Genomic DNA, 110524 nt, shown 5'->3' on the forward strand with positions numbered 1-110524 from the left:
CGACCGGTCAGGCGCTTGCGATGCCACTGCTGTCTGCGGACGGCCGGATCATGGCCGTCACGCTCTGGCGTCTTTGAGGCTCGCATCCCGGTTGCGGCCGACGATGACCGTTCGACCGCCTCTCGCAGTCACTCTGGCCGTCAGCACACTTCGTGCTGACGGCCAGAGGCCTTCCGCCAATGAGGCTCAGCCTTCCTTGAATCCGTATTCCGGCACACCGTCCTCGGCGCCGTAATACTTGTACGGCAGGAACTTGCCCGAGAGGCTCATCTTGACCCGGTCGCCCTTGTTGTTAGGCTCGCGCTCCATGGTCATGTTGAAGTCGATCGCGGACATGATGCCGTCCCCGAAATCTTCCTGGATCAGCTCCTTCCAGGTGGTGCCGTAGACCATCACCAGCTCGTAGAAGCGGTAGATCAGCGGGTCGGTGGGCGGCATCTGCGGGATCGAGCCGCGATAGGGCGCCTCGTTGAGCATGCGCTCTTCGGCCAGGCTCAGCCCGAACAGCTCGGCCGCCTTCTTCGCCTGGGCCTTGGGGAGCTTCATCTGGCCCATGCAGGCCGCCGTGATCAGGATTGGCGAGATGCCGCCGATCTCCTCCTGGATGTGTTTCCAGGTCCAGCCCTTCTCACGTTTGATGTCGAGCAGCTTCTCGGTGAGGTCTTCGCGCTTCATGGGTGTCTCCTTTTGCGTTGGGACGTGACTGAGGGTTCCGCCTCGGAGGCGAGGCCGTCGGACGACGCCGTGGCCGGGCAGTTCAGGCCCGTTTGGCCGGCGGCTCGGAGCCGAGGGCGGCTGCATCCGCCTCGCTGAGCGAGGGGCGCACCACCGGCGGATGACGCGGATCGTAGGAGGCCGGCATCGCATCCCGCATTGTCTTCGAGCGGGTCACGAGGAAGTCGATCAGGTGATTGCGGATCGCGTAGTAACCGGGCGCGTGATGGAGCTGCGTGCGGTCGCGGTCCTTCGGCAACGGGTTCTCGACGATCTCGGCGACCTTGGCCTCGGGGCCGTTGGTCATCAGCACGATCCGGTCGGCGAGATAGATCGCCTCGTCGACGTCGTGTGTGATCATGAACACGGTCTGCCCGGTCTCGACGCAGATCCGGCGGACCTCGTCCTGCAGCGTGCCGCGGGTCAGCGCGTCGAGGGCCGAGAACGGCTCGTCCATCAAGAGGATCTTCGGTTCGATCGAGAGCGCCCGGGCGATGCCGACACGCTGCTTCATGCCGCCCGAGAGCTCGGAGGGCCGCTTGTGCTCGGAGCCGGCGAGGCCGACCGTGGCGATGGCCTTCTTCGCGCGCGCCTCGACCTCGGCCTTCGGCGCTTTCCGCCAGCGCGAAGACACCGCGTAAGCGACGTTGCCGAGCACCGTGCGCCAGGGAAGCAGGGCATGGCCCTGGAAGATCACGGCGCGGTCGAGGCTGGTGCCCGCGATCGCCTGTCCGTCGACGATCACCACGCCCTCGCTCGGCGCTTCGAGGCCGGCGAGGATGTTCAGCACCGTCGTCTTGCCGCAGCCGGAATGGCCGATCATGCAGACGAACTCGCCGCGCCGCATCGGCAGCCACAGGTTCTCGAAGATCGTAGTCTGCTTGCCCGAAGATTTGTCACCTCGTGCCGGGTAGCGCCGGGCGATGCCCTCGATCGAGATGAATTTTTCGGACGAGGTCATGCGCTTGGTCCCGGCGTTCTGGTCGGGAGCGGCGCTGCCTGAGCGCCGCGCGAAGGGAAGGAGCTTGCTCATCACGTCGGCCTCACTCGGGGAAGGTGACGAGGCGCTGGGCGCGGGCGAGCAACTGGTCGAGCACCATGCCGACGAGGCCGATCACCAGGATCGAGGTGATCACATTGGTGATCGAGAGGTTGTTCCACTCGTTCCAGACGAAGTAGCCGATGCCGGTTCCACCCACGAGCATTTCGGCGGCGACGATGACGAGCCAGGCAATGCCGATCGAGATCCGCATGCCGGTGAGGATCGTCGGCGCGGCCGCCGGCAGGATCACCGTGAAGGCGCGGCGCACCGGACCGACCTCGAGGGTGCGGGCGACGTTGAGCCATTCCTTGCGGGTCGAGGCGACGCCGAACACCGTGTTGATCAGCATCGGCCAGACCGAGCAGATGAAGATCACGAAGATCGCCGACAGGCTCGAATCCTTGATCGTGTAGAGGGCGAGCGGCATCCAGGCGAGCGGCGAGACCGGCTTCAGGATCTGGATGTACGGGTCGAGCGCCTGGCTCATCAGCGGCGACATGCCGATCATGAAGCCGACCGGGATCGCCACCGCGACGGCGAGCAGGTAGCCGAGCGCGACGCGGCCGATCGAGTAGCCAAGCTGGATGCCGATGCCCTTGTCGTTCGGGCCCCGGTCGTAGAACGGGTCCTTCAGGTGCCGCCAGATGGTGGCACCGACATCCAGTGGACCCGGCATGGCCGACTTGCCGGTCGTCGCCGACTGGCCCATCAGCGCCGCGTATTCCGGATCCATGGTCTCGGTCTTATCGACGCCACTGACGGCGACCTGCCAGAGCAGCAGAAAGGCCGCAAAGATCGCCAGGGAGAGCAGGCCGGCGCGCAGGCGAAGCGAGGCAGACATGACTCAGCTCGCCCGCTTGATGGCGAAGGAGTCGAGATACTCCTTGGGCTTGGCCGGATCGAAGGTCTTGCCCATCACCACGAAGGTCTTGGTGGTGACCTCCGGCGGCGTGAGGCCGGCCTGCGTCATCAGCTTGGCCGCGTCAGTGGCCCGATAGACCTGCTGGGCGACGGCCTTGTAGTCGACATCCCCCTTGATCTGGCCCCAGCGCTTCATCTGGGTCAGCGTCCAGACCGCGAAGCTCTCGTAGGGGAACGGGTCGAAGGCCACCCGCTTCGGGTCCTTCTTCACGTTGCCGAGGCCGTCCGCGTAGGTTCCGGTGAGAACCTGCTCGATCACGGTAAGCGGCTGGTTGAGATAGTTGGCAGGCGCGATGGCCGCGGCCACGTCCTTCCGGTTCTCGGCCTTCGAGGCGTAGGCGGTCGCCTCCATGATCGCCCTGAGCAGAGCCGCCGTGGCGTTCGGCATCTGCTGGACCGTCTCCTGCGCGATCGAGAAGGAGCAGCAGGGATGCCCGTCCCAGATCTCCTTCGACAGGATGTGAATGAAGCCGACGCCGTCATAGACCGCCCGCTGCACGACGTTGTCGGGCGCCAGGAAGCCGTCGATGTTGTCGGCGCGGAGGTTCGCGACCATCTCCGGCGGCGGCACCGAGCGGAGCTGCACGTCGGTATCGGGATCGATGCCGTGCTCGGCGAGGTAGTAGCGCAGCAGATAGTTGTGGTTCGAATAGTCGAACGGGATGGCGAGCTTCATGCCCTTCCAGTTCTTCGGGTCGCGATTGTCCCTGTGCTTGTTGGCAAGGCAGATCGCCTGGCCGTTGACGTTCTCGATGGCGGGGACCGCGAAGGGCACCGGGTTCGAGCCGAGCCCCATGGTGATGGCGATCGGCATCGGCGCCAGCATGTGGGCCGCGTCGTATTCCTTGTTCAGTGTCTTGTCGCGAACGACCGCCCAGCCGGCCGTCTTCACGACGTCGACGTTCAGCCCCTGCTTCTCGTAGAAGCCCATCGGCTTGGCCATGATGATCGGCGTGGCGCAGGTGATCGGGATGAAGCCGACCTTGAGGTCGGTCTTCTCCGGCTTGCCGGCCTCGGCGAAGGCTTCCGCGGCGAAGCGCGTCGGCAGGATCTGGCTGATGGCGGCGAGCGCCGTGGCGGCGCCGACGCTGCTTAGAAAAGCCCGGCGCTCGACTTCGTGCGGGAAGACCGCGCGCAACATACTCTGCTCGACGGCGCGCGTGATGGCGGTGTCGCCGGTGGCGGCCTCGTGCTCCGCCTGGCTCGCATGGGCACCGCAGGAGCAACCGCGACGGCCGAACCGACGCCTGGAACCAAAGGGATTGTCGAACAGAGCCATCTGCGCCTCGCACGGTTCGTGACATAGAACCTTTGGCAAGCCGCGTGCCAGCATCAGAAATAAAAATTACTCAGCGAAGTCAGATACTTAAATATCAAGCTCAAATCACGAAATTTCGTGTATCATGAAACTTCGTAGCTCTAGTACGAAAGTTCGTGATGGTCGCGACGCAAGCCATTGAGCCGGGTGGTTTTGGTCTGGCCTTCGAGGCCTCGCACGAGCCGATGCTCGTTCTCGATCCCAGCGAGGACCGCGTCGTCGACGTGAACCCTGCAACGGCGAGGCTTCTCGGTTACCCGCGAGATGAGTTGGTCGGAATGGCGGTGAGCGCGCTGCATCCCGGCCAACTTCCGACGCTCATCGTCTTCACCCAGGCCGTGCAGGCCAGTCGGCGCTGGTGGACGCATGCGCTGACGCCGCGTCACGCCGAAGGCGAAGCGATGCGCCTGGAATATGCCGGCTCGCTTCTACCGGGCCCGGAGCAGCGCATCCTGGTCACCCTGGCCGATCTCGACGAACGACGGAACCGCGGCATCGACAGCGAGGCCGACGCGCATATGCGGGCCGGCCTCTCCGAGTGGCAGCGCATGGAGCGGATTTTTCGAGACATCGAGCGCGAGAACCAGCTGATCCTGCGCGCGGCCGGCGAGGGCATCTACGGGGTCAACGCCGAGGGCGTGACCACCTTCGTCAATCCGGCTGCCGAACGCATGCTGGGCTGGAAGGCCGCCGACATCGTCGGACGGGACATGCACGCCACCGTCCACCACACGCACCAGGACGGCGCGCACTACCACCACCACGATTGCCCGATCTACGCGGCGTTTCGCGACGGCGCGGTGCATCAGGTCGACAGCGAAGTCTTTTGGCGCAAGGACGGCACCGCCTTCCCGGTCGAATACACCTCGACGCCGATCCGGGACCGCGGTCGGCTGCTCGGCGCCGTGATCATCTTTCGCGACGTGAGCCAGCGTCGCGAGGCGGACGAGCAGTTGCGGACGGCGCTGGCGGAGGTCGATTCCCTGCGTACCCGGCTCGAACTCGAGAACGCCTACCTCAAGGAGGAGATCAGGGCTGAGAGCCACCACCAGGGCATCATCGGCCGCTCCCCGGCGATCGAGGCGACGCTCCGGCAGGTCGAGCTCGTCGCCGGGACCGACGCCACGGTGCTGGTCATCGGCGAATCCGGCACGGGCAAGGAGTTGATCGCCCGCGCGATCCATGAGGCGAGTCGTCGCCGGGAGCGGCCGCTGATCCGCGTGAACTGTGCCGCGATCCCCCGCGAGCTGTTCGAGAGTGAGTTTTTCGGCCACGCCAAGGGCGCCTTCACCGGCGCGCTGCGCGACCGCATAGGCCGGTTCGAGCTGGCCGATGGCGGCACGCTGTTCCTCGACGAAGTCGGCGAGATCCCCCTCGACCTGCAGGGCAAGCTCTTGCGCGTGCTGCAGGAGCGCTCCTTCGAGCGCATCGGTGACGAACGCACCCGTGCCGTGGACGTCCGCCTCGTGGCCGCGACGAACCGCGACCTCAAGGACGCCGTCCGGCGCGGGCAGTTCCGTGAAGACCTCTACTTCCGCCTCAACGTCTTCCCGATCGGCGCCGTGCCGCTGCGCGAGCGCCCCGAGGACATCCCGCTGATCGCCCAGCATTTCCTGAAAGGCGCCGCGCGGCGGCTCAACATCCCGGAGCCGCGCCTGACCCAAGGGGATGTCCGCCGCCTGACCCGTTACGACTGGCCGGGCAACGTGCGTGAGCTGGAAAACGTCATCGAACGCGCCGCCATCCTCTCCGTGCGCGGGCGCCTGCGCTTCGACTTGCCGGAGGTGGATACGCCGGTCCCCGACGAGGCGGTGAGCACGCCCGCGGTCTCCGGCCGCCCCGCGACGGAGGGCGAGCGCCGCGCCCGCGACCGCGCCGACATCGAGGCGGCTCTCGCCGCCTGCGGCGGCAAGGTTTTTGGGGCAGGGGGCGCGGCTGAACTGCTCGATCTCAAGCCGACCACCCTGGCCTCGCGGATGAAGGTGCTCGGCATTCGCCGACCAGGGCGGTGAGCGCCTTCAGGAGCGCGGCATCGGCGACAGTGGGATCTTGAGGTAGCGTGTGCCGTTCGCCTCGGGCTCCGGCAGGCGGCCACCGCGCATGTTGACCTGGATCGAGGGCATGATCAGGCGTGGCGCCTTCAGCGTCCGATCGCGGGCGGTGCGCATCGAGACGAAATCGTCCTCCGCCGTCCCGTCGCGGACATGGACGTTGCCGGCCCGCTGCGCCGCGACCGTCGTCTCGTAGACGAAGCTGTCGCGCCCCGGCGCCTTGTAGTCGTGGCAGAGCAGCAGGCGGGTGTCGTCGGGCAGCGCGAGTAGCCGGCGGATCGAGCGGAAGAGCTGGCGGGCGTCGCCACCGGGGAAATCGGCGCGCGCAGTGCCGTAATCCGGCATGAACAGCGTGTCGCCGACGAAGGCGGCGTCGCCGATGACATAGGCGAGATCGGCCGAGGTATGGCCCGGCACGTGCAGCACGATCGCCTCCACGTCGCCGATCATGAAGCTGTCGCCGTCGTCGAACAGGCGGTCGAATTCCTCGCCGGTGCGGGCGAAGTCGGTGCCGGCGTTGAACAGCTTCCCGAACTCGTTCTGCACCTGGAGGATGCCGCGGCCGATGCCGAGCCGGCCGCCGAGCTGCTGCTGGAGATACGGCGCCGCCGACAGGTGGTCGGCATGGACGTGGGTCTCGAGAATCCAACCCAGCGAGAGGTCGTTCTCGCGAATGTAGGCGATGACCTTGTCGGCGGCCTCGTAGGAGATCGCGCCCGCGGCCGGATCGAAGTCCAGCACGCTGTCGATCACCGCCGCCGCGCGGGTGAGTGGATCGTGGACGACGAAGGTCGCCGTGTTCGTCGGCTCGTCGAAGAAGCCCTGGACGGCGGCCTTCGCACGCTTGCCGCAGAGCGTCGCCGTGACCTGCTCGCTAGCGCGGGCCAGGGCTTGATCGTCGGCGCGGTCGTGATGGGTCATGATCCGGTCCTCAGGCTGCCAGCCAGGCGGTGACCTGGCCCTCGTGCCGCTGTTCCATCGCCAGGCGATTCTCGGTCTGCTCGGTTATAGCCCAGGCGGCTCCGGCGACGGGCCGTCCATGTAGTTCGATCGGCGCCGAGCGCGTCTTCAGCCGGATCACCGGCGCGCTATGCGCATAGCCCGGATGGTCCCGGCCGAGGATCGCGCAGGCGATGGCCTCGGCCTGGCGGCCGATCGGCTCGATGAACCGGCAGGGCTGGCCCGCGATGCTGATGCAGTCGCCGAGCGCGTAGATGTCGGGGCCGCTCGTGCGGAGCGTGGCTTGATCCACGACGATGCCGCGGTCGAAGGCGAGGCCGGCGCCGCGGACCAGACGGGAGGGCGTGGCGAGGCCGGTCGCGGCGATCACGGTCTTGGCCTCCATCGCCGTGCCGTCGGCGAAGCCGAGGGCGACCTCGCCGTTCGCGGCACGGGTCAGGGTGCTGACCAGCGTGTTGCCCCGGAACGTCACGCCGAGCCCTTCGAGGCCGGCGAGGAGGCGGCGGGAGGCCGGCTCGGGCAGGATTTCGGGAAGGGGCAGCGACTCGGCGCCGATCAGCGTCACCGCATGGCCGGCCCGCGCGAGGTCCTCGGCGAGCTCGCATCCGACCATGCCGGCGCCGATCACCGCGACGTTGCGGGGCGCGCCCGCGAGGTCGGCATGCATGCCGGACCAGGCCGCGAGGTCGTTCACCCGCCAGCACAGGCTCGGGTCGAGATTGCCGGGCAGCGCCGAGCGGGCGCCGTGGGCCAGCACGAGATGCGTGTAGTGAAGCGTGATGCGCGTGGTGCGCAGGCTGCGTCGCTCGGGCGACAACCCGATCGCGACGGTATCGGTCATCAGCGTCAGGCCGAGGCGAGCGGCCGCCTCGGTGCCGCTCTCGCGGCGCAGCATCTCCGGCGAGAGGCCGCGCCCGAGCGCCACCGACAGCTCGGGCTTATGGTAGACGTCGCCGCTGCAGGCCGTAACCAGCGTGATCGGCAGGCTCGCATCCTCGGCGCGGATCGCCTCTGCGGCGCTCCAGCCGGCGAGACCGGCGCCGACGATCACCACCCCGGGGCGGCGTTGGCGGATCGCCGGAACGGCTGCCGGAGCGACCGCGGCGCGGCGCTGATACGGCTCGAAATCCGTCTTAGTGACGCCGCAGATCGGGCAGGCCCAATCGTCGGGGATGTCGGCAAAGCGCGTGCCCGGCTCCAACCCGCTATCGGGGTCGCCCTCGCCCTCGTCGTAGATTAGGCCGCAAGCGCGGCAGAGAAACTGCTTCCAGGGGCCGAGGCCGTCGGTGGGTTCGAGAGGGCTCATGCCACGGCTCCCTGGGCGCTGGCGGCGGGAAGGACCTCTCGCGAAAGCCGCGCCATCTCCCAGCGCAGGTGCTTGATCGCGGGCGTGACGATCGCCACGAAATGCGCCTCGCGGATGCGGCGCTGGGGGGCGGCCGACATCATGTAGCCGCGCGCGCCCTGGTGCAGCAGCGCCGATTGCGAGGCGCGCAGGGCCAGCTCCGAGGTCTGCGCGCGGGCATCGAGCACGTCGATGAGGTAGTCCGTCGCGCCCTCGTAGGGTGTCTCGGCGAGACGCATCACACGGGCGCGCAACTCGGCCAGCTCCGCCGCGATCTCAGCGGGCCGGTTGTCGAGGAACTGGTTCACGTGGCCGAGGGTCTCTTCGACCGCGAGCATGGAATCGAGGCTGCCCTCGGCCACGCCGAGGCCCATGCCGCACTGGAGCATGATGAAGGCGCCGCGGATGCGTCCGATCAGCGGCCGGGCCGGATCGGCGATGATGTCGTCCTGGCCGACGAAATAGTCGTCGAGCCTGAGGCCCCAGGTGCTGGTCCCCTCCATGCCGGAGAATTCCGGGCAGCGGCGCAACTCGGCGCGGTCACAGCGCAGCAGGAACATGATCTCATGGCCGATGCCGCCATCGGCTTCGACGCCGGCGATGGCGCCGCAATACTGGCCCGGACCGATATGGCTGACCCAGGGCAGCATGCCGCTGACCCGGTAACCGCCCGCAACGCGCTGCGCCCGCAGCAGGATCGGCTCGATCCCGGCAAAGGCCTTCATCGGGTTGGAGAGGGCGGTGCCGCCGAAGCTGCGTCCCGCCGCATGGTCCGCGAGCAGCGTGCCGGTCAGCGCGGGATTGCCGGACTGCTCCATGTAGAGGCCGCAGACGTCGTGGCACCACATCAGGAAGCCAGTCGCCCCGCAGGCGCGGCTCGCGGCCTGCATCGCGGCGATAGAGAGGCCGACGCGCGCGCCGTGTCGGTCGAGATGGACGCCCAGCGCGCCTGCCGCGCCGAGCTGTCCCAGAATGTCGAGCGGATAGGTGCCGTGGTCGATCGCGCCGGCAGCCCCAGCGAGCGGACCTTCGGCGATGGCCGTCGTCGCGGCCAGGACGGCCTCGTCCGACCAGTGGCCGGCGTCGGCGGGGGCGGAGGCGGAGGTCTCGGTCGGACGGAGAGCGAGGGCGCTCGTCATCGTGCAATCTCCTCGAAAGGGGCGAACCGAGGAGCGGGACGGCCCGCTCCTCGAACGGGCTCAGTCGGCGAGGCCGATCTCGAACGCGATCGGGTTGCGCATCGAGTTTGCGACCGGCGAGTAGAGGTTCGCGTGGCGCACGATCTCATCGAGTTCTTCGCGCGAGGCGTCACCCTCGACGGTGACCTTCACCCGGATCGCCTGGAAACCCATATCGGCCGGCATCTTCTCGGCGCCGCCGGCACCCCAGGCGGCCGGGTTTCCGATATCGCCTTCGAGATGCAGTTCGAGGCGCGAGAGACGAACCTGCTTCCAGGTGGCCACGGCCGTGATGCCTACGGCGAGGCAGCCGCCCAGCGCCGACAGGACGATCTCGCCCGGGGCAGGGGCGGTGTTCTCGCCGAACAGGTGGAGCGGCTCGTCCACCACCACCGGGGCATGGTCGCCGACATAGCTGAGAGTACGGTACTGGCCGTCGACCACCGTATGCACCTTGTTGGTGCTACGGGAGCCCGGGTTGCAGCGACCCTTCTCGGCAAAGGCGGCGAGGCCGTCGCGATCGATCGGGCGCAGATATGCAGAGACGGTTGTCGGGGCGGCGCTGGCGCTCATGGCTAATCCTCTTCTCGCGCGGCCATGCGGGCCGGCTCGATTGGATCAGCGCAAGGCAAATGCCAGGATCGCACTTCGCCAGGATTTTCTGAGAACCAGATATATAACAATATCTTGATGAAAACTCTGGGCCGTGCAGCCATTCGAGCCAAACGAAGAATGTCGACAAAATGTCGACATTGTCGACATTGTTTAGGCGCTTCCAGGCGCCGGCTGTAGCTTGCGCCAGCGATAGGAAAACTGGCGTTCGGTCAGCCCGAGCCGCTGGGCCGCGCGGGTCTTGTTGCCGCCGGCCTGGGCGAGCGCGATCCGCAACTGCTCGTGGCCATGCGAGTCGGCGGCGAGATACGGACGCACGATGCCCCCCATCGACGGAGTCGGCACGCCCTCCGGCACCCCCGCGTGAATCGGCGCCGCGCCATGCGAGCTGGCCAGCATCGGCGCGAGATCGGCCGCCTCGAGCACGCCCTCGCTGGCAAGCAGCACGAGCCGCTCGATGAAGTTCGCGAGTTGCCGGATGTTGCCCGGCCAAGCGTGCCGAGCAAGGAGCGCCAGCGCGTCCGGCGTCAGATTCACGTTGCGCTGGTTGTCTTGGTTCGCACGCGTCAGGAAATGCAGCACGAGATCCGGGATGTCGCCGCGCCGCTCGGCGAGCGGCGGCAACAGGATCGGGATCACGTTGAGCCGATAGAACAGGTCCTCTCGGAACCGGCCTTGGGCGACTTCGGCGGCGAGGTTCCGGTTCGTTGCCGCAACGAGCCGCATGTCGACACGGATCTCACGCTTGCCGCCGAGGCGCACCACGGTGCCCTCCTGGAGAGTGCGCAGCAGCTTGGTCTGAAGGACCGCCGGCATCTCGCCGATCTCGTCGAGGAAGATCGTGCCGCCGCTCGCCTGCTCGAACCAGCCAGCGCGGGCCTCGACCGCGCCGGTGAAGGCCCCGCGCTCGTGTCCGAACAGCTCGGACTCGAACAGGCTCTCCGGGATCGCCGCGCAATTCACCTTGACGAAAGGCCGGTCGCGGCGCGGGCTCGCCAGATGCAGCGCGCGCGCGAACAGCTCCTTGCCGGTGCCGGATTCGCCCAGCAGCAGCACGCTCGCGGTGGCATCGGCCACCTTCTCCACCTGGACGAGCGCCCGCAGCAGCGCCGGCGAGGTGCCGATGATGCCGTAACGCGCCCGCTTGATGCGCAGCTCGCGGGCGAGCATGTCGTTGTGCTCTTCGAGCGCCCGGGTCTTCTGCTCGACGTGGCTGTTCAGGGTCAGCAGTTGGCTGACCATGGTGGCGATGATGCGTAGAATGGTCAGGTCGTCGGCCAGCGCGCGCTCGCGGTGGCGGATGCGGTGACAGGCGATCGCACCGATCGTCTTGTGGTGGACCCGGATCGGCAGGACCAAGAACGAAACCACGCCCCGCGGCAATCGCGCCCGCTCGACGGCCCGCGCCAGGAAGGTCGGATCCTTGTCGATGTCTTGGACGATGATGAGGTGGCCGTCCTGGATCACCCGGCCGGTGACGCCCTCGCCGAGGGCGTAGCGGCCCCGCGCCGCCTCCTCGCGGGTCAGGCCGTAGGAATGGACGATGCGATAGCTGTCGCCCTCCGGATCCTTGAGGACGATGCGCCCGCGGTTAAGGCCGATGATCTCGGAGAGCAGGTGCAGCATCTCGCGCGCGACCTGATCGAGCTGAATGCCCTTCCCGATGAGGTTCATTACCTCTTGGAGAAGAAACATTTCCTGCGTGCGCCAATGGGCGCTCGACGCGTCCTTCCTCATGCGCCACCCATCCAGCTGCACGCAAACCCTTCAATCGCAGCCTGATCGATCCTTGCAAGACCTGTGCGAGCCGGAGCAGGAGTAGGGATCGCGTAAGGTCGTCGGCGAACTGCGCTATCTGAGCTTCCGCACGATCCCATCGCAAGCATTGCTTCGGACGACTTTTACTCTTCGATCAATGCCATGCAGCCGGTGCGCTTCTGCATCAACGTCTGCTATCGGAGATCCTAAACGCGAAAGCGGTCGTTCCGATTTCGGCCATCCGCTGCTTTGAACGCGCTGCCATCGTTTTTCATCTCGCTGCCGGCGCTGGCCGGCTGGGAGAACGACGATGGGACATTCCGAAAATGATCCGGTCTTCAAAGATCGCCGAGCATGGAACGCGGGCCGCAAGCTCGGCGCCAAACGTGCTCTTAAACCGCAGCAGGTCTGGGCGATCCGCTTCTGGCTCGATCGCGAACAACGTGTGCGGGATCGTGCGATGTTCGATCTGGCGATCGACAGCAAGCTCCGAGGCTGCGATCTCGTCAAACTCAGGATCGGCGATGTCGGAAGCGGCGGTCGTGTCCGCGCACGCGCCATCGTCGTCCAGCGCAAGACCGGCCAACCCGTACAATTTGAAATTCTCGAACCGGCCCGCACCAGCGTCCTGATTTGGCTGGAATGCCGAGGCGGCGCACTCAACGACTACGCGTTCCCAAGCCGGTTCGATCGCACGGACCACATCAGCACACGGCAGTACGCCCGCTTGGTCGACGAGTGGGTGACGGGCATCGGCTTGCGACGTGAGGACTACGGCACGCACTCGCTGCGGCGGACGAAGGCCTCGCTGATCTATAAGCGGACCGGCAACCTGCGCGCGGTGCAAATCCTCCTCGGCCACACCAAGATTGAGAGCACAGTGCGCTACCTCGGTGTTGACGTCGAAGATGCTCTCACCCTGGCCGAGGCGACCGAGATCTGATGGAAGGCTCCTCGACGCTTGGGTCGAGGAGCCTTCAAAAACTGACAGGCGGGATCGCGCCCATCTCGGCCATCTTGGGCTACCGATCTGATGCTCCAAAGCGGACATTGAGTTCCGCCGGCAGATAACTGGGTTGGGTGGTTTTCGGTCTGCCCTCGCGCACGTAGCCAGACGAAAACAATGATCCTTTGGGCCATTGAGCGATCGGATGACTGACCCTCGCACCGTTTCAGTTGCAGCAGTATCCGCTTGTGCGACAATAGCAACCTGAGGCTGTTATCGCAATTTTGAAAGCGACGTTTCGGGGTTATTCCGTCGTCCTCTCCGGATTCTCCCTGATAGGTCTTGATCGCGACCTCTCATAATCTCATGGCCCATTGTTGGATGTCCGCCATGAAAACATTGAGACTGATGACGCACGCCGCCGTCGTCTACAGGCGCTGCATCTACAATGGAGGGCGAGATTTCCGCAGAGCTGGCCGGGGCATTTATGCCGGCGGCCGAGGCTTCCACGGAGGTGGTCGTGGCTTTTAGGGAGGTGGCCGATTTTATCGATAACGCGTCCGATTGCCTCGCGTGCTGTGAAGGTCAGCGGAATTCAGGCGAAGCTGCGCGAGATCGTATCCCATCTCGATGACTTCGAATTCTGGTTCAACATCGCCACGGCGCGATCCTCGCGCGAAAGGTCCGGCGCTCCACTTGCCTGACCCGATTGGGGACCTGAAGTAAATCTCGGAGGAACGATCGTGGCACGCGCCCAGACCATTGCGAACCTCAGTTTGCCAGGAGGTCTAACGGCAAGCACGGCCCACTCGACCGCCTCGCCGCCGAAATCTGGCAAGCCGCTTCCGACGGTCCCGCGAACACCGGGCCTCCGGGGCCAGCGCCGAGCCTGAATGTGCGATGCGCGGGTATGACCTTCTTGCAGCGTTGCTTGCCGCGAGCCTCACCACGTCGACAAGCGTAGCAGGTGCGATTCCGTCTCGGGCGCGCATCCATGTCGTCTACACGCCGCCGAAGTCACCGCCGTTCCGCTCAATCTACGACGCCATGCGTCAGCACCGTGTCCTGGAGCGTGTCGGGACCATTGTCAGCCTTGTGCGTCTGCCGACCCGCCTGACCTACCGGCTGAAGGAATGCACGGGCGAACTCAACGCTTGGTACGCTCCCGAAAGCCAGAGCGTCACCATCTGCTACGAGTTGATCGATAGCATCGTCAAAAGTGCTCCCCAGACGAAGTCGCCGGCGGGTGTAACGCGCCAGGACGCCATTCGAGGACCGATCTTCCAGATCCTGCTGCACGAGAGCGGTCACGCCCTGTTCGACCTTCTCCAAGTCCCGATCCTCGGGCGCGAGGAGGATGCCGCCGACCAGGTCGCTTCCCTTATCCTGCTGCATCTCGGACCGGCCGACACCCGCATGGTGGTGAAGGGCGGCGGCTATTACTTCGCGACGGTGGCCAAGGACGAGCCCGCCGACAAGGGTGCCTTCGCGGACGTGCACGGCTTCTCCTGGCAGCGCTTCTACAACCTCGCCTGCCTCGCATATGGTTCCGACAGGAAACGCTACCGGACCATCGTGAACAACGGTTACCTGCCGAAAGAGCGCGCCGAGGGCTGCGAGGAGGAATATCAGCAGGTCGCGTTCGCCTTCCGGAAGCTCATCGGCCCCCATCTGCGCATGCGCCCGAACGGCGGCGCGCGGCTGCGGCGCGCCCTCTGCTCCGCCTTCCGGTCATGAACTGATGACCAATTCGTGGCCTTCGCGTCAGCTGGTCCCCATTGAGATCGACGTTGCTTCAGAACCTCGGTGAACCGCGAGACGGGATGCAACAGTTGGCTTCTGCGGCAACGATGGGCGGGTTGAGCGATGGCAGGGCTCGATTTTGAATAGATGCTGGAGTTTCAGCCGTCTCGCTTCGGAAGGCGATGACTCTATACTTGAGTGTCTCGCCGTCGGCCGCCAACCAATTGCCTTCCCGGCCAAACAGGGAGCTGGCCAAAGCCGTTGTGGAGCGCGCGAGCGGAGCGTCCTCTTTAGAGGCCTGTCGGGCAGCCTCCGGCATGCGGGACAGCCAAACCTGTAGCGCATCGTAAGTTGCGCACGCATCACCACTTGGTGCGATGTGACAGAGCTCCTTGTATGCCCAGATTTCCGACGCATGCCTTGCGTCGCGTGACCGGCGAACCGATGTCGCGATCGATTTTCTGGAGATCAGGAGAACGACAGCGAGCGCTCCCAGCACCAGGAGCGTGATAACCGCGAGCGTCGAAGCATTCGGGCGATCTTGCGCGGTCCTCGCCTTGGCCGATGTCGAGCCCCCGACCACTGCGACGTGCGTGCCGGCGAGCGTCTCGGTGCGGGCTTCTTGGCTGGCGAGATCCCACCAGGATTGCCTGAGCTCGGGAAGGTCATACGATCCCGGTTTCTCAAAGACATACGTCACCTTATCGATACGCGACCCCACGACTTCGCCGCGATTGATGCGGTCGAGGGAGCGCGGCGGGTCGATGTAGAGCCTGACGCCGCTCGGCGCTGCAAAGACGAGGTCGGCCATGCCCATGGCGGGCATGCCGCTGGCCTCTCGTCGGATCGTCCGAACTAGCGCGTCGCCGATCTTGAGGCGGGCCTGTTTCGAATCCGGCGACCAGGCTTGCGTCACGGTGAGATTCGTCGTCGCGATGACGGGCTGCGAAGTGTCGAGGCCCGGCGGGAGGGCGACGGCGACGTGCTGTACATCGCCTTTGGCTGCGCCGATGACGTCGCCAGAGGCGTCGAGAAGTGTCACATCCGCGCCGGGCACATCGATGACACCACCGCGGCGGGGAAAGACGACGAACTCGAAGCGCTGTCCGACATAGGCGCGATCGTCGATCCGATCGCCGATGGTGACGCCCTGCGTCTCGAGGCGGAGTATCTGCGCGCCGGGCGCGTCGCTAACCCCGATCCGCGGCGGACGCGGCATCGCGTCGGGAAAAAGCACGTCGACTAGCAGGCGAACGGGTTGGCCGACGACGACGCCGTTCTCGGGATCGAGCTTCGCCCGGACGACGACCTGCGGTGTCTCGGCCTGAACCCCGCTTGCTGTGGCAAGCGCAAGAAATGCCAGCGCGAGCGCGATCGATGCCCAGGGCCGGCTCACGGTTTCGTCTCCGGCTGGCGCGATGGCTCCTGACGCGAGGCAGATTGGAGCTGATAGGCGAACTTCACCCTCAGGAAATCGGCCGGCTTGGTTTGCACGCGCCTGAGCCACATCGCGCGAACGGCGTCGTCAGAGAGAGGCTTGCGCTCGCCCTCGACGGTCGTATCGGTGCCCCCTTTCTTCGTCTTGTCGAACACGACTTCGTCGGGCTTGGAATCCGTGTTGCCCGTCTCACCGCCCTGCTGCCTGACGCGCTCGGCCCGGATCCGCGCAAGTTCGCGATTGGCAGTCGCGTCGGGCCAGTCCGGGCGCAGTTGCAGCGCGCGGTCGTAGCGCTTCACGGCATCTTCGTATTTGCCGAGCATGATCAACGCATTGCCCTGATCGAAGGCGCCCTCTGAGATGTCGAGCCCGCCGAAGACCTGGGCGGCCAGCTTGAACTCGCCGGCGCGAAAAAGAGCCACGCCGCGCCGGAGCGGATCGCGAAAGGCCGCCGCCGCCTCCCCGGGCCTGTCGCGCTCCATCAGTGCTTGCCCGCGCTGATCGGCGGTGAGGAAGAGATTGCGCCAGCCGACCCGGCCGCCTGCGACGATCAAACCGAGCAGCACAGCCACCATCAGAACAACGGGGGCGACCCAGGGAGGAGCGACGCGCCGGCTCATGCCAGGACCCAGCCCCGACGGAACCACAGCAATGTGAGCAGAGCGAGAATCGGCGTGAGCCAATACCCCGCTTCGTGCCAATGCTGCCCTTCGCCGGCGACCTCCTCCGTGCGCGCCGCGCGGTCGAGGCGGCGCGCGATCGCGTCGATGTCGGACTGATCGACTGTCGTCGCAATGAGACGGCCGCCAATGGCCCGCGCCGCTTCGTCGAGCGTTTCGAGTGGCTGATCCGGCGGCAGAAGCGACAGCATCGTCACCGGGTGTGCGAGCTTGATCGCCTCAAGACGGCCGAGTTCCTCGGCAGCCACGCGATCGGTCATCACGAGGATCGAGCCGACTTGGCCGCTGGCCGCGAGCGCGCGGTCCGCGATCGCCACAGCCTCGGCGAGATCATCGCCCTCCTTCGGCATGATCTCGGGCGCGAGCGCCTGCGCGAGATGACCGATGACGCTGGTATCGGGCGTCAGCGGCAGAACGAGATGCGCCGAGCCGGAATAGGCGATCAGTCCCACCGACGCGCCCTCGCGGATCGCGAGCAAGTCCGAGAGCTTCTGCCGTGCACGGTCGAGCCTGGTCGGTGCCAGGTCGGGCGTCGTCATCGACGGCGACACCTTGAGCACGATGACGACGGGCGGCTTGGCATCTGCAAACGGCGATGGCTCCCGCTGCCAGGCAGGGCCGGCGACGGCGATGCTTGCCAGCAGCCATGCGAACATCAGCAGGCCGCTCGGATCCACCCGGGCATGCCCTGCCTGGCCGAGGAGCAGGTGCCGGAGCAGTTCCGGATCGATCACGCCCTGCCATCGCGCCCCGGCATCGAGGAGACGCCGCGTCAGGAACCAGAATCCCGCTGCCGGCCCCAGCAGTAGCAGCCAGAGCGGCCGCTCGAAATGGAACGCTGCGAGGGCTTCGCTCATGGCGCGAGCCTCGGGATCGTCGGCGGAGCGTGGCGGGCGGAGCCGGCATGCCGATGTGCGAGCAGGCGAGCAGCCTGCACGACGAGCGAGAGCAGCAGCGCCGCCGCGAGCGGCACCCAATAGACGTCCCGCTTCGGGCGGAACGTCACGGTGTCGATCCTTCGCGTCTCGATCGCGTTGAGGCGATCGTAGATCTGCGCGAGTTGCGTGCGGTCGAGCGCGCGATAGAAGCCGCCGCCCGTCGCGTTCGCGACCTTGGTCAGGGCGGCCTCGTCGAGCTTGTCCTCGCCGATCGTCGTCGGATCGCCGATCGCGACGGTGTGGATCACGATCCCCCTGTCCTTCGCGACGGCTGCAGCCTCGGCCGGGGGCACCTTGCTTGCCGTGTCGTTGCCGTCTGTCAGCGCGATGATCGTCTTCGCCTTCACGGTGCTCTTGTCGAACAGGCCGATGCCGAGACCGATCGCGTCGCCGAAAGCCGTGCGCGGACCGGCCATCCCGACGACCGTATCGCGCAGGAGCTCCCGGCACAGATCGAGATCGGTCGTGAAGGGGACGAGGGCGAAAGGCGCATCGCCGAAAACGACAATGCCTGCCCGATCGCCTTTACGCTGCGCCAGGAACTCGTCGAGCACCTGCTTGACCGCCGTCAGCCTGTCGACGGTGCGGCCCGAGGCGTCGACGAAGTCGGCGGCGCCCATCGAGCCGGACAAATCGACGAGAAGGAGGAGGTCGCGGGTCGGCTGGTCGCGATGGAGCGGCGGCTCGATCCATTGCGGCCGCGTGAGCGCGGCGAGAACGAAACACCAGCTCACGATCAGCGTCGCCAGACCGAGCCAGCCTCGTGGCCTGACGACGCCACCTTGGCGTGGGCGTTGGCCGCTCAGGGCGACCAGCCGGTCGAAGAACGACACGCGAAGACTCGCACGTCGATCGGAATGCGGCGGCAGCAGCCACCAGATCGCGAGCGGCAACGGGGCGAGCAGGACGAGCCACGGATAGGCGAAGGACAGCACGGTCAGGTCTCCCCCAACCGTTGAGGCGCCTGGTGCGTGCGGACCCAGAGTCTTGCCTGCGCGATCAACGCCGTCAGTTCGACGGCAGGGACATCGTGCTGGCGGCCGCACGCCTCGGACAGGAGCGTTTCAGCCCGGCTCGCCGTGGACCCTTTCATCCCGTTTCGTGCGAGAAACGCGGCCCAGGCCCGACCACTCAAGGCGGCCACGTCCGGCCTGGGATAGGCGACGAGCGCGGTGCGCTTCAGGATGGCCGAGACCTGTGCGACGACGGCTTGGTCGGCCTGCGACATCGTACCCGCGACGCCATCGAGCTCTTTCAACGCCGCACGGCGATACGCGTCGGCGCGATAGCGCCGGAGCGCTCGCCAAGCGAACACCGCCAGCATCGCCAGGCACCCGGCCGCCACGATCCACACGCCCGGCGCTGGCGGCCAGAACGGCACCGGCGGTGGAATCGCCAGATCCCGGAGGCGCGCCAGACTGCCAGGGTCTTCGGTCATCGCCGCCCACCTCCGACAGAGGCGAGTTGCGTCGCTGTGCGCTTGCCGATCAGTTCGCGCAATTGCTGGGCGACGTCTCGGTGCGTCGAAATCGGCAGCGTGGGAATGGCGCGCCTGCGGGACAGCGCGTTCAGGCGTTCCCGCCAGGCAGCGCGCTGCTGCGCATAGCGATCGCGCAAGCTGGCGGACGCGCAATCGACCTCGATCTGCGCATCGCCCCCGCTGAACACGGCAGCGCCGATGTCCGGCAACGCATGCTCGAGGGGATCGCTGATCGGAATCGCCAGGACATCGTTATGCGCCGTGAGACGCGTGACGAGGCGCTTGGTCTCTTCATTTTCGCCCGTCACGTCGGTGATCAGGCAGACGAGCCAGTCATGCGTCGCCGACCGGGCCGCGCGCGCGAGCGCCGCATTGAGTTGGTTGCCGGCATCGGCCGACGAGGCGGCGGCGGTGAGCGTCTGGTTCTGGCGGACGACTTCCGCGATGACGCGCACGGCCCCGGCATCGCGCCCCTGCGGCCGAACCTCGACCATCTCCGTATCACCGAACACGATCGCCCCGACGCGGTCGCCGAGAGAAGTGACACGCCAGGCTGCGAGCGCCGCAACCTCCGCTGCCGCCACCGATTTCATCGCCCGGCGGCTGCCGAAGAACATCGAGCGACGCTGATCGACGAGCAGCAGAACCGGACGGTCACGCTCCTCCGAATAGACCCGGACATGCGGGCTGCCGCGTCGCGCCGTGGCCAGCCAGTCGATGGTGCGGGTGTCGTCGCCTTCGAAGTAGTGGCGCAACTCCTCGAAATTGAGCCCGCGCCCGCGAAGGCGCGAGGCGTGCCGCCCTGCGAGCAGGCTGTGCACCGGCTGTCTCGGCAAGAAGCTGAAGCCCTTGGCGCGATGCTTGAGCCGCAACAGGTCGTCGAGTGCAACGAAGGCGCGCGCCACCGGCGCTGGTCCCGCTTCGGTTTCTCTCCGTGGTCTGAGCTGCGCCATCGCTCGCCCCGGGTCAGACAGCAACAGCGACTTGTCGGACGACCTCGTCGAGGACGTCGTCCGCAACGAGTCCATCGGCGCCAGCCTCGTAGCTCAGCGAGACGCGGTGCCTGAGGCAGTCATGGACGATGGCCTGCACGTCCTCCGGCGTGGCGTAGTCGCGCCCCTGCAGCCAGGCATAGGTCCGCGCGCAGCGATCGAGGGCGAGCGAGCCGCGTGGGCTCGCCCCGACCGCGATCCAGCGCCCGAGCTTGTCCCCGAATTCCGCTGGTCGGCGCGTCGCCGCGACAAGGGCGACGATGTAGGTTTCGACCGGCTCCTTGGTCAGGACATGGTCGATCTCGGCGCGCGCATCGAAGATCACCTGCTGACCGATCTTGACGGGCTTCGGCGCCGAGGCCTCGGACGCCGCCTGCTCCGAGCGGACGAGATGGAGGACCTTCACCTCGTCGGCATCCGAGGGGTAGTCGATATGCACATGCATCAGAAAGCGGTCCATCTGCGCCTCGGGCAGCGGATAGGTGCCTTCCTGCTCGATCGGGTTCTGGGTCGCGAGCACCATGAAGAGAGGCGGCAGGTCGTAGCGCTTGCCGGCCACCGTGACGTGGCGCTCCTCCATCGCCTCGAGCAGTGCCGACTGCACCTTGGCGGGCGCGCGGTTGATCTCGTCGGCCAGCACCAGGTTGCCGAAGACGGGCCCTTTCCGGAACTCGAACTGCCCGTCGCTGCGTAGGATCTCACCGCCGGTCACATCGGAGGGCAGCAGGTCCGGCGTGAACTGGATGCGGCTGAACTCCGATTCCAGGTTCTTCGACAGGCTCTTGATTGCGCGCGTCTTGGCGAGGCCCGGCAGGCCTTCGAGCAGCACGTTGCCATTTGCAAGCAGCGCGATGATCAACCGCTCGACGACGCGCGCCTGGCCGATGATGTCCTGATTAATCCGCGTTTCGAGATCGCGGATGACGTCCCGTGCGGTCGACCCTTTGGCGGTGTCCATCTGAACCTCGTCTTACTCTATAGGCGAAGGGCCTTAGGCAAAGGGCGCCAAATTTAGCTCAAGGGTTGAGGCTCGGGGAATTTCCAGGTTCCGTTGAGAATTTCTTTGCGCGGTCGATAGAGACGGACCGTATAGTTCCAGTCTGTATCGATGGGCAGGCAGTTCGGGATCTTGCCATCGCAACCATCGAACTGGACATCGACCGCACCATCTGCCGCTTTCGTCGCGGTGAGATTGTTGATCGCATAGGCGTTGTATGGGTTCTCTTGGAAGAAGCCTTTAGCGTTGTAGCAGCTGATCGACCAGAAACCGTCCACGGGCACGTCCACCGGGACGTGAAGCTTGTAGACGGTCTTGCCGTCGTTCTCCTTTGGCGTGAAGCTGAGATAGGCCGCTTCTTTGTCCGGATTGCCGCCCCAGCCCGCCGCCGATCCGATCAGGAAACGGATCGGATCGACGTCTGCTCGCGATCCGAAGGCATGCGCGAAATTCGCCAGGGTCGACGCGAGGACCAGGAGCGCGTCGCGGACCTTCTTGTGGCTCTCGGCGTCCCAGGTTGTGGGCTCGAAGGCACCAGGGCCTCCGGGCTGCTGGATCGCGACACTGTCCTGCAGCCGGTGGACCTCATCGAGATCCCCCGGCTTCTCGGGCTCGACCAGGGTGCGCACGATCGCCGCCATGTAGCGTGTGCCGATCTTCGCCTTGTCGAAGGTCTTGCTCCCAGTGCCGTACACGACCTGATGGGTGTATTGGTCCTGATCGATAATCTGGGCTGACATGAACCGCTTGCCGGAATCGGGAAGCGTGATCGTCACCGGCCCGGCATCGAGATCGAACACGCCGAACGAATAGAGCGTGTCGCGATTCATGCGGATGACGGCTTGCTTATCGATTGGCGTCGGCTCTCGATTATGCGCGAACTTGCCGAATCCACCGTCGCGGGCGGTCTTTACGAAATAGGTATCGGTCTCTGCGCGCGTGAAGTTGTCTGGCGTGACCTTGTTTGTACTTTGTGCAAGCGCCGAAGACGTAATCGTTGCTATAGCAATGACCGTCACCACCTGCGTTCTCATAGTGGTCTCCTCCAGAACGGACATTTTCAAAACGGATTGATGTAATTGAGGATCGCCATTTGCCGGAGGACGACCTGCCGGATGACGTGTGCTGCTTTGACGTGTTCGGTGTAGATCGCGGCGAGACCCGTGCTGCCGGCCGGCAGCCCCTTCGCGATGCTCTGGTCGTCGAGCTTGATTTTGACGACGAACGGAGCCGCCTGGACCTCCGTCGGTGCGACGGCGAGGCCGCCGGGCTGCGTCTGGCCGGTCGCAATGGCCTGGATCACGGTTTCGACGCGGCCGGTGAAGATCTCGCCGGGCGCCCCCTTGAAGGTCACCTCGGCGATCTGGCCCGGCTCGATGTAGCGGGCATAGATCTGGGCGATCTCGACGCCGATGATGGTCTCGCCGGTATCGATGAAGGCCATGGCCGGGGCCTGCGTCGTCACCCGCGCGCCGGCGCGCAGGGCGAGGTTGGTGACGTAGCCCTCAGTCGGCGCTCGCACGGTGGTCTGATCGAGTTCCCATTGCGCGTTGCCGAGCTGGGCCTTGGTGCGCACGACATCCGTGTTCACGCCCTCGACCTGCGATGCCAAAGCAAGGCGCACACTGGTCTCCTGCGCCTTAGCCGCGTTGAGCTGCGCGTTCAGGGTGTCGACTTGCCGCTGCTCGTCCTGGACGCGGAACTCGCTGGTGGCGCTGCTCTTGGCGAGCCGGACCATGTCGTCCCGTCTCTGTTCGGCGAAGCCGAGTTGCGCCTGCACGGCCTTCAGATTGGCGCTCGCCGCATCGAGGCTGGACTTGAGCTGCTCGGCCTTCTGCTCCGCCGCGACCACCTGTGCCTGCAAGTCCTTGACCGAGTATGCGAACGGCGCTGGATCGATGCGGAACAATACGTCGCCCGCCTTGAGCGGCAGGTTCGCCTGCACTGGAACGGCGACGACCTGGCCCGAGACGTTGGGCACGATCTGCACCGAGTTGCGGATTACGGCGACCGGGCCAGATGGCGCGCCCCAGCCCATCGGGATGAACAGGCCGACCAGCAGCAACACGAGTACTAGGACCGGCGAGATCTTCCAGAACAGGTTGAGCCGCACGAAGCCGAGCCAGACGAACAGCGCGAGGAGTGCGATATAGGCATTGAGCAGGACGACGATCATGCCCGCGCCCCCGCCTTGGCCGGCTGGTCGACATAGGCCCAGATCAGCACCAGCGGCCAGAACACGAAGCCGAAGATCAGGGTCGCCCAGCTCCCGACCGCGACGGCCTCGGCCCAGGGGTGCCCACGCTTCTTCGCGATCCGCCCCGGGATCATGCCGAGCGCGACGAAGACCGCGACCAGCGTCATGATCAGGACGACGAGAACGATCCAGGCGAAGACGTCGATGAAGGACATGTTCGTCATCCTTCGGGCAGGTCGCGACCTTATGTCGGTCGCACGGTTCCATGCGGCGTTAGCAACGGCTTTGAAGGCTCGCAGCCTTCAAAGCCGCAGCTTGAGACCATCACCACCGGCGGACGACCGCGCGGCGGCGAACCGCGACGCGTGGCCCAACCACGCCGCGGCGCACGACGGTCGTCCGCCGGACCGCGACACCGCCGCCGTAATAGCCACGGCGGACCACAACGCCGCGCCGCACGACGGGGCCGCGTCGGACTCCCGCGGCGCCGTTGGGGCCGACGCAGCCGGCTCGAACGACGCCTGCCGCGCAGACGACGGCATTCGCCTCGGTTGGCGTGAAGGCGAGAACCCCGAAGACCAGCGCAAATGCGGATAAGGTGCGCTTCATGTCGCTGCTCCTTGAAATGTTTTCACAACGCCCCTTTCGGCTCGAAAGCGAAAACGCGTTTCCAGTCGCGCTTCATGTCGACGACGGTCCAGCCGCGCAGACGGGCCTCTTCCAGGGCCTTGTCGAGCTTGCCGACATGTGAGGCACGGTCGTACGCCCATTCCCTCTCGGCGTCGGTGTGATGGAGGAGTGCCGCCAGCCGGGGGGCATCGCCGGCGCTCGTCCATTCGAGCATCTGCTGGTCGCCGTCTGAATTGCCGAATGCCAGGATCGGCCGGCGTCCGATGAAGCGGTTGATGCCAACGGGTTTGCCCGGCCCGTCATCGACGAATTCGATCTTGGGCTGCTTGATGAGCTGTGGTTTCCCCTCCGCGTCGATCTGCAGAGTGGTGAAGATCGACGAGCCGACCACCTGTTCGGGCGGGATGCCGTAGGCGCGCTCGGCGAAGACGCGCATGAACTCGACGCCGCCGCCCGAGACGATGAAGGTCTTGAAGCCGTTCGCGCGCAGATAGGCGAGCAGTTCGAGCTGCGGCCGGTAGACCAGCTTGTCGTAAGGTTGCTGGAACCGAGGATGCCTCGCTGTCTGCAGCCATTCGGCCACGGTGTCGGCGAAAGCTTCGGTCGTCACGCCCGCATGGGTCGCGGCGAGGATCTCCATGATGCCTTTGTTGCCAGACGCGGCCAGCGCCTTGGTGTCGTCCTCCAACGCGGCCTTGTAGGGCTGCGTCTCCTTCCATTCCGGATGGGAGGCAGCGAGCGCCTTGATGCGGTCGATCGCAAAGGCGAGCTGGAAATACATCGGCTGCTCGCCCCAGAGCGTGCCATCGTTGTCGAAGACCGCGATGCGCTGGGCCGGCGGCACGAAATCGTGACCGCCATCGCGCGTCACGCTCTCGACGAAGGTGCGTATCGCTTGCTTCGGCGCGGTGTCGTTCCAGGAAGGAAGCGGATCGGCCTGTTCGGCAATGGCAATCCGCGGAAGGCCGACCGCCACGAGTACAGCAGCACCGGAGAGCAACGCGCGGCGATGAATGATTGGAATTCGGCTCGACATGTCGGTCTCCCGAAGCACGAAGGCGAGCGCCCCAGCTTCGGGGCGCCCGCGTCAAACCTCAGCGGCCGACCGACTCGGTCGCCTTACGCATCTTCTCCATGATCTGGTCGACGCTGAAGCTCGCGGCCCGCTGGCGAGGCGGGAATTCCTGGAAGGTCGTCATGAACTTCGCAACCTCCGCCTGGGCAGCAACGACCAAGTAGGCGTGAGTGAACAGCCAGTCATAATAGGTGTTGGAGGTGATGTCGGCTCGCTCATAAGGATCGGCTCGCAAGTCGAACATCTTCGGAACCCGCAATGGCGTGAAGGGCTCGGCCCAGACCCGCAACGTGCCCGGCGCGCGCTGTTCCTCGAAAACTAACTTCCAATTCTCGAAGCGCGCCGCGACGAGATCGCCATCGTCGCTGAAGTAGAAGAACTCCTTGCGAGCGCCCTTGTCTTGCTGCCCGGTCAGGTAAGGAAGCTGATTGTAGCCGTCCAGGCGAACCTTGAACGTCTTCGAGCCTGTCGTATGACCCTTCGCGAGTTTTTCCGCGACATTGGCATCGCCGGCGGCGGCCACGAGTGTGGGCATCCAATCGAGGCCGCTCACCATTTCGTTCGAGACCGAACCTGCCTGAACGTGCCCTGGCCAGCGGAACATGCAGGGCACCCGGAAGGCGCCTTCCCAGTTCGTGTTCTTCTCGCTCCGGAATGGCGTCATGGCGCCGTCCGGCCAGGTATTCATGTGAGGACCGTTGTCGGTCGTGTAGAGCACGATCGTGTTGTCGGCGATGCCGAGGTCGTCGAGCTTCTTCAGCAACAACCCGATATGGTTGTCGTGCTCGACCATGCCGTCCGCATATTCCGTGCGGGCTGTCAGCCCCGGAGCGCTGCGATGGTTTGCGGCGACGTGCGTGCGAGCATGCATCCGGGTTGAATTGAACCAGCAGAAGAAGGGCTTGCTGGCGCGCGTCTGTCGTTCGATGAAGTCCATCGCGGCGGCGGAAGTCTCGTCATCGATCGTCTCCATCCGCTTCTTGGTGAGCGGGCCGGTATCTTCGATCTTCCCGTCAGATGAGGCCTTGAGCACGCCGCGGGGCCCGAACTTTTTCCGGAAGGCCGGATCCGTCGGGTAGTTTCTGTCCTCTGGCTCCTCTTCAGCATTCAGGTGATAGAGATTGCCGTAGAACTCGTCGAAGCCGTGGTTCGTCGGCAGGTATTCGTCGCGATCGCCCAGATGGTTCTTGCCGAACTGCCCGGTTGCATAGCCCATCGGTTTGAGCAGCTCGGCGATCGTGGCGTCTTCCTTCTGCAATCCAACGGTTGCGCCTGGCAGCCCGACTTTCGAAAGGCCCGTCCGCAACGTGCATTGCCCGGTGATGAAGGTCGACCGACCGGCCGTGCAGCTCTGCTCGGCATAATAGTCGGTGAACATCATGCCTTCCTTGGCGATGCGATCGATGTTGGGCGTCCGGTAGCCCATCAGGCCGAAGGTGTAGGCACTGATATTCGACTGGCCGATGTCGTCGCCGAACATGACGAGGATGTTCGGCGGCTTGCCCGAAGACGCGTTCTTCGGGGCGGCCGGCTGAGGCTGTGGCTGCGGTGCCTGCGCTCGTGCGCCAGTCCCCATGGCCGTCGCCATGGCGGTGCCTGCGAGCAGCAGCTTTCGGCGACTGAGCGCGGCTTTTGCCGCATCCCGGTGGTCGGCGCTAAACTGTTCATCGCTCATCGCGTACCCCTCTCTGTCTGCTGACGCATCGGAAGCCGACATGGCTTGTGGAGGTGTCGACCGCTTCGGCGTGGCGGGCAGCGGGCCGGTAGCGGCGGCAATAGCTCGGCGCGCAGAGATGCGAGCCGCCCTTGATCACCTTGCGCGGGATGCGGATCTGCGGCTGGCCGGGATCGAAGCTCGCGTCTTCGCGGGCGCCGCGCGGATTCATCGGGATGCAGCAGGCCTTCGCCGCATCGGCCTCGTGCCGGGGAGCATACCAGTCGCTGGTCCACTCCCAGGTGTTGCCGATCATGTCGACGAGGCCGTAACCGTTGGGCGGGAAGCTGCCGATCGGTGTCGTGCGCTTGTAGGCCCGTGGCGACAGGTTCTCGTGGGGGAAGGTGCCCACCCAAGTATTCGCCATCTGCCGGCCCCCCGGCATGAAGTCGTCACCCCAGGCGTATTCGGCATCCGCGAGGCCGCCGCGCGCGGCGAATTCCCATTCGGCCTCGGTCGGAAGACACTTGCCGGCCCAGCGCGCATAGGCCTCCGCGTCGCGGTAGGCGACATGCACGACCGGATGGTCGTCGAGCCCCTTGATCGTGCTGCCCGGCCCGTAGGGCTTGCGCCAGGTCGCTCCGAACCGGAAAGACCACCACTGCGAGAAGTCGCCGAGATCGACCGGATGGGTCGGCGGCGCGAAGACGAGTGAGCCTGCGCGCAGCATGTGCGGCAAAGCTCCGGGGTAGTCCTCCGCGTCGGGCGCAATCTCGGCGAAAGTGACGTGTCCGGTCGCTTCGACGAAAGCCCGGAACTGGCGATTGGTGACGGGCGCTCGGTCGATCCAGAATCCATCGATGCTGACGCGGTGCACCGGTGCCTCTTCCGGATAGTGCTGGTCCGATCCCATCCGGAACGTGCCACCGCGAATGAGGACCATGTCGGAATCGGGTTCGGCAGGCAGCACGGGCCGATCGAGGACAGGCGCAGTGACCATCCGTCGTTCCTTCCAAGAACCATGAGTTTGCCTGCCGACCCTGGTCGGATCGGTGACATCGGGGCCGCGCGACCGCTCGTACGATCTTCGCGGGCTGCCTCAGCTCACTCGGCGGGTGCGACGGGCGGCATGCCGGTCACGAGCGCCGAGGGTTGGTCGCTGACCCACCGGTACAGGATCCCGCCGAGGATCCCGCCGAGGATCGGCGCGATCCAGAACAGCCAGAGCTGCGCGATGGCCCAGCCGCCGACGAACAGGGCCGGCCCGGTGCTGCGTGCCGGATTGACCGAGAGGTTGGTGATCGGGATGCCGACGAGATGCACCAGCGTCAGGCAGAGCCCGATGGCCAAGGGCGCGAAGCCCACCGGAGCTTTGCCGTGGGTTGCGCCCATGATGACGAACAGGAACATCATCGTCAGCACAACCTCGGCCAGGAGGCACGAGATCAGTCCGTAATGGCCGGGCGAGTGCTCGCCGTAGCCATTGGCGGCGAAGCCCTTCGCCAAGTCAAAGTCGGGCGCCCCAGTCGCGATGGCATAGAGGAGCGTCGCCGCGACGACGCTACCGATGACCTGGGAGATCACGTAGGCAGGAATGTCGTGGGTCGGGAAGCGCCCACCGGCCGCAAGGCCGCACGTCACAGCCGGATTGAGGTGGCAACCCGAGACGTGGCCAATGGCATAGGCCATAGTGACCACGGTTAGGCCGAAGGCGAGAGAAACCCCGACCAGGCCGATGCCGACCTGCGGAAAGCCGGCGGCGATGACGGCGCTCCCGCAACCCGCGAAGGTCAGCCAGAAGGTGCCGATAGCTTCAGCAGCACACTTGTGGATATCCATGAAGCCTCCTCCTGCGTTCAGGTTGGGTTGCTGTCCCAGAATCCTGTGTTCGAGCGGAATTGGTGGTTAGACAGCAATCGCCGCGCTACGAGCACGACCGTGTCGTTTGGCAGGCTGGCGATGATTGCGCCGGGTTGGGGCGGCGCTATGCGCGCCGGCTCAACCGCGGTGGAATCAGTGTTGCAACGATCGCCGGGCGCGGTGGGCCATAACGGATACGCATCGCCATCTCCGCATTCCGATGAAGTCCGGGCGAAGTCAGTCATGACCGACGCGAAAACTCCAGACGTCGATCTCCGGCGACTTTAGGCGGCGATTCGAGCCCAAACTATCGGGCGAAACCCCGATTGAAATTAGGTATTCACCTGAGCTTCGTGCGGAAATGCCCCTAGGGCTCGACCAGCTTGTTCCGCACGGCGTACCGAACCAGGGCCGCCGTCGTCTCCAGGCTGAGCTTGTGCATAGCGGAAGAGCGGTGGGTCTCGACCGTTTTCAGGCTGATGGCGAGCACTGCGCTGACTTGTTTGCTCGAGTGCCCTTCGGCGATGAGCTGCACCACCTCGCGTTCGCGGCAGGTCAGCGTGTCGAGCTGAGAGCTCTCGCCTGGGTGAGCCAGATAGTGGGTGAGCAACGCCTCGTTCACGCGGCCCGTGAAATAGGGCTGATGGCGGGCCAGGGCCTCGACGGCAGCGATCAGGTGCTGGTCGGCGTCTGATTTCAGAAGGTAGCCGCGGGCACCGGCACCGAGAACGTCGCGCACCAGGGCATCGCTCTCGTGCATGGTGTAAACCAGCACTTCGGTCCTTGGACTAGCCTCCTTGATACGCTTGGTCAGCTGAGATCCGTTCATCGCAGGTAGCGAGTAGTCGATCACAGCCACGTCGGGCTTGTGGAGAACGGCAAGGTCGATGGCTTCGACCCCGGTACCCGCTTCGGCAATGACCTCGAAGCCGGCATGCGCCTCCAGGATGGCCCGAACACCACGTCGGACGGCGGTGTGATCGTCGACGATCAGGATGCTCACAGTCACGAGATGACCTCCCGCGCGGCGCCCGGGCATGACGATCGCCCGCTGTCCCCGGATGGGTAACGGGTTCGCGTGAGCAGACTCCCTTGGCGCGCCGTCGCACAAGTCCGCATGTGCCCGCTACAGTTTCTGCGCTTGCAGAGGGTTACGCATCCCTTAGGACTTCGTCGACAGCGGCCTGGGTTCGGGTGCTGCCTTCGGCGGAGCGACCCAGAGCGGGAACGAGACTTCGAGGAAGCCGATGGTGCCCTGGAAGCGGTTCTCGACCTCGACCTCGCGCAACACCTTCAGGCGGGTCGTGACCGGGATCTTGCCGAATTCGCCCGTCACACCGATGGTCCCGCCCACTGCCGTCACACGACCCTCGAAGGGTCCGAGGCGGGCGCCGGGGCCACTGTCGCCGGTCAGTTGCTGATAATGTGAAGCGATGACGCCGACAGATACTTCCTTCGTGACGTATTTCGAGGCCGAGACGTCGACATGAAACTCGTTGCCGGTCGTGTAGTGCGTGGCCGGGTTGGTGCCGTTGAGCGTGAAACCGGCCGCCGCCGAGAGTTCGATCCCTAGTGCCGGATCGAGATAAGTTGCACCGCCCGAGATGTCGCCAATGTAGCGGTTCAGCGCGATATTGGAGAGCTGGCCTGACTCGTAGCCTCCGCCCGGGATGCTGAGAACGCCCGCCAGCTTCCAGTGCCAATTGCCCGAATGCCAGCCGAGGGTGGCCGATACGATGGGGTCGCCGGGATTGAGATCCGCATCGCGCGCAGTGATCCCGGCCGGACGACCAAGTGCCTGATTGACGAGGGGACCGTTCAGAAGAACGCCCGCGCGAACCGCAGGCTCGCCGAAGGGCATGACGAACGCGAAGGCAAGGTCTCCACCGAGCACCTGAACCGGGGTCACCCAAAGGGCCGTCACGAAATCAGCGACCAGGTTTACGTTGACGTTGGCGACAACATTGCCACCGATCTGAGTTTGCCGGTTGCCGCCGATTTTCCCGTTGTAAAAGTAGGTCGTGGAATCGAAGTAGAGACCTGGCGGCGGGACTATTCCGCCCAGCGGCACCGCTTGCCCCTCGATGTAGAAGCTGAGACCGCCCTCCGCCGCCTGCGACGGGGTAGAGAATTGGGCCGCGGCCGCGAGGGCCATGCCGCCGATGAGATGGCGCGTGACAGTCCTCATGTCAGCCTCCGGGATATGGCTCGGTCGTAACGTCACCGACCCGGGCCGCCTCCGGCAATCGGGGGAAACCCTCAATCGCCACGATAAAAACCCCGAGAAGCTGTTATCGTGAGCGGCGAGACATTTGGGAGACAGTCTCCGCGGGGAGCGGATTCGCCTCAGTCGTTGGCGAGTCAATATTGAACAATTAGAAACAAGTTTACGAATTCTTGAGGCATTTTGGCGGGTTTGCGCGGATAGGAATCTTCTGAACGATAGGCACAGGAAATCAGATACCGGCGCGGCAGCGTTGAGGAGAGGCACGGCGGTGTCGACGCGGAGGGGGATCCTTGGAACCGGGCTCCAGCGCACAGGACGACGGCAGGGCCCGATCGAAGCGTTCCAAGCTCGCCGGCAAATGGCTGAGGAACACAGGGCTGTCGCACTCGGCGACCACGGCCATCCTTCTCTGGTCGGGCTGGGCGGCGTGTGCGACTGCCATCGTCATTCCTACCATCCTGTGGGCCGACACGGCTCGCGATGCGGCGCTCTCCGCGGCTCGGAAGAACGTCTCGAGTTCGGCAGCAGCCGGGGCCAACTCCGTCGACAGTCTGTTCGGCCTGATCGACGTCGTTCTCAGGCGAATGTCAGAACTTGCTGCCGGTGATGAATTCGGCAGCGCCAGCCTCGACGAGCTCTGCCCGTCGCTGATCTGCTCGAATAACCAGCGTCTCTCGCCCTACCTGCTTCTCGGCTTCGCGCGGCCGAATGGCGACGTTGTCACCTATGGCCCGAACACGCCGTCGCTCAACATCGCGGATCGTGACTATTTCGTCGCTCAGAAGAGCGGCGACGTCGGTCTATTCGTTGGCGCGCCGCGTCGGACCCCTTTCATGACAGGACTGGCGTTGCCGATGAGCCGACGCCTGCCCGCGAAGACGGACTCCTTCCAGGGCATCGCAGGCGCCGTCATCAATGCCGACCAGATCCGAGCGGTGTTCCAGGGCGTGGGCGCGGGCAAGGCGGACCGCATCAGCCTGACCAATGCCGACGGGCGCTCGCTTATCGAATGGGTAGCGGATCGCGGCAGCGAGACTGACAGCCGGAACGTCAGCGCACCGTGTGGTCCAGCGGGAAAGGACGCGCGTGACGAGACCATGGCGGCGGCGGAAAAAATAAAGATCGGCGATCTCACGGTCGAGGTGTGCCGTTCGAAGGTGAATGCTCTGCGTTCTTGGCGCCGGCAAGTCTACCTCGTCGCTGGCTTCGAAGGCCTGTTGCTGGCAGCCTCTGCCCTCGTACTGCCTGCCATTGGGCGTCGACGTGCCCGCCGCCTGCGGCAGCAGATGGGCTTGCGCGGGCTCGTCGTTGGATCGTCGGACGTTCAATTCATCATCGCGGCGAAGCCGGATGGCCGGTTTGTCTTAGAGGCGCTCACATTCACCCGTCCCGGCGAGTTTGGCCGCATGTCCGCTCGTCTGATAGGCCGGACCACTCGTGAGTTCTTCTCGCCGGACGACGTGGATCTCATCGAGTCCGATTACCGATCCGTGCTCGCCTCAGGCCAGACGCGCCGCATCGAGCGTCGGGTTCGTCTCGGAGGCGGCGAATTCATGTGGAGTACCGTCCTCGTGCCGCTGAACGATGGTGGTGGCCACGATAGCTACATCTTCGGTGCAGCAACCGAGCTTGGTGGGACTGGCGACAGCGAGTTGGAGGGCGGACTTCGCCGTTTTACGGATGACGTGATCCGCCGCGAGGATGCTGAGCGCCGACGTATCGCGCGCGAACTCCACGACACGACCGGCCAGAATCTGATCGCCGCGGGTTTCGAACTCGGGGCGATCGATCGCGATCTGTTTGATTCCCCTCCGCACGTTCGAGCCGCCGTAGCGCAGGCCAGGGCGCTCATCGATGCCAGCGTGAGCGAGTTGCGCACGCTGGCATACGTCCTTCACCCGGCTCTCCTCGACGAGGCGGGATTGGGCCTCGCGCTGCCGACGCTGGCCGAGGGATTCGAGAAGCGAGCAGGAATTCGCGTAGTCGTGACGGTCGCGGCAGAACTCTCGGGGAGGCGTTGGCCTGCCGAGATCGAGATCGCGCTATACCGAGTGGCACAGGAGGCGCTCACCAACGTCCAGCGCCATTCCGTCACCAAGTCGGCCTGTCTGATGCTGCGGCCCGATGCCTCGGGGCGGCTGGAGCTTTCGGTAGGGGACGGGACCAACCACACGTCCGGCGACGAACGACCCACTTCGCCCCTGGTCGAAGGGGCCGGTATTCGAGGCATGCGGGAGCGGATCGAGGGTCTTGGAGGATCGCTGGTAGTTGCACCCTCCACGGACGGTTTCCGAATAACAGCTTCCGTCCCCGTAGGAGCCGGGCCTGCCTAGCAGGGCATCAGTCTATCTGCGGAAACGGCCGCCCCCGCGGAAGCCGCCGCGATAAACGCCAACGCGACGTCCATAGACACCACGGCCGCCATAGACGCGTCGTCCGTAGTAGCCGCCACGAAATCCATAGACGGCCCGCCCCCCGTAAACGACGCCCCCACGATAGTAGCCCGGTGCCCCATAGACGTTCGGACGGCAGCCCCCATAGGGGCCGCGATGGAAGCCAATCCCGCAACCGCCGGCCGCTTCCGCGGTGCCGATACCAACTCGCCCCTCATCGAGGCGGCCAGTCCCAAGCCAAGCAACGAGAAAGAAAACCGCGAGCGCTAATTGTCTCAATGCTGGCATTGCATCCTCCCAGTTGAAGTTTGTGACGAAGATACAGAAGGGCCAGCTTGCGACATATCGGGGAGAACCCGGAGGCGCCTCAGGAAATTCCCGGAGGCTTGGCAGTAAAAACGCTGTGACCATTGCCAGCGTACTGGCATTAACGGATAGCGAAATGATCGCAGCTGAGCCTTTCGAGCTGCGTGGACAGGCTAATGGGGATCCGCCGGCATCTTCAGCGAGCGCCAATCGCTTCCGTCCCGGTAACTCTTCCGATTTGATAGACGCTCGCCGCTCAGCGCGTTGAACGAGCGAACAGACGTCGAAATAGTCAGCTTTGTCGGATTTGGTATTTGCAAGCAGAACGTCTGCTTTCGGCCAAGATAGGCCGGCCACTTCGCGCGTTTAAATCATTCGCGGCTTGAGCTCCGGCTACCAGAAAACGCCAACAAATCTGAGTGTCATTGCGCCAAACTTCCAGCGAAGCGTTCGGCCAGACGCTGCTCTTTGAAGCTATCTGCAATCCAGTCGACGAAAACGCGTGTCTTTAGCGGTACCAATGTTCGCGACGAATAGTACAAGCTGATCGCACCCGCGTCTGACCACCACCGCGGGACGAGGCGAACGAGTGTTCCGGTATCGAGAGCCGGTTGCACGTCGGGGACTGCGAGCATCGCGACTCCGAGGCCAAGAAGTGCGGCCTCGCGCATCGCGTTGGGATCATTGACGATGGTGGTTTCTGAAAGCGGTGCCGCAACTTGACGTCCGGCGACATCGCGCATGGTCCAAACGCGGATCCTGCCCGTTTGCAGCGTTCGCATCACGATACCATCGAGCGCCAGCAGGTTGGTCGGGTCCGTCGGTGGAACACGGCCAATCATGTAGGCCGGTGATGCGACAGCGACGATGTGGGCGGGGGCCAGAGTTCGAGCCACGAGTCCGGGGGACAAATCGAATCCGCCGCCGATCGCGGCATCGTAGCCTTCCGCGACAAGATCGACCTGACGATTCTCAAAGTGCCATTCGGCCTTGACCCGCGGGTAGCGGGTCAAGAAGCCCGGCAGAAGCGGCAGGATATGCGTGACGCCGAAGGTCGGTGCCATGCTTACCTTGAGCTTGCCGGCCGGCTCCTCGGTGCCGGCAGCAACTTCGGCAATCGCGGTCTGGATGCCGTCCAGCTTGTTGCCCAGCGCCAGCCGGAACGTCTCGCCTGCTTCGGTCAAGGTCAGCTTCCGCGTCGAGCGATGGAACAGCCGCACGCCGAGGTTTCGCTCAAGCATGGCGACGTTTCGGCTGACTGCGGCGGGCGTCAGCGAGAGCCTTCGAGCCGCTTCCGAGAAGCTGCCGAACTCGGCGCTCCGCACAAAGGCTTCGAGGTTGGCGAGTGTCTCCATGCCAGAATTTTAAATGATTGCTTGAGAATGATCCAAGCCATTCTCGTCTAATCGGATTGGATGCTCTGGGCCATTTTCTCCTCACCGAACAGGTCGAGAACCGAAGACAATGCCCCACACATCGCTTCCCCTTTCTGGCAAGGTCGCTCTGGTGACTGGCGGCTCCCGTGGTATCGGCGCGGCCATCGTCCGCAGGCTGGCCCATGACGGTGCCGATATCGCATTCAGCTATGCGGCCTCGCGTAAAAAGGCTGAGCAGCTCGTCCAAGAGCTCGAGGCCCTTGGCCGCCGCGCAGTCTCCATCAAGGCCGATCAGGCTGTCCCAAGCGAAGTCGTAGCCCTGGTCGGACAGGCCCGCTCTCAGCTCGGCCGCCTCGATATTCTGGTCAACTCGGCCGGCGTCTTCGTGACCGGATTGGTTGACGATCCGAACGCCGACCTTGCTGCGTTCGAACGACAGCTCGACGTGAATGTGAAGGGGGTTGCGGCAGCGGTTCGGGCCGCGGTTCCCCTCCTGACGGATGGCGGGCGCATCATCTCCATCGGCACGACCGGTGCAGACCGCATCCCCTTCGCAGGGGCCGCCGACTACATCGCCACGAAAGCTGCGGTCGCCGCCTACACGCGTGGCTGGGCTCGCGATCTCGGCCCGCGCAACATCACGGTGAACTTGATCCAGCCGGGCGCGATCAACACCGACATGAATCCTCAGGACGGCCCCTCTGCCGAGACCCTGAAGGGGCTGGCCGCGCTCGGCCGCTACGGCCGGCCGGAGGACATCGCAGCAGCTGTGGCGTTCCTCGCTGGTCCGGACGCCGGATACATCACCGGTGCCACCCTGAACGTCGACGGCGGCCAGTCGGCTTGACCCTTCTCAGGCTCCAGAACACGGACATACTCTCATGCCCAGCATCGGAATTCTCGGCGCCGGTCAGATCGGCCTCGCCATTGCGGTAGCACTCGCCCGTGAGGGGATCGCAGCAACGCTTGCCAACAGCAGAGGCCCGGATAGCCTCGCAGATGTCGTGCGTTCTCTCGGGCCGACGATCACCGCCGGAACACGCGAGGCTGCGGCGGCGCAGGACATCGTCTTCGTCGCGGTCAACTGGTCGAAGCTAGGCGATGCGCTCGGCGATCTGCCGGACTTCGAAGGCCGGATCGTCGTCGACACCAACAATCCCATCGAGGCTCCGCTGTTCAAGCCTTTCGACCTTGGCGACCGTTCGTCGTCCGAGGTGGTTCGGGATCTCGTCCGAGGAGCTCGGGTCGTGAAAGCCTTCAATCACCTCCAGCCTCACCTCGTCTCCGGCGACCCTTCCGGCGATGGCGGGAAACGGGTCCTGTTCTACTCGGGCGACGATGCGGATGCGAAGGCGCAGATCGGCGCTCTGATCGATCGGCTTGGCTTCTTCGGCATCGATCTCGGCGCCCTCTCGCTCGGAAGCAGGCTGGTTCAGTTCCCCGGCGGCCCGCTTCCCGCGCTCAACCTCGTCAAAATCACTTGAGCCAACGCCGCAGATCGGTCGAATACTGAATTAGCGAAACTCACTCTAGTTTTACATGAGAAGGATTCCGAAAATGCCCTTCGTCGCAACTCAAGATGGCGTCGAGATCTTCTACAAGGATTGGGGCCCGAAGGATGCCCAGCCCATCGTCTTCCACCACGGCTGGCCGCTGTCGTCGGACGACTGGGACACGCAGATGCTGTTCTTCCTCTCGAAGGGCTATCGCGTGGTGGCGCATGACCGGCGCGGGCACGGCCGCTCGGCCCAGGTCGATTTCGGCCACGACATGGACCACTACGCCGCCGACGCGGCAGCCGTCGTCGACCATCTCGACCTGCGCAACGCCGTCCATATCGGTCACTCCACCGGCGGCGGTCAGGTCGCCCGCTACGTCGCGAAGCACGGCGAGCCGGCCGGCCGCGTCGCCAAGGCGGTTCTGGTCAGCGCCGTGCCGCCGCTGATGCTGAAGACCGACACGAACCTCGGCGGCCTGCCGATCGGGGTCTTCGACGGTTTGCGCCAGGCGCTCGCCGCCAACCGGGCTCAGTTCCTTCTCGATCTCCCGACCGGGCCGTTCTACGGCTACAACCGGCCCGGCGTGAAGGTCGACCAGGGCGTGATCCAGAATTGGTGGCGCCAAGGCATGATGGGCGGCGCCAACGCCCATTACGAGGGCATCAAGGCCTTCTCGGAGACCGACCAGACCGAGGACCTCAAGGCGATCTCGGTGCCGACCCTGGTCCTGCACGGCGAGGACGATCAGATCGTGCCGATCGACAACAGCGGGCGCCTATCGGTGAAGCTCCTGCAGAACGGCACGCTGAAGACCTATCCCGGCTACCCGCACGGCATGCTGACCACGCATGCCGACGTGATCAACGCCGATCTGCTCGCCTTCGTGAAGGGCTGATCGATCGTGGGAGATCGCGCGAAAGCAGGTCTCCCCAACAGTCCGGTAGAGATGGAAGGGACCAGGACGATGAGCAACCTGGCAGTTGAGGCGCCCGATGAGGGCGCCACCGCCTACGATCAGCTTCTGCGCGCGAACCTCGAGCGGATCTTCAACGAGCGGGATGCAGCGAAGCGTACCCTTGCTCTAGCGGAACTCTACGACATCGCCCCGGTCATGTACGAACCGACCGGTGCCGTGAGGGGGCAAGCCGCGATTTCGGAAGTGGCGGGAAACCTCTTGAAGCAATTCGGGCCGACGTTCCGCTTTACAGCCGATGGCTCAGCCGTTGGGCATCACGGCCTGGGTATCTTGCGGTGGACCGCAGGACCCGACGGAGGACCGATTGCAGTAACCGGAGCGGACGCTGCCAAGATCGTAGGTGGAAAGATCGCAAAACTCTGGGTGCTGCTGGATCAGACGTCTGCCTAGGATCGCACAGCATGACTGAGAGCTGCGCAGGAACCATCCAGGTCGATCGATATTGATCGCAGCGCGGTGCAGCAAATCCTCTCTATTACGTCGTCACTCGAATCGGGCGTTTAGTTCTGATGAAAGGCGTCCCCGATGTGACATCGGGGACGATCCGTTGTCGTTCAAACAGTTCGTGACCTATTGAGTACGTTCGTGGTCCTCCGTCTGCCGACGAACGCTTGTCAGTAGTCCCAGGGCGTCGGTACCCAGCGGAACGTGTCGCCGACGACCGCCACCCGGCCGACCGACGGAAACGGCAGGTGGGTCGCCACCAGTTGTTCGCCGCCGTCTGCGAGCTCGCGCAGGAGCCGGATCCTGACGCGGGCGGCCTCCTCCGGGTCGTGCTCGAAGCCGTTGTGCCAGTCCGGATGATCGAACCCGACCGTGAACATGGCGTCGCCCGCGAACATCAGCTTCTCGCCCCCGGACCTGATGCGGACGACGCTGTGCCCAGGCGTATGGCCGCCTGTGCGCTGGACGAGCACACCCGGCGCCACCTCGGTTTCGTCCTCGAAGGTGTGGAGGTGATCCCGGTACTCCTCCGCGAACTTCTTCGCGGCTGCCCTAAGCGCATCCGGGAACCCCTGCGGCATCGCGGTGTGGGTGAAGTCGGGCGCTTCCCAGAAGTCGATTTCGGTGGCCGCGACGTGGATCCGAAGGTCTGGACGCAGCCTTTCCTTGATCCCGTCGACGATGAGGCCGCCGACATGGTCCATGTGCATGTGGGTCAGCACCACGTCCGTGACGGACGCAAGGTCGATTCCGGCCGCTTCCAGGCGCATGACCAATTGCCCCGCACGCGGCAGGTTCAGGTTCGGGTCGAAACCCAGACCCGCGTCGATGAGTACCGTCTGTGCGCCACTTCGCACCACGGCCACGTTCAACGACCAGTCGCATGCCTCCCGCGGAAGGAACATGTCGTCAAGCCAAGCCGTCCGGTCCGCCGCATCGGCATTGTGGCCGAGCATCTTGGTCGGAAGCGGTAGCACTCCGTCGCTGACGACCAGCACATCGATCTCGCCGATCCGCACCGCGTAGCGTGACGGGACCAGTTCGCTCGTCGCCGGCCGCTGCCCGGTGAGTGTGTCTATCGCGTTCATCTCGGTTCACCCCTGTCGCTGGATCCAACGTGGATGACGCTCTCTCGGCGGTCATCCGGGGCGAAGACGAGCGGGGCCCACCAAGTGTGACATGCGCGGCCGATCTTATCGACGAGCCTGTGCCTCACGACCTTGGTGAGGCCGTTCCCCAGGCCCGGGGGATGCCCAGTCCAGCGCGTTTCTCCCGAGTGATGCGTTCGCGCGCTGCCGAGTCGGAGGGCGTCCTACTCGACAAGCCAAAAAATCATCGTCGGCCATGTCACACCGCGCCGATCCGCCTCGTCATAGTCCCGAACCTTCCAAATTGGGGACTGACAGATGACCATGGCCATTCTCGCGTTCGCGGCCCTCTTCGGACTGGGGCTGACTGCGAACGGGATCTTCATGCTCGCCGACCCTCAGGCGTGGTACTTCGCCATACCCGGAGTCACCGCGACAGGGCCGTTCAACCAGCATTTCTTGCGCGACATCGGGCTGATCTTCGTGCTCCTCGGTTCCGCCTTCGCGCTCGGGGCAGCGCGTTCAGACGCCCGAACCGTGCTGTGGGGCGCAGGAGCCGCTTGGCTGTCGGGTCACGCGCTGTTTCATTTCTGGGAGGTCGCGGCCGGGATCTGCGGACCCGAGGTGCTTCCGAGAGATTTCCCTGCGGTGACGCTTCCGGCCCTTATCGCCATCGCCCTCACCATTTGGTCGGTTCGTCATGCCCGCGGCTGACGATTCCACGTTCCTCTTCGAGGCCGAGCGCCAGCGGCTCGTCCGGCTCGCCTATCGGATGCTCGGTTCGCTCGGCGAGGCGGAAGACGTCGTGCAGGACGCCTGGATCCGGTGGCGGCAGGTCGATCATGCAGCCGTCGCGTCGCCGAGCGCTTTCCTGTCGCGGATCGTCACGCGGCTTTGCCTCGACGTGATGAAGTCGGCGCGGACCCGCCGTGAGACCTATTTCGGGACCTGGCTTCCCGAGCCCGTCGCCACCGAGCCAGACGAGGACCTCGCCGACGACCTGACACTGACCCTGATGCTCGCGCTCGAGAGGCTGTCGCCGCTCGAGCGCGCGGCGTTCCTCCTGCACGACGTGTTCGGCGTCGCGCTGGACGAGGTCGCGACGACGCTCGAGCGGGAGGCCCCCGCCGTCCGGCAGCTCGCGTCCAGGGCGCGCAAGCACATCCAGGCGGCCCGTCCCCGTTTTCCGGTCGAACGCGAGGAAGGCGCACGGATCGCAAAAGCGTTCTTCGAGGCGTCCTCTACCGGGGACGTCGCGGCGTTGCGGGCGATGCTGGCCGAATCCGTCGTGGTTCATTCCGACGGGGGCGGCAAGGTCCACGCCTTCTCGCGGCCGATCGTCGGCTTCGAGAAGGTGGCGCGGATGTTCGAGGGGGTCGCGCGCAAGTCGTGGATCCAGCAGGCGCGCAAGCTGCAGGACCTCTGGATCGACGGACTGCCGGGCTACTTCAGCATCGAGCCCGGCGGCACGTTCCAGTCCGTCGCGCTCGAGATCGAAAACGGGCTGATCGTCGGCATCTACTTCACGCGCAACCCGGACAAGCTCGAGAGATTGGTGGAGGCCTTCGGCGGTGGAGCGGCGGGGGCGACCTCGCACTGAGAGTCAGCGCCGCGCGATCGCAAGTTCCTTGCGGCAGACGCTCGAGAACTCGCAGAGCGGATCGAGGTCGCCTGCGTGCCGGATGCTCGCGAAGGCGGCGAGGTCCTTGTTCGGCGAGAAGTAGGTCTCGCCGATGCGCTGCATGACACGCTCCGCCTCCCGGAGCGTGTCCGGCTCGCCAAACAGGCGGATCTTGCTGACGCGGGCATAGAGGTTCACGAGCTTCGCCGGATCGTCGAACTCGTGCCGGAACGCGTCGCCGAACAGGGTCGACGCTTCCCGAATGAACTCGCCGTAGAGAGCCTCGCGCCGCGCGCGATCCTGCACGAGCAGGGTCGCGCGCGCCTGGGCGTGCTGCGTGAGCCAAGTCGTGGCGAAGGACGCAAGCGCGCCGATGGCCGAGCCTGAGAGCGCGGCGAGAGCCGAGATGTAGGCCGCGTCCATCGGCGTCGCCTCGTCAGGCCGCGCGCTTCGGCTGCGCGGAGAGCCAGTCTTCGAACCGCTTTTCCGAAAGCCAGGCGTCGCCCTCGGGCGTGAGCGATCGGTCGTCGATGACGACGCCGAAGTAGGCGGCGGAATCGTCGGTCACCACGTCGCGGGTATCGCCCACGCCGTCGAAGTAGCGCTTCACCAGCTCCACAAGCGGCATCCTCTCGGGGCCAGCGATCTCGATCATGCCATTCCTCGGCTCTGCCAGCGCCGCCTCCGCGACCTTGGCCGCGACGTCGGCCGAGGCGATAGGCTGGATCGCAGCCGAGGTCGCGCGGGTCACGCCGTCCACGGTGGCGGCTCCGGCGATGGCGCCGACGAACTCGAAGAATTGGGTGGCGCGCACCAGAGTCCATGGCACCTGGGAGGATGCAATGAGCTCCTCCTGCGCAAGCTTGGCGCGGAAGTACCCGCTGTCGAGCAGGCGCTCGGTCCCGACCACGGACAGTGCCACGTGATGGGCGACGCCCGCTGCTTTCTCGGCGGACGCAAGATTGCGACCGGCCCGTACGAAGAAGTCCATGGCGGCCGCGTCCTCGAACGACGGTGAGTTGGCGAGGTCGACGACGACGCCCGCGCCCTTCAGCGCCTGGGCGAGCCCCTCTCCGGTGACGGCGTTCACGCCCGTGTTCGGCGAGGCCGCGACGACCTCATGCCCGAGGGCCTTCAGCCGTACGACGACTTGCGAGCCAATGAGCCCGGTTCCACCGATGACGACGATCTTCATGTGACGCTCCATGCGCTGCCTCGTCCCCTAATCGGGACGTCGTCGACAGGACGAAGCGGGCTCGGCAAGGTGTGACATCGACCGCGAAAAAACCTATCGGGCTCCTCCGGAACGGAGACGGATGGAAGAGAGACTCGGCTGGGAAGAGGCGCTCGCGCGTAGCGGCCTTATGGAGACGCTCGCCAGATTCGACCCACGAGTAGTTGGGACGCTCCCGCTCGGCGTCGCGATGCCCGATAGCTACATCGACGTTCTAGCCTACGCGCCGGACCTACATGCGATCTCCGCCGTCTTGCTGGACCAGCATGGCCAGGAGGGCGGCTTCTTCGTGCGGCAGTGGACGACACGCGGTCGTCCGGTCGTTGCGGGGTTCGTCGCTCACGGATGGGCGTTCGAGGTGTTCGCCTCCGCCGAGCCGGTCGCCACGCAGCCGGGTTGGCTTCACTTCGCCGTCGAGCAGCGTCTGCTGGAACTCGCCGGCGACGCGTTTCGGGACATGGTGATGCAAGGGAGAAGCCGGGGTCTGAAGACCGAGCCCGCCTTCGCAAAGGCGCTTGGCCTTAAAAGCGATCCGTATTCCACGATGCTCCGGCTTTCGGGAGAAGCCGACTCATGCCTTGAGGCGGCGCTGGCGGCCGCGGGCTTCAGCCTCCGCGAGCGCGAACCGATCACGCCATGGACTTCAAGGTCCATCTGTCCGCTTTAGTCGGCTACTGCGTCGACAGCCACCATGCCTCTTCTGACCCTTTGCTGACCTCGTGCGTCGTCATTTCGAGAAGTTTCTGTACAGCTCAAAGCAGACGCTTTGCGATCGGCCATAAAGTAAGTACGGTGCTGGCTTACCAACTGCTGGACATGACGGCGCAAGCCACGAACAACCACCAGACCAGTCGACATCTGCCGAGTGCGCGATCACGCCGGCATTTCAGCCCTGCGAACTCCATCTGACATCGAAGTTTTCCTAGCCGTAGAAGCTAATCCGTTTTTGTAAACTTTGGCACTAAACTGTGTCTTAGCGTAAAATCAGAAGGGCTCGTCGCGTGCGAATTTGTCGGATCGGCATACGTAATTTTGCCAACTTCGAAAACTTTGAGATCCAAACCGGAAGAAATATTGTTGTTGTCGGCGAGAACAAGGTTGGAAAAAGCAACCTGCTCTTTGCCCTTCAATTGATCCTCGACCCAAGCCTATCAGAACGGGACCGGCGGCTTGGCCTCGAACACTTCTGGGATGGGCTCGGCGACGACAAGTTGGGAGAGACGATCGAGATTTCCGTCGACCTTACCGACTTCGACGCCGACCCGCGCCTCGTAGCCCATCTCGGCGGATACCTGATCGATCCGGGTCCACCGATGGTCTCTCGCCTGACGTATCGCTACCAGCCGATGGAAAGCCTCGAAGGGCAGCCTGGCAGCCTTGCCGACTACGAGTACATCGTGTTCGGCGGCATGTACCCCGACAACAATGTCGGGAGCACGTTGAGGCGCATGCTCCCCCTCGACCTGCTGCCCGCCCTGCGCGATGCCGAGAAGGATCTGGGGAATTGGCGCAGGTCGCCGCTGCGGCCCCCGATCGAGGATTTGGCCGGCGCTTTGTCGGTCGCCGATCGCGATGCCATTCAGGATGCCGTCGACGGAGCGCAGGCGGCGCTGTCGGAACGACCGGAAGTCGAAGCCGTGGCGGAGACCATCGGCGATCGGTTGGAGGGCATGGTCGGCCCGGCGCACTCGACCTCGGTCGCGCTCGGGCTAGCGCCGACGCGCCTGGACGGCCTCATGCGGGCGCTGCGCCTCCTGATCGACCAGGGAGAGCGCGGGGTCGCCGAGGCGAGCCTCGGCACCGCCAACCTCATTTTTCTAGCCCTGAAGAGCCTGGAGCTCGACCGGCTGATCGAGGACGGGGAGCGCGACTACACCTTCCTTGCCGTCGAGGAGCCCGAGGCGCACCTGCACCCGCACGTCCAGCGGCTGGTCTATCGGCACTTTCTAGAAACCGCCGAGGCCGAGTCTGGCGAGGACGACGAGGATGACGAGGATGACGAGGATGACGAGGCCATCACCGACGAAGCCACGGCCGGGCGCCACGTCACGATCCTGACGACCCATTCGCCGCACATCGCGAGCATCGCGCCGTTGCGATCGATCGTCCTCCTCCGACGCCAGGCCAACGGGAGCACCAGCGGCGTATCGAAGCCTAAGAGCGCACGCGGGCCGATTTTGAAAGATGTTTATTTTCGATGAACACCGGCGCGGATCTCTCCGCGCCGGCTTTTTTTGTTCGTATGAACCGAGCGTGGGCTCAGCGGTTCGGCAGCGTGAACACCGTGAGCTGGCCACCGAGGTTGGTGTAGCTCGACAGAGCGGCGTAGCCGCCGACGGCGCCGAGACCGGCATTGGGGTCGGTCAGGCCAGCCGCGAGGCCGATGCCGGCCCAGCCGCCGACACCCGACAGGATGCCGACATACTGCTTGCCCTTGAACTCGTAGGTCATCACGTTGCCGATGATGCCCGACGGGGTCTTGAACTTGTAGAGTTCCTTGCCCGTCTTCGAGTCGACCGCCTTCAGGTAGCCTTCCAGCGTGCCGTAGAAGACCACGTCGCCGGCCGTGGCGAGCGCGCCGCCCCAAGCCGAGAACTGCTCGGGGTTCGACCACTTGATCTTACCCTTCACGCCGTCCCAGGCGATGAAGTTACCCATGCCGCCATGGCTGTTCGGGGCCGGGTACATCGAGAGCGTAGCACCGACGTAGGGCTGGCCGGGCGTGTAGCTCACCTTGAAGGGCTCGTAATCCATGCAGACGTGGTTGGTCGGCACGTAGAACAGGCTCGTCTTCGGCGAGTAAGCCGCAGGCTGCTGGTCCTTGGTGCCGAGAGCCGCCGGGCAGATGCCCTTCGAGTTCACGTCCTCGCCGTTCTGCTCCGTCGAGTACTTGGCGACGACCTGCGGGCGGCCGTACTCCTTGGACTTGGGATCCATTTCGACGCCGGACGTCCAGTTCACGGCCGGGTCGTATTTCTGGGCAACCAGAAGCTCGCCGGTGGCACGATCAAGCGTATAGCCGAGGCCGTTACGGTCGAAGTGCGTCAGGAGCGGGCGCTCCTTGCCGTCGATCTTCTGATCCGTGAGGATCATTTCGTTGACGCCGTCGAAGTCCCACTCGTCGTGCGGGATCATCTGGTAGACCCACTTGGCCATGCCGGTATCCGGGTTACGCGCCCAGATCGTCATCGACCAACGGTTGTCGCCCGGACGCTGCTTGGCGTTCCAGGTCGAGGGGTTGCCCGAGCCGTAATACATCAGGTCGAGCTTCGGGTCGTAGGAGTACCAGCCCCAGGTGCAACCGCCGCCGGTCTTCCACTGCTCGCCTTCCCAGGTCTTGATCGACGAATCCTTGCCGACCGGCTTCCCGAGAAAGGTGGTCTTCTCGGGGTCGACCAGGATCTGGTCGTCGGTGCCGACGGAATAGCCGCGCCAGACCTTCTTGCCGGTCTTCAGGTCGTAGGCGGTAACGTGGCACTGCACGCCGAACTCGCCGCCGGAGATGCCGACGATGACCTTGTCCTTCACCGGGAGAACGGTGGCGGTGTTGGTCTCACCCTTGGCCGGATCGCCGTTCTTCACCGACCAGTTCACCTTGCCGGTCTTGGCATCGAGCGAGACGACGGTGGTGTCGGCCTGGTGCAGGATGATGGCGTTGTCGGCATAGGCCAGACCACGGTTCACCGTGTCACAGCACATCACCGGAATGACGGCCGGGTCCTGCTTGGGCTCGTACTTCCAGACGATCTTGCTCTCGTTGGCGAGGTCGAGGGCGAAGACGACGTTCGGGAACGGGGTGTGCAGGTACATCATGTTGCCGATCACGAGCGGAGAGCCCTCGTGGCCGCGCAGCACGCCGGTCGAGAAGGTCCAGGCGACCTGGAGATCCTTCACGTTCTTGGCGTTGATCTGGTCGAGCTTCGAATAGCGGGTATTGGCGTAATCGACTGTCTGGATGACCTGCTCGGCGGGGTTGGCGATCCCCTTCAGGACGCTCTCGTTGGCAAGAGCCGGCGCTACCGCCGCGAGTCCTGCACCAAGGGCGAGGCAATGTACCGCTCTCATGAATTTCCTCCGCGATCGATCTCGGTCCCCGGCAGCTCATCTGCCGAAAGGCCGGTCTCTGCTTGCCAAGTTGTTGCCGGCCGTTGCCGGAATCGGCGTCTACCTTTGCGGCTTTACGCCGTCTGCCGATTTCGACGCGTAGCCTTGGAACGGCCGCTCGCCGAGATGCGCATCTCTTTGCCTACGCATTTCTCGAAGAAAGGCAATAATAAACTCATAAGCATGGCGATATGAACACAGATCAACTCAGCATCTGCACCATTCTTATGAGTCAAAATTTCTGGATTGCTCGATCATCATCTGTTTTTTGCCGAATTATCCCAAATTAATTGGGATCATTATTCTTTACACCCGACCTCATCCTCGGTTGACAGCGGATCGACACGATCTATTCTCATCGGCGTTTGCGACTGGATCGAATGGATTGCCGCGGCAACCGCTGTCGGAAATCCTTTTCAATCGACGGCGAAGTCTATCCGGACTTCGCCGTTTTTCTTTGTCTGTACTTGCGCGGGATCGGGATGACGCTTCGCTTGGCCGGGCAACGACGCGTGGCGATCGTCGCCCTTCCCCTGGCCGCGCTGCTGGCCGGCGCGATGCCGGCCCGGTCTCAGAAAGTCGAAGACGGATCGGATGCCGCGATCGGGCCGGCGGCGGCTCGCACGGTGCTCGACCTGATCAAGCAGCGCTTCGGGTCGCTCGATCCGAAGGTGTCGGTACTGCGCAAGGCCAAGGGCGCGTGGATTTGCGGCTCCGTGAACGTCAAGAACCGCGAGGGGCTCTATTCCGGCGAGCGGGGCTTCGTCGCCGATCTCTCCAACGGGTTCTTCGGGCGCGTTCCCGACGGGCCGGAGATGCTGAGTTCGCGCTCGGAGGGTTTCGAGGAGCGCGAGCGCGTCAGGCAGCTCTATTTCGACCTGTGCCTGGATTGATCGGACCGCAAGGCAACAGGTGCCAGAACCCGTCACGGCCCAGCCCACGCCCGGTGGACATGGCCTCCGGAACCGGGCTTTGATCGGCGGGACGAGGTGCCGTACGACGTCGGCAGCGGCCTCGTGCGCCAATCGGAAAGCGGGATGAAGATCGAGATCGTCCTCGGCGAGGTCGTGCTGAAAGGGGCTCGCGCCGAGCCCGCTCTCATGGACATCGAGGAGCTTCTGGCGACCCGGCTGCTGGTCCAGGGCAATTCCGGCTCGGGCAAGTCGCACCTGCTGATGCGGTTGCTCGAACAGAGCGCCGGCAAGGTCCAGCAGGTCATCGTCGACCCGGAAGGGGATTTCGTTTCGCTCGCCGAGCGCTATGGCCACGTCGTGATCGACGCGCGCCGCAGCGATGCCGAAATCGAGACCATCGCGCTGCGCGTGCGCCAGTCCCGCGTTTCGGCGGTGCTCGACCTGCAGAACCTCGAGGTCGAGGGCCAGATGCGGGCCGCCGGCATCTTCCTCAATGCTCTGTTCGACGCCGACCGCGAGCACTGGCATCCGGCCCTCGTGGTGGTGGACGAGGTGCAGCTCTTCGCGCCCGTCGAGAAGGGCGAGTTTTCGGAGGATGCGCGCCGGCTCTCCCTCGGCGCAATGACCAACCTGATGTGCCGCGGCCGCAAGCGCGGCCTCGCCGGCATCATCGCGACGCAGCGCCTCGCCAAGGTCGCCAAGAACGTCGCCGCGGAAGCCTCGAACTTCCTAATGGGCCGCACCTTCCTCGACATCGACATGGCGCGGGCCGGCGACCTGCTCGGCATGGACCGGCGCTCGACGGACATGTTCCGCGACCTCGGCCGCGGCCACTTCATGGCGCTCGGGCCGGCGCTCTACCGGCGCCCGACTCAGCTCCATGTCGGCGAGGTTGCGCTGCGCGCGCTCGGCGCAGCGCCGAAGCTCACACCACCGCCGAGCGAGGTGTCGCTCGAGGAGCGTGAGGCGCTGCTCGCGCCGGTGCCGATGACGGCGCCCCGTCCGGTGGCGGAGCGACGGGCCGCGGCACTGCCGCCGCCCTCGGTCAACGACATGCTGGCTCGCATTGCCGAGCGGCGCGAGGCCGACGAGGAGGAGCACGCGCCGATCCCCGGCATGCCGCCGGAGGGGCGCGAGGCGGCCTTGCGCGCCATCGTCCAGGAGATCGCCGCCAATCCCGACAACGCCTTCGCGGACGAGCAGACGCTGTTCAACGCCTATTCCTACGCGCACCGCTTCAAGCGGCTGCCGGGCGCTGCCAACCGCGACGAGTTCCGGCGCCTGCTGGTGCTCGCCAAGGCGGGCGGAGACACCACGGACGCCTCCGACGAGCGCTGGCAGCAGGCACTCATGGTGGCGGAAGAGGTGCCGGTGGAGGACCGCACGCTGTTCCTGCTCTTCGCCCGCGCCGCGATGAACCGCCACGAATGCCCGGCCGATGCCACCGTGGCGCGAATCTGCGGCACGCGTTCGGCGGGGCGGGCGCGGGGGATGATCTCGTTCCTTGAGCGCAAGGGCCACATCGCGGTGCGCTCCGGTTTTCGCAACCTGCGCACGGTGGCGATCCCGGCGCTCGGCTGGGAGACGGCGCCCGGCGATCCGAATGCGCCGGACGACCCCTCCGACGAGCCGCGCATGGCCGCGGAGTAGGGGGCACGGCGCTCTCCTCCCCCTTGCGGAGCTTTTTTGCGCGGCGCTGTCGGCAGCGGCTAGGCTCGCCCGTCCTCAGGGGGAATCGGGTCAGACACCATGCTCTACGCCATCCTTTGCTATCACGACGAGAACGCGGTCTGCGGCTGGAGCCGGGAGCAGGACGAGGCTGTCATGGGCCGGCTCATGGGCATTCAGGACAGGCTCGCCCGCGAGGGCAAGCTCGGCCCTGTGGCCCGTCTGATGCCCACCACCGCCGCCACGACTCTCCGCAAGGACCGAGACCCGCCGCTCGTCGTCGACGGCCCCTTCGCCGAGACCAAGGAGCAGTTGCTCGGCTTCTACCTCGTCGAGGTGGCGGGGCTGGAGGAGGCGCTGGCGATCGCTCGGGAACTCGGCGAGGCCAATCCCGGCGGCGCCCATGAGGTCCGGCCGGTGGGCTATGCCCATATGGGCGATCCGGCCAAGGCGATCACGTCATGAGCGACCTCGACTGGATCGAGCAGGCGCTGACCGGCGCGCGACCCGTCGCGGTGGCCGCCCTGCTGCGCTATTTTCGCGATCTCGACACCGCCGAGGAAGCCTTTCAGGAGGCCTGTCTCAGGGCGCTGTCGAACTGGCCGAAGAACGGGCCGCCGCGCGACACCGCCGCCTGGCTGATCATGGTCGGGCGCAATGCCGGGGTCGACGCCGCGCGCAAGCGCAGCCGGCTTGAGGCCCTGCCCGACGAGGAAAAACTCTCGGATCTGGAGGACGCCGAGGGCGCGCTCGCCGAGCGGCTCGACGGCTCACAGTACCGCGACGACATCCTGCGGCTGCTCTTCATCTGCTGCCATCCGGACCTGCCGCGCACCGGGCAGATCGCTCTGGCGCTCCGCATCGTCTCGGGCCTCTCGGTGGCCCGCATCGCCAGCGCCTTCCTGGTCGGCGAGAGCGCCATGGAGCAGCGTATCACCCGGGCGAAGGGCAGGGTGGCCAAGGCCGACGTGCCCTTCGAGGCGCCCGGCCCGGCCGAGCGCAGCGAGCGGCTATCGGCGGTCGCAGCGATGCTCTACCTGGTCTTCAACGAGGGCTATTCCGCCGGTTTCGACCAGACCGAAGCGCGCGCGCCGCTCTGCGACGAGGCGATCCGACTGACACGCCTTCTGCTGCGCATCTTCCCGACCGAGCCCGAGATCATGGGCCTGCTTGCCCTGATGTTGCTGCAGCATTCTCGCACCGCCGCCCGCTTCGATGCGGAGGGCGCGCTCGTGCTCCTGGAGGATCAGGACCGCACGGCCTGGGACCGGCCGATGATCGGGGAGGGGCTGGCGCTCCTCGACAAGGCGATGCGCCACAACCGGCCGGGCCCCTACCAGATCCAGGCGGCAGTCGCCGCGCTCCACGCTCGCGCCAGGACGGCCACCGAGACCGACTGGCCGCAGATCGATCATCTCTATGCGAGCCTCGAATTGATGCAGCCCTCGCCCGTGGTGACGCTCAACCGGGCGGTGGCGGTGTTCAAGGCGCGCGGGGCAGGGGATGCCCTCGCCCTGATCGAGCCGCTGGAGAAGGATCTGGCGGGCTATTTCTACTTCCACGGCGCGCGGGGCGCCTTCCTGAAGGACCTCGGCCGCCGCGAAGAGGCGAGAGAAAGCTTCGACCGAGCCATCGCGCTCGCCGGCACGGCGGCGGAGGCGGCCTATATCCGAACGCAGCTCGACGGGTTGGGTGGGTACGGAAAGCGGGCCGCGAGCTAGCGCGGCGCGCGCTCGGCGAAATCGTCCTGGAATTCTTTCAGCTCGACCGCGTTGAGATCGGACACCGCCCAGAAGGTCAGCCCAGCCTGCTGCCAGCCGAGGATGTTGTAGCCCTCGATTGCGCCTGCCTTCGGCGCATGGCCGCCCGACGGCCACAGGAACAAATTGATGACGTGCTTGTGCCGCTTGTAGATCAGCGCGGCCACCACTCGGCCATCGACGTAATCGAGCCGGCCGCCGACGAGGGGAAAGCCCTGGTCGGCGAGATCGACGACCGGTGGCGCGAAGTCGATCTTGCCCAGGAACCACGGTTTGACCGTGTGCTGGTCCGAAGTCTGAACGTCGGTCAGGTGGCTCGCCAGCAGCGAGCGGACATGGCCGGCGACGAGCTGCTTCGAAACGTCGTTGCCCTCGTCCGGCCGTGTCACCATGACCGCGAGGGCGACGCTGGCCGCGAGTGCGAGACCGCTCGGCAGGGCGGCCCAGCCGCTCGCCGCATCGCGCAGCCGCGAGAGCCAACCGCGATCGGGCGCCGGCCGCACGGGAGCCCGGTATCCTTCTTCCTGGGCGAGCGAGGCGATGATCCTCGTGCGCAGTTCGTCGGGAGCGCGCCAGGCGATGCCGTCGCCTGCCAGCGCGGCGCGGAGATCGCGCAGCTGCGCCAGCTCCGCCGTGCAGGCCGGGCAATCGGCAATATGAGCCTCGCAGCGCAGGGTGTTGGCGACGTCGAGTTCGCCATCGACGAGGGCATGGAGCAGGACGGATTCGGCACAGGGGGAGGCAGGGTCGCGCGTCATGGCCGCTCCTCGCCGCTGCGGCCGCGCCAGGCCTCGCCGAGCATCTGTCTCGCCCGGGCGAGCCGCGACATGACCGTGCCGATCGGCGTCGCCGTGATGTCGGCGATCTGCTTGTAGGAGAGGTCGTCGAACTCGCGCAGGACCAGCACCTCGCGAAACGCCTCCGGCAGCGCCTCGATCAGCCGGCGGATCAGTCCTGCCTCGCTATCGCGCAGCAGCGCGGATTCCGGCGTGTCCTGATCGGGATCGAAGAGCTCTCGATCTGGCGTCTCGGCCTCGTCCCCCGGCTGTGCGGCCGGAACCAACGGCTCGCAAAGCGCCCGCGCCCGGCTTCGCTCGACGGCCCAGCTGCGCACGCAGTTTCGCACGATCGTCAGCAGCCACGCCCGGGCATCGCCGCCGCGGAACCCGTCGAAGGCCCGGAAGGCACGCAGGAAGGCGTCCTGCACGATGTCATCGGCGGCATCCGCGTCGCGGGTCAGGAAGCGGGCGAGGTTGTAGGCGGCATCGAGATGCGGAAGCATCGTCTCTTGGAAGCCCGTCGGCGACGGCGCAGCATGAGCACTTGCCCCCGACCGCGTCGAAGCTCCCGAAAAGACGGCGCTCTCGGCGACTTTCATGGCGAAGGCCAGCCCGGACACAACGCGCCGCGCGATGGTGTCGAGCCAGACGTGGATGGGCAGGACGGAGGTCGAGACCCCGCCGGACCATCCGGCCTCCATCAGCGCGTCCGCTCTCACGTGACCGCTCCCGCATCTGGCATCGCCGAGATCATGCCGACTCAGCCCGCCGGGGCCTTCACGACGACCTTGCCGGTCATGTGCGGGTGCAACGAGCAGAAGTAAGGATACTCCCCCGGCGCATCGAAGGTGAAGCTGTAACGGTCGTCGGTATCGAGCGTCTTCGAGCGGAAGAGCTTGGATTGCGAGACCACCGTGTGGGGGATGTCGTCACCGTTGATCCATGTCACCGCCGTGCCCGGTGCCACGGTCACCGTCTCCGGGCCGAAGGTGAAATTGTCGATGCGGATGGTGACGGTCTCGCCGGCCATCGCACCCGAGGCCGGGGTCAGGGCGGCGAGTGGAACAGCGAGGGCCGCGGCGAGCTGGCGCCGGATATGGGAGCGTATGAGGGCAGATGCCAAGGTCATGGCGGACTCCTGATCTCGGGGAAGGGGGCGCCGTCAGCCGGCGAGCGGCGTGTCGATCACCGCGAGCGGTTCGTTGCCGTGCACGAGGCTGACGCTGGCGATGCCGAGGTACTGACGCAGCTCGCCGGGCTGCACCTTCATCGGTCCTGGCGAGGGCGCGCTGCCTGGAGCCGGCTGCGGAAAGGCTGTCGAGCGCGCGGTGTGGAAGGCGACAGTGCCCTCGACCTTCTGGATGATCTGGTGGATGTGCCCGTTCAGCACCGTCACCGAACCGAACCGCTTCAGCAGCCCCAGGGCACGGGCCCCATCCTGCGTGCCCCAGCCCCATTCGGGATAGACCGTCCAGAGCGGGATATGCGCGAAGACGACGACCGGCGTGCTCGACGAAAGCCCCGCAACGTCCTTCTCCAACCAGTCGAGCTGGTCGGCGCCGAGATTGCCGAGGCCGCCAGCCTTCAGCTCGACGACGTTGACGAGGCCGATGAAGTGCACGCCGTTCTGGTCGAAGCTGTACCAGCCGGCGCCGCGTGAGCCCTTGCCGTACCGGTCGAGATAGGCGCGGCCCGGCTCATCATCGAGCAGGTCGTGCTCGCCGGGCACGTAGAACATCGGCACGCCGGTCTCGCGCAGGATCTGGTCGGCATCGTCGAACTCCTTGTCCTTCGACAGGTGGCTGATGTCGCCCGTGTGGATGATGAAGGACGGTTTCTGCGGGAGCGTGCGGATCTTCTCGACCGCCTCGCGCAGGGTGCCCAGCGCATCCGGGTTGGCCGGCTTGTTGAAGCCGACATGGCTGTCGCTGATCTGCAGGAAGCTGAAGGGCGCTGGCGACGCGTCGGCCGCCAGCGCCCGCTCCAGCCCCATGGCGCGCGGAAGCCCCCCGCCGAGCGTCCAGAGGAGGCCGGTGCCGGCCCAGACCATGCATTCGAGCGCACCGCGGCGGCTCGGCCGTGACGGATCATCGTTCGCGTCCGTGGGATCGTGCATGGTCTGGCTCCGCTCCGGGGACCGAGGCGTCCCTCGCGGATCCAGACCGGCGGATCGTCACGGTTATTCCCGGCCCCGCGAAATTATTTTTGGTTTCTGACGACCACATACGCGCGCGAGCCAGCGTATTTTCAGCCGATACTCGATTTTTTATTGTGAAGCCGGGAATAAAGCGACGCGACGACAGGTCTTGCTGCCGTGAGAGGCCGAGAGCCCCTCGTCGAGAGCCAGCACAGCCAAAGCTTCGAAGAGTATTCGAACCGCGGGAGACAAGATCTGGCGCAAGGCCGGATCACACGCTTCCACGGACCGGCGACGGCTGGCCGTCATTCAGGAGAGACACCATGACGAACCATCGCCTCACCCGCACGGCCGCTGCCCTGCTCGTTCTGCTGCCGGTCGCCGTCTCGCCGGCCCTGGCCGCCCATCGCCACGCCCCGCGCGTGACCGGCGTTCCGACCACCTACGACACCCTCGGCTCGGCCGATCCCGATCGGACGGGCAGCATCCGCTCGACCGGCGGTTTCGGCTTCCCCGGCCGCTCGATGAGGAGCAGCACGCTCGGCAATGCCGAGTTCCCGGAGCGCGATCCGATTGCCCAGAATCTCGGCACGACCTCGGGCGGCGGCTTCTGACCGAGGATCTCCGCAGAAAATCAGGCTCGGACCATGCGGCAATCCCCGCCGCATGGTCCGAGCCGGCCGCGCTTGTCGGAACTGAGCCACGATTTCTTCGCCGTGCCCTGTCGGAACGGCGACGCTTCGACCGTCCTCGGGATATCAATCGGCAGAGGCGGCGCGAGCCGCCCGCACCATCCGAGGGGCATCACCATGTCGACAGCACAGCAGCCCGAGATTAACTCACGGGCCATGACGGTCACCGGCCGCATCATGAGCGGCCTCGTCATCGTGTTCCTGCTGTTCGATGGCGCCATCAAGCTGATTCCGATCGCTCCGGTCACCGAGACCATGCTGGCGCTGGGCTGGCCGGCGAGCGTGGAGATGGCGCGCGGGCTCGGCGTGCTGACGCTGATCTGCACTTTGCTCTACGCGACGCCGCGGACCTCGGTGCTCGGAGCGATCCTGCTTACCGGGTATCTCGGCGGAGCGATGGCGACGCATCTGCGCGTCGGCAGCCCCGTGTTCAGCCATCTGCTGTTCGGGCTCTATCTCGGGCTGCTGGCTTGGGGCGGCCTCTACCTGCGCGACGCTCGGCTGCGCACGCTGATTCCGATTCGCCTCTGAGATTCCGAAAGCAGGCTGTCGGGATTCTCAAACCTCGGACGTTCTTCAGGGAGACACCCACGTCACCGGAGGAGAACCACGATGAGCGAGCCCACCATCATCGTCACCCGCGAGACCTGGCTCGAGGCCCGTAAGGCGCTGCTGGCGCAGGAGCGCGATCTCACCCACAGGCGCGATGCGCTCAGCGCCGCCCGGCGCGACCTGCCCTGGGTCAAGGTCGACAAGGACTACGTCTTCGAATCGCCCGAAGGGCCGAAGCATCTCGGCGACCTGTTCGAGGGGCGCAGCCAGCTCGCAATCTACCACTTCATGCTGACGCCCGGCTCGGACCACATCTGCCCGGGCTGCTCCTTCGTCGCCGACCACGTCGACGCCGCCCGCCAGCATTTCGAGCAGGCCGACCTCGCCTTCTGCGCGGTTTCGCGAGCGCCGCTTGAGCATATCGAGGAAGTGAAGCGGCGGCTCGGCTGGACTTTCCGCTGGGTCTCGTCCGGCCGAAATTCGTTCAACTACGATTTCGGCGTGTCCTTCGGCTCGGACGAGCCGGGACGGGTCGTGAGCTACAATTACGGCGACGAGCCTTCGACCGCGCCCGATCTGCCCGGAGCGAGCCTGTTCATCCGCAACGCCGCCGGCGATATCTTCCATACCTACTCGACTTACGCGCGTGGCCTCGAAACGCTGGTCGGCGCCTTCAACTGGCTCGACCTCGCGCCGAAGGGCCGCAACGAGCAGGGCACCATGAGCTGGGTGAAGCTGCACGATCAGTACGATGGCAGCCGGGCAAAGGGATCCTGCTGCACCTGACGGGCACAAGGGCTTCGGGCGCGGCATGGCAGGCCCGAGCCCACCCGTCTGGGGCGACGACCAAGCTCGGCCTATAGCCGTTCCGTCGTCGCCGAATGGCGGACCCCGCGAGATCTCATGCGCGATAGCTCGATCGATGCCGGCCTGGGCCAGGGACAGGCGACGCCATGCGCCTGAGCCTGCGCAGCGTGCTGTTCCGCTTGCACTGGGCGCTCGGCCTCACCGCCGGGCTGGTCCTGGCCCTGATGGGCGCGACAGGCGCGATGATGAGCTACGAAGAGTCGATCACCGACCTCCTCAACCCCGGCCGCGCAGCGGTCGCGGTGAGCCAGCGACCGACCCTCGGGCCGGACGCCCTGATGGCGGGACTCGCCGCTCAGAATGCAAGGCTGCGGGTCAGCTCCCTGACGTTGTCGGCCGAGCCGGGAACGGCGGTGTGGGCGCGTTTCGCCGCCGACGCCTCGGGCAAGCGCCCGGCTTCCGTGTTTCTCGATCCCTATACGGGGGCCGTCCTGGGCGAGGTGACCGGCGAGGCCGCCTTCGCGACGATCCGCGAGCTGCACCGCTGGCTCCTGATTCCCGGGCAGGGCAAGGGCTGGGGCCGAACCATCACCGGCGCCTGCGGGCTGACCCTGCTCGTCTTCCTCGCCACCGGCCTCTACCTGCGCTGGCCGAAGATCCACCGCTGGCGGATCTGGCTCAAGCCGCAGCTCGCCCGGCCAGGACGCCCACGGTGGTGGTCCCTCCACGCCGTACTCGGCACTTGGCTGATGCCGGTCTACCTGATCATCATCCTCTCGGGGCTGTGCTGGTCCTATGACTGGTACCGAACCGGCGCCACTTGGCTCCTGACGGGTAAGCCCCCCGCTGCAAGAGCCGATCGCCCGGCGCGCCGCAATATCGACGGACCGATGGCGCTCGACGCCGCCTGGAAGACGTTTCAGGACGGCGAGGGCAGGGACGCCGGGACTGCACTCATGATGATTCCCGGGCCTCAGGACGCCGCGATCCGAATCCGCTGGTACGCTCGCCATGCCGTGCAGAAGGCGCGTAACGAGATCAGCTTCGATCGCGTCACCGGAGCGCTGATCGAGAGTGCCCGCGACGCGGACAAGCCCTTCGGCCAGCGCATCGCCGACAACATGCTCGCGGTGCACCGCGGCCAGTTCTTCGGTGCTCCCTTCACGCTGCTCTTCGCCTTGGCGGCCCTGGCGATGCCGCTCTTCGCGGCCACCGGCATCACCCTCTACGTGCTGCGCCGGCGCGCAGGGCGGCGGAACCGGGCGCCGGCCAGGATCGCCGAGCCCGCGCTCTTGAGGACGGGCAGGGGAGCGGTTACCTCTTCACAGGGTCCGTAACGCCCGAGCTTCCGGCAGCCCTCCGGTCCAGAGTTTTTCCCGTGGCGCCAACCATCTCGCCGATCCCGGATCCCGAGCCCCTCCCCACGAAGAAGAGGGTGAGCGCGCGTGGGCGCCTGCGCACCTACTTTCTCACCGGCATCATCGTCGCCGGGCCTCTGGCGATCACGATCTACATCACCTGGTGGATCATCGCGCTGATCGACGGATGGGTGAAGCCGCTGGTGCCGGCGAGCTACCTGCCCGACCACTACCTGCCCTTCTCGATTCCCGGCCTCGGTCTCGTCATCGCCTTCGTCGCGGTGACGCTGCTCGGATTCCTGACGGCGAACCTCGTCGGGCGCTCGGTGGTGGAGTTCGGCGAAGTGTTGCTGGCGCGCACGCCAGTGATCTCGGGGCTATATCGCGGCCTGCGCCAAATCTTCGAGACGCTGTTCTCGGCCAATGGCACCTCGTTCCGCACCGTCGGGCTCGTCCAGTTCCCGGTGAAGGGGACGTGGTCCGTGGTGTTTCTATCGGCGCCTGCCGGGAGCGAGGTGCAAAGCGCGCTGGCCAAACACGACGGCACTGAGGGCGGACAGGGCAATGACTATGTCGGGGTGTTCCTGCCCTGCGCGCCGAACCCGACCACCGGCTTCTTCTACTACCTGCCGCGCTCCGAGATCATCGAGTTGAACATCAGCGTCGACGAGGCGGCCAAACTCGTCATGTCGGCTGGCGTGATTCAGCCGGAGGATCCACAGGGACGCCTGCATGCGATGGCGGCGGGTCTGCGCTCGGCTCAATCCGAGCAGGACGCGGCCAACGAAAAAGCGCGCCGGGAGCCGGCGCGCCAGAACGCGTGAATCATCGAATTGGGTCGAGGTCGCCCGCTCAGTGATGGATGCTGAGCGAGGCCTTCTCGGCGGCGATGGTCGGCGGGGTCGCCTCGGCCAACTGACCCGTCGAGGGGCGGGATGACGAGCCGGCCCAGTTGGTCGTCAGCTGCGCCGTCAGCAGCAGGGCGAGCACCGCGCAGAGCGCGTTGGCAGCGATCCTGAACGGGCGGGCCGAGAGCCGCACACCCTCCATCAGCTCGTCCGAAGAAGGCGAGGCCGCGATCTTGTCCGAGATCGGCAGCAGCCACGGCTCGCTCGCCAGAGAGTTCGCAGAGCCCATCTCGTGGGCGCCTGGCAGGTCCTGGAACAGTCCGGTAGACATGTCCGATCTCCCGTTTTCATCTGTGGCAGGCCAGTGTGAGTGGCCTTTCGTTCATCTCCAGTTAATCGGGGAATACGTTCATTTCAAGTTCATGAAGGCCACACCGAGTGCACCATTGCACTCAAGCTTGCAGCGAAAATACTTCAAGATCTACGCGCAAGCGACTGTGGTAGCTTCATAAAATAAAACCGTCACAAAGCGAGTTAATCCTCCTGGATGCGGTGTGGGCGCGCAGTCTGCCGCAGGCCGAAGCCCGTTCAGGATCGGGCTTTCTGAACGGGCGACTCAGCGAAGCTGAACGCTCAGCGCGGGGCCGAGACCTCGACGAGCACCCCGTCGAGCAGCGGACAATAGAAGGTCGTCGAGGCGAAGCCGCCGCGGGTGAGGTCCTCGACCGGCCCGGGATTCCAGCCGCCCTCCACGAGTTCGGCGTGCTTGGCGTGAACCTCGGCCGGTGCGTCGACGAAGAAGCCGACATGGAAGCCTTCGGGATAGCACACCGCTGCCTTGCCCGGCCGCATCAGGTTCAGGATGAAGCAGTCGGTTCCGCGCAGGACGGCAAAGTTCGTCCTTGGCTCGCCGAGACGAGCGAAGCCGAAATGCTGTTCGAAAAGCGAGGCCGCGCGGGCGACGTCGCTGGTGCAGATGTTGGCGTGGTTAAGTTTCATGGCAGGCACTCTCGTCCTTCGGTTGCGAGGACGGACCGTGCTGCAGCGCTGACGCCGTGAGACCGGGACCCGCCGAGCACGCGCGCCACCCCAAGGGGCAGCAACGCTGTCCGGCCGCGGGTCCTCCCGCCATCGGCGGTGAACAGAACCCCATCACGGGGCAGCCGGGCTTACCGATCCGGCTCAAGTCTTTTTCGGCACGCTGAAGATAGTGGGTTCGGGGCCGCGCGTTAAGCCCCTCCTGCTCAACCTGCCCCGAGCAGCCGGATCGCCGCGTCCCGCTCGAACAGGTAGAGCAGCACCCGCAGCGCCTCGCCACGCTCACTCCGCAGGGCCGGATCGCGCTCGACGATCAACCGGGCGTCGTCGCGGGCCGCTTCCAGGAGATCGCCGTCGCTCTCGATCCGGGCGAGGCGGAAAGCGGCCAGCCCCGATTGACGGGTGCCGAGCACCTCGCCTTCGCCGCGCAGCCGCAGATCCTCCTCGGCGAGGCGGAACCCGTCTTCGGTCTCGCGCATCATTTCGAGCCGCGCCTTGGCGGCCTGGCCGAGAGGGCCACGATAGAGCAGGAGGCAGGAGGACGCCCTCGCTCCGCGCCCGACCCGACCGCGCAGCTGGTGGAGCTGGGCGAGTCCGAAGCGCTCGGCATGCTCGATCACCATGATGGTGGCCTCCGGCACGTCGACCCCCACCTCGACCACGGTGGTGGATACCAGGATCCTGGTATCCCCGGACGCGAAGCGCTCCATCGCCGCGTCCTTCTCGGGCCCCGGCATCTTGCCGTGGATCAGGCCGACGCTGGTGCCGAACTCCTTGGTGAGGTCGTCGAAACGCTCGGCCGCGGCGGCGAGGTCGACGAACTCGGATTCGGCCACCAGCGGACAGATCCAGTAGACGCGGTCGCCCGCCTCGAGCGCCCGATGCAGGCCGGCGACGACCTCGTCGATGCGCTCGATCGGAACCGTCAGGGTCTTGATCGGCTGACGGCCGGCCGGCTTCTCGTCGAGCACCGAGACGTCCATGTCGCCGAAGAAGGTCAGCGCCAGGGTGCGCGGGATCGGCGTTGCGGTCATCACAAGGATGTCCACCGCCTCGCCCTTGGCACCGAGCGCGAGGCGCTGATGCACGCCGAAGCGGTGCTGCTCGTCGACCACGGCGAGGCCCAGGTCGGAGAACACCACGCTGTCCTGGAACAGCGCGTGGGTACCGACCAGGATGTCGATCTTGCCCTCGGCGAGGTCGGACAAAGTCGCCCGGCGCTCGGCGACCCGGTCGCGTCCGGTGAGGAGGCGGATGCGGAGCGCCCCGATCAGCGGCGTCAGCCGCTCGAAATGCTGTCTGGCAAGAATCTCGGTCGGCGCCATCAGCGCGGCCTGGCGGCCGGCCTCGACGGCCGAGGCCATGGCGAGCAGCGCCACCGCCGTCTTGCCCGAGCCGACATCGCCCTGGAGCAGGCGCAGCATGCGCCTGTCGGAGGCCATGTCGGCCCGGATTTCGGTCACGGCCCGCGCCTGGGCGCCGGTTAGCGCGAAGGGCAGGGTGGCTTCGATCCGCTCCTTCAGATGACCGTCGCCGGCGTTGGAGCGGCCGGGTTTTCGCCGGGCGCGGGCCCGCATCAGCGCGAGAGCGAGCTGCGAGGCCAGGAGCTCGTCATAGGCGAGGCGGCGGCGCGCGGGTGTCGAGGGCGCGATCTCGCCTTCGGCCACCGGGGGAGGGGCCTCTTCGGGGTGGTGCTCGGCGCGAAGAGCGTCGGCGAAGGGCGCGAAATCCTGCGCACGCAGCCAGGCCGGGTCCTGCCATTCAGGCAGCACCGGCAGCCGCTCGAGCGCGCTGTGCGCCAGCCGGCTGATCGAGCGGGAGGTCAGCCCTTCGGTGGCGCCGTAGACCGGCTCGACGGCCGGGAGGTCGGCAAGGCCGGCCTCGTCGATGATCCGGGAGGGATGCACCATCTGGCGCATGCCGTCCCACAGCTCGATCCGGCCCGAGACGAAGCGGTGGCTCCCGAGCGGCAGCATCTTTTCCACCCGCGCCCGCGGCATGCCGAAGAACACGAGGCTGATGTCGCCGGTCCCGTCCTCCACCAGCACCCGGTAGGCGCGCCGCCCACCCGTGGGTGCCCGATGCTCGACGACCGTGACGCCGAGGGTGACCGGCTCGCCGATCGGCGCCTGCGCGATCGCGCCGACGAGCGGCCGCGCGATGCCGCGCTGGGGTAGGTGGAACAGGAGGTCGACGATGCGCGCCGGCCGCTCGTCCGTGCCAAGCAGCTTCTCGATGAGCGGCGCCATCTTGGCCCCGACGCCGGGCAATCCGCGAACGGGCGCGAACAGGGCGTCGAGGATGCTCGGGCGCAGGCGAGGTGTGTCGTCGGTCATGGGGCGAAGCTGTGTAGGCCCGCGAGGATATGGCGTCATCCACCCGCCGTCGCGCCCCTGCGACCAAGGAGAGGTGGAGAGCGGCACCGGCCGTGCCTCTTGTCGCCCTCTGGGCGAGGGGGGACCATGCGCAGAATAGTGGAGCAGGCAGCGCATGGTTCGCGGGGCTTGGACAGAGGCCGGTAACGACAGGGCCGCCCCCTCCGTCCCCTTCGCGGCCATTTCCCCTGGAGGTGGAGGAGGGGCCCGCCGCAGACCAATGCGATCGGCCCTGGATCCTCTGATCACCGGATCCGCCGATCTCAGGATCCGCTGATCCCGTGATGGCTCGGTTTCGCATGGCGGGCCGCCTCGGCTAGAACGGCCTATCCTTCACGGAGCCCCCCATGTCCGGCACCACCCGCACCAGCGCCGATCTCGACCCGCGCCGCCGCCGCATGCTGTTCCGGTCCTGGCACCGCGGCATGCGTGAGATGGATCTGCTGATGGGCCGCTTCGCCGATGCCGAGATCGGGGACCTGTCGGACGAAGACCTCGACGCATTCGAGACCCTGATCGAGTTGCCCGATCGCGACCTGCTCGGCTGGCTCACCGGCGAGGCCGCGACGCCGGCCGAGCACGACACGCCGGTCTTTCGCCGCCTCAAGGCCTTCCACCGGCACGATTCACCGATCCATTCCTGACGATGGATTGAATAGTGCGGGCGGACACGTCCACCCAAATCGACTAGTCCCAGACTTCGATTGTGCCGAATCGTCGCAACGCAACCACGATGCGACTCGATTGCTGATCGAAGGAGTGGACATGATCGTGAAGTCCGTTGGGCGAGCCAGCCCCGTCGCGCTGTGTCTGGCGCTCGCCATCGTCGCGAGCCCGGGGCCGTCTCGGGCACAGACCGCGCCGACCCCGGCTGCGCCGACGACACAGGCCGCGCCGCAACCCGGCCCGATGACCGCCGAGCAGAAGGCGGCCGAGGTCAAGTCGGCCTGGAGCGACGCCCAGAAAGTCGCGACGCTCGGACCGAACGACGTGAAGCTCCTCGATCAGGCCGACCTCAAGCTCCCCGACAACACCGCTTTCGTGCCGGCCTTGCAGGCGAAGCGCATCCTGCGCGCCTACGGCAACACGCCGGGCGCGGACGTGGTTGGCCTCGTCACCGGCACCGCCGAGAAGGACGACTGGCTGGTCGTCGTCCGCTACATCAAGGAAGGCTACATCAAGGACGACGACGCCAAGGACTGGAACGCCGACGACCTGCTCGCCAACATCAAGGAGGGCACGGCCCAATCCAACGAAGACCGCGCCGCCCGCGGCTTCCCGAAGCTGCGCATCGTCGGCTGGATCGAGAAGCCCACTTACGACGCGCAGACCCACCGCCTGGTCTGGTCGCTCTCTTCGAAGCAGGAAAACGAGCCCGACAGCGCCGATGGCGGCGTCAACTACAATACCTACGCCCTCGGCCGAGACGGCTATTTCAGCCTCAACCTGCTGACTTCGCAGAGCGAGGTCGAGGCGAAGAAGCCCGTGGCGCACACGCTGCTCTCAAACCTCACCTACGTCGACGGCAAGCGCTATAGCGACGTCAACATGTCGACCGACCGCATCGCCGCGTACGGCCTCGCGGCGCTGGTCGGCGGCGTCGCCGTGAAGAAGCTCGGCCTGTTCGCGATCGCGGCGGCGTTCCTGCTGAAGTTCGCCAAGATCGGCATCATCGCCGTGATCGGCCTCGGCGCCGGTATCTCCAGGCTGTTCAAGCGCAAGCCCAAGACCGATTCGCAGGTGGCAGCTTCTTCCGCGCACGACCCGTCGTGAAGCTGCTGCTCCTGCTCCTCGGGGCGCTGAAACTCGGCAAGGTGGCAACGACAGGCGGGACGATGCTCCTGTCCGTCGCCGCCTACGCCCTGGTCTGGGGCTGGCGCTATGCGGCGGGCTTCGTCGCGCTGCTCTTCGCCCACGAGATGGGCCATTTCGTTGCCGCCCGGCAGCGGAACCTCGATGTCGGCGCGCCCGCCTTCATCCCCTTCGTCGGCGCCTGGATCGCCCTGAAGGAGACCCCGATCGACGCCGAGACCGAGGCCTACGTGGCGGTGGCGGGCCCCTTCGTCGGCACGCTCGCGGCCTTCGCGGTCTATTTCGTCGCCCGCGCCGAGGACAGCACGCTGCTCCTGGCGATCGCCTATTCCGGCTTCTTCCTGAACCTGTTCAACCTGTTGCCGGTCTCGCCGCTGGATGGCGGCCGCATCACGGCGATCGTCAGTCCGCGGATCTGGCTCATCGGCGCGCCGATGATGATGGCGTTGATGCTCTACCAGCCGAGCCCGGTGCTGGTCCTGGTCGCGATCGTCGCCGTCCCGCAGCTCATCGCCGCCTGGAACTACGACGCGAACGCGCCGGAGAACCGCGCCTATTACGGCGTGGCCGCCCAGACGAAAGCCGAATACGCCGCCCTCTATCTCGCCCTCGCCGCGCTCCTCGCGCTGATGACCTACAACGTCCACGAGATGCTCGGGCACGTGCATACGGCACGGGTGTGACGGGGTACGCACGGACTCCCCTCCCACCCCCTCATCCTGAGGTGCTGGCGCGCAGCGTCAGCCTCGAAGGAGGGGTCCGGTGGTCTGCCCTCGCTTCGAGAGTCGCCGTCGGCTGTTCGGGCTTGCCCGAGGCCCCTGCCGGAAGGCATGCGACGCAGGCGACACCGGCAAGGCGCATCGCCCCCTGACCAAAAACCCCGTTTCGAGCTACATCCCGCCCGACATGGCCAAACCTGCCCCCGCACCCGCCCCCAAACAGCAGGTCGCGCGCTTCGCGCTGCCGAAATCCGCGCCGCTGACGAAAGCGATCGACGCGCTGAAGCGCGGCGACAGCCCGACGCTGTCGAGCGTGCCGGACGGGTTCGACACCATCGTCGTCGCCGACCTCGCCCGCGCCCTGGCGCAGGGCTTCGAAGGGCCGGCGGTGCTCGTCCATGTCGCGCGCGATTCCGGACGCTCGAACGCCTTCCAGACCGCGCTGAAATTCGTCGCCCCCGAGATCGAGGTGATGAATTTCCCGAGCTGGGATTGCCAACCCTACGACCGGGTCTCGCCGAATTCCGGCATCGCGGCCCAGCGCATGACGGCGCTCTCCCGGCTGACCCGCTCGCGCTCCTCGGAGGAGAAGCCGCGCATTCTCTGCACCACGGTGAACGCCCTGGTGCAGCGCGTGCCGCCGAAGAGCCGGATCGCGGTGGAGACGTTTTCCGCCTCCGCCGGCAGCGTCATGCCCATGGAAAAGGTCACGGAATGGGTCGAGGCCAACGGCTTCCTGCGCACGGGGACGGTGCGTGACACGGGTGAATACGCCGTGCGCGGCGGCATCCTCGACCTGTCGCCGCCCGGCCTGCCGAACCCGATCCGCCTCGATTTCTTCGGCGACACGCTGGAGAGCATCCGCGCCTTCGATCCGGAAACGCAGCGCACCGTCGGCACGCTCCGCTCTCTCGACCTCGTGCCGATGAGCGAGGTGCAGCTCGTCACCGAGACGATCCGGCGTTTCCGCCAGGGCTATATCGCCAGCTTCGGCGCGGCACCGCGAGACGACCGGCTCTACGAGACCGTGAGCGAGGGCCGCCGCTATGCCGGCCTCGAACACTGGATGCCACTGTTCTACGAGCAGCTCGACACGCTGTTCGACTATGTCGGCGGCGTGCCGCTGGTCTTCGACGCGCAGGCCGAGGATGCCGCTGCCGAGCGGCTCTCGCTGATCCAGGACTATTTCCAGGCCCGCGACGAGGCGCAGAAGACGCCGCAGCCGGGCGTCGCCCCCTACAAGCCGCTGCCGCCGCGCGCGCTCTACCTGACCCCGAACGAGCTCAAGGAGCGCATCGCCACCGGCGCCGTCGCCCGGCTGACCCCGTTTGCCGTTCCCGAGAGCGAGGCGCGCGCGGCCATCGATTGCGGCGCCCATGCCGGCCGCTGTTTCGCGCCCGAGCGCGCCGACGAAGCCGCCAGCGTGTTCGATGCGGCGGTGGCACACATCAAGGACCTGCAGGGATCCGGTCATCACGTGATCCTCGGATCCTGGTCCGACGGCTCGCGCGACCGGCTCTGCGGCGTGCTGGCCGATCACGGCCTCAAGAAGCCGATCACCATCAACACCTTGACCGCGGTGAACGCACTGAAGCGCGGCACCGACGTCGCGGTCGCGGTCTGGGGTCTCGAATCCGGCTTCACCATCGACCGGCTCGCCGTCGTCTCCGAAGGCGACATTTTGGGCGATCGGCTCGTGCGCCAGAAGCGCAAGTCCAAGCGTCCGCAGGACGTGATCCTGGAGGTTCAGGCGCTGCAGCCGGGCGATCTCGTCGTCCATGCCGACCACGGCATCGGTCGCTTCGTCACCCTCAAGACCGTGCATGCCGCCGGCACGCCGCACGATTGCCTGGAGATCCAATACGCCACCGGCCTGCTGCTGCTGCCGGTGGAGAACATCGAGCTGCTGACCCGCTACGGCTCCGAGGATTCGGAGGTCGCCCTCGACCGCCTCGGCGGCAGCGGATGGCAGGCCCGCAAGGCCCGGATGAAGAAGCGCATCCTCGAAATGGCCGGCGCGCTCATCAAGGTCGCGGCCCAGCGCTTCGTGAAACAAGCCCCGCGCCTGCACCCGCCGGAGGGGCTCTACGGCGAGTTCGCCTCGCGCTTCCAATTCGAGGAGACCGAGGACCAGCAGAACGCCATCGACGCGGTGCTCGACGACCTCAATGCCGGCCGGCCGATGGACCGTCTCGTCTGCGGCGATGTCGGCTTCGGCAAGACCGAGGTGGCGCTCCGCGCCGCCTTCGCCGGCGCAATCTCTGGCAAACAGGTCGCGGTGATCGTGCCGACGACGCTGCTCGCCCGCCAGCACTACCGGAATTTCGCCGAGCGCTTCAAAGGGCTGCCGGTTCAGGTGGCTCAGCTCTCGCGCTTCGTCTCGGCCGGCGAGATGAAGCAGGTCAGGGCAGGGCTCGCCGACGGCACCGTCGATATCGTCGTCGGCACCCACGCGCTGCTCGCCAAGAACATTGCGTTCAAGAATCTCGGCCTGATCATCGTCGACGAGGAGCAGCACTTTGGCGTCTCCCACAAGGAGCGGCTGAAGACGCTGCAGGCCGACGTCCACGTGCTGACGCTCTCGGCGACGCCGATCCCGCGCACGCTGCAGCTCGCCATGACCGGCGTGCGCGAGCTTTCGATCATCGCCACGCCTCCGGTGGACCGCCTCGCGGTGCGCACCTTCGTGACGCCCTTCGACCCGCTGCTGATCCGCGAGGCGCTGCTGCGCGAGCGCTACCGGGGCGGGCAGTCCTTCTACGTCGTCCCGCGCATCGAGGACCTCGCCGAGGTCAAGCGCTTCCTCGATCAGGAGATGCCCGAGACCACCGTCGCGGTGGCCCACGGCCAGATGGCAGCCGGGCAGTTGGAGGACGTCATGACGGCCTTCTATGAGGGCAAGTACGACGTGCTGCTCTCGACCACCATCGTCGAATCGGGCCTCGACATCCCCACCGCCAACACGCTGATCGTGCACCGGGCCGACATGTTCGGCCTCGCCCAGCTCTACCAGCTGCGCGGCCGCGTCGGCCGTTCGAAGGCCCGCGCCTACGCGCTGTTCACGACGCCGGCCAACCGCCAACTCACCACCCAGGCCGAGCAGCGCCTCAAGGTGCTCCAGACCCTCGACACGCTGGGCGCCGGCTTCCAGCTCGCGAGCCACGACCTCGACATCCGCGGCGCCGGCAATCTTTTGGGAGATGAGCAGTCCGGCCACATCAAGGAGGTCGGTTACGAGCTGTACCAGCAGATGCTGGAGGACGCCGTCACCGCCCTGAAGGCCGGCATCGAGGAGCCGGAGGAAGAAGCCTGGTCGCCGACCATCGCGCTCGGCGCGCCGGTCACCATCCCGGAGGACTACGTCGAGGACCTCACCGTGCGCCTCGGCCTCTACCGCCGCCTCTCGACGCTCGAGAGCGACGCCGAGCTCGAGAGCTTCGGTGCCGAGCTGATCGACCGATTCGGCAAGCTGCCGCCGGAGGTGGAGCAGCTCCTCAAGATCGTGACCATCAAGCTGCTCTGCCACGAGACCAACATCGAGAAGGTCGAGGCCGGGCCGAAGGGCATCGTGGTTCAGTTCCGCGACAAGAAGTTCGCCAACCCGCCTGGGCTGATCACCTACGTCACCGAGCAAGCCTCCTTCGCGAAGGTCCGGCCGGACATGAGCATCGTCTTCATCCGCGAGCTGAACAGCATCCCGGCGCGGCTGAAGGAGACCACGGGCATCCTGCGCAGCCTCGCGAAGATCGCGGGGCAGGGGAAGAAGGCCGCCTGAAACCAAAAAGGCGAGCCTCCCGGCTCGCCCCTGTCATCGTTTCGTTGCCGGAGGTGCTTAGAGGTCCGGCTCGTTGAGCACGTAGGGACCGATTCGGCTCTTGAGGTCGACCGGGGCGCCGGCCCGCATCAATCCGCCATCCATGTCGATGACGGGGATGCCACCGCGCTTCATCTGCTCACGCAGACGGTTCGCAAGGCGCTCGTAGACGGCGTCGCGACGGTTGGAACTCTGGAGAACGACAGCGGCGGGGCGTGCGATCACGGCCAGCACATCGTCGAAGGCTTCGATCGAAGCGGTGACGCTGGCATAACCGAGCCCTGCGAGGTCGGCGGCCAGGGAATGGTCGGCGAGACGGACGCCGTCGTCGACGACTAGCACTTGCTGCAGCGCACCCATAAGCGTCGGTGTTATCCCAGATAGCCGACCCTGGGAAGGGCCGCAGTGCAATAACTCACATGGCCACGATTGGTTCGCCGGCCAAATCGATCCCGTGACGATGCCGCTCTCCAGGTGAGCGCGAGATGAACTCGAACGTGGAATTCGAGCGATTCGGTCGCCGTGCCGATCGGCCGGCATCCACAATCGTCTGGCAGGCTTAAGAAATTTTCGACGTACCGGCGGCAGCGCGCGTAGCGTCGTCACGGGCGCCGACGCCCGACGCGCCGAACGTCAAGCTTGCGCGAAAGATCAGGGGATAGCGTCGAGAGCATGGGCCGGCCCCGCGACGAGCGCGGTGGCGAGGCCGGCCGTGATCACCGGCTCGTAGGGACTCGGCCGCCAGGCCTCTGCCGGTTCGGAGGCCGGTATTCCGCGATGCAACGGGACGCAGGCGCAGGCCTGTCCCCGGAAGGTGAGGCGACCTTCCTGGTTACGGCTCATGGCGATCAGCGAATCGGGCAGGGCGAGGCGTTCGGGCGAGGCCAGGACGAGGGCGAGGTCGCGGGCTGTGCCGCGGCGGCCGGACAGGATCGCGGTCTCGTCGAAGGCGACGGTGTCGATCACGGCCTCGACGCGTAGCGCCTGATCGGACCGCCGGCTGCGGTTGGGGAAGCGAACCGGCGCCCGGTGGGCGAGGGCGACCGAGCGCAGGGTCGGCGGCAGGGCGCGTCCGGCAAGGTTGGCTTCGAGGAAGCCGGGGGCGACGAGGTGCGTCGGCACCTCGCGCGCCAAGGCCGAGGCGAAGGCCGCGCCGTCGAACAGCGGCAAGGTTTCGAGAGCCGCACCCGAGACGAGGGACGCGGCCAGGCCCGTCGCGAGACCGCGCAGGTCGTGCGGCCCGATCAGGCTGAGGATGCGCTCATCCGGGCCGACGCGAGTCGCCACGAGATGCGCCGTCGCGGCCGCAACGAGAGAGCCGAAGCCGCGGTGGACCGGCCGGCCGGGATCGCCCGAGGCGAAGCTGACGAGGCCGATGCTGCCCGGTGCCGAAGAGGGCGGCACGTTCGAGGCAGCAGCGCGCTCGTCGAGCACCATGCCGTCGAGGTTGATCACGCCATCCGGAACCTCCGGTCCGAACGCGGCGACGTAGCGCAGCCCGAAATAGCGTGCGGCAACCGCACAGATCCGCTCGGCCGGCGCCGACGCGCCGAGGCGGGCCTGGGTGAGGATCGCCGAGACCCCGACACCCTGGACGGCGGCGACGAGGGTGTCCTCGTCCCAGGAGACCGGCAGGAGGCAAGGCGTGTGGCCGGCCGCCTCGACCGCGAGCAGGGCGAGAGCGCTTTCGGCGCTGCCGGGCAGGCACAGGCCGATGCGGCTTCCCGGCGGCAGGCGCCAGGCGCGCAGGCCGCGGGCGAGGCGGTCGACGATCTCTGCGGCGGCCCCATAGGTCCATGTGATGGCCGGCCGGCTGCTCCAGTTCAGCTTGTCGGCCGGATCGATCAGGGCGACACGGTCCGGATGGTGGCGGGCGGTCATGCGCAACAGCGCGCCGAGCCCGATCCGCGCCATGACGGGCGTACCCAGCGTCTCAGCCCCTGTGACAGCCCAATGCGCAGACACCCGGACGCATCCCCGATCCTGTTCTCGGTGATGGGGCGCTTATGGTTAACCCGGCGTTAAACCTCCGGCATCGGGCGAAGTCGCCGAACCGGTCGACTCTCGTCCATTTGGGCCACCCACGCTCTTCCGATTCAGCCCGCATGGGTGTACGGCGCAGGCGTCATGCCTTCGCCTCATTACGGGGGGAAAGCAGGCCGCGCGATCATTCGACAGGGCAGAGGGTTAGCTGGATCAGGCACCCAAACGCCCGCGAAGATCCGGCTTTTCGCGATGGGGCCGACCCGTCGCCGACTTGTCGGATCGCACCAGTCCCGCTGGTCTCCGGACAGCAGCGTGCGTCACGTAAGCCGCACCAAGAAGCGACGATTCGAATCCGTTGAAGGGGTCATGAAGCCGATGTTCCTTGCAAACCGTCCCGCGCGCCCGCTGCGCACTGCTACGCTGATCGCTCTGGCGGGCCTCGGCGCCGGCCTTGCCAGCCCGGCCTTCGCCCAAGCCAACAAGAAGCCCGCCCCGGCGGCTCCCGCGCCCACCGCCCCGGCTCCGGCCGCTCCGGCAGGTCAGCCGCCGCAGGGTGCTGCCCAGCAGGCCGGCCCGCAGATCATCGCCGTCAAGTCCGAGCCGAGCCAGGACAAGTGGACCAAGGTCTGCGGCAACGACAAGAATTCCGGCACCGACGTCTGCTACACCACCCGCGACTTCGTCTCGGACAATGGCCAGCCGGTTCTCGCCACCGCGGTCTACGACATGAAGAACCCGGCCCAGAAGCAGGAGGTCAAGGTCGTCCGCTTCCTTCTGCCGCTCGGCCTGATGCTCGCCCCGGGCATCCGCTTCAGCGTCGACGGCAAGGAGCTCACCGCCGGCAAGTTCGCGGTCTGCTTCCCCAACGGCTGCTTCGCAGAAGCCGGCGGCGTCTCGGCCGAGTTCATGAATGCGCTGAAGAAGGGCACCACGCTCAACGTCGCGGTTCAGAACCAGACCCAGAAGGAAGTGATCTTCGCGGTGCCGCTCGCTGGCTTCGGCACGGCCTTCGACGGCCCGGCCATCGACCCGAAGGTGCTCGAAGAGCAGCAGAAGAAGCTGCAGGCTGAGCTTGAGAAGAAGAGCGACGACATGCGCAAGAAACTCGAGACCCAGGGCGCCAGCGCCGCGCCGAAGCCGTAAGGCCCGAGCCATCCCTCTCGGCCCGGAACACGGGCCAAGAGGGATCACGGAGGGTGATCACGGTCAGCGAACGAAAAAGGCCGGGCATCGCTGCCCGGCCTTTTTCATGCCCGAGGTTTCGGGAAACTCAATTCGCCTGGCCGGCCCGCACCCGGTAGGCACCGTCGGGCGCCCGGTCGAACACCTCCGGGATGCCGGCATGGCGCAGGGCCTCGCCCGACATGTCCGGCACGAGGTTCTGCTCGGAGACGTAGGCGATGTACTCGCTGTCCGCGTTCTCGGCGAGCAGGTGGTAGAAGGGCTGGTCCCGTCGTGGCCGCACCTCCTCGGGTATCGCCTCCCACCACTCCTCGGTGTTGGCGAATTCCGGGTCGACGTCGAACACGACGCCGCGGAACGGGTAGATCCGGTGACGGACCACCGCTCCGAGGTTGAACTTGGCGGTTCTGATCAGGTCTTCGGGCATCGCGGTATCGGCCATGGCCGTAAAATAGGCCGGGTCGGCGTTCCTGTCATCCGATCCCGGACTGCATCCCCATCAAGGCAGCTTGTAGACTTTCGCCAGCTCCGGGTCCTTGTCGGCCACGAGGCGGGCGAGGTCGACGATGACCTTGGCCTGTTTCCAGGTGGCGTCGTCCTGCATCTTGCCGTCGAGCATCACCGCGCCGGTACCGTCGGGCATGGCCTCGACGATCCGGGCGGCGAAGTTCACCTCGTCCGGGTCCGGCGCAAACACCTTCTTGGCGATGGCGACCTGGCTCGGATGCAGCGTCCAGGCGCCGGCGCAGCCCATCAGGAAGGCGTTGCGGAACTGGACCTCGCAGGCCGCGGCATCGGAAAAATCGCCGAACGGGCCGTAGAAGGCCTTGATGCCGTTGGCCGCGCAGGCGTCGACCATTTTCGCGATCGTGTAGTGCCAGAGGTCCTGCTGGGCCGAGACGCGGGCCTCCTCGCCCTTGGCGTCCGCGATGACGCGGTATTCGGGATGGCCGCCGCCGACGCGGGTGGTCTTCATGCTGCGCGAGGCCGCGAGATCGGCCGGGCCGAGGCTCATGCCGTGCATGCGCGGGGAGGCCGAGGCGATGGCATCGACATTCGCCACGCCTTCGGCCGTCTCCAGGATGGCGTGAACCAGGATCGGCTTCTCGACCTTGTGGCGCGCCTCGAGCTGGGCGAGCAACTGGTCGATGTAATGGATGTCCCAAGGCCCCTCGACCTTCGGCACCATGATCACGTCGAGCTTGGAGCCGATCTCGCCGACGACCTCGAACAGGTCGTCGAGAATCCAGGGCGAGTTCAGGGCGTTGATGCGGGTCCAGAGGCCGGTGCCGGTTTTGGCGAAATCGACCTCCTTGCCCATGGCGATGAAGCCCTTGCGCGCGGCTTCCTTCTGGTCGGCCGGCACGGCGTCTTCGAGGTTGCCGAGCACCACGTCCACAGTCGCGGCGAGGTCGCCGACCTTGGCGCGAACCTTTTCGTTGTGGGGCGGCACGAAGTGGATCATGCGCTCGAGCTTCACCGGAAGCTCGCGGAAGGGCTCGGGAGCACCGGCAGCGAGCGGCTGGAAGAAGCGGCGCGGAAGTTTCATGCGTTTCGGGCTCCGGAAGGCGTGTGTTGGCCTCCCGTTAGTTCACCCGCCGCCTCCGCGTAAAGGCTACCCGGGTACAACCATTAGGGCATATGCGCCGCGACGCGCTTAGCGATGGCATTCACCCGTTGGGTGGCGTCGTCGTAGAGCGCCTTGTCACGCATGTCGCCGCCGACTCGGACCGCGATGTTGACCACGCCCTTGCGGATGACGATCTGGTTCGTCGGCGAGAGGCTGGCTTCGTCACCGATCCCCTGCAGGTCGGTCTTGGCATCGCCGACCTTCTTCGAGATCTGATAATATTTGAGCGCGAGTTCGGGCGTCGCGGCGACGTCTTGGACGTTCAGCGAGATCGTGTTGCTGATGATCTTCCGGGCGCCGCCCTCGGTCAGCGCCTTGCTCGCGGTATAGTGGCAGGCGATCGGGTTCGGCAGTTTCTCGACCTTCTGCTCGCGCCCGTCCGAGGTCAGGGTACCCATGACCTTGCGGACTGGATCCAGCTTCATGTCGCCGAAGACCGCGCGCACGTCCTCTTCCATCAGAAGGCCGCAGGCGTCGGGCCACCGATCGACGGGAGCCTGAGCGGATTTGCGGGTATCGGGCGGGATGATGACCTCGTCCTTCGGCGCGACGGGGCTCTTCACTGCCGTATCCGTGCCGGCGACCATGCCGGTCCCCTCCTGCCAGCGCCCCGCCGCCTGCTCGGCCAGCGCCAGGGCATTCGGCAAGGTCTGCGTCGAGTAATTGTCGAGGGAGATGACGAAGACGAGATCGCCTTTGCGCACGCGCACGTCCGTCGTGAACTCGGACACCTCTTGGAAGGCCTCGTCGCCGATGCCGCGCGCAGGTTCGACCGTGCGCTTCTTGTTGGGATCGGATTCGGCGATCTTGGTGCGGGTGCTGAGCACGTTCTTGAAGACGTCGATTGAGCCGCCTCGGCCGCTCGTTCCCTCGCCGGACAGTACGACGGTGACGGTGACGAACTTCGCCAGGTCCGATCGGGAGGTTGGGCTCGGCAGGCGTACGAGATACTGGCAGCCCTGATTGTACTGGGGCCCCTTGAAGACCAAGCTCAGGGTCGCGCCTTTGCTCTCGACTGGGCGTCCGGGAAACAGCGTTTCGAGATCGGATTTTCGAACGAGCCCACAGGCATCGGGTTTTCCCGGCGGCGTCGTAGTGACGGGCGCAGTCTGGGCCGTCGCGCTCATCGGGGCCGCGAACGCCGTCAGGAATGCCAAGCCAAGGATCGAGAGCGGGTTGCCCGTCTGCGTCGCAAGTCGAGTCATCGCTGGATACTCCAGGGTCCATGCCGGCCGAGCCCGTACGGCGCGCTCGCGGGTCGCCGCCGTCGAGACGGTTTAGCTTCATCTCCGAACCGTCGAAGGCAGGCTTAGCCGCTGGTTTGGCCGGAATCGGGTGCGCAGCCGCACAGCGTTGCCCAAGGGTGCCGCTGCACCGCAAAATCGTCGGAACTGGCCGATGGCTTGCGTGTTTCTGCGTCGAGGCGGCGGCGAGCGCTACGGCGCGATGCGAATGAGGCAGTCAGGACGCGGCAGTCGAGACGGACCGGGCCCACAACTGATCTTCCAAAAGCTTTTCCAAGGAAAGCATTTGGGAACTCTTGTTGGCTCATGGTTTCGTGGACATCCTATGGTGGCCATGTCGTCGTGAGACTGCTCTCGTCCTCGGGGTATCGCCATGACAGCAGAATCGACGACGATGAGCGCCAGCCGGCGCGGAGCGATCACGGGCGCCGTCCTGCTCGCCCTCGGATTGGGTCTCGACGACGGCGCGCTCGCGCGCTCGCCGGCGCAACATCAGCGCCCGCAGGCGGCCGAGAAGTTGGCACAGAAGGCGCAGGCTCCCGATCCGCTCCAGCAGGGCAAGCAGGAGCGCGTGCCGTTCACGGCCCAGGAAACGGCCAGCGCCAAGCCCGAGGATCTGCCCAGTTCCGTGAGATTCGCCGGCGACGATCCGGCCGCCTTCCAGAAGGTCGTCGGCGACGCCAGGGCGGCTCACGATTCCTGGCTCGTCATCTCCGGCGGTGGTGAGAACGGCGCCTTCGCGGCCGGCATCCTCAGCGGTTGGTCGCGGGCCGGCAACCGCCCGAACTTCGGCGTGATCACCGGGGTGAGCACCGGGGCGCTGATCGCGCCATTCGCGTTCGTCGGCCCGTCGGCGGATGCGGCGCTCAAGCAGAACTACACCGAGATCACCGCGGCCGACGTGTTCGAGTTCGGAGGCACTAACGCGGCGCTGACGGATACTTGGCCGCTCAAGGACCGGATCGACAAATCGGTCACGCCCGATCTGCTCAAGGCGATCGCGGCCGAGCATGCCAAGGGCCGCCGCCTCCTCGTCGCGACGACGCAGGTCGAGACCGAGCGCCCTGTGGTCTGGGACATGGGCGCCATCGCCAGCCTCGCGAGCGGCCCCGAAGCCCAGAAATATGGCGACAGGCCGTTGAAGCTGTTTCGCGAGATCGTGCTCGCCTCCACCGCCGTTCCCGGCGTGTTTCCGCCAGTGATGATCGATGCGGTCACCGAGGGCGGCAAGCGCATCCAGGAGATGCACGACGACGGCGGCTCCATGGCGCCCTATTACTTGGCGCCCGCCGCGACGCTCGCCGGCGCGCCGGATGGGGGCATGAAGCTGCCGGCGAGCACGGTCTATCTCGTGATCAACAACAAGCTGACGCCGGAATTCGGTCTCGTGCCGCGCACGGTTCTCGGGGTGCTCAGCGGCACGGTGTCGGCAGCGATCAAGGCACAGACGCAGGGCGCCCTCGCGATCACACGGGCCTATGCCGCCCGCACCCATCTCGACCTGCGCGTCGCCGAGATCGACGGCCGCTTCGACAAGGTCTCACCGGGTCCCTTCGACCCGAAATACATGAAGGCCCTGTTCGAGCACGGCGAAGCGCTGGCCAAGAGCGGAAAGGCCTTCCCGGAGGCACAGATCGCCTCACCGAGAGGGCGCTCCGACAATCTCAAGGGTGCCGACGCCGTGCCGATGGACGATCGCACCCTCGCGCAACGCTGATCGCCGGCCCGTCAGCGCCCTCGCATCAGCTCGGGCGCTCCGAGCCGGGGCAACACGCCCTCACGCATCACCGCGCGTCTGAGCGGTCCGATCGTGCTCATGGCGAGCAGGCCGAGCCCGCGGAGAGCGTCGACGGGCAGGAGATCCGCGAGCAGGCTGCGGTTGAGCCAATCGACCGCGGTTCCCCGCAGGCGGGCATCGACGGCGCGGCCCCGCGCGAAGCCGGACAACGCCGCCCGGCTGCCTGGGTCGCGCCCAGCCTGTCGAGCCGCGATGACCGCATCGCGAAGACCCGCCGCATCACGCAATCCGAGATTCAGCCCCTGCGCACCGATCGGCGGGAAGACGTGAGCGGCCTCGCTGATCAGGGCGAGCCGCTCCGCCACCGGGGTCGAGACCGACAGGCCCCGCATCGGCACGAGCCCGCGCGGGCCGTCGATCCGCATGGCCCCGAGCATCGCCTGGGCCTGGCGTTCGATGGAGCTGGCCAGGGCTGCGTCGTCGAGAGCCGAGAGACGGCGAGCCGGACCTTCTCCCATCACCCAGACCAGGCTCGAACGGTGGCCGCCGGGAAGCGGCACCAGTGTGAAGGGTCCCGAGCGTGTGTGGAACTCGGTGGAGACGTCGCGATGCGGGCGATAATGAGCGAGAATCGTGGTGACGGCCGCTTGCGGATAGGACCAGTCCCGCACCGCAAGCCCCGACGACGCCCTGAGCGGCGAGCGCCCGCCATCGGCGCCGACGATCAGGCGCGCCTCGACCGTACGGTCATCCTCCAGTGTGATCCGCGCACCGTCTTCATCGCGAAGGTTTGCGGTCGCGTCGCTCTCGAACACCGTGAGGTTCGGCGTCGCGCGGGCGAGCGCCCGAAGGCTTTCCACCAGCCGCGCGCTCTCGACGTTCCAGCCGAAAGCGTCGAGGCCGATTTCGGAGGCCACGAAGCGGGCAGGGGGTGGTCGAAACAGGCTGCCGGTATCGTCGACGAGATGCAGTTCGATGAGCGGTGCGGCCTGCGGAGCGATCGCAGCCCAGGCGCCGAGCGCATCGAGAAACCGCACCGAGCCGTCGAGGAGCGCCACGGTCCGCCCGTCGGCGACGGGCGCGTGCCGTCCGATCAGGGCCGTGGCGATGCCCTCGCGCGCCAGAGCCAGTGCAGCGGACAATCCCGCGGCACCCGCTCCCACCACCGCCACTTCGAAGCCAGTCTCGCCCGACACCTTGCACTCCGGGAGATCGACGGCGCAGCCATGACCAGGGCGCCTCTTGAACTCCTGCTTACAGAGGCGGCATGGCAGCTGGGTCAAGAGCGTATGAAACCAAACCGTTCTTTTCGCATTATCCCCGCTGCGTTGAAGCTTTCGGCGACGCGGGGGGCGTCTCTTGAAACGTTTTGTTCTGACGAAGACCGAGCTCGACGAGCGCAGCTTCGGATCGCCGTTCGACCCGTTATTGCACGGTGTCGCCCAGGGTCTCGCCAATCTCTTCCCGCCGATCGAGACCGTCCGCCTTCCTCAATCCGAGGAGGAGGCCCTCCGCTGGCATGAAGCGGCCGACGAACTCACGGATGAATGACGGGGCACTCATGAAACCCGAGCTGATCGACCAGCACATCACGGCAATGACGGCTGCGAGCACGAACCTGCTGCGCCAGATGTACGACGAGGGGCTGGACTACTCGCTCGACGTCCGGCCGGCCGATACGGCCACCATGCATGTCAGCGTGCGCGACCTGACCCCCGACATCGAGGACCGCATCCGCCGCTGCCTGCTCGGCACCGGGATGCAGATCGCGGTTCGAGAGGTCTGACACTGTCGCCTCGGCCTCGTCGGCCCTATCTCCGCTTCGAGCTTCAGTGTCGAGGAAGAGCGTAGATGCCCAAGGCGATCCGGATTCACGAGTATGGCGGGCCGGAGGCGATGTCCTACGAGGACGTCCCGACACAGGAGCCGGGCCCCGGCCAGATCCGCGTCCGGCAGACGGCGATCGGCGTCAACTTCATCGACGTCTACTTCCGCAAGGGCGCCTACAAGGCAGCCTCGATGCCCTTCACCCTCGGCAAGGAAGGCGCCGGCGAGGTTGCGGCCCTCGGTGAGGGCGTCACCGGTTTCAAGGTCGGCGAGCGCGTCGCCTATGCCGGTGCCGTCGGCACCTATGCCGAGGAGGTGATCGTCGAAGCTTCGGGGACGGTGCGCGTGCCTGACGGCGTCAGCGACGAGACCGCCGCCGCGATGATGTTGAAGGGCCTCACCGCCCAGTACCTGCTGCGCCGGACCTACCGGGTGCAGAAGGGCGACACGATCCTGTTCCACGCGGCCGCCGGCGGCGTCGGCCTGATCGCCACGCAATGGGCCAAGCACCTCGGCGCCACCGTGATCGGCACCGTGGGTTCCGAAGAGAAGGCCCAGCTCGCGCGAGACCACGGCTGTGATCATGTGATCCTGTACCGCGACGAGGATTTCGCTGCCCGGGTCAAGGAGATCACCAAGGGGGAGGGCGTGCCGGTCGTCTATGACGGCGTCGGCAAGGACACCTTCCCAGCCTCCCTCGATTGTCTGCGGCCCTTCGGCACCTTCGCGAGCTTCGGCTCGTCCTCCGGCCCGATCGACGCTTTCGACATCGGCATCCTCGCCCAGAAGGGCTCGCTCTTCGCGACCCGGCCGACCCTCTTCACCCACATCGCGACGCGCGAACTGCTCGACGCCAACGCGGCCGAATTGTTCGACGTCGTGAAGAGCGGCGCCGTGAAGATCCCGATCCATTCGCGCGCGCGGCTTGCCGACGCGGCTCAGGTCCATCGCGATCTCGAAGCGCGGAACACCACCGGCTCGACGGTGATGATCCCGTGATCCCTGGATCGCCGGATACCTTGATCCCCGTATCCTCGTCCCGCCTGCCGTGATGAGGTTTTCGGAATCAGACGTCCTCGTCGTGGTGGATGTCCAGAACGATTTCCTCCCCGGCGGGGCTCTGGCCGTACCGGACGGCGATGCGGTGATCGCGCCGATCAACCGGCTGGCGAGGCACGCGCCGCATGTCGTCGTCACCCAGGACTGGCATCCCACCGGGCACGTCTCGTTCGCGTCTCGCCATCCCGGGAAGATGCCATTCGGAAAGATCGCGTTGCCCTATGGCGATCAGGCGCTCTGGCCGGATCACTGTGTGCAGGGCAGCCCAGGTGCCGAGCTGGCCCCAGGGCTCGAGGTTTCACGGGCAGGCCTGATCCTGCGGAAGGGCACCCAACCCGGGGTGGACAGCTACTCGGCCTTCCTCGAGGCGGACCGGACGGCCCGCACGGGGCTCGCTGCATATCTGCGCGAGCGTGGCCTGACCCGGCTCGTCCTCACCGGCCTGGCGACCGACTTCTGCATCCTCTGGACCGCCCTCGACGCGCGAGCCGAAGGCTTCGACGTCGTTCTCGTCGAGGATGCGGTGCGGGGGATCGACGCGGACGGCTCGGTCAGCCGAGCCCTGGAGACGATGGCGCAGGCCGGCGTGGAGCGCATCCACAGCCAGGCGATCGACGCCTGACGGGATCACGGCATCACAGGATACCGTGAAGCATCGCGCCGAGGGCGATCCCACATCCTTGGATCACGGGATCCTTTCCCTAGATCACGCTGCGTTTTGACGAAATCCGTCAAAACGCAGAAAACGTGATCGATTCAATGGTTTAGTGCATGCTTTATGCGAAAAACCGTTGCCACTTTTTCGCAGCATGCTCTAGACGGCGATGCCGTGCAGGTCATAGGCCTCGGCCCGCTCGATCTTCACGGTGACGATGTCGCCCGGCCGCAGGGGCCGTCGCGAGGAGACGTGCACCGAACCGTCGATCTCCGGCGCATCGGCCTTGGACCGGCCCTTCGCCACCGTCGGCCCGGCCTCGTCGATGATCACCTGCAGCCGCTTGCCGACCTTGCCCCGCTGCAGCTTGAGCGAGACCCCGCTCTGAGCCTCCATGAATCGGCGCTTGCGCTCGGCCTTCACCTCCGGCGGAACCTGCACCCCGATATCGTTCGCCGTGGCGCCCCGTACCGGCTCGTATTCGAAGCAGCCGACGCGTTCCAGCTTGGCTTCCTTGATCCAGTCGACCAGCTCTTCGAATTCCGCGTCGGTCTCGCCCGGAAACCCGACGATAAAAGTCGAGCGGATCGCGAGATCGGGGCAGGTCTCGCGCCAGCGCCGGATGCGATCGAGCTGCTTCTCTTGGTTGCCCGGCCGACGCATCCTCTTGAGAACGCTGGGAGACGCGTGCTGGAGCGGCATGTCGAGATAGGGCAGGATCTTGCCCTCCGCCATCAGCGGAATGACCTCGTCGACATGCGGGTAGGGGTAGACGTAGTGGAGCCTGACCCAGGCTCCGAGTTCGCCGAGCTCCTTGCTGAGGTCGTAGAAGCGGGCGCGCACGTCACGATCCTGCCAGCGGCTCGCAGCATAGCGGGTGTCGACGCCGTAGGCGCTGGTATCCTGCGAGACGACCAGCAACTCCTTGACCCCGGCCTTCACCAGCTTCTCGGCCTCGCGCAGCACGTCCGCTGCCGGCCGGCTGACGAGATCGCCGCGCAGCGACGGGATGATGCAGAAGGTGCAGCGATTGTTGCAGCCCTCGGAAATCTTCAAATAGGCGTAGTGCCGCGGCGTCAGTTTCACGCCCTGCGGCGGGATCAGGTCGAGGAACGGGTCGTGCGCCGGGGGTACAGCCTCGTGGACCGCCGCAACCACGGATTCGTAGGCCTGCGGCCCGGTGACGGCGAGAAGCTGCGGATATTTTTCGCGGATCTCTTCCGGCTGCGCGCCCATGCAGCCGGTAACGATGACCCGGCCGTTCTCGGCCATCGCCTCCCCGATCGCCGAGAGCGACTCGGCCTTGGCCGAGTCGAGGAAACCGCAGGTGTTGACGATCACCACGTCCGCTCCGTCGTGGCGCCGGGCCAGTTCGTAGCCCTCGGCCCGCAGGTGCGTGAGGATCCGCTCGGAATCGACAAGCGCCTTGGGGCAACCCAGGGAGACGAACGAAATCCGCGGTGCGGGTTTCGTCACGGCATCCGAGGCGACGGATTCGGCTATGGCGGTCATGACGGCTCGAACGGGGATGCGAACTGAGGCGGCCGGGCAGACCGTATGGATCGCGAACGGAACAGGGTGCGGGGGGGTATACCCGGCCGCGGCCATCGTTGCGAGCCTCGTGCCCGACATGATCCGGCTACCCTCAGCCAATTCGCTGCCGTGGCGTCAGGCGAATGGGATTCACGACGCCTGAACCGAACCTGATATTATAAGTATATATCTATCAAAGTTTTATCGAGCTAACTTCGACTCTTTTCTTAGACGCGGGGGCGAGTTGCGGCACCCATCTCATGCCCTGGCTGCAGAGGAGGCGCATCGCTTCGGAATTGACGTGAGGCTCTCCGGCGCAGTTGGTGCATGGAAGGACACCGAGCGCGAGACGCGAAAACATCTCACCCATGGTCTGGACCCGCGAGATCCCATCCATCGATCCGATCGTGGCGGCGGCGCGCCTGTCGCGCCTGCCCGGACTCGTCTTCCTCGACAGCGCCATGCAGCACCAAACACTCGGCCGCGTCTCGGTGCTGGCAGCCGATCCGTTCGGCAGGTTCCGGCTGCGCGATGGCCGAGCGACCCTCGACGGGCAGCCCCTCGAAGGCAAGCCGCTGGATGCCCTGCGCACCTGCCTGGCACCGTACCGGCTGCCGCCCCTGCCCGAGCTGCCGGGATTTCCGGGGGCCGCCATCGGCTACTTCGCCTACGATCTCGGCCGCGAGTTGGAACGGGTCGTGCCGCCTCCGCGTCGGGCCGGTCTGACCGACGACATCGCCCTCAACCTCTACGACACCCTGCTCGTCATCGAACACCAGCACGATCGCTGCCTTCTGGTCGCCACCGGCTTCCCGGAGATCGACACGGCCGACCGCGAAGCGCGCGCCCTGGCTCGTCTCGACGCTTTCGCCGAACTGCTCGAAACCAGGGAGCCCGAGCCATCCTCAGAGCCGTTTCAGGCGCTCACCTGGCACTCGAACTTCACACGCCAAAGTTTTGAATCGGCAGTTGAAAAAGTTCGCGATTACATTCGTGCCGGCGACATCTACCAAGCCAACATCGCCCAGCGCTTCAGCGCCGATCTGCCTCCGGGCTTCGATGGTTTCGCCCTTTACCAGCGGTTGCGGGCGACCAATCCAGCGACCTTCGGTGCCTATCTCGCCTTCGACGAGTTGACCGTCGCGTCGAGCTCGCCGGAGCGCTTCGTCACCCTGCGCGGCCGAGAGGTCGAGACGCGCCCGATCAAGGGCACGGTGCGCCGTGTCGACGACCCGGACCAGGATGCCATCCTGGCGCGAGCCCTTCAGCAGAACCCGAAGGAGCGCGCCGAGAACATCATGATCGTCGATCTGCTGCGCAACGATCTCTCGCGGGTCTGCGAGCCGCGCAGCGTGCGCGTACCGGTGCTGTGCGGCCTGGAATCCTATGCCTCGGTCCACCATCTCGTCTCGGTGGTCACCGGCACCCTGCGGGAGGGAGCCGACGCCTTCGACCTCATCGAGAAGACCTTCCCCGGCGGCTCGATCACCGGCGCGCCGAAGCTCAGGGCCATGGACATCATCACCGAAATCGAAGGCGACGCCCGGGAGCTGTATTGCGGGGCCATCGGCGCCATCGGCTTCGACGGTTCCATGGACACCTCCATTGCCATCCGCACCGTGTTCATGGACCGGCACCAAGCCGTGCTCCAGGCCGGCGGCGGCATCACGCTGCTCTCCGAGCCAGGCCCCGAATACGAGGAGACCCTGACCAAGGCCGCCCGGGTCTTCGCCGCGTTCGAGCCGGACGAGGCGGGCGCGCCATGATCCTCGTCATCGACAACTACGATTCCTTCGTCTTCAACGTCGTTCGCTATTTCGAGGAACTCGGCGAGACGGTGGAGGTGGCGCGCAACGACGCGCTCTCGGTGGCGGAGATCCGCGCCATCGTACCCGATGCCATGGTGATCTCGCCGGGCCCCTGCACGCCGGCCGAGGCCGGGGTCAGCCTGCCGGCGATCCGCGAACTCTCGGGGGCCGTGCCGATTCTCGGCGTCTGCCTCGGCCATCAGGCCATCGGCGCGGCCTTCGGTGGACGGGTCGAACGCGCGATCCGTCCGCTGCATGGCCACGCGACGCCGATCCACCACGATGGCACCGGGCTGTTCTCGGGCCTGTCCGATCCGATGGCGGTGGCGCGCTATCACTCCCTGATCGTCTCGCCGCAACCCGGCATGGAGCGCCATCTCGCCATCGACGCCGTCTCGGACGAGGGCGAGATCATGGCGCTCTCACATCGCCGGCACCCGACCTGGGGCATCCAGTTCCACCCGGAATCGGTGCTGACCGAGGGCGGCCATGCCATCTTCGCCAACTTCCTCCGGCTCGCCCGAGCCTGGCGCGAGGGCAGGGGGCGGATGCCGGAGCGGCAACCCGAACCTTGGGCGGCCCATGCTCTGGTATGATGGCCGGATCGTCGAGGGGCCGGTGCCCTTCGACCTCGCCGATCGCGGTCTTTTGCTTGGCGATGGCGTGTTCGATACGGCGCTCGCCCTCAATGGCCGTATCGTGTTCGAGGCGGCCCATGTCGCCCGCCTCGTCGCCGCGGCCGAGACGCTCGGCTTCGGGATCGATACGGGGATCCTCGTGGAAGCCATGCGGGCCGTCGCCGGAACAGCGCCTCGTACGGCTATCCGCACCACCGTGACGCGCGGGTCGGGTCCACGCGGCATCGCGCCACCCGCCGAGATTCGGCCACTCGTCTTCGCCAGCGCGGCTGCGAGCAACGCCAGTCTCGCCTTCTCGAGCCTGCGCCTTCAGATCTCGACCATCGCCCGTAACGACACCTCACCGGCCTCTCGCACGAAAACCCTCGGCTATCTCGATGCGGTCCTCGCTGCGCGCTCGGCTCAGGCTGCCGGGTTCGGCGACGCCCTGTTTCTCAACACACGGGGACGCGTAGCCTGCGCGGGAACGGGCAACCTCTTCGCCCTGATCGATGGCAGGCTCGTCACGCCACCCGTCGAAGAAGGCGTCTTGCCCGGCATCGTGCGGGGCACGGTGTTGGAGAACGCGTCTGGCCTCGGCGTGGGGATCGACGAACGGCCATTGGACCTGGATGAGCTTCGGCAGGCGCAGGCGGCCTTCGTCACCAACTCGCTGCGGTTGCTGAGCCCCGTCACGGTGATCGACGACCGGATCTTGGCGAGTGCCGAGGATGGCACGGTCGCTCGCTGCCGCGAGTTGATCGCAGCAGCGGTTCAGGGTTCACAGTGAACGAAAGCGCCAGGACGGATGCTCGCGCCTGGATGCGCTGGGCGATGATGGTCGCCTATGGCGGCATCGGCGTCGTTCACCTCGTGGCGACGGACCGGTTCCTGCCGATCATGCCGGATTGGGTTCCGCATCCGTGGCTCGTCGTGGTGATCACGGGCCTGTGCGAGATCGCAGGCGCCGTCGCTCTGACGGTCCCGCGCCTGCAGCGGTTCGCCGGAATCCTATTCGCGCTCTACGCGGTCTGCGTGTTTCCGGCGAACCTGAAACACGCTCTCGATCACGTCTCTGTGCCGCCGATTCCGGATAGCTGGTGGTACCACGGTCCGCGACTGGCGCTGCAGCCGATCATAGTCTGGTGGGCGCTTTTCGCCGCCCACGTCATCGACTGGCCGTTCGGCAAGCCACCGCGCAGGACAGGATAGGCTGATCCCGTGATCCTGCGACGCAAGGATCACGGGATCAGCTCATCTGCACAGTCGTGTCATATCGGTGCCAAGCTGGCTCCGGTCTGATCCTCGTCATGCCGAAGCGTCGCGATTCCGGCCGTAAGGCCGCCCGCGCAACCTAGCCATCATTGCCGGCCAATCACGATCAGGCCTCGGAGCGTTTGACGGCCTGCCAAGCGGCTTCCATGGACGCAAGGTCGCTCGAAGAGAGGGTTTGGCCTTGTCCCGCGAGTCGATCGGCCATCGCAGCGAACCGGCGTTCGAACTTGCGGGTCCCTTGCCGAAGTGCCTCTTCCGGATCGACGCCGGCATGGCGAGCGAGGTTAGCCACCGAGAACAACAGGTCGCCGATTTCCTCGGCAATCGCTTCTCGATCCCCCTGCCCAAGGCTCTCTTCGACCTCGTCGGCTTCCTCACGAACCTTTGCGATCACCTCGCGGGCATTGGGCCAGTCGAAACCGTAGCCGGCTGCCTTACGTGAAATTTTCTCTGCGCGAGTCAGCGCCGGCAGGACCAGCGGCACGCCGTCGAGCGGGGAGGCAGGATCGCGCCCACCGGTTCGCCCCGTTTTCGCAGCTCGTTCCTCACCCTTGATACGCTGCCAAGCGGCTTCGATGACATGCGGATCGTCGATCCGCTGGTGAGGCGGCAGCAGCGAGCCTTCAGCGTCGAAGACGTGCGGGTGCCGGCGTACAAGCTTGGCGACGATGCTCTCCACGACGTCCGCAAAGGCAAACGTCCCGGCTTCCTCCGCTATCCGCGACTGGAAGACGACCTGCAGAAGGAGATCCCCGAGTTCATCGCGCAGATCATCGTGATCCGCACGGTCGATCGCATCCGCGACCTCGTAGGCTTCCTCGATCGTAAATGGAGCGATGCTGGCTGGGGTTTGCGCGATGTCCCAGGAACAGCCTCGAACCGGATCACGCAGCGTGGCCATGAGGGACAGAAGGGTCTCGACAGATCGATTCGGCATACGCGCATGCGTACCGGTTTCGTTCCAGACACGCATCCGGTCAGCTTCAAGGGACGTCATGTGCCTTCTGTCGCCGACATTGGATAACTACCCCCCAACCTGTGGAGAATTCCGTTTCTTCTATAAATTTACAGGGAATATTGCCCGTTCTGGGCGAAGGCCAAGCCTATCCTCTGATAGGAAATATATCAGATCGCATTTTTAAGAGAGTCATTTCAGCAAGTTATAAGAGAGCGGAAAAATCTCATTCGCAGCAATGTTTTAGGGATGTACCTCGTATTGAGTTCTGCGTGGGATCGTATTGGATTCAGCGTCCATGCGAATGGGATTCTGCGTATCGCTGAGCTTGCGTCACATACGATTCTGCGTGCCTGTGCATCGAATTCAGCGTGAAAAATCGATGTAGCCTGTGCATTCCGGGGATTGTTTGACCGGCCGCCTCCGTATCGAACTCTGCGTAGAGGCAGGCCCCGAGCCCTCGCTGCATCGAACTCTGCGAGCGATGTGTCGTTGCAACGGTCTGGGGATTGCCGGCTCCGCGATGCGGGGAAAGCCGGGATAACGCGGATCCGTGACGGGACTCCACGGTTACGAATCGTGCGAGATCCGAGTGCCATCCAGATCCAGCTTCGGTCTGACGGCGGCCCAAGGTGGTGTGGACCAAGATCGCGGAACGGGAATGTCGGGGCTCGAACAGAAGATCGATCAGATCCGTGACACGGACCTACGTGCCGAGCTTGAAGCGGCACGCGGTGGGTTTCTGTTCGCACAGATCGTTGAGCACATCCTGTTCCGCCAGCGCGAACGCGACGAGAGAGTTGCGCTCGAGACCGACCAAAAAATCCGGCGCAACGTCATGGGCCGTGACCAGCGCCGCCGTGATGCCATTCGTGAGGTCATTGAGAACGAACCGGCAATGCCGGAGAATCTACAGCATATCCATTCGGTGCTGGCGCTTTGTGGCTTGCCCTATCGCGATCCAGGTCCGGTGCGGGAGGTGGTGCGCGAATATGGCCGCAACTCGCTGAGCCTGAGTGCTGGCCGTCTGAAGAACCCGCTGACGGGGGAGATGGAGGCGCAGGGGCTACCCTTCGGGCCCAAGGCTCGCCTGGTTCTGCTTCACCTCTGCACGGAGGCCGTGCGTCAGCGCAGTCCGGTGATCGCCGTGGCCGACAGTCTGTCCGGCTTCATGCGGGAGATGGGTTTTGCAGTGACCGGCGGTGAACGCGGAACCATCGGCGCGTTCAAGGAGCAACTAAACCGTCTCGCCGCCTGCTCCATGCAGATCGGGCTATGGGACGGTCGCGAAACTGCCTCGACCCTTACGGTTCCACCCTTCCGCAGGCTCGACCTCTGGCGGCCACAGGGGACCGGGGAGGTGGTTTGGCAACGCGAGGTCCAGTTCCACCAGGATTTCTACGACAGCCTGATCAAACACGCCCTACCCGTCGACATCCGTGCCGCACGGGCCTTATCCGGTTCAGCGCGCAAGCTCGATCTGCTGTTCTGGGTCGGATACCGATTGCGCGCGCTACAACGGCCGTTGCGGCTCACCTGGGATAACCTCCACGGGCAATTCGGTGCCGATAACGCCAGCCAGCGCAGCTTCCGCCAGGCCTTCAAGGCGGATCTCGCAGGCGTTCTCGAGATCTTTCCGCGTCTTCCCATTAGTCTCGACGAGCGTGGAATGTTGCTCAACCCGGCCGATCCTAATGTTCTTATTGTTCCGCCAAAGGCGATTGGAATATCGCGAAAAAAGCAGAAAGCTGCGTGAGTTACCTTCTGGAAAACGCGCACGCGCGGGCATCCGAATAGAATGCAGTCCGTGTTACTTGGAATATTCCGCTAAAAACATTCCCAATCACACGTTACGGAATCGCTGGACACATTTGGAATATTCCTTTAGTTGATCCCAATGGCAACCGATTGAGATCGGTGGGAACGGCTCGAGGTTTCAGCACGATGGTTCTGTCTGAAGCCGAAGCCGAGGCGCAGCTCATGTCCTTGCGCCGGCAGCGCGAGGTGCTCGATCGCGCCATTGCCGACCTGACGCTCTATCTCGAGCTCGGACGCCGGCTTACGACGGAAGCCGCGGTCACCAGCGGCGATGCAGCGTCCTCGGCTGTGCCGAGACGCGGGGCGGCCCCAGATGTGGGAGGGCTGTATGACGGTGCGGTCCGCGGAGCGGGTCACACACCTCCGGACAGCCCCTCCATCGCGCCAGGAAAGGTCACGTCGCAGGCCGGTCAAATGGCCGACACTTCGACCGAGGCTCAATTGCGAGCGGCTCCGCCTGTTCCGTCGAGCCGTGAACGCAATCCGTTGGTGTCTCCAGCCGTGTCGATGCATCCGGCGTTCCAACCGCCGCGCGATACCGCTGAGGGGGCCTTGTCCGAAGGCGTGCTCGCGCGGCGCTATGGCCGTGCTTTGATCGAGGCGGCGCTGGACGCGCTTCAGAACGCCGGCCGGCCGCTTCATGCCAGTGAGATCCTAGCTGTGCTGACCAGCCAGGGGTTTTCGCTGCCGGGCCACGATCCCGTCGCAGCGCTGAACACTCGGCTCTGGAAGCGTTCCGGATCGGGCGGCCCGCTGAAGAGAATGGGGGAGGCCGTCTACGCCCTCGTCGAGCCGGAGGAGGATTGAGGCGGCCGAATCTTTCCGGTCACTTCTTTTCCGCTCGTTCAGCGCGCATTCGGTGAGCGGTCGCCGTCCGGCGCGCTCATCTGTTCGTCGAAGATCGCCCTACAGCCCGCGCTGAGGCTCGCCCGTTGCACCTTCATGCAGCCGATGATGCGCCCGCGATTTGGGATCGCGCTGGCGCAGAGCCGGATCACGTCATCGCGGCAGAGTTCGGCCTGCTCCGCTTCGCCGGCCCGAACTCCGGCTGGGCAGAGCTGGACAGCGAGGGCCGCTGCCAAGCCGATGCGAGTTCCGATTTTCACCGACAACGGTCCTACCCTCTTGCTCTGGTCCGACGATCGAGTTCCGGACTTGAATGATACGAAACGGTTCAGTCCGTCGTCGAGCGAGGTTCTTTAGCCGGCGCAAGCTGCGACGCTCGAATTGACTGCGGGCCGCGAAGACCGGATCACCGGATCACCGCATCGGCGGGTTGCGCATGCGGCGGCAGGTCCGAAGAGGACGGGACGGGATGGAACGAGACGACGCCTGGCGGCAGACCGATCGGTTGCAGACCGAGACCGGCAAGGGCGATCCCTTTGCCGCCGCCGTACGTGGCACGCGCATGCCGATGATCATCACCGACCCGCGCCAGCCCGACAATCCGATCGTCTATATGAACGACGCCTTCCTTGGGCTGACCGGGTATGGGCGCGACGAGATCATGGGGCGGAATTGCCGCTTCCTGCAGGGGCCGGGAACCGACAAGGCTGCCGTGCGGCAAATCCGTGAGGCAACCGAGGCGAACCGCGACATCTCCATCGACGTGCTGAACTACCGCAAGGACGGCACACCGTTCTGGAACGCGCTCTATGTCAGCCCCGTCTCGAACGAGGCCGGGGAGGTGCTCTACTTCTTCGCCTCGCAGGTCGATGTCACCGACCGCGTCGACGCGCATCTGAAGACCTTGAACGAGAAGGAGCATTTCGAGCGCGAGGTTGCCAAGCGCACGCGCGAGCTGAGCGAGGCGCTCGCTGCCAAGACCATGCTGCTCCACGAGGTCGACCACCGGGTCAAGAACAACCTCCAGATGGTCGCCTCGTTGCTGGCGCTGCAGACGCGCACCATCACCGATCCGACGGCGCGCGCCACGATGGAGGGCATGCTCAAGCGCGTCGAGGCGCTCGGAACGGTGCATCGCCGGCTCTATCAGTCGCACAACATCGAGCGTTTCGACGTGACGGAGTTCGTGCGCGACCTCGCGAGCGACTTGGTGCGGGGGCTCGGGCGCGGCGACATTCGGCTGCATCTCGACGTCGAGGCCGTCGTGGTGCCGGTGGCCAAGGCACCGCCGATCGCGCTCATCCTGAACGAGATCGTCACCAACGTTCTGCAGCACGCCTTTCCGGCCGGCCGGCCGGGAAGGCTCTCGATCGCGGTCGTGCCCGGCGAGACCTCCATCGCGATCGAGGTCAGGGATGACGGCGTCGGGATGCCGGATCTCGCCTCGGTCTCAGGACAGCTTTCCTTCGGCAAGCGGCTGATCGAAACTCTTGCCCGCCAGTTGAATGCCAGTATCACATGGCACCCGGCCGATCCTGGCACGGCCGTTCACATCAGTCTGCCGCGCGAGACGGCGGTCAGTTTGGAGACCCGGTGAGCGAACCTTTGCGGGTCCTGCTGGTCGAAGACGAGGCCCTCATTCTGATGCAGCTCGAAATGCTGCTGGAGGATGCCGGGCACCTCATCGTCGGGACGGCGATGCGAGCCGAGGAGGGCGTCGCGCTTCTGCTCGAGACCCGGCCCGACCTGGTCTTCGTCGATCTGCGCCTGGCTGGGGATTCTTCGGGTGTCGCGGTGGTGCAGTCCGCGCGCGAGATCGGTGGCATCACCTGCGTGTTCATCACCGCCAATTCGCGCCAACTCACGGATGAGCTCGAAGGCGCCGCCGCGGTGATCGCGAAGCCCTTCTCGGGCAGCGTCCTCGAAGACACCCTGGCGTTTCTCGAACAGGCCCTGCGTCGACCGCCACCGGAGCTGGCAGTACCGCACGGCATGCGCGTCGCACCCGCCGCCCGGGAGAGCTGGGCGCTGATGGAGGGCTGAGGTCCTCCGGCATCATCGCTTCGCTTGACGATGCGCGCCGCTCCTGACCTTGCTCGTCGAGCGCGACGGGTTTCTCAGCCAGCGGCGGCCCATGACGAAAAGTTCGGAGTCTGAGGCAGCGACGTTCGGGTCGCTCGTCAAGCGCAACTATCTGGCGAGCCTGCGCCGCTGCTTCGATTTTTCCGGTCGCAGCGGCCTTTCCGAATACTGGAGCTATTTCGTCGTCTACCTCTGCATCCTGGTCGTCGCCGTCTCGGTCGACGCGCTGCTCTCGTTGTTCGTTGGCCGATTCCGGGGCTTCAGGGCCATCGTGATCCTGTTTCACATGCTGCCCAACCTCGCGATCCTGGCGCGGCGCATGCACGACATCGATCGCCGGGCCTGGTTCATGCTCTGGCCCTTCGTCGCCGCGAATGGGCTCTATCAGTCGGGAACTCCCGGACCGAACCGCTTCGGACCCGAACCGGTCGATCTCGTGGGATCGTAGCCGACCCCCGTCATGGTCATGAGTGATCCGAGGCCGTCTTCGGAATCGACCGGAAAGCCTTGGCGCAGGGGTGTCGTCCTGGCGCTCCTGCTGATGCCCGGGCTGTGCGAGGTCCTCGTGACGACACCCGGCTTCGATCCGGGGCTGGTGCCCGCGTGGATCGCGGTTCCGATCGCGATGATCGGCTTCCTGACCTTTCTGGTGCTGGCCGGACTGACAAGCCTCGTGCGGAATCGCGTCGTCGCGGTCCTGCTGGGCGCGTTCCTCCGTCGCCGTTGGCGCTGGCCGGTCTGGCTCGCGCTCATAGCCGCCGCGCCCTACTGGCTCGCCTTTCTCCGAGCCCTGCCGAAGCCCTGGTGAGCGCCGCAATGGGCCGGTGATTCAGGCCTTCAGCCTCACATCCTCGGGCTTGGGCGCGTCGGCCGGCGCCCAATCGGCAGGCGGGCTGATGACGGTGATCTTCCGGCGGCGCGAGCGGCGGCTGATCTCCGAGATCCGGCAGACCAGCCGCACTGGGATCTGGGTCGCGAAGCTCAAAGCCGGGCGTTTCGGCATCAGGATGTAGACGTAGACGTCCTCGTAGGGCTGACCGGAAAACCGGGCATTCGAGCCATCGAGATCGCGCGCGACGACGACACGGCGGCCGAGCGCCGTGCGGTCGGCCTGGGCACGCTTGTGCCACGGCTCGGAGGTGCTCTTGTCGATCCAGGTCTGCGGCGCGAGACGGCCGCCGCCCGGCTTCTTCAGCGTGACGGTCTTCAGCCGGCATTTGTGCTTGTCGACGTCGTGCAGACGCAGGCGCAGACAGCGGAAAGGGCCGTCGTCGAGATAGTCGGCCCAGGTCAGCGACCAGAGCTGTTCTTCCTCGGCCAGCGCCTTGCGCCGCGTCTGCGCGTCGCGGCGGAGAGAGAGGAGGAAGGTGGCGAGGCTGGAGAGCGCCGCCACCCAGAGAAGGATCCAGGCCGTCAGACTCGATTCGCCGAAGGGCACGGAACCTCACTCGTCGACGCGGGACAGGATGGGAATCCTGATCGGGCCGGCGAGGCGGCGCAAGGCCGGGTTGCGTAAGGTCTCGAATCGGGGGATGGGTGTGGCCCTGGCGAGTCAGCCCTCGTCAGTACTGGATCGTTGCTCGCATCCCGAGCACGGCGGCATTCTTGACGCGGCCGAGTTCCGGATAGCGCGGATTGGTGATCCCGCCGCCGGGATGCATGACGTATTGCACGTCCGGCTGCACCGTGAAGCCCGGCACGATCAGGGCCTGGTAAGTCGCCTCGATCACGGTCTCCCCGCTTCGGCGCGGCATCGCCACGCCGGTATAGGCGATCATGTCGGCATCGGCGCGGCGCGCGTCGTCGCTGATCCGGGCATGGGCCAAACTGATGCCGATCGTGTCGTCGTCGCGGCCCTCGAACAGGCCCTTATAGGCCAGACCCGTATCGACATAGGCGTCGATCAGGCTCGAGCGGGTCGGCGAATAGGCGGCGCGCACGAAGAAGCCGAGACCCTCGTCGTCCTTGCCGGCCTCTCGGTAGAGGGTCTGATCCCAGATCGCGTAGATGCCGGCATTGCCGCGCAGCTGCTTGTTCACGCCGTTGGAATTCGGATCGGCCAACGGCAGGCCGTTGCTGGCGAAGCGCAGGGAATCGAACCGGCCGAAATGCTGCCAGCCGCCCAGCGTGATGTCGCCGGGCAGGCCCTTGGCATCCTTGTCGGTGTTGTAGGCATAGGTGGCCTCGGCCACGATCAGGGCCGGGTCGTGGATGCGGAAATTGGTGCCGTTGCGGTCGAGCAGCTGTGCTTCCGGATCGTCGCCGGGACGATTGGCGCCGGCCGAGTCGCCGTCATAGAGCCCGACCTGCAGCGAGAAACCGTTGCCGGGCGCATATTTGGCGCGAATGGCTGGGGCCGAGAGCGGGTAGGCCGGGCCGCCGCTCGGCAGGTTGAGCCCGGTGATCGCCGGCCAGCCGAAGCTCGAATTCACGAACAGCGTCGCGGTCTGGCTGACGAAGAACTCGGTATCCGCCGCCTGCTGGCCGATGCGAAGGCCGAGCTTGCCGTCCATGAGCTTCTGGTCGAACCAGAGCACGTAGAGCCGGGTCGACGGCAGCGCCTCGATCACGCTCGTGGTCATCAGGTTGCCGACGTAGTAGCGCGACAGCCCGGTCCCGTGGATGAAGTAGGCGTTGGCGTGGATGGTGGCGCCGTCCCAGCCGGCGATCTTCTTCAGATCGAGGTTGAGCCGCAGATTGAGGCGGTCCTCGACGATCGCGCCCTGGCGTATGCCGCCGACCGGATTGCCGAGCACGTCGGCGATGTAGGTCAGGCTGTACTCGATGCCCTTCTCCTTCAGCACCGGACGGATGCCGAACGGGTCGCCGAAGGGGCCGAGATAGGGCTGAATCGAGCGGACGTAGCCGCCCGAGGCCTGGCTGGTGGTTTCCGGCTGGGAGACCGAGACGCGGGGATCGTCGCCGGCGCCTTCGACGACGGGAGCGAGATCCTGTCCCCACGCCGGTGAGGCGAGGGTGGCGGCAAGCAGGACCACGCCGGACAGAAGGCGTCGCACGATGTCCCCCAAGCTGAGAGCTCGGGGGCTACGCTTAAGCGGAAGCCGGCAGAGTCGCCAGAGAGACCCGGCGGGTCATCCGCCGAGAGCTGCGTCTTGCGGCTTTTTTACCGCAGGCCGGCCGAGGCGTCGGCCTCGCGACGGGCAGGACGCGTCCAGACCGGCTTCGTCGGTATGTGGAGCGGCGCCGCCGTGCTGACGTCCGCGCCCATGATCGAGGTGATGCGCGCGGTGCGGCCGGTGAAGCCCTGGCCGGCCTTGGGCGAGCCCTTGGCCGCGAGCACCGCGGCCGGGTCGACGCTCTGCGCGAGAACGGGGGAGGCGGCGGCGACGGCACCGAGCATTCCGAGCGCGGCGATGGCAGTGACGGACCGAACGAGCATGGCCGGAATCCCAATACGGACCGCTCCGACGATGCAGGCGGCACGTCCCCTCTCGCGAAGACCTAATCCGTTCGACCGAGGGCGGATGTGCGAAATCGCACGACAGAACAGATTGCGGTTTTTCTTGGTCTGATGTGCGGAAGCGCACGACACTTCGCTAAAGGTCAACCCAATTTCAGGTGACACCAAGAAGACACGGCCCCCGACATCTGACGGAGACCGCGCATAGACGAAAGGAAGAAGACCATGAACACTCGTCTCGCATCCGTCGCCGCCGCCCTGGCCATCGGTCTGGCGGCCCCCGCCTCTGCCTTCGCGCAGGGCTATGTCGTTCCGCACGGCGTCCCGGTCGTAGCGGTCGAAGCCGGCACCGGCTGGCAGCCGCGTGGACCGGTCGGCGTCGTCGCCGATTCCTATCGCGGCTACGATTCCTCGGCCAAGGGCGGCAACGCCTCGCAGCCCGAGCGGGCCGTCCCGCAATACGGCACCACGTCCGGCGGCCCGGCCTACTGACCGGTCGGGAAGCCACTATCGCGACAGCGGCGGGGCGAGAGCCTCGCCGCTTTTTTTACAGACAATTCAGTTGTCGAAGTCGTCGGTCGCGATGTCGAGATAGCGGCTGAGCACGCGCACCAGCTCGATCCCATTCTCGATGGGCAGGTAGAAAAGGACGTAGTTTCCAACCGGGAAGCTGCGAAGGCCGTCCGCCAGCTCCGACCGCTCGCGCCCCGCGAATGGTCGACCGCCAAGCATCGTCAGAACACCGTCAATCCGGTCGAGAAGCTGATCCGCAGCGATCTCGTTGTCCTCGGCGACATAACGCCAGATCTCGATCAGATCTCGCCGCGCGCGTGGCCGGTTGCCGATCCTACCCATTCGGCTCCGCCGGTTTGCGGGCGGCCCGTGCCTCGGCCTTGATCTCGGCCATGTCGAGCGGCTCGACCGAGCCGCTTGCGAACCCCGCACGGATCTCACCGCGGAGCGCTTCGAGCCGCGCCACACGGACCTCTTCGCGCGCCTCCATCAGACGCAGGCCATCACGCACCACCTCGCTGGCGGATGCATAACGCCCGCTCGATACGAGGCCGCGAACGAAAGCCTCGTAGTGATCGCCCAAGGTGTAGCTCGACGGCATGAGCGCGCCTCCTGACGGAAAACTATCATTTTATGATAGTCCCACCAAGAGCTGGTCACGTCTCCGATCGTGCCCGCTCCCGCAGCACGAATTTCTGGACTTTGCCGGTCGAGGTCTTCGGCAACTCCCCGAACATCACCTGCTTCGGCAGCTTGTAGGCGGCGAGTCGCTCGCGGCACCAGGCGATCAGCTCGTCGGCAGAGACCTCTCCGCCTTCCTTGAGCTCGACGAAGGCGACCGGCGTCTCGCCCCATTTCTCGTCGGGCTTGGCCACCACGGCGGCCGCCGAGACGGCGGGGTGCTTGAACAGGACGTCCTCGACTTCGATCGACGAGATGTTCTCGCCGCCCGAGATGATGATGTCCTTCGAGCGGTCCTTGAGCTGCACGTAGCCGTCGGGATGCTTCACCCCGAGATCGCCCGAGCGGAACCAGCCGCCCTTGAAGGCCGCCTTGCTGGCCTTGGGGTTCTTGAGATAGCCGCGCATCACGACGTTGCCCTGGAACATCACCTCGCCGATGGTCTCGCCATCGGCCGGCAACGAGGCCATGGTCTCGGGATCGCGCACGTCGAAGGCCTCGAGCACCGGATAGCGCACGCCCTGCCGCGCCTTTTTCCTCGCGCGCTCCTCGGAGGAGAGGTCGTCCCAATCGGCGTGCCAGGCGTTCACCACGGCAGGTCCGTAGGTCTCGGTCAGCCCGTAGAGATGGGTCACTTCGAAGCCGGCTTCGGCCATCGCCGCCAGCACCGCCTCGGGCGGGGGCGCCGCGGCGGTGAGGAAGTGGACACGGTGGGGCAGGGGCTTCTTCTGGCCGTCCGGCGCATTGAGCAGCGTCGACATCACGATCGGCGCGCCCGACAGATGCGTCACCCCATGGTCGACGAGGGCCGCATACATGGCCGGGGCTCGCACCTGGCGCAGGCAGACATGCGTGCCGGCGACGATCGAGAGCGTCCAGGGGAAGCACCAGCCGTTGCAGTGGAACATCGGCAGCGTCCAGAGATAGACGGCGTGCTGGGGCAGGGCGGCGGTGATGACGTTGCCGAGCGAGAGCAGCGCCGCGCCGCGGTGGTGATAGACCACGCCCTTGGGGGTGCCGGTGGTGCCCGAGGTGTAGTTCAGCGAGATCGCATCCCACTCGTCGCCGGGCATCGCCCAATCGTGATCCGGATCGCCGGATGCGAGAAAAGCCTCGTAATCGAGTTTGCCGATCCGCTCGCCATCGCCCGAAAAAACCGGATCGTCGACGTCGATCACGAAGGGCGTGACCTTGGCCTTCTCGAGGGCGGCCCGAGCGGTTTTCGAGAATTCGCGGTCGACGATCAGGACCTGCGCCTCGCCATGGTCGAGGCAGAAGCCGATGGCCGCCGCATCGAGGCGGGTATTCAGGGTGTTCAGGACGGCGCCGGTCATCGGCACGCCGTAGTGGCACTCGATCATCTCGGGCGTGTTGGCGAGCAGAGCCGCGACGGTGTCGCCGCGTCCGATCCCACGCTCGGCCAAGGCCGAGGCGAGGCGGCGGCAGCGCGCGTAGAGATCCGCGTAGGACCGGCGCAGATCGCCATGGATCACCGCCGTCTGCTCGGGAAAGGTGCGGGCGGCGCGGTCGAGATAGGCGAGCGGCGTCAGCGGCTGGTAGTTGGCCGGGTTCCGGTCGAGATGCCGGTCGTAGATCGTCTTCTTGGGTTTTGCCGTTTTCGGCTTCTTGGACATGGGCGTTTTCTCCTCGGGGGAGAGTAGCCGGACGCCCTTGCTGATCAATGACTTTCGGGCTGGTGCCGGATACGAAAAAGCCCGCTGTGCCGATCGCACCGCAGGCTCTTCGTGATCGTCGGATCGGGTCGGTTATGGCCCTCGGGCCGGTGGCTCGGTCGTCCGGGGCTGCGTGAGCTCCGGGCTGGACCTCAGCGCTCGTGTCCGTTCAGGAGCTTCTCGATGGCGGCGAGGCCGCTCCGCTCCGCGGCTTCTTCCGTGGTCTGCAGACGGTCCGCCCGCTGGAAGAGTTTGCCGTGTCGGCGAATCGCCCAGGTGAAGTGTCCGGCGGGGCGCTCGCACGCTGCGATTTCGAGGGTGTAGGGGTTCGCTGAATTGTTGCTCATGGTGAGGATATAGGGTGCCGACCCCGCCTCGGCTACCGCACTGCCGCATATCTCGGTTGCGAGCGATCGGAAACGCATCCGTCAGACGTCCATCGATCCACGATCTGCGCCGGGTGCGGAAAGCCTCGCGGAATTGACATTGCAGGGCCGATCATCGACACGGGGCGCCTCTCTGAAGAGCGCCCGCAGGGCGGCGCGCGGACCCGCTGTCGAGGCCCCTCCGGTCGGAATGCCTGCGTGATCCGCACCCTGCACCATTCCCCATCATCGACCGTTCGGACGGCATGACGAGTTCCACCGCCGCCTCGCACGCGGACGAGACGCGCCCCGGCGTGGTCGGACAAGCGATCCGGATCGCGGAACGGATGCTCGATCTTGGGGCGGCGAGCCATCTGCGGGCCGCGATCCTCCTCGTTCTGCTCGGACTCGCCTGTTTCCTGCCCGGCATCGCCTCGCTGCAGCCGATGGACCGGGACGAGCCGCGCTTCGCCCAGGCTTCCAAGCAGATGCTGGAGACGGGCGATCTCGTCGACATCCGCTTCCAGGGGGAGGCGCGCCACAAGAAGCCGGTCGGCATCTACTGGGCACAGGCCGCCGCCGTCGGCGCGGCCGAGGCGCTCGGCGTGCCGGAGGCGCGGGGCCGGATCTTTTTCTACCGGATCCCGTCGCTGCTCGGTGCTCTCGCGGCGGGGCTGCTGGCGTATTGGGCCGCGCTCGCTTTCCTGGAACGCAGGGGCGCGCTGCTGGCGGCTGCCCTGTTCACCGCCTGTATCGACCTCGCGGCCGAGGCCCGCCTCGCCAAGACCGACGCGCTGCTCGCCGCCTGCGCCGTCGCGGCGATGGGCGCGCTGGCACGGGTCTGGCTCGGCCGCGTGCGGTTGACCCGCGAACGGGCGCCGGCCGGGCTCGGCACCACCTCGATTTTCTGGCTGGCCCTCGCTCTCGGCATCCTGGTGAAGGGGCCGATGGTGCCGATGTTCGCGGGCCTCGCCATCCTCGTGCTCTGTATCCGTGAGCGCTCGGCGCGCTGGCTCTCCGAGCTGCGCTTCGGTCCCGGCCTGCTGCTGATGCTGCTGATCGTGGCGCCGTGGTTCATCGCCATCGCTTGGAAGACCGGCGGCGAGTTCTTTGCCGCCTCGGTCGGCAAGGACATGCTGGCGAAAGTGGGCTCGGGCACCGAGCGGCACTGGGGGCCGCCCGGCTTCTACGCCATCGCCTTCTTCGCGACCTTCTGGCCGGCGGCGGCCTTCTCGGCGCTGGCCATCCCCTTCGCCTGGGTGAACCGCCGGGACGATCGCGTCGTCTTCCTGCTCGCCTGGATCGTGCCGTCCTGGATCGTCTTCGAGGCGGTGGCGACGAAGCTGCCGCATTACGTGCTGCCGCTCTACCCGGCTGTCGCCATCCTGACCGTCGTCGCCCTGGTGCGTGGCGGGTTCGATCCGGATCGGCGCGGAGCGCGGACCAGTGCCGGGCTCGTGGTGCTGATCCCGGTCGGGCTCACGGCCGGCCTCTGCGCGGTGGCCTGGTCGTTCGACCATGCTTTGCCGCTCAACGCCCTGCCGTTCCTCCTCGTCGCCTGCATCTTGTCCTGGTTTGCCTGGGCAGCCTTCTCGCGCAGGGCCGTCGAGGCTGCGCTCGGCCTCGGGATAGCGGCCTCCGTGGTGCTGTCCGCGAGCGTGTTCGGGCTGGTCCAGCCGGTTCTCGCCAGCCTGAAGGTCTCGCCCCGCCTCGGGGCGGTCCGCGACGCGCTGCCCTGCAAGGCACCGGACGTCGCGACCTTCGGCTACCGTGAACCGAGCTTCGTCTTCACCATCGGCACCGATCTCGACATGGTCGAGAGCGGCGGGGCGGCCAGCGCCTTCCTCCAGCAGCCCGGCTGCCGGCTGATCTTCGTCGAGAGCCGCTACGCGAAGGAGTTCGCCGACGCGATCGCCGCAGCGAACCTGCATCCGAGCACGATCGCGACGGTGTCCGGCTTCAACATCAATACGGGCCGCCGCACCGAGGTCACCGCCTACGCAGCCGGCCTCGATGCCGCCTCGCCGAAGGAGAGTGCGCCGTGATCGAGCCGCGCCTCAGCGTCGTCATTCCGGTCAAGGACGAGGCCGGCAACATCGAGCCGCTGCTCGCCGAGATCGAGTCGGCCTGCACGGATCTCGCGCCTTTCGAGGTGGTCTATGTCGATGACGGCTCGACCGACGCCACCTTTGCGGAGCTGCAGGCCGCGCGGGCGCGCCGACCCTGGCTGCGCGTGATCCAGCACGACCGCTGCGCCGGCAAGGCGGCCGGCATGCGCACCGGCGTGCGCTATGCCCGCGCCCCGATCGTCGCGGTGCTCGACGGCGATTGCCAGAACGATCCGGCGTTCATCCCGGTGATGTACGCGGCCGTCTTCGACGGTGGCGAGACCACCGGCCTCTGCGCCGGCCAGCGCATCGGGCGCAAGGACGGCCGCTTCAAGAGCTGGCAATCGCGCATCGCCAACGGCGTGCGCGGTCGCATCCTGAAGGATGCGACCCGCGATACCGGCTGCGGCTTCAAGGTGTTTCGGCGCGACCTCTACCTCACGCTGCCGCATTTCGACGGCCTGCACCGCTTCCTGCCGGCGCTGGTGGCGCGCGAAGGTTATAAGGTAACCCATCGCGACGTGGTCGACCGGCCCCGGCTCGCCGGCGTCTCGAAATACGGCCTTTTCAACCGCCTCTGGGTCGGTTTGATGGATCTCGCCGGCGTCTGGTGGCTGATCCGCCGCGCGAAGACGATTCCCGCCTCGCGCGAAATTCCGGCCGGGGGCCCGAGCGAGGTTCGCTGACGCCATGCTGATCCAGCTTGCCCACGACCTGCCGGCCTATTTCTACGACGTCTTCGTCACCCGCTTCGATTTCTGGCTGGTCTTCGGCATCGGTGCGCAGCTCGTCTTCGGCTCGCGCTTCATCCTGCAATGGATCGCCAGCGAGCGAGCCGGCCGCAGCGTGATCCCACTGTCGTTCTGGTTTCTCTCGATCATCGGCGGCCTGATGACCTTGGTCTACGGCTTTGTGCGACGCGAGCCGGTGATCATCATCGGGCAGGGGCTCTCGACCGGTATCTACCTGCGCAACCTGTCGATGATCTTTCGCGATCGGCGCCGCCGGCAGGACCCCGAGGCTGCCCGCGATACAGCAACGACAGGCTGACACCAGGATCCAGCCTTTGTAGACTGTCGAGTGGGGTGTCCGGTCTGTCGAAAATCCGGCATAAATCGGAAAAGCGCCGCATTAATACTGGATGCATTCCTCATGAATGCCGGGTTGCGAACACATGTGACCTCCATAGCGAGGCTCTCGAGAGTGGCCCGGATGTCGGAGCATCCCCGATTCTACGACGATCTCGCGGCCTGCCATGCGGAGCTCTGGCAGCGGCTCGAGCAGGGCGTGAGCGACCGCCACAGTGCGTTCCACACGCCGGCTCTCGCTACCGTCGATCCGCATGGGCGCCCGCAAGTTCGGGCCGTGGTACTTCGTGACGTCGATCGTTCGGCCGGGACCTTGAGGTTCCACTGCGATAGGCGCTCCGAGAAGGCGTCCGAAATTGCCGGCATGCGTTGCGCGGCGCTCCAGGTCTACGATCCGGCCGCCAAGATCCAGGTTCGTGTCGACGGGACTGCCGAAGTCCATACCGACGGCTGGTTCGCGGAAACCGTCTGGACCCAGTCCCAGCCGATGAGCCGGGCGGTGTACGGGATCAGTCCAGGCCCCGGCACGGCGCTGGCGCATGGCGGGGACTACACGCTGCCCGACAAGGATGACGCGATCCTCGACGGCCGCGAGAACTTCTGCGTGGTCGTGATCCGGGCCGAGCGCCTGGAGTTCCTCTACCTCGACAGCCGCGGTCATCGGCGCGCGCTCTGGCTGCGCAGCCAAGCCGGCTGGGTCGAGACCTGGCTGGCGCCGTAGGCCTCAGGCGACGGCGGCCATCCGCGCAAACCCCGCCTCGAGATCCGCCTTGAGGTCGTCGAGGTCTTCCAGCCCGATGTGGAACCGCAGGGCCGGTCCCTCGGCCTGCCAGCGGGTCGCGGTGCGGTAGACCGTCGGGTCGAAGGGGATGACGAGGCTCTCGAAGCCGCCCCAGGAGAACCCCATCCCGAACAGCTCGAGCCCGTCGAGCATCGCGGCGAGGCCGTCTTCCGAGACCGGGTTCAGGATCACACCGAACAGGCCGGACGCGCCCTTGAAATCGCGCTTCCAGATCGAATGACCCGGATCACTCGGCAGGGCAGGGTGCAGCACCCGCGCCACTTCGGGCCGCCCTTGCAACCACTCCGCCATGGCGATGCCGCGCTGGCCATGCTCGCGCAGGCGCAGCCCCATGGTGCGCAGTCCCCTCAGTCCCAGAAAGATGTCCTCGGGGCCGGCGCAGGGCGCGAAGTGCTCGTAGGTGCGCTTGACGGCCGGGTACCAGCGCTCGGTCGCCGAGACGAGGCCGATCAGCAGGTCCGAGCCGCCGCTGAGATACTTGGTGCCCGCCTCCACCGCGATGTCGACGCCGCGCTCGTGCGGCGGGAACAGCAGCGGCGTCGCCCAGGTATTGTCCATGATGACGGCGCCGCCGCGGGCATGCATCGCCTCGGCGATGGCCGGCACGTCCTGCATCTCGAAGGTCTGCGAGCCGGGCGCCTCGACGAGCACGGCCCGCGTGTTCTCGCGCATCAGCGCGGCGATGTCGGTGCCCACCAACGGGTCGTAGTATTCGACCTCGACGCCGTAGCGACTCAGGACGCCATCGCAAAAGATCCGGGTCGGGCGATAGGCGGAATCGGTGACGAGCAGGTGGTCGCCCGCGCTGACCGCGGCCATCAGGGCGATGGTGAGTGCGGAGAGGCCCGAGGGCGTCAGCACCGTGCCGGCTGCGCCCGCGATCTCGCTCCAGGCGTCCGACAGGGCATCCATCGTCGGCGTGCCCGAGGTGCCGTACTGGTAGCGGCCGCGCCGGTTCTTGATGTCGTCGTAGGTCGGAAACAGCACCGTCGATCCCCGGTAGATCGGCGTGTTGACGAAGCCTTGCTGCGCCGAGGGGTCGCGTCCCGCATGGACGAGACGGGTGTCGGCCTGAAAGCGGCTGCGATCGCGCGGGGGTGTCTTCGACATGTGCCTTGCGGAGCGGGGTTTTTCGCGGGGAGCAGCCTTTCAGCCCGCCGTTCGCTCCTGCGTCAACCCGGGCCTCGCGCATGCGCCGTCTCACGCGCGACGTAACCGTGTGTTTGAATGAGACGAATGAGAACTTGGCCGAGTCCGTCGGCCGATATCCGGAGACGAATTCGTGCAGCATGCCTTCCTGACGCGTACGGCCGCCCTGGTCTTCGCCCTCACCGCCACAGCCGCGATTCCCGCCCGCGCAGAGGAAGCCTCGACGGCGGAGCAGACCATCGACGTGATGAACACGCTGTTCGGCAAGCATGCGGGGATCCGCGCCAACCACGCCAAGGGCGCCGTGGTCGAGGGCAGCTTCACGCCGAGCAAGGAAGCCGCAACACTGAGCAAGGCGTCTCTGTTCAAGGGGCCGGCCGTGCCCGTGACGGCGCGCTACTCGAACGCCACCGGCGTGCCGACGATCCCCGACGGATCGCCCAACGCCAACCCGCACGGCCTCGCCATGCGGTTCAAGCTCGCCGACGGCGACATGGACGTGGTCACCAACGCGCTCAAATACTTCCCCGTGGCCACGGGCGAGGAATTCCGCGATCTCCTGACCGCGGTCTCGAAGAGCGGCCCCGACGCCGCCAAGCCGACCCCGGTCGAGACCTTCGTTGCGAGCCATCCCGCAGCCGGCAAGGCCGGTGCGACGGCCAAGACCCCGACGAGCCTCGGCCGTCAGACCTTCAATGGCGTCAACGCGTTCCTGTTCGTCGACGTCGCGGGCAAGAAGCAGGCTTTCCGCTGGCGCATCGTCCCGGTCGACGGCGAGGAGCTGATGCCGCCGGACGAAGCCGCCAAGCAGACCCCGAACTTCCTGATGGACGAGATCCGCGCGCGCCTCGCCAAGGGGCCGGTCTCCTACCGCGTCGAGGCTCAGCTGCCGGAGGCCGGCGATCCGATCAACGACGCCACCAAGCCCTGGCCGGACGACCGCAAGAGCGTGAACATGGGCACGCTGACCATCACCAAGGCCGTCGCCGACAGCGCGGAGGCCGAGAAAGCGCTGCTGTTCATGCCGAACGCCCTCGTCGACGGCGTCGAGGTCTCGGACGATCCGCTGATCGATGCCCGCGTCCAGGCCTATGCGGTCTCGTTCGGCCGCCGCTCCCAGTGAGACCGTGGGGCCGGTGACGAAACGCTAACCATGCCGCCGGACCCGGCATCGGCTTCGGTAGCCGATCGCCGGTTTCGTTAACGGGGTCCTCCTATTCTCGACATCGGGTGCAGGACGCCAGTCGGCTCGAGGCCGTCCGGACGTCCTGCACCCGCGGTTCCGCGGCCTTTTCGGCCCGCCAATCGTCGAGTGTGTGCGTTGGGTATCCTGCGACCTCTGGTCCTTGCCGGCATCACCGGTGTCTCGACCCTCGTCATCGGCTTCGTGGCCGCCGACAGGCTGGCGCATACGCGCTTCCAGGCTCCTCCGTCGCTGACGATCGCCCAGGCACCGCTGCCGGAGCCGGCCACCACCGGCACGATCGTCCAGAACGCCGAGGCACCCGAGACGAAGCCCGTGCGCGCCATGAGCGGCTTCGACACCGAGCGCCTGAACGCCCTGATGCGTGGCGAGATGCCTCCGGCTCCGGCCGCGCCCCGCCGACGCTGACGGCCCTTCTCCCGACCGATGGCTGACCTGCGCCGGGCATCTGCCGCCGGTTGCGCGAACGGGTAGAAGGCGCGCGAGCCATCCGAATCGGATGCGCCGCGAAAGGCATTCCCGGTGGGCCTGATCTACGCGCTGTCGGCCTATCTGAGCTGGGGACTCGTAGTGCCGGTGCATTTCCGGCTCCTCGACGGCGTCTCGCCGCAGGCGATCCTGGCCCACCGCATCGTCTGGTCGGCGGTCTTCGTCACGATCCTGCTCGTGATCCTGCGCAAGCGGCTGGCGAACCCGTTTCCGCTGCGCCCGCGCCACGCCCTGCTGATCGCCTCGGCGATGGCCATCGCCGTCAACTGGCTGCTCTATCTCACCGCCGTCGGCTCCGGGCACATGCTGGATGCCAGCCTCGGCTACTTCATCAACCCGCTGGTCAACGTCGCCCTCGGCGCGCTGGTGCTCGGCGAGCGGTTGCGGCCGGCGCAGATGTTGGCGGTCGGGATCGCGCTGATCGGCGTCGCCATCGCGCTCGCCATGGCCGGACGGTTGCCGATGCTGTCGCTCGGACTCGCGTTGAGCTTCGCGCTCTACGGGCTCCTGCGCAAACTCGTCGCGGTGGACGCGATGATCGGCTTCTACACCGAGACCCTGCTGCTGCTGCCGATCGCCTTGCCCTACGCCCTGCTCGCGCCCGACGCGGTGCCCGCCGACGGCTGGCAGTTCGGCCTGCTGCTGCTGACGGGGGTGACCACGGCCCTGCCGCTGATCTGGTTCGCGGCCGCCGCCCAACGCCTCAGCCTCGCGACCCTCGGGCTGATGCAGTACGTCGCCCCGAGCTGCATCATGCTGCTCGGCATCCTGTTCTACGGTGAGACCCCGACGCCCGACCGCATCGTGCTGTTCGCGCTGATCTGGGCCGCCCTGGTGCTCTATGCCGGCGATTCCCTGCTCGCGGCTCGCCGGGCGCGCTCCGCCATGCGAGGTTCGCTGCCGGAGACGAAGGGAGCCTAGCCGCCATGCGCAACAGCCTCACCGACGTCGCGGGGATCACGGTCGGCCATGCCGGCGACGAGCGGCTCGGCAGCGGCGTCACCGCGATCCTGTTCGACCGGCCCGCGGTCGCTGCGGTCGACGTGCGCGGTGGAGGCCCGGGCACCCGCGAGACGGACCTGCTCGATCCCGCCGCGACCGTCGCGGCGATCGACGGCCTGAGCCTTTCGGGCGGCTCTGCCTTCGGGCTCGACGCGGCTGCCGGCATCGTCGCGCGCCTCGCCGAGACGGGCAGGGGATTCGCCGTCGGCGGCGTGCGCGTGCCGATCGTGCCCGGCGCGATCCTGTTCGATCTGGTCAATGGCGGAGACAAGGACTGGGGCCGGTTCTCGCCCTATCGGGACCTCGGCTACGCGGCCGCCCTCGCGGCCTCGGAGGAGGTTGCCCTCGGCACGGTCGGCGCCGGAACTGGCGCGCGCACGGCCAACCTCAAGGGCGGCATCGGCAGTGCCTCGGCGCAGGTGCTCGATCGGCCGTTTCGCGTCGGAGCGCTGGCGGCGGTCAACGCCTTCGGCCGGGTGACGGTGGGGCAGGGGCCGCATTTCTGGGCGGCGCCGTTCGAGCGCGAGGCCGAATTCGGCGGCCTCGGCCTTCCCTCTTCGATGCCTGCTGACGCCTTCACCTGGCCGCGCGAGGCGCTGCCCGGCACGAACACCACGCTCGCGGTGATCGCCACCGACGCTGCGCTCACCAAGGCCCAGGCGAAGCGCTTTGCGGTGACGGCGCAGGACGGGCTGGCGCGGGCCATCCATCCGGTCCACACGCCGCTCGACGGCGACGTGGTCTTCGCGGTCTCCACCGGCCACGTGCCCCTGGCCGATCCCGTCGGCGACCTCGCCCGCATCGGCGCGGCGGCTGCGGACACCCTGGCGCGGGCCGTGGCGATCGGTGTCTACAGCGCGCGGCGCCTGCCCTGTCTCGACCTGCCGGCCTGGGTGGATCTGTTCGGAAAGCGATAGACGAGGCGGCTAATTACCGGCTTCTTCCCGTCCATCCGCCAGTAGCTGCGCCAGACCTGCGTCGACTTCGGCACCCAGCAGGGCACGCTCGGCCGCAGTGAGATCCTTCGACCAGTTCGGACCCGCAAAGCCCTCTGCGCAGCGCGCCCGCTCCGAGGCGATGAAGGCCTCGGTTTCGGCCGGCTGCGTCCGCATGGCGTGCTGGAAGCCGAACCAGGCCGCGCGCTCGACCACGGCGAGCCGTGCCCGCAGGCGGATCATCACGGCCCGGTCGGGGCTGACCTCGTCGCTCATCAGTGGCGCTGCTCGCAACGGGTCTTCACGTAGGTATCCTTGTCGGCGGCGCGTCCGGAGCCAGCCGCGATGGTCGGCCCCTGGATCAGGCATTCCTGTAGAGAGTGCGCCGGACCGGTGACCACGTCCAGCGCCGTATCGCGATTGCAGTCCGGCGCCGCCACCGTGTTGGCGCAGACCAGGGCGACGACGAGGATCGTGTTCATCATGGTGTCGGTCCCGCATGCGGAGAAGGCTCGGCAGGGGAACCGATGCCGGCGGCAAAAGGCTCCCGGGACGCCGTTCCCAGGCCGGCGCGATCCGGCAGGCCGAGGCCTCCACGACACGGCTGCCCCAAAATCGCCTCATCTCGGCGATGTCTTCACGCATTCAGGCCTTGGTTGATGCAAGGAAGCAACAATGTCGTTCGATGTCGTTTTCACCCGCTCGGCGCGGAGCGCCGCTGCCGACCATGGTGATCTCCCATCTCTCGAAGAGCGTACGCGCGACGAGATCGCCGATCTACCCGGTGAAGGTCTCGAAGAACTCGAGAAGCATTTCTTTCATTCCTTCGCGCTCGACGACGGAACCGAATTCATCTGCTCGTTGACTGCCGACGGCGCGGTGCGCGTCGATGCCTGCGCCAACGAGGATGCGCGCGAGGCCGCCTGAATCCTCCGGCAGCGGCAACGCCGGAGGATGCGCTAACGCGGCGGAGCTTTTCGCTGTTTCGCGGCCTCGGTCGAAGGCTTGAGCGCCGCGACGACCTGCGGAACGAGCTCTTCCGCGATCCGGGCATGGCCCTCGCGGGTGATGTGGATGCCGTCCCACTGATAGCTCTCGCGGGGAAAGACCGGGTCGTAGACGATCGACGCGATGCCCCGCTCGGTGAGCCGCGCCACCATCGCCGCGATGTTGGCCGTGCGCCGCTCGCGCGTCCCGAAGAAGCGCAGGTCGTTGGCGCCGGGCTGGAGCACCACGAGCCGCGTCCCCTCCGGCACCACGGCGTCGAGCCGGCCGAGCATGCCCGAGGTGGTGTCGAACGGACGGCCGGCATTGATCACGCGCAGGTCGAGCCCTCGCTCGCGGAGCAAGGCTTCGAGCCGGGCCGGGTAGGCCGCCGCCTCGCCGACGCCCCAGCCGGAGGTGTTGCTCGCCCCGACCGCGACCACCGTCAGCGCCGCGGCCCGCGCCGCCGGGACGGTGGCGCCCGTCAGCGCCAGCGCCGACAGGCAGGCCCGCAGTATCGTGCCGACTCGGTTCACGTCGTCCTCCAGCCCGTATTCGGATGTCCTGTTACGCTGCAGGGCGCCCGACCGGAACAGCCTGATCAGGCGCCGAGCGCCCGCTCCAGCTCGCCCTTGCTCATGGTCGAGCGTCCCTTGACGCCCTTCGCCCTGGCCTTCTTCAGCAATTCGGCCTTGGTCGGGCCTCCGCCATGCGCGGAGCGTCTCGCGGAGGCCGCCTTGCGGGCGACGTCCTTGGGCTGGCGCGAATGCTGTCTGCCCTTGGCACTGTCCGCGCGCTTCTTGGCGGTCGAGCGGGCGTACTCGTCGTCGGACAATGTCTCGCGGGCCTTCTTCGGCAGGTAGCGCTCGCCGGTCTTGCCGCTCTCGCGGCCCGATTTCGTATCCCACTCCTCCTCTGTCCACTGCTTGAGGTGGTTGTCCTCGGATTTGGCGCCGGCATAGCCGCCGCCCTCCTTCTTGTATTCGGCGGTGGCCATCTGGGCCTTGCGTGCCGACCACTGGCCGGGCTTGCCGCCTTTGCTCGACTTCGTGGCCTTGTCTTTGACCCGTTCCCAGAGCTTCGGGTCGGTCTTTTTCGCGGTTCCTGCCATGAGCGCCTCCGAGCGGATCGTCGCCCGGTCAACCGGAGGCCGCCGATGGCGTTCCGGGCCGCGCGGTCGGCGCTGTGGACCGAGACGTCACGGCTCTGTCATGTCCCCCGCGCCATTGACTTGGCTGGGCTGAAATTCCACGTGCTCGCCGAGTTCCGCCCGAGGTTTGCGCGCCGCGAAACGAGAGGACCCGATGTCCGCCACGAACGCTTCCGAGATGCCGAAGGTCTTCATCGACGGCGAAGCCGGCACCACCGGGCTCGGCATCCGTGAGCGCCTGGAACGCGAGGGTCGCGTTCGGCTCGTCAGCATCCCGCACGAGAGCCGCAAGGACGCGGGCGCCAAGCGCGACCTGCTGGCCCAAGTCGATCTCGTCGTGCTCTGCCTGCCCGATGACGCCGCTCGCGAGACGGTGGCGCTTGCCGACGGCCTGCCCGAGGGTGGCCCGCGCATCCTCGATGCCAGCACCGCACATCGCGTCGCTCCCGGCTGGACCTACGGCTTCCCGGAGCTCGACCGGGCGCAGGCCGACGCCGTCCGCGCGTCGCGTCGCGTCGCCAATCCCGGCTGCTATCCGACCGGCGCCATCGGCCTGCTGCGGCCGCTCGTCGAGGCGGGGCTGATCCCGGCCGACCATCCGATCAGCATCAATGCGGTCAGCGGCTATAGCGGCGGCGGGCGCACGATGATCGAGAGCTACGAGTCCGGGGAGGGCGCGCCCTTCCTGCTCTACGGGCTCGGCTTCGGCCACAAGCACCTGCCGGAGACGCAGGCCTATTCGCGGCTGACGCGCCGGCCGATCTTCGTGCCCTCCGTCGGCAACTTCCGGCAGGGCATGCTGGTGAGCATCCCGCTCCACCTCGACACGCTGCCCGGCCGCCCCACCGCCACCGATCTCGAAGCCGCGCTGGTGGCGCATTACCAGGGCGCAGGCCTCGTCGAGGTGGTGACCGGAGCCGGCGAGGGCACGCATCGCGAGCGCATCGAGGCCGAGGCGCTCAACGACACCGACCGGCTGGAACTCCGGGTGTTCGGCTCGGACGAGCATCGCCAGGCCGTGCTCGTCGCCCGGCTCGACAATCTCGGCAAGGGCGCCTCGGGGGCCGCCGTGCAGAATATCGGGCTGATGCTCGGTCTCGACTGAGCGGGCATTCTCGAGAGGGCGAAAAAGCCCTCACCGCCGCCGATACATCGTCGTTTCGGTGCAGGGCCATGGCGTTTGCGCGTGCTCGGCGGCGAGCAGGGTAAGGAGTTCCGTCATCGGGCCTCGGCCGCCGCGTTTATTTGAAGATCCGCACAGGGCGGAAAGCGGAACTCAAGAGTAGTGATCCAAAACTGATGCCGTCATTGGATCTCTGGTCTCGGATGGTGGCGGAAATTTCGATTTCCTGTTCGAGTGGTGAGGTTTGAACGCCCAAAATAGGCACCCGCCAACAACGCACATCCCAACCAAGATCCCGAGCAGTACAGCGACCCATTCTGGCATCGCAGCCCCCTGACGTGTCACTCGAAATCTGTGCGCAGTACGGCATGAACACTTCGGGTCGACCGTTCGCGTTTCCCGGTCGCATTGCGCACCCGGATAAGCATCGCACGTTTTCGTCGGGTACTCACGGGGCTCTCGGGGTCCGTCCTTGGGCTGATCCCCGGCGGACCGCGTCAGGGCGTTTCTGTGCGCGAGGGCTGTAGAGCCGCGCGTGTTTCGTCGAACCGCGAGATAGCCACGCTTTACCGCAACGGTTCTTTCAACACAGATCCAGTTCACGCTGCCGGGCGGTCGCTCTTGGATTGCGGAACGACGGGGTTATGCAATCATTCGAGACCTGATCCCACGAGACGATGCACATTATTTTCCATTGAAACGCTTGATTATACAGATTCGCGTTCTTGCTCATAGACATCATCAGGCATATCGTCGGCTCGATCTTTCCTATCATCAGTGAGGGCGGGTCAGATATGAGCGAATCCAGCGCCGAAATGGCACGACGCGTCACGCTTACCGCAGATATCGTCTCTGCTTACGTCAGCAACAACCATGTACAGAGTGCCGACCTCGCCAAGTTGCTCGGTGACGTGCACACGGCCATCTGCAGCGTGACGGCCTTCGTCCCGGTCGCGGATGCCGCGCCGGCCAGGGCGACGGCCCAGGAGATCCGGCGTTCGATCTCGCACGAACACCTGATCAGTTTCGAGGACGGAAAGCCCTACAAGACCCTCCGCCGCCACTTGACGCTGCGTGGGCTCTCGCCGGAGCAGTACCGCGCGAAGTGGGGCCTCAGCCCCGACTATCCGATGACCTCCGCGAGCTACTCGGAGCAGCGCTCGGAACTCGCCCGCGCCCTCGGGCTCGGTCAGCAGCGCCGCAAGACGGCCGCCGTGGCCGCGCCTGATCCGGTGCTGCATTCGGTCGACGAAGAAGTTCCGCCGAAGAAGCCCCGCACCTCGCGCAAGAAAAGCGGCTGAGCCGTCCTCAAACGGACCGGCGCGACCGCGTCAGCCGCACGCCGGGCGCGGGACGCTCCAGCAGCACCTCGCGCCGGAAGCGCACCAGCTTCGCCGGCCGTCCTGTCGCGCCGCTGGTGATGCCGTCGGTCTCCTCCACGAGGCCCTGCTGGGCCACGAGCCGGCGGAAGTTCTGCTTGTGCAGGCGGATGCCCGAGAGCGCCTCCACCGTGCGCTGGAGCTGCAGCAGGGTGAATGCCGGCGGCATCAGCTCGAACACCACGGGGCGATACTTGATCTTGCCGCGCAGGCGCCCGATCGCCGTGGCCAGCACGCGGCGGTGGTCGAGGGCCATCGGCTGGCCGGTCACGGCGTGGTCGGCGGGGTCGGCGGTGCCTCCCTGTCCCCTGGCCTCCGGGATCAGTCCGGCCTCGAACAGCAGCTCGTAGCGCTCCAGCACCCGCTCCTCGTTCCAGGTGCCAGCGAAATTGAGGCCGACGCGGTCCTCGCGCTGGCGCCGCAGCTTGGCGTCCGAACTCTGGGCGATCCAGGCGGCGAGCCGCGGCTCGATCTCGGTGAGGGCCGCCGGCCTCCCCTCGCGAAAATCCTCCCAGGGCAGGAATCGGTACCAGTTGCGCCAGGTCGGCGCGAGATCGGAGGTTGTCTCGCCGGCGCTCCGCGCCTCGCGGGTCAGCGCGAGATAGGCGACCGAGAGCAGGTGCACGGCGTCGGACCCGGGTCCGGCTGCCTTCCGGTCGCGATCGCCGAAAGTGTAGAGCTGCTCGACATAGCCGAGGCGCTGCTGGGTCTGGCGCTCCACCCAGGCGCGCAGGCCGCGCTCCAGCGTCGGGTGTTCGGAGACCAGGGGACCGGAGGGCAGGCCGGTCTCGCGGCCCTTGGCTTGGCCCGGGACGGGCACCGTGAGAGCACGGGGCTCGCCGTCGGTGGCGGCGAGGATCACCGCGACGAGGCCGACGGAGGAGGCACCGGCCGAGGATGGCGCGGCGGCGCGCGCCTCCACGCCCGGAGTGGCGGCCCGGATCGTCTCCGCCGTCGTCATCGCGTCAGGCTCTCCCCGAATCCCGTTGAACGCCATCGCTATAGCGGACGCGTCCGCTTCCTCGTCAACGTCCGGTTGCCGATTGCACGTGGATGCGAGGCTTGCTTCACGGGCCCGCGCGGCGCGACAAGGCAGCAGAGGTCGAACTGGGTGTCGGGAGGGTTCGCGTGAG

115 protein-coding genes (1 of these 115 running past the window's edge) are annotated in these 110524 nt (G+C 66.3%); 54 read left to right on the top strand and 61 right to left on the bottom strand.

Annotated elements, in window-relative coordinates; genetic code table 11:
• Positions 1-77: the end of a GAF domain-containing protein gene (locus GGR33_RS11480; RefSeq protein WP_183505222.1), read on the top strand. The gene continues 850 nt to the left of window position 1, outside the view; only the last 77 of its 927 coding nucleotides appear in the window; its start codon lies beyond the left edge, outside the window; the stop codon is at positions 75-77.
• A gap of 109 nt (positions 78-186) precedes the next feature.
• On the opposite strand, the gene cynS is transcribed toward GGR33_RS11480, so the two are convergent.
• The 4 genes from cynS to GGR33_RS11500 all read right to left on the bottom strand — a co-directional run bounded on the left by cynS (position 187) and on the right by GGR33_RS11500 (position 3956).
• Complete coding sequence (gene cynS / locus GGR33_RS11485) at positions 187-675, bottom strand: cyanase (protein WP_183505224.1); 489 nt, start codon at positions 673-675, stop codon at positions 187-189.
• 82 nt (positions 676-757) lie between these two features.
• Positions 758-1747: an ABC transporter ATP-binding protein gene (locus GGR33_RS11490; RefSeq protein ID WP_183505226.1), complete on the bottom strand. Its 990-nt coding sequence runs from the start codon at positions 1745-1747 to the stop codon at positions 758-760.
• A gap of 10 nt (positions 1748-1757) precedes the next feature.
• The gene (gene ntrB / locus GGR33_RS11495; protein ID WP_183505228.1) at positions 1758-2597 is read right to left on the bottom strand and encodes a nitrate ABC transporter permease; all 840 of its coding nucleotides are present in this window, start codon (positions 2595-2597) and stop codon (positions 1758-1760) included.
• Between the two features lie 3 nt (positions 2598-2600).
• Entirely contained in the window at positions 2601-3956 is a 1356-nt protein-coding gene (locus GGR33_RS11500) for a CmpA/NrtA family ABC transporter substrate-binding protein (RefSeq protein WP_183505230.1), read from the bottom strand.
• A 158-nt stretch (positions 3957-4114) separates the two neighbouring features.
• Here GGR33_RS11500 and GGR33_RS11505 point away from each other — a divergent pair, with 158 nt between their 5' ends.
• On the top strand, positions 4115-6007 hold the full coding sequence (locus tag GGR33_RS11505; RefSeq protein WP_183505232.1) for a sigma 54-interacting transcriptional regulator: 1893 nt from the start codon (positions 4115-4117) through the stop codon (positions 6005-6007).
• A gap of 6 nt (positions 6008-6013) precedes the next feature.
• Here GGR33_RS11505 and GGR33_RS11510 read toward each other — a convergent pair whose 3' ends face one another.
• The 5 genes from GGR33_RS11510 to GGR33_RS11530 all read right to left on the bottom strand — a co-directional run bounded on the left by GGR33_RS11510 (position 6014) and on the right by GGR33_RS11530 (position 11878).
• Positions 6014-6967, bottom strand: a complete 954-nt coding sequence (locus tag GGR33_RS11510; RefSeq protein ID WP_183505234.1) for an MBL fold metallo-hydrolase — start codon at positions 6965-6967, stop codon at positions 6014-6016.
• A 10-nt stretch (positions 6968-6977) separates the two neighbouring features.
• Complete coding sequence (locus tag GGR33_RS11515; RefSeq protein ID WP_183505236.1) at positions 6978-8312, bottom strand: FAD-dependent oxidoreductase; 1335 nt, start codon at positions 8310-8312, stop codon at positions 6978-6980.
• On the bottom strand, positions 8309-9490 hold the full coding sequence (locus tag GGR33_RS11520; RefSeq protein ID WP_183505238.1) for an acyl-CoA dehydrogenase family protein: 1182 nt from the start codon (positions 9488-9490) through the stop codon (positions 8309-8311). The genes GGR33_RS11515 and GGR33_RS11520 overlap by 4 nt, the downstream gene beginning before the upstream one ends.
• Before the next feature lie 60 nt (positions 9491-9550).
• Positions 9551-10102 (bottom strand): OsmC family protein, encoded by a 552-nt coding sequence (locus GGR33_RS11525; protein ID WP_183505240.1) that lies wholly within the window; start codon positions 10100-10102, stop codon positions 9551-9553.
• A gap of 192 nt (positions 10103-10294) precedes the next feature.
• Positions 10295-11878: a sigma 54-interacting transcriptional regulator gene (locus GGR33_RS11530; protein ID WP_183505242.1), complete on the bottom strand. Its 1584-nt coding sequence runs from the start codon at positions 11876-11878 to the stop codon at positions 10295-10297.
• Positions 11879-12209: 331 nt separating this feature from the next.
• Between GGR33_RS11530 and GGR33_RS11535 the strand changes: the two genes are divergently transcribed.
• Positions 12210-12842 carry a tyrosine-type recombinase/integrase gene (locus GGR33_RS11535; RefSeq protein WP_183505244.1) on the top strand — a complete coding sequence of 211 codons (633 nt, stop codon included), beginning with the start codon at positions 12210-12212 and terminating at the stop codon, positions 12840-12842.
• 903 nt (positions 12843-13745) lie between these two features.
• A complete protein-coding gene (locus tag GGR33_RS11540; RefSeq protein ID WP_183505246.1) occupies positions 13746-14582 on the top strand; it encodes a DUF4344 domain-containing metallopeptidase in 837 nt (278 codons plus the stop codon).
• Positions 14583-14640: 58 nt separating this feature from the next.
• Here GGR33_RS11540 and GGR33_RS11545 read toward each other — a convergent pair whose 3' ends face one another.
• The 17 genes from GGR33_RS11545 to GGR33_RS11625 all read right to left on the bottom strand — a co-directional run bounded on the left by GGR33_RS11545 (position 14641) and on the right by GGR33_RS11625 (position 30717).
• Complete coding sequence (locus GGR33_RS11545; protein ID WP_284211209.1) at positions 14641-15984, bottom strand: hypothetical protein; 1344 nt, start codon at positions 15982-15984, stop codon at positions 14641-14643.
• Positions 15981-16646, bottom strand: a complete 666-nt coding sequence (locus GGR33_RS11550) for a tetratricopeptide repeat protein (protein ID WP_246413041.1) — start codon at positions 16644-16646, stop codon at positions 15981-15983. The genes GGR33_RS11545 and GGR33_RS11550 overlap by 4 nt, the downstream gene beginning before the upstream one ends.
• Complete coding sequence (locus GGR33_RS11555; RefSeq protein ID WP_183505248.1) at positions 16643-17563, bottom strand: VWA domain-containing protein; 921 nt, start codon at positions 17561-17563, stop codon at positions 16643-16645. The genes GGR33_RS11550 and GGR33_RS11555 overlap by 4 nt, the downstream gene beginning before the upstream one ends.
• Positions 17560-18579, bottom strand: a complete 1020-nt coding sequence (locus GGR33_RS11560; RefSeq protein WP_183505250.1) for a VWA domain-containing protein — start codon at positions 18577-18579, stop codon at positions 17560-17562. Before GGR33_RS11560 ends, GGR33_RS11555 begins: the two co-directional genes overlap by 4 nt.
• Positions 18580-18581: 2 nt before the next feature.
• Entirely contained in the window at positions 18582-19082 is a 501-nt protein-coding gene (locus tag GGR33_RS11565) for a DUF4381 domain-containing protein (RefSeq protein ID WP_183505252.1), read from the bottom strand.
• The gene (locus GGR33_RS11570) at positions 19079-20029 is read right to left on the bottom strand and encodes a DUF58 domain-containing protein (RefSeq protein WP_284211212.1); all 951 of its coding nucleotides are present in this window, start codon (positions 20027-20029) and stop codon (positions 19079-19081) included. The genes GGR33_RS11565 and GGR33_RS11570 overlap by 4 nt, the downstream gene beginning before the upstream one ends.
• 61 nt (positions 20030-20090) lie before the next feature.
• Positions 20091-21074, bottom strand: a complete 984-nt coding sequence (locus GGR33_RS11575; protein ID WP_183505256.1) for an AAA family ATPase — start codon at positions 21072-21074, stop codon at positions 20091-20093.
• A 53-nt stretch (positions 21075-21127) separates the two neighbouring features.
• On the bottom strand, positions 21128-22147 hold the full coding sequence (locus GGR33_RS11580) for a DUF1254 domain-containing protein (protein ID WP_183505258.1): 1020 nt from the start codon (positions 22145-22147) through the stop codon (positions 21128-21130).
• Positions 22148-22173: 26 nt separating this feature from the next.
• Positions 22174-23289: an HlyD family secretion protein gene (locus GGR33_RS11585; protein ID WP_183505260.1), complete on the bottom strand. Its 1116-nt coding sequence runs from the start codon at positions 23287-23289 to the stop codon at positions 22174-22176.
• A complete protein-coding gene (locus GGR33_RS11590) occupies positions 23286-23525 on the bottom strand; it encodes a DUF3302 domain-containing protein (RefSeq protein ID WP_183505262.1) in 240 nt (79 codons plus the stop codon). The genes GGR33_RS11585 and GGR33_RS11590 overlap by 4 nt, the downstream gene beginning before the upstream one ends.
• 109 nt (positions 23526-23634) lie before the next feature.
• Positions 23635-23919: a hypothetical protein gene (locus tag GGR33_RS11595; protein ID WP_183506087.1), complete on the bottom strand. Its 285-nt coding sequence runs from the start codon at positions 23917-23919 to the stop codon at positions 23635-23637.
• 22 nt (positions 23920-23941) lie between these two features.
• Entirely contained in the window at positions 23942-24976 is a 1035-nt protein-coding gene (locus tag GGR33_RS11600) for an HAD family hydrolase (protein WP_183505264.1), read from the bottom strand.
• A 58-nt stretch (positions 24977-25034) separates the two neighbouring features.
• Positions 25035-26690, bottom strand: coding sequence for an arylsulfatase (locus GGR33_RS11605; protein ID WP_183505986.1), 1656 nt, complete (start codon positions 26688-26690; stop codon positions 25035-25037).
• Entirely contained in the window at positions 26680-27669 is a 990-nt protein-coding gene (locus GGR33_RS11610) for a formylglycine-generating enzyme family protein (protein ID WP_246413043.1), read from the bottom strand. The genes GGR33_RS11605 and GGR33_RS11610 overlap by 11 nt, the downstream gene beginning before the upstream one ends.
• Before the next feature lie 104 nt (positions 27670-27773).
• On the bottom strand, positions 27774-28508 hold the full coding sequence (gene aqpZ / locus GGR33_RS11615) for an aquaporin Z (RefSeq protein WP_183505266.1): 735 nt from the start codon (positions 28506-28508) through the stop codon (positions 27774-27776).
• Between the two features lie 388 nt (positions 28509-28896).
• Complete coding sequence (locus tag GGR33_RS11620) at positions 28897-29532, bottom strand: response regulator (protein ID WP_343068477.1); 636 nt, start codon at positions 29530-29532, stop codon at positions 28897-28899.
• A 159-nt stretch (positions 29533-29691) separates the two neighbouring features.
• Positions 29692-30717, bottom strand: a complete 1026-nt coding sequence (locus GGR33_RS11625) for a SphA family protein (RefSeq protein ID WP_183505270.1) — start codon at positions 30715-30717, stop codon at positions 29692-29694.
• 329 nt (positions 30718-31046) lie between these two features.
• On the opposite strand from GGR33_RS11625, the gene GGR33_RS11630 reads away from it, so the two are divergent.
• On the top strand, positions 31047-33089 hold the full coding sequence (locus GGR33_RS11630; protein WP_183505273.1) for a histidine kinase: 2043 nt from the start codon (positions 31047-31049) through the stop codon (positions 33087-33089).
• Positions 33090-33101: 12 nt separating this feature from the next.
• On the opposite strand, the gene GGR33_RS25930 is transcribed toward GGR33_RS11630, so the two are convergent.
• Both GGR33_RS25930 and GGR33_RS11635 read right to left on the bottom strand, forming a co-directional pair.
• Positions 33102-33437: a GCG_CRPN prefix-to-repeats domain-containing protein gene (locus GGR33_RS25930; RefSeq protein ID WP_246413045.1), complete on the bottom strand. Its 336-nt coding sequence runs from the start codon at positions 33435-33437 to the stop codon at positions 33102-33104.
• A 440-nt stretch (positions 33438-33877) separates the two neighbouring features.
• Complete coding sequence (locus GGR33_RS11635) at positions 33878-34810, bottom strand: LysR family transcriptional regulator (RefSeq protein WP_183505275.1); 933 nt, start codon at positions 34808-34810, stop codon at positions 33878-33880.
• Positions 34811-34919: 109 nt separating this feature from the next.
• Here GGR33_RS11635 and GGR33_RS11640 point away from each other — a divergent pair, with 109 nt between their 5' ends.
• From GGR33_RS11640 to GGR33_RS11655, 4 genes are all read left to right on the top strand, one after another.
• The gene (locus GGR33_RS11640; RefSeq protein WP_183505277.1) at positions 34920-35678 is read left to right on the top strand and encodes an SDR family oxidoreductase; all 759 of its coding nucleotides are present in this window, start codon (positions 34920-34922) and stop codon (positions 35676-35678) included.
• Positions 35679-35712: 34 nt separating this feature from the next.
• Positions 35713-36315, top strand: a complete 603-nt coding sequence (locus GGR33_RS11645) for an NADPH-dependent F420 reductase (RefSeq protein ID WP_183505279.1) — start codon at positions 35713-35715, stop codon at positions 36313-36315.
• Between the two features lie 73 nt (positions 36316-36388).
• Positions 36389-37225, top strand: coding sequence for an alpha/beta fold hydrolase (locus GGR33_RS11650; RefSeq protein WP_183505281.1), 837 nt, complete (start codon positions 36389-36391; stop codon positions 37223-37225).
• 69 nt (positions 37226-37294) lie between these two features.
• Positions 37295-37696, top strand: a complete 402-nt coding sequence (locus tag GGR33_RS11655; RefSeq protein ID WP_210301982.1) for a nuclear transport factor 2 family protein — start codon at positions 37295-37297, stop codon at positions 37694-37696.
• A gap of 224 nt (positions 37697-37920) precedes the next feature.
• On the opposite strand, the gene GGR33_RS11660 is transcribed toward GGR33_RS11655, so the two are convergent.
• Complete coding sequence (locus GGR33_RS11660) at positions 37921-38838, bottom strand: MBL fold metallo-hydrolase (RefSeq protein WP_183505285.1); 918 nt, start codon at positions 38836-38838, stop codon at positions 37921-37923.
• 324 nt (positions 38839-39162) lie between these two features.
• Here GGR33_RS11660 and GGR33_RS11665 point away from each other — a divergent pair, with 324 nt between their 5' ends.
• Together GGR33_RS11665 and GGR33_RS11670 are read left to right on the top strand one after the other, a co-directional pair.
• Positions 39163-39552 (top strand): hypothetical protein, encoded by a 390-nt coding sequence (locus tag GGR33_RS11665; protein WP_246413046.1) that lies wholly within the window; start codon positions 39163-39165, stop codon positions 39550-39552.
• Positions 39539-40438, top strand: coding sequence for a sigma-70 family RNA polymerase sigma factor (locus GGR33_RS11670; RefSeq protein ID WP_183505289.1), 900 nt, complete (start codon positions 39539-39541; stop codon positions 40436-40438). Before GGR33_RS11665 ends, GGR33_RS11670 begins: the two co-directional genes overlap by 14 nt.
• Positions 40439-40441: 3 nt before the next feature.
• Here the strand turns inward: GGR33_RS11670 and GGR33_RS11675 are convergent, their stop codons facing one another.
• Positions 40442-40882, bottom strand: a complete 441-nt coding sequence (locus tag GGR33_RS11675; RefSeq protein ID WP_183505291.1) for a hypothetical protein — start codon at positions 40880-40882, stop codon at positions 40442-40444.
• Positions 40883-40895: 13 nt separating this feature from the next.
• Entirely contained in the window at positions 40896-41654 is a 759-nt protein-coding gene (locus GGR33_RS11680) for an SDR family oxidoreductase (RefSeq protein ID WP_183505293.1), read from the bottom strand.
• A 121-nt stretch (positions 41655-41775) separates the two neighbouring features.
• Between GGR33_RS11680 and GGR33_RS11685 the strand changes: the two genes are divergently transcribed.
• Both GGR33_RS11685 and GGR33_RS11690 read left to right on the top strand, forming a co-directional pair.
• Entirely contained in the window at positions 41776-42360 is a 585-nt protein-coding gene (locus tag GGR33_RS11685) for a DUF4269 domain-containing protein (protein ID WP_183505295.1), read from the top strand.
• 544 nt (positions 42361-42904) lie between these two features.
• On the top strand, positions 42905-43894 hold the full coding sequence (locus GGR33_RS11690; protein ID WP_246413048.1) for an ATP-dependent nuclease: 990 nt from the start codon (positions 42905-42907) through the stop codon (positions 43892-43894).
• A 58-nt stretch (positions 43895-43952) separates the two neighbouring features.
• Here GGR33_RS11690 and xoxF5 read toward each other — a convergent pair whose 3' ends face one another.
• Positions 43953-45758 carry a lanthanide-dependent methanol dehydrogenase XoxF5 gene (gene xoxF5 / locus GGR33_RS11695; protein ID WP_183505298.1) on the bottom strand — a complete coding sequence of 602 codons (1806 nt, stop codon included), beginning with the start codon at positions 45756-45758 and terminating at the stop codon, positions 43953-43955.
• A gap of 551 nt (positions 45759-46309) precedes the next feature.
• Between xoxF5 and GGR33_RS11700 the strand changes: the two genes are divergently transcribed.
• The 4 genes from GGR33_RS11700 to GGR33_RS11715 all read left to right on the top strand — a co-directional run bounded on the left by GGR33_RS11700 (position 46310) and on the right by GGR33_RS11715 (position 50100).
• On the top strand, positions 46310-46690 hold the full coding sequence (locus GGR33_RS11700; RefSeq protein WP_343068480.1) for a hypothetical protein: 381 nt from the start codon (positions 46310-46312) through the stop codon (positions 46688-46690).
• A 144-nt stretch (positions 46691-46834) separates the two neighbouring features.
• Positions 46835-48361 carry a helicase HerA domain-containing protein gene (locus GGR33_RS11705; RefSeq protein ID WP_183505990.1) on the top strand — a complete coding sequence of 509 codons (1527 nt, stop codon included), beginning with the start codon at positions 46835-46837 and terminating at the stop codon, positions 48359-48361.
• A 99-nt stretch (positions 48362-48460) separates the two neighbouring features.
• Positions 48461-48844 carry a YciI family protein gene (locus tag GGR33_RS11710; protein WP_183505302.1) on the top strand — a complete coding sequence of 128 codons (384 nt, stop codon included), beginning with the start codon at positions 48461-48463 and terminating at the stop codon, positions 48842-48844.
• Positions 48841-50100, top strand: coding sequence for an RNA polymerase sigma factor (locus tag GGR33_RS11715; protein WP_183505304.1), 1260 nt, complete (start codon positions 48841-48843; stop codon positions 50098-50100). The genes GGR33_RS11710 and GGR33_RS11715 overlap by 4 nt, the downstream gene beginning before the upstream one ends.
• Here GGR33_RS11715 and GGR33_RS11720 read toward each other — a convergent pair.
• Genes GGR33_RS11720 through GGR33_RS11735 form a run of 4 tightly spaced genes read right to left on the bottom strand, consistent with a single transcriptional unit; the run spans position 50097 to position 53034 of the window.
• Positions 50097-50897, bottom strand: coding sequence for an anti-sigma factor family protein (locus GGR33_RS11720; protein ID WP_183505306.1), 801 nt, complete (start codon positions 50895-50897; stop codon positions 50097-50099). The genes GGR33_RS11715 and GGR33_RS11720 overlap by 4 nt on opposite strands.
• On the bottom strand, positions 50894-51637 hold the full coding sequence (locus GGR33_RS11725; RefSeq protein ID WP_284211226.1) for a sigma-70 family RNA polymerase sigma factor: 744 nt from the start codon (positions 51635-51637) through the stop codon (positions 50894-50896). Before GGR33_RS11725 ends, GGR33_RS11720 begins: the two co-directional genes overlap by 4 nt.
• A 41-nt stretch (positions 51638-51678) precedes the next feature.
• Complete coding sequence (locus GGR33_RS11730; protein WP_183505307.1) at positions 51679-52047, bottom strand: cupredoxin domain-containing protein; 369 nt, start codon at positions 52045-52047, stop codon at positions 51679-51681.
• A 33-nt stretch (positions 52048-52080) separates the two neighbouring features.
• A complete protein-coding gene (locus GGR33_RS11735) occupies positions 52081-53034 on the bottom strand; it encodes a metallophosphoesterase family protein (protein WP_183505309.1) in 954 nt (317 codons plus the stop codon).
• A gap of 344 nt (positions 53035-53378) precedes the next feature.
• Between GGR33_RS11735 and GGR33_RS11740 the strand changes: the two genes are divergently transcribed.
• The 5 genes from GGR33_RS11740 to GGR33_RS11760 all read left to right on the top strand — a co-directional run bounded on the left by GGR33_RS11740 (position 53379) and on the right by GGR33_RS11760 (position 57288).
• A complete protein-coding gene (locus GGR33_RS11740; RefSeq protein WP_183506088.1) occupies positions 53379-53669 on the top strand; it encodes a hypothetical protein in 291 nt (96 codons plus the stop codon).
• 195 nt (positions 53670-53864) lie between these two features.
• Complete coding sequence (locus tag GGR33_RS11745; RefSeq protein WP_183505311.1) at positions 53865-54278, top strand: DoxX family protein; 414 nt, start codon at positions 53865-53867, stop codon at positions 54276-54278.
• A gap of 81 nt (positions 54279-54359) precedes the next feature.
• Positions 54360-55085 carry a DUF899 domain-containing protein gene (locus GGR33_RS11750; protein WP_183505313.1) on the top strand — a complete coding sequence of 242 codons (726 nt, stop codon included), beginning with the start codon at positions 54360-54362 and terminating at the stop codon, positions 55083-55085.
• 167 nt (positions 55086-55252) lie between these two features.
• Positions 55253-56443, top strand: coding sequence for a PepSY-associated TM helix domain-containing protein (locus GGR33_RS11755; RefSeq protein ID WP_183505315.1), 1191 nt, complete (start codon positions 55253-55255; stop codon positions 56441-56443).
• A gap of 41 nt (positions 56444-56484) precedes the next feature.
• Positions 56485-57288, top strand: a complete 804-nt coding sequence (locus tag GGR33_RS11760; protein ID WP_183505316.1) for a DUF502 domain-containing protein — start codon at positions 56485-56487, stop codon at positions 57286-57288.
• A 28-nt stretch (positions 57289-57316) separates the two neighbouring features.
• Here the strand turns inward: GGR33_RS11760 and GGR33_RS11765 are convergent, their stop codons facing one another.
• From GGR33_RS11765 to recG, 3 genes are all read right to left on the bottom strand, one after another.
• A complete protein-coding gene (locus tag GGR33_RS11765) occupies positions 57317-57643 on the bottom strand; it encodes a hypothetical protein (RefSeq protein WP_183505318.1) in 327 nt (108 codons plus the stop codon).
• A gap of 302 nt (positions 57644-57945) precedes the next feature.
• The gene (locus GGR33_RS11770) at positions 57946-58311 is read right to left on the bottom strand and encodes a VOC family protein (protein ID WP_183505320.1); all 366 of its coding nucleotides are present in this window, start codon (positions 58309-58311) and stop codon (positions 57946-57948) included.
• A gap of 245 nt (positions 58312-58556) precedes the next feature.
• Positions 58557-60686: an ATP-dependent DNA helicase RecG gene (gene recG / locus GGR33_RS11775; protein ID WP_183505322.1), complete on the bottom strand. Its 2130-nt coding sequence runs from the start codon at positions 60684-60686 to the stop codon at positions 58557-58559.
• Between the two features lie 386 nt (positions 60687-61072).
• On the opposite strand from recG, the gene GGR33_RS11780 reads away from it, so the two are divergent.
• From GGR33_RS11780 to mfd, 4 genes are all read left to right on the top strand, one after another.
• Positions 61073-61369 carry an FAD assembly factor SdhE gene (locus GGR33_RS11780; protein WP_183505324.1) on the top strand — a complete coding sequence of 99 codons (297 nt, stop codon included), beginning with the start codon at positions 61073-61075 and terminating at the stop codon, positions 61367-61369.
• A gap of 121 nt (positions 61370-61490) precedes the next feature.
• Complete coding sequence (locus GGR33_RS11785; protein WP_183505326.1) at positions 61491-62498, top strand: DUF2167 domain-containing protein; 1008 nt, start codon at positions 61491-61493, stop codon at positions 62496-62498.
• On the top strand, positions 62495-63220 hold the full coding sequence (locus GGR33_RS11790; protein ID WP_183505328.1) for a site-2 protease family protein: 726 nt from the start codon (positions 62495-62497) through the stop codon (positions 63218-63220). Before GGR33_RS11785 ends, GGR33_RS11790 begins: the two co-directional genes overlap by 4 nt.
• Before the next feature lie 223 nt (positions 63221-63443).
• Positions 63444-67031: a transcription-repair coupling factor gene (mfd, locus tag GGR33_RS11795; RefSeq protein WP_183505330.1), complete on the top strand. Its 3588-nt coding sequence runs from the start codon at positions 63444-63446 to the stop codon at positions 67029-67031.
• A 57-nt stretch (positions 67032-67088) separates the two neighbouring features.
• Here the strand turns inward: mfd and GGR33_RS11800 are convergent, their stop codons facing one another.
• Both GGR33_RS11800 and GGR33_RS11805 read right to left on the bottom strand, forming a co-directional pair.
• Positions 67089-67430: a hypothetical protein gene (locus GGR33_RS11800; RefSeq protein ID WP_183505332.1), complete on the bottom strand. Its 342-nt coding sequence runs from the start codon at positions 67428-67430 to the stop codon at positions 67089-67091.
• Positions 67431-67721: 291 nt separating this feature from the next.
• Positions 67722-68984, bottom strand: coding sequence for an AMP-binding protein (locus tag GGR33_RS11805; RefSeq protein ID WP_183505995.1), 1263 nt, complete (start codon positions 68982-68984; stop codon positions 67722-67724).
• A gap of 447 nt (positions 68985-69431) precedes the next feature.
• Between GGR33_RS11805 and GGR33_RS11810 the strand changes: the two genes are divergently transcribed.
• Positions 69432-70199, top strand: coding sequence for an invasion associated locus B family protein (locus GGR33_RS11810; RefSeq protein WP_183505997.1), 768 nt, complete (start codon positions 69432-69434; stop codon positions 70197-70199).
• A gap of 127 nt (positions 70200-70326) precedes the next feature.
• Here GGR33_RS11810 and hspQ read toward each other — a convergent pair whose 3' ends face one another.
• The 3 genes from hspQ to GGR33_RS11825 all read right to left on the bottom strand — a co-directional run bounded on the left by hspQ (position 70327) and on the right by GGR33_RS11825 (position 73073).
• Positions 70327-70680: a heat shock protein HspQ gene (gene hspQ / locus GGR33_RS11815; RefSeq protein ID WP_425488774.1), complete on the bottom strand. Its 354-nt coding sequence runs from the start codon at positions 70678-70680 to the stop codon at positions 70327-70329.
• Positions 70681-70737: 57 nt separating this feature from the next.
• Positions 70738-71787, bottom strand: coding sequence for an HpcH/HpaI aldolase/citrate lyase family protein (locus GGR33_RS11820; RefSeq protein WP_183505334.1), 1050 nt, complete (start codon positions 71785-71787; stop codon positions 70738-70740).
• A gap of 83 nt (positions 71788-71870) precedes the next feature.
• Complete coding sequence (locus GGR33_RS11825; protein ID WP_183505336.1) at positions 71871-73073, bottom strand: hypothetical protein; 1203 nt, start codon at positions 73071-73073, stop codon at positions 71871-71873.
• A gap of 433 nt (positions 73074-73506) precedes the next feature.
• Between GGR33_RS11825 and GGR33_RS11830 the strand changes: the two genes are divergently transcribed.
• A complete protein-coding gene (locus tag GGR33_RS11830; protein ID WP_183506001.1) occupies positions 73507-74829 on the top strand; it encodes a patatin-like phospholipase family protein in 1323 nt (440 codons plus the stop codon).
• Positions 74830-74840: 11 nt separating this feature from the next.
• Here GGR33_RS11830 and GGR33_RS11835 read toward each other — a convergent pair whose 3' ends face one another.
• Entirely contained in the window at positions 74841-76046 is a 1206-nt protein-coding gene (locus GGR33_RS11835; RefSeq protein ID WP_183505338.1) for an FAD-dependent monooxygenase, read from the bottom strand.
• A 163-nt stretch (positions 76047-76209) separates the two neighbouring features.
• On the opposite strand from GGR33_RS11835, the gene GGR33_RS11840 reads away from it, so the two are divergent.
• The 4 genes from GGR33_RS11840 to pncA all read left to right on the top strand — a co-directional run bounded on the left by GGR33_RS11840 (position 76210) and on the right by pncA (position 78358).
• Positions 76210-76401 carry a hypothetical protein gene (locus GGR33_RS11840; protein ID WP_183505339.1) on the top strand — a complete coding sequence of 64 codons (192 nt, stop codon included), beginning with the start codon at positions 76210-76212 and terminating at the stop codon, positions 76399-76401.
• Positions 76402-76411: 10 nt separating this feature from the next.
• The gene (locus GGR33_RS11845; protein ID WP_183505341.1) at positions 76412-76636 is read left to right on the top strand and encodes a hypothetical protein; all 225 of its coding nucleotides are present in this window, start codon (positions 76412-76414) and stop codon (positions 76634-76636) included.
• 65 nt (positions 76637-76701) lie between these two features.
• Positions 76702-77676 carry a quinone oxidoreductase family protein gene (locus tag GGR33_RS11850; RefSeq protein WP_183505343.1) on the top strand — a complete coding sequence of 325 codons (975 nt, stop codon included), beginning with the start codon at positions 76702-76704 and terminating at the stop codon, positions 77674-77676.
• A 52-nt stretch (positions 77677-77728) separates the two neighbouring features.
• Entirely contained in the window at positions 77729-78358 is a 630-nt protein-coding gene (gene pncA, locus GGR33_RS11855; RefSeq protein WP_183505345.1) for a bifunctional nicotinamidase/pyrazinamidase, read from the top strand.
• Between the two features lie 192 nt (positions 78359-78550).
• On the opposite strand, the gene rimO is transcribed toward pncA, so the two are convergent.
• On the bottom strand, positions 78551-79903 hold the full coding sequence (gene rimO / locus GGR33_RS11860; RefSeq protein WP_183505347.1) for a 30S ribosomal protein S12 methylthiotransferase RimO: 1353 nt from the start codon (positions 79901-79903) through the stop codon (positions 78551-78553).
• 389 nt (positions 79904-80292) lie between these two features.
• Between rimO and pabB the strand changes: the two genes are divergently transcribed.
• Genes pabB through GGR33_RS11880 form a run of 4 tightly spaced genes read left to right on the top strand, consistent with a single transcriptional unit; the run spans position 80293 to position 83561 of the window.
• Positions 80293-81690 (top strand): aminodeoxychorismate synthase component I, encoded by a 1398-nt coding sequence (gene pabB / locus GGR33_RS11865; protein ID WP_183505349.1) that lies wholly within the window; start codon positions 80293-80295, stop codon positions 81688-81690.
• Positions 81687-82328: an anthranilate synthase component II gene (locus GGR33_RS11870; protein WP_183505351.1), complete on the top strand. Its 642-nt coding sequence runs from the start codon at positions 81687-81689 to the stop codon at positions 82326-82328. Before pabB ends, GGR33_RS11870 begins: the two co-directional genes overlap by 4 nt.
• Positions 82315-83139, top strand: a complete 825-nt coding sequence (locus tag GGR33_RS11875; protein WP_183505353.1) for an aminotransferase class IV — start codon at positions 82315-82317, stop codon at positions 83137-83139. The genes GGR33_RS11870 and GGR33_RS11875 overlap by 14 nt, the downstream gene beginning before the upstream one ends.
• Before the next feature lie 32 nt (positions 83140-83171).
• The gene (locus tag GGR33_RS11880; RefSeq protein ID WP_183506003.1) at positions 83172-83561 is read left to right on the top strand and encodes a DoxX family protein; all 390 of its coding nucleotides are present in this window, start codon (positions 83172-83174) and stop codon (positions 83559-83561) included.
• A 169-nt stretch (positions 83562-83730) separates the two neighbouring features.
• On the opposite strand, the gene mazG is transcribed toward GGR33_RS11880, so the two are convergent.
• A complete protein-coding gene (gene mazG, locus GGR33_RS11885; RefSeq protein WP_183506005.1) occupies positions 83731-84561 on the bottom strand; it encodes a nucleoside triphosphate pyrophosphohydrolase in 831 nt (276 codons plus the stop codon).
• Positions 84562-85240: 679 nt separating this feature from the next.
• Here mazG and GGR33_RS11890 point away from each other — a divergent pair.
• Both GGR33_RS11890 and GGR33_RS11895 read left to right on the top strand, forming a co-directional pair.
• A complete protein-coding gene (locus GGR33_RS11890; RefSeq protein WP_183505355.1) occupies positions 85241-86335 on the top strand; it encodes a replication protein RepA in 1095 nt (364 codons plus the stop codon).
• Positions 86336-86523: 188 nt separating this feature from the next.
• Positions 86524-87204 carry a hypothetical protein gene (locus GGR33_RS11895; RefSeq protein WP_183505357.1) on the top strand — a complete coding sequence of 227 codons (681 nt, stop codon included), beginning with the start codon at positions 86524-86526 and terminating at the stop codon, positions 87202-87204.
• Positions 87205-87242: 38 nt separating this feature from the next.
• On the opposite strand, the gene GGR33_RS11900 is transcribed toward GGR33_RS11895, so the two are convergent.
• On the bottom strand, positions 87243-87503 hold the full coding sequence (locus GGR33_RS11900; protein ID WP_425488776.1) for a hypothetical protein: 261 nt from the start codon (positions 87501-87503) through the stop codon (positions 87243-87245).
• Positions 87504-87712: 209 nt separating this feature from the next.
• Here GGR33_RS11900 and GGR33_RS26255 point away from each other — a divergent pair, with 209 nt between their 5' ends.
• The 4 genes from GGR33_RS26255 to GGR33_RS11920 all read left to right on the top strand — a co-directional run bounded on the left by GGR33_RS26255 (position 87713) and on the right by GGR33_RS11920 (position 90133).
• On the top strand, positions 87713-88840 hold the full coding sequence (locus tag GGR33_RS26255; RefSeq protein ID WP_183505359.1) for a histidine kinase dimerization/phosphoacceptor domain -containing protein: 1128 nt from the start codon (positions 87713-87715) through the stop codon (positions 88838-88840).
• Positions 88837-89286, top strand: a complete 450-nt coding sequence (locus GGR33_RS11910) for a response regulator (RefSeq protein WP_183505361.1) — start codon at positions 88837-88839, stop codon at positions 89284-89286. The genes GGR33_RS26255 and GGR33_RS11910 overlap by 4 nt, the downstream gene beginning before the upstream one ends.
• A 91-nt stretch (positions 89287-89377) precedes the next feature.
• The gene (locus GGR33_RS11915) at positions 89378-89773 is read left to right on the top strand and encodes a DUF805 domain-containing protein (protein ID WP_183505364.1); all 396 of its coding nucleotides are present in this window, start codon (positions 89378-89380) and stop codon (positions 89771-89773) included.
• Between the two features lie 18 nt (positions 89774-89791).
• On the top strand, positions 89792-90133 hold the full coding sequence (locus GGR33_RS11920) for a hypothetical protein (RefSeq protein ID WP_183505366.1): 342 nt from the start codon (positions 89792-89794) through the stop codon (positions 90131-90133).
• A gap of 21 nt (positions 90134-90154) precedes the next feature.
• On the opposite strand, the gene GGR33_RS11925 is transcribed toward GGR33_RS11920, so the two are convergent.
• From GGR33_RS11925 to GGR33_RS11935, 3 genes are all read right to left on the bottom strand, one after another.
• Positions 90155-90763: a hypothetical protein gene (locus GGR33_RS11925; protein WP_183505368.1), complete on the bottom strand. Its 609-nt coding sequence runs from the start codon at positions 90761-90763 to the stop codon at positions 90155-90157.
• A gap of 124 nt (positions 90764-90887) precedes the next feature.
• Entirely contained in the window at positions 90888-92345 is a 1458-nt protein-coding gene (locus GGR33_RS11930) for a carbohydrate porin (protein ID WP_183506009.1), read from the bottom strand.
• Positions 92346-92449: 104 nt separating this feature from the next.
• On the bottom strand, positions 92450-92725 hold the full coding sequence (locus GGR33_RS11935; RefSeq protein ID WP_183505370.1) for a hypothetical protein: 276 nt from the start codon (positions 92723-92725) through the stop codon (positions 92450-92452).
• 246 nt (positions 92726-92971) lie between these two features.
• Here GGR33_RS11935 and GGR33_RS11940 point away from each other — a divergent pair, with 246 nt between their 5' ends.
• A complete protein-coding gene (locus GGR33_RS11940) occupies positions 92972-93238 on the top strand; it encodes a hypothetical protein (protein WP_183505372.1) in 267 nt (88 codons plus the stop codon).
• Between the two features lie 66 nt (positions 93239-93304).
• Here GGR33_RS11940 and GGR33_RS11945 read toward each other — a convergent pair whose 3' ends face one another.
• From GGR33_RS11945 to GGR33_RS11960, 4 genes are all read right to left on the bottom strand, one after another.
• Complete coding sequence (locus GGR33_RS11945) at positions 93305-93601, bottom strand: type II toxin-antitoxin system RelE/ParE family toxin (protein WP_183505374.1); 297 nt, start codon at positions 93599-93601, stop codon at positions 93305-93307.
• Positions 93594-93860: a type II toxin-antitoxin system ParD family antitoxin gene (locus GGR33_RS11950; protein WP_183505376.1), complete on the bottom strand. Its 267-nt coding sequence runs from the start codon at positions 93858-93860 to the stop codon at positions 93594-93596. The genes GGR33_RS11945 and GGR33_RS11950 overlap by 8 nt, the downstream gene beginning before the upstream one ends.
• Positions 93861-93915: 55 nt before the next feature.
• Positions 93916-95574, bottom strand: coding sequence for an acyl-CoA synthetase (locus GGR33_RS11955; RefSeq protein WP_183505378.1), 1659 nt, complete (start codon positions 95572-95574; stop codon positions 93916-93918).
• 191 nt (positions 95575-95765) lie between these two features.
• Positions 95766-95960, bottom strand: a complete 195-nt coding sequence (locus tag GGR33_RS11960; protein ID WP_147047910.1) for a hypothetical protein — start codon at positions 95958-95960, stop codon at positions 95766-95768.
• 284 nt (positions 95961-96244) lie between these two features.
• On the opposite strand from GGR33_RS11960, the gene GGR33_RS11965 reads away from it, so the two are divergent.
• The 4 genes from GGR33_RS11965 to GGR33_RS11980 all read left to right on the top strand — a co-directional run bounded on the left by GGR33_RS11965 (position 96245) and on the right by GGR33_RS11980 (position 99895).
• On the top strand, positions 96245-98023 hold the full coding sequence (locus tag GGR33_RS11965; protein ID WP_183505380.1) for an ArnT family glycosyltransferase: 1779 nt from the start codon (positions 96245-96247) through the stop codon (positions 98021-98023).
• Positions 98020-98772 (top strand): glycosyltransferase, encoded by a 753-nt coding sequence (locus GGR33_RS11970; RefSeq protein ID WP_183505382.1) that lies wholly within the window; start codon positions 98020-98022, stop codon positions 98770-98772. Before GGR33_RS11965 ends, GGR33_RS11970 begins: the two co-directional genes overlap by 4 nt.
• 4 nt (positions 98773-98776) lie before the next feature.
• A complete protein-coding gene (locus tag GGR33_RS11975) occupies positions 98777-99136 on the top strand; it encodes a lipid-A-disaccharide synthase N-terminal domain-containing protein (RefSeq protein WP_183505384.1) in 360 nt (119 codons plus the stop codon).
• Between the two features lie 162 nt (positions 99137-99298).
• Entirely contained in the window at positions 99299-99895 is a 597-nt protein-coding gene (locus GGR33_RS11980; protein WP_183505386.1) for a pyridoxamine 5'-phosphate oxidase family protein, read from the top strand.
• 3 nt (positions 99896-99898) lie between these two features.
• Here GGR33_RS11980 and metC read toward each other — a convergent pair whose 3' ends face one another.
• On the bottom strand, positions 99899-101086 hold the full coding sequence (gene metC / locus GGR33_RS11985) for a cystathionine beta-lyase (protein WP_183505388.1): 1188 nt from the start codon (positions 101084-101086) through the stop codon (positions 99899-99901).
• Positions 101087-101273: 187 nt separating this feature from the next.
• On the opposite strand from metC, the gene GGR33_RS11990 reads away from it, so the two are divergent.
• From GGR33_RS11990 to GGR33_RS12005, 4 genes are all read left to right on the top strand, one after another.
• Positions 101274-102248 (top strand): catalase family peroxidase, encoded by a 975-nt coding sequence (locus GGR33_RS11990; RefSeq protein ID WP_246413091.1) that lies wholly within the window; start codon positions 101274-101276, stop codon positions 102246-102248.
• 198 nt (positions 102249-102446) lie between these two features.
• Positions 102447-102737: a hypothetical protein gene (locus GGR33_RS11995; protein WP_183505390.1), complete on the top strand. Its 291-nt coding sequence runs from the start codon at positions 102447-102449 to the stop codon at positions 102735-102737.
• A gap of 114 nt (positions 102738-102851) precedes the next feature.
• Positions 102852-103739: an EamA family transporter RarD gene (gene rarD / locus GGR33_RS12000; RefSeq protein ID WP_183505392.1), complete on the top strand. Its 888-nt coding sequence runs from the start codon at positions 102852-102854 to the stop codon at positions 103737-103739.
• Between the two features lie 5 nt (positions 103740-103744).
• On the top strand, positions 103745-104737 hold the full coding sequence (locus GGR33_RS12005; RefSeq protein WP_183505394.1) for a P1 family peptidase: 993 nt from the start codon (positions 103745-103747) through the stop codon (positions 104735-104737).
• 9 nt (positions 104738-104746) lie between these two features.
• Here the strand turns inward: GGR33_RS12005 and GGR33_RS12010 are convergent, their stop codons facing one another.
• The gene (locus GGR33_RS12010; protein WP_425488777.1) at positions 104747-105031 is read right to left on the bottom strand and encodes a hypothetical protein; all 285 of its coding nucleotides are present in this window, start codon (positions 105029-105031) and stop codon (positions 104747-104749) included.
• On the bottom strand, positions 105031-105237 hold the full coding sequence (locus GGR33_RS12015; RefSeq protein WP_183506014.1) for a hypothetical protein: 207 nt from the start codon (positions 105235-105237) through the stop codon (positions 105031-105033). The genes GGR33_RS12010 and GGR33_RS12015 overlap by 1 nt, the downstream gene beginning before the upstream one ends.
• Positions 105238-105430: 193 nt before the next feature.
• Here GGR33_RS12015 and GGR33_RS12020 point away from each other — a divergent pair, with 193 nt between their 5' ends.
• On the top strand, positions 105431-105682 hold the full coding sequence (locus tag GGR33_RS12020) for a hypothetical protein (protein WP_183505396.1): 252 nt from the start codon (positions 105431-105433) through the stop codon (positions 105680-105682).
• 32 nt (positions 105683-105714) lie between these two features.
• Here GGR33_RS12020 and GGR33_RS12025 read toward each other — a convergent pair whose 3' ends face one another.
• Positions 105715-106275, bottom strand: a complete 561-nt coding sequence (locus GGR33_RS12025) for a GDSL-type esterase/lipase family protein (RefSeq protein WP_284211239.1) — start codon at positions 106273-106275, stop codon at positions 105715-105717.
• 65 nt (positions 106276-106340) lie between these two features.
• Entirely contained in the window at positions 106341-106850 is a 510-nt protein-coding gene (locus GGR33_RS12030) for a hypothetical protein (RefSeq protein WP_183505398.1), read from the bottom strand.
• 193 nt (positions 106851-107043) lie between these two features.
• Here GGR33_RS12030 and argC point away from each other — a divergent pair, with 193 nt between their 5' ends.
• Together argC and GGR33_RS12040 are read left to right on the top strand one after the other, a co-directional pair.
• A complete protein-coding gene (gene argC, locus GGR33_RS12035) occupies positions 107044-107994 on the top strand; it encodes an N-acetyl-gamma-glutamyl-phosphate reductase (protein WP_183505400.1) in 951 nt (316 codons plus the stop codon).
• A gap of 812 nt (positions 107995-108806) precedes the next feature.
• Positions 108807-109313, top strand: a complete 507-nt coding sequence (locus GGR33_RS12040; RefSeq protein ID WP_183505402.1) for a Ros/MucR family transcriptional regulator — start codon at positions 108807-108809, stop codon at positions 109311-109313.
• 7 nt (positions 109314-109320) lie between these two features.
• Here the strand turns inward: GGR33_RS12040 and GGR33_RS12045 are convergent, their stop codons facing one another.
• Positions 109321-110352 (bottom strand): NUDIX hydrolase, encoded by a 1032-nt coding sequence (locus GGR33_RS12045; RefSeq protein ID WP_246413051.1) that lies wholly within the window; start codon positions 110350-110352, stop codon positions 109321-109323.
• Positions 110353-110524: the final 172 nt, after the last annotated feature.

The organism is Methylobacterium brachythecii (assembly GCF_014196345.1).
GTDB classification, from domain to species: Bacteria; Pseudomonadota; Alphaproteobacteria; order Rhizobiales; family Beijerinckiaceae; genus Methylobacterium; species Methylobacterium brachythecii.

Bases quoted from the DNA above. Each gene is read 5' to 3' on its own strand.
- cynS (WP_183505224.1), bottom strand. From the start codon at position 675: ATGAAGCGCGAAGACCTCACCGAGAAGCTGCTCGACATCAAACGTGAG.
- GGR33_RS11490 (WP_183505226.1), bottom strand. From the start codon at position 1,747: ATGAGCAAGCTCCTTCCCTTCGCGCGGCGCTCAGGCAGCGCCGCTCCC.
- ntrB (WP_183505228.1), bottom strand. From the start codon at position 2,597: ATGTCTGCCTCGCTTCGCCTGCGCGCCGGCCTGCTCTCCCTGGCGATC.
- GGR33_RS11500 (WP_183505230.1), bottom strand. From the start codon at position 3,956: ATGGCTCTGTTCGACAATCCCTTTGGTTCCAGGCGTCGGTTCGGCCGT.
- GGR33_RS11505 (WP_183505232.1), top strand. From the start codon at position 4,115: ATGGTCGCGACGCAAGCCATTGAGCCGGGTGGTTTTGGTCTGGCCTTC.
- GGR33_RS11510 (WP_183505234.1), bottom strand. From the start codon at position 6,967: ATGACCCATCACGACCGCGCCGACGATCAAGCCCTGGCCCGCGCTAGC.
- GGR33_RS11515 (WP_183505236.1), bottom strand. From the start codon at position 8,312: ATGAGCCCTCTCGAACCCACCGACGGCCTCGGCCCCTGGAAGCAGTTT.
- GGR33_RS11520 (WP_183505238.1), bottom strand. From the start codon at position 9,490: ATGACGAGCGCCCTCGCTCTCCGTCCGACCGAGACCTCCGCCTCCGCC.
- GGR33_RS11525 (WP_183505240.1), bottom strand. From the start codon at position 10,102: ATGAGCGCCAGCGCCGCCCCGACAACCGTCTCTGCATATCTGCGCCCG.
- GGR33_RS11530 (WP_183505242.1), bottom strand. From the start codon at position 11,878: ATGAGGAAGGACGCGTCGAGCGCCCATTGGCGCACGCAGGAAATGTTT.
- GGR33_RS11535 (WP_183505244.1), top strand. From the start codon at position 12,210: ATGGGACATTCCGAAAATGATCCGGTCTTCAAAGATCGCCGAGCATGG.
- GGR33_RS11540 (WP_183505246.1), top strand. From the start codon at position 13,746: ATGCGCGGGTATGACCTTCTTGCAGCGTTGCTTGCCGCGAGCCTCACC.
- GGR33_RS11550 (WP_246413041.1), bottom strand. From the start codon at position 16,646: ATGAGCCGGCGCGTCGCTCCTCCCTGGGTCGCCCCCGTTGTTCTGATG.
- GGR33_RS11555 (WP_183505248.1), bottom strand. From the start codon at position 17,563: ATGAGCGAAGCCCTCGCAGCGTTCCATTTCGAGCGGCCGCTCTGGCTG.
- GGR33_RS11565 (WP_183505252.1), bottom strand. From the start codon at position 19,082: ATGACCGAAGACCCTGGCAGTCTGGCGCGCCTCCGGGATCTGGCGATT.
- GGR33_RS11575 (WP_183505256.1), bottom strand. From the start codon at position 21,074: ATGGACACCGCCAAAGGGTCGACCGCACGGGACGTCATCCGCGATCTC.
- GGR33_RS11580 (WP_183505258.1), bottom strand. From the start codon at position 22,147: ATGAGAACGCAGGTGGTGACGGTCATTGCTATAGCAACGATTACGTCT.
- GGR33_RS11585 (WP_183505260.1), bottom strand. From the start codon at position 23,289: ATGATCGTCGTCCTGCTCAATGCCTATATCGCACTCCTCGCGCTGTTC.
- GGR33_RS11590 (WP_183505262.1), bottom strand. From the start codon at position 23,525: ATGTCCTTCATCGACGTCTTCGCCTGGATCGTTCTCGTCGTCCTGATC.
- GGR33_RS11595 (WP_183506087.1), bottom strand. From the start codon at position 23,919: ATGAAGCGCACCTTATCCGCATTTGCGCTGGTCTTCGGGGTTCTCGCC.
- GGR33_RS11600 (WP_183505264.1), bottom strand. From the start codon at position 24,976: ATGTCGAGCCGAATTCCAATCATTCATCGCCGCGCGTTGCTCTCCGGT.
- GGR33_RS11605 (WP_183505986.1), bottom strand. From the start codon at position 26,690: ATGAGCGATGAACAGTTTAGCGCCGACCACCGGGATGCGGCAAAAGCC.
- GGR33_RS11610 (WP_246413043.1), bottom strand. From the start codon at position 27,669: ATGGTCACTGCGCCTGTCCTCGATCGGCCCGTGCTGCCTGCCGAACCC.
- aqpZ (WP_183505266.1), bottom strand. From the start codon at position 28,508: ATGGATATCCACAAGTGTGCTGCTGAAGCTATCGGCACCTTCTGGCTG.
- GGR33_RS11625 (WP_183505270.1), bottom strand. From the start codon at position 30,717: ATGAGGACTGTCACGCGCCATCTCATCGGCGGCATGGCCCTCGCGGCC.
- GGR33_RS25930 (WP_246413045.1), bottom strand. From the start codon at position 33,437: ATGCCAGCATTGAGACAATTAGCGCTCGCGGTTTTCTTTCTCGTTGCT.
- GGR33_RS11635 (WP_183505275.1), bottom strand. From the start codon at position 34,810: ATGGAGACACTCGCCAACCTCGAAGCCTTTGTGCGGAGCGCCGAGTTC.
- GGR33_RS11640 (WP_183505277.1), top strand. From the start codon at position 34,920: ATGCCCCACACATCGCTTCCCCTTTCTGGCAAGGTCGCTCTGGTGACT.
- GGR33_RS11645 (WP_183505279.1), top strand. From the start codon at position 35,713: ATGCCCAGCATCGGAATTCTCGGCGCCGGTCAGATCGGCCTCGCCATT.
- GGR33_RS11650 (WP_183505281.1), top strand. From the start codon at position 36,389: ATGCCCTTCGTCGCAACTCAAGATGGCGTCGAGATCTTCTACAAGGAT.
- GGR33_RS11655 (WP_210301982.1), top strand. From the start codon at position 37,295: ATGAGCAACCTGGCAGTTGAGGCGCCCGATGAGGGCGCCACCGCCTAC.
- GGR33_RS11660 (WP_183505285.1), bottom strand. From the start codon at position 38,838: ATGAACGCGATAGACACACTCACCGGGCAGCGGCCGGCGACGAGCGAA.
- GGR33_RS11665 (WP_246413046.1), top strand. From the start codon at position 39,163: ATGGCCATTCTCGCGTTCGCGGCCCTCTTCGGACTGGGGCTGACTGCG.
- GGR33_RS11670 (WP_183505289.1), top strand. From the start codon at position 39,539: ATGCCCGCGGCTGACGATTCCACGTTCCTCTTCGAGGCCGAGCGCCAG.
- GGR33_RS11675 (WP_183505291.1), bottom strand. From the start codon at position 40,882: ATGGACGCGGCCTACATCTCGGCTCTCGCCGCGCTCTCAGGCTCGGCC.
- GGR33_RS11680 (WP_183505293.1), bottom strand. From the start codon at position 41,654: ATGAAGATCGTCGTCATCGGTGGAACCGGGCTCATTGGCTCGCAAGTC.
- GGR33_RS11685 (WP_183505295.1), top strand. From the start codon at position 41,776: ATGGAAGAGAGACTCGGCTGGGAAGAGGCGCTCGCGCGTAGCGGCCTT.
- xoxF5 (WP_183505298.1), bottom strand. From the start codon at position 45,758: ATGAGAGCGGTACATTGCCTCGCCCTTGGTGCAGGACTCGCGGCGGTA.
- GGR33_RS11705 (WP_183505990.1), top strand. From the start codon at position 46,835: ATGAAGATCGAGATCGTCCTCGGCGAGGTCGTGCTGAAAGGGGCTCGC.
- GGR33_RS11710 (WP_183505302.1), top strand. From the start codon at position 48,461: ATGCTCTACGCCATCCTTTGCTATCACGACGAGAACGCGGTCTGCGGC.
- GGR33_RS11715 (WP_183505304.1), top strand. From the start codon at position 48,841: ATGAGCGACCTCGACTGGATCGAGCAGGCGCTGACCGGCGCGCGACCC.
- GGR33_RS11720 (WP_183505306.1), bottom strand. From the start codon at position 50,897: ATGACGCGCGACCCTGCCTCCCCCTGTGCCGAATCCGTCCTGCTCCAT.
- GGR33_RS11730 (WP_183505307.1), bottom strand. From the start codon at position 52,047: ATGACCTTGGCATCTGCCCTCATACGCTCCCATATCCGGCGCCAGCTC.
- GGR33_RS11735 (WP_183505309.1), bottom strand. From the start codon at position 53,034: ATGCACGATCCCACGGACGCGAACGATGATCCGTCACGGCCGAGCCGC.
- GGR33_RS11740 (WP_183506088.1), top strand. From the start codon at position 53,379: ATGACGAACCATCGCCTCACCCGCACGGCCGCTGCCCTGCTCGTTCTG.
- GGR33_RS11745 (WP_183505311.1), top strand. From the start codon at position 53,865: ATGTCGACAGCACAGCAGCCCGAGATTAACTCACGGGCCATGACGGTC.
- GGR33_RS11750 (WP_183505313.1), top strand. From the start codon at position 54,360: ATGAGCGAGCCCACCATCATCGTCACCCGCGAGACCTGGCTCGAGGCC.
- GGR33_RS11755 (WP_183505315.1), top strand. From the start codon at position 55,253: ATGCGCCTGAGCCTGCGCAGCGTGCTGTTCCGCTTGCACTGGGCGCTC.
- GGR33_RS11765 (WP_183505318.1), bottom strand. From the start codon at position 57,643: ATGTCTACCGGACTGTTCCAGGACCTGCCAGGCGCCCACGAGATGGGC.
- GGR33_RS11770 (WP_183505320.1), bottom strand. From the start codon at position 58,311: ATGAAACTTAACCACGCCAACATCTGCACCAGCGACGTCGCCCGCGCG.
- recG (WP_183505322.1), bottom strand. From the start codon at position 60,686: ATGACCGACGACACACCTCGCCTGCGCCCGAGCATCCTCGACGCCCTG.
- GGR33_RS11780 (WP_183505324.1), top strand. From the start codon at position 61,073: ATGTCCGGCACCACCCGCACCAGCGCCGATCTCGACCCGCGCCGCCGC.
- GGR33_RS11785 (WP_183505326.1), top strand. From the start codon at position 61,491: ATGATCGTGAAGTCCGTTGGGCGAGCCAGCCCCGTCGCGCTGTGTCTG.
- mfd (WP_183505330.1), top strand. From the start codon at position 63,444: ATGGCCAAACCTGCCCCCGCACCCGCCCCCAAACAGCAGGTCGCGCGC.
- GGR33_RS11800 (WP_183505332.1), bottom strand. From the start codon at position 67,430: ATGGGTGCGCTGCAGCAAGTGCTAGTCGTCGACGACGGCGTCCGTCTC.
- GGR33_RS11805 (WP_183505995.1), bottom strand. From the start codon at position 68,984: ATGGCGCGGATCGGGCTCGGCGCGCTGTTGCGCATGACCGCCCGCCAC.
- GGR33_RS11810 (WP_183505997.1), top strand. From the start codon at position 69,432: ATGTTCCTTGCAAACCGTCCCGCGCGCCCGCTGCGCACTGCTACGCTG.
- hspQ (WP_425488774.1), bottom strand. From the start codon at position 70,680: ATGGCCGATACCGCGATGCCCGAAGACCTGATCAGAACCGCCAAGTTC.
- GGR33_RS11820 (WP_183505334.1), bottom strand. From the start codon at position 71,787: ATGAAACTTCCGCGCCGCTTCTTCCAGCCGCTCGCTGCCGGTGCTCCC.
- GGR33_RS11825 (WP_183505336.1), bottom strand. From the start codon at position 73,073: ATGACTCGACTTGCGACGCAGACGGGCAACCCGCTCTCGATCCTTGGC.
- GGR33_RS11830 (WP_183506001.1), top strand. From the start codon at position 73,507: ATGAGCGCCAGCCGGCGCGGAGCGATCACGGGCGCCGTCCTGCTCGCC.
- GGR33_RS11845 (WP_183505341.1), top strand. From the start codon at position 76,412: ATGAAACCCGAGCTGATCGACCAGCACATCACGGCAATGACGGCTGCG.
- GGR33_RS11850 (WP_183505343.1), top strand. From the start codon at position 76,702: ATGCCCAAGGCGATCCGGATTCACGAGTATGGCGGGCCGGAGGCGATG.
- pncA (WP_183505345.1), top strand. From the start codon at position 77,729: ATGAGGTTTTCGGAATCAGACGTCCTCGTCGTGGTGGATGTCCAGAAC.
- rimO (WP_183505347.1), bottom strand. From the start codon at position 79,903: ATGACCGCCATAGCCGAATCCGTCGCCTCGGATGCCGTGACGAAACCC.
- pabB (WP_183505349.1), top strand. From the start codon at position 80,293: ATGGTCTGGACCCGCGAGATCCCATCCATCGATCCGATCGTGGCGGCG.
- GGR33_RS11870 (WP_183505351.1), top strand. From the start codon at position 81,687: ATGATCCTCGTCATCGACAACTACGATTCCTTCGTCTTCAACGTCGTT.
- GGR33_RS11875 (WP_183505353.1), top strand. From the start codon at position 82,315: ATGCTCTGGTATGATGGCCGGATCGTCGAGGGGCCGGTGCCCTTCGAC.
- GGR33_RS11880 (WP_183506003.1), top strand. From the start codon at position 83,172: ATGCGCTGGGCGATGATGGTCGCCTATGGCGGCATCGGCGTCGTTCAC.
- mazG (WP_183506005.1), bottom strand. From the start codon at position 84,561: ATGCCGAATCGATCTGTCGAGACCCTTCTGTCCCTCATGGCCACGCTG.
- GGR33_RS11890 (WP_183505355.1), top strand. From the start codon at position 85,241: ATGTCGGGGCTCGAACAGAAGATCGATCAGATCCGTGACACGGACCTA.
- GGR33_RS11895 (WP_183505357.1), top strand. From the start codon at position 86,524: ATGGTTCTGTCTGAAGCCGAAGCCGAGGCGCAGCTCATGTCCTTGCGC.
- GGR33_RS26255 (WP_183505359.1), top strand. From the start codon at position 87,713: ATGGAACGAGACGACGCCTGGCGGCAGACCGATCGGTTGCAGACCGAG.
- GGR33_RS11915 (WP_183505364.1), top strand. From the start codon at position 89,378: ATGACGAAAAGTTCGGAGTCTGAGGCAGCGACGTTCGGGTCGCTCGTC.
- GGR33_RS11920 (WP_183505366.1), top strand. From the start codon at position 89,792: ATGAGTGATCCGAGGCCGTCTTCGGAATCGACCGGAAAGCCTTGGCGC.
- GGR33_RS11935 (WP_183505370.1), bottom strand. From the start codon at position 92,725: ATGCTCGTTCGGTCCGTCACTGCCATCGCCGCGCTCGGAATGCTCGGT.
- GGR33_RS11940 (WP_183505372.1), top strand. From the start codon at position 92,972: ATGAACACTCGTCTCGCATCCGTCGCCGCCGCCCTGGCCATCGGTCTG.
- GGR33_RS11945 (WP_183505374.1), bottom strand. From the start codon at position 93,601: ATGGGTAGGATCGGCAACCGGCCACGCGCGCGGCGAGATCTGATCGAG.
- GGR33_RS11950 (WP_183505376.1), bottom strand. From the start codon at position 93,860: ATGCCGTCGAGCTACACCTTGGGCGATCACTACGAGGCTTTCGTTCGC.
- GGR33_RS11955 (WP_183505378.1), bottom strand. From the start codon at position 95,574: ATGTCCAAGAAGCCGAAAACGGCAAAACCCAAGAAGACGATCTACGAC.
- GGR33_RS11960 (WP_147047910.1), bottom strand. From the start codon at position 95,960: ATGAGCAACAATTCAGCGAACCCCTACACCCTCGAAATCGCAGCGTGC.
- GGR33_RS11965 (WP_183505380.1), top strand. From the start codon at position 96,245: ATGACGAGTTCCACCGCCGCCTCGCACGCGGACGAGACGCGCCCCGGC.
- GGR33_RS11975 (WP_183505384.1), top strand. From the start codon at position 98,777: ATGCTGATCCAGCTTGCCCACGACCTGCCGGCCTATTTCTACGACGTC.
- GGR33_RS11980 (WP_183505386.1), top strand. From the start codon at position 99,299: ATGTCGGAGCATCCCCGATTCTACGACGATCTCGCGGCCTGCCATGCG.
- metC (WP_183505388.1), bottom strand. From the start codon at position 101,086: ATGTCGAAGACACCCCCGCGCGATCGCAGCCGCTTTCAGGCCGACACC.
- GGR33_RS12005 (WP_183505394.1), top strand. From the start codon at position 103,745: ATGCGCAACAGCCTCACCGACGTCGCGGGGATCACGGTCGGCCATGCC.
- GGR33_RS12010 (WP_425488777.1), bottom strand. From the start codon at position 105,031: ATGAGCGACGAGGTCAGCCCCGACCGGGCCGTGATGATCCGCCTGCGG.
- GGR33_RS12015 (WP_183506014.1), bottom strand. From the start codon at position 105,237: ATGAACACGATCCTCGTCGTCGCCCTGGTCTGCGCCAACACGGTGGCG.
- GGR33_RS12020 (WP_183505396.1), top strand. From the start codon at position 105,431: ATGTCGTTCGATGTCGTTTTCACCCGCTCGGCGCGGAGCGCCGCTGCC.
- GGR33_RS12030 (WP_183505398.1), bottom strand. From the start codon at position 106,850: ATGGCAGGAACCGCGAAAAAGACCGACCCGAAGCTCTGGGAACGGGTC.
- argC (WP_183505400.1), top strand. From the start codon at position 107,044: ATGTCCGCCACGAACGCTTCCGAGATGCCGAAGGTCTTCATCGACGGC.
- GGR33_RS12040 (WP_183505402.1), top strand. From the start codon at position 108,807: ATGAGCGAATCCAGCGCCGAAATGGCACGACGCGTCACGCTTACCGCA.
- GGR33_RS12045 (WP_246413051.1), bottom strand. From the start codon at position 110,352: ATGACGACGGCGGAGACGATCCGGGCCGCCACTCCGGGCGTGGAGGCG.